Annotated in this window: 106 protein-coding genes and 1 tRNA gene (1 of these 107 only partly in view); 49 read left to right on the top strand and 58 right to left on the bottom strand. The window is 59.8% G+C overall.

Translation table 11 applies throughout. The features are described 5' to 3' along the window. The 5 genes from KHU30_RS15335 to KHU30_RS15315 all read right to left on the bottom strand — a co-directional run. Positions 1-361: the start of an ABC transporter substrate-binding protein gene (locus KHU30_RS15335; RefSeq protein ID WP_211443493.1), read on the bottom strand. Its footprint begins 794 nt before the window's first position; 361 of the gene's 1155 nt are visible here — the first part of the coding sequence; its start codon is at positions 359-361; its stop codon lies off the left edge, out of view. A gap of 293 nt (positions 362-654) precedes the next feature. Further along, complete coding sequence (locus KHU30_RS15330; protein ID WP_211443492.1) at positions 655-2736, bottom strand: M13 family metallopeptidase; 2082 nt, start codon at positions 2734-2736, stop codon at positions 655-657. A gap of 97 nt (positions 2737-2833) precedes the next feature. After that, positions 2834-5524, bottom strand: a complete 2691-nt coding sequence (locus KHU30_RS15325; RefSeq protein WP_230427399.1) for a M1 family metallopeptidase — start codon at positions 5522-5524, stop codon at positions 2834-2836. 177 nt (positions 5525-5701) lie between these two features. Further along, a complete protein-coding gene (locus KHU30_RS15320) occupies positions 5702-7042 on the bottom strand; it encodes an ATP-binding protein (RefSeq protein ID WP_211443490.1) in 1341 nt (446 codons plus the stop codon). Further along, the gene (locus tag KHU30_RS15315; protein ID WP_211443489.1) at positions 7042-7740 is read right to left on the bottom strand and encodes a response regulator; all 699 of its coding nucleotides are present in this window, start codon (positions 7738-7740) and stop codon (positions 7042-7044) included. Before KHU30_RS15315 ends, KHU30_RS15320 begins: the two co-directional genes overlap by 1 nt. A gap of 216 nt (positions 7741-7956) precedes the next feature. On the opposite strand from KHU30_RS15315, the gene KHU30_RS15310 reads away from it, so the two are divergent. Together KHU30_RS15310 and KHU30_RS15305 are read left to right on the top strand one after the other, a co-directional pair. After that, on the top strand, positions 7957-8772 hold the full coding sequence (locus KHU30_RS15310) for a MipA/OmpV family protein (protein WP_211443488.1): 816 nt from the start codon (positions 7957-7959) through the stop codon (positions 8770-8772). 42 nt (positions 8773-8814) lie between these two features. Next, the gene (locus KHU30_RS15305; protein WP_211443487.1) at positions 8815-10029 is read left to right on the top strand and encodes an SDR family oxidoreductase; all 1215 of its coding nucleotides are present in this window, start codon (positions 8815-8817) and stop codon (positions 10027-10029) included. A 78-nt stretch (positions 10030-10107) separates the two neighbouring features. Here the strand turns inward: KHU30_RS15305 and KHU30_RS15300 are convergent, their stop codons facing one another. The 10 genes from KHU30_RS15300 to KHU30_RS15255 form a co-directional block, all read right to left on the bottom strand. Then, positions 10108-10353: a GlsB/YeaQ/YmgE family stress response membrane protein gene (locus KHU30_RS15300; RefSeq protein WP_061943502.1), complete on the bottom strand. Its 246-nt coding sequence runs from the start codon at positions 10351-10353 to the stop codon at positions 10108-10110. A gap of 185 nt (positions 10354-10538) precedes the next feature. Then, a complete protein-coding gene (locus KHU30_RS15295) occupies positions 10539-11054 on the bottom strand; it encodes a DUF3761 domain-containing protein (protein WP_211443486.1) in 516 nt (171 codons plus the stop codon). Positions 11055-11355: 301 nt separating this feature from the next. Continuing rightward, a complete protein-coding gene (locus KHU30_RS15290; RefSeq protein WP_211443485.1) occupies positions 11356-12381 on the bottom strand; it encodes a TonB-dependent receptor in 1026 nt (341 codons plus the stop codon). An 80-nt stretch (positions 12382-12461) separates the two neighbouring features. After that, positions 12462-12782 (bottom strand): DUF2946 family protein, encoded by a 321-nt coding sequence (locus tag KHU30_RS15285; RefSeq protein ID WP_211443484.1) that lies wholly within the window; start codon positions 12780-12782, stop codon positions 12462-12464. A 163-nt stretch (positions 12783-12945) separates the two neighbouring features. Then, positions 12946-14574, bottom strand: a complete 1629-nt coding sequence (locus KHU30_RS15280) for an alkaline phosphatase D family protein (protein WP_211443483.1) — start codon at positions 14572-14574, stop codon at positions 12946-12948. A gap of 148 nt (positions 14575-14722) precedes the next feature. Beyond that, complete coding sequence (locus tag KHU30_RS15275; RefSeq protein WP_211443482.1) at positions 14723-15295, bottom strand: YceI family protein; 573 nt, start codon at positions 15293-15295, stop codon at positions 14723-14725. Between the two features lie 42 nt (positions 15296-15337). Further along, on the bottom strand, positions 15338-15913 hold the full coding sequence (locus tag KHU30_RS15270) for a YceI family protein (protein ID WP_211443481.1): 576 nt from the start codon (positions 15911-15913) through the stop codon (positions 15338-15340). A gap of 27 nt (positions 15914-15940) precedes the next feature. Next, the gene (locus KHU30_RS15265; RefSeq protein WP_211443480.1) at positions 15941-16465 is read right to left on the bottom strand and encodes a cytochrome b; all 525 of its coding nucleotides are present in this window, start codon (positions 16463-16465) and stop codon (positions 15941-15943) included. A 200-nt stretch (positions 16466-16665) separates the two neighbouring features. Continuing rightward, a complete protein-coding gene (locus KHU30_RS15260) occupies positions 16666-17820 on the bottom strand; it encodes a hypothetical protein (protein WP_211443479.1) in 1155 nt (384 codons plus the stop codon). A gap of 23 nt (positions 17821-17843) precedes the next feature. Further along, positions 17844-19541 carry a SulP family inorganic anion transporter gene (locus KHU30_RS15255; RefSeq protein ID WP_211443478.1) on the bottom strand — a complete coding sequence of 566 codons (1698 nt, stop codon included), beginning with the start codon at positions 19539-19541 and terminating at the stop codon, positions 17844-17846. A gap of 259 nt (positions 19542-19800) precedes the next feature. On the opposite strand from KHU30_RS15255, the gene KHU30_RS15250 reads away from it, so the two are divergent. Then, entirely contained in the window at positions 19801-20703 is a 903-nt protein-coding gene (locus KHU30_RS15250; RefSeq protein ID WP_211443477.1) for an NAD-dependent epimerase/dehydratase family protein, read from the top strand. A 31-nt stretch (positions 20704-20734) separates the two neighbouring features. Here the strand turns inward: KHU30_RS15250 and KHU30_RS15245 are convergent, their stop codons facing one another. From KHU30_RS15245 to KHU30_RS15215, 7 genes are all read right to left on the bottom strand, one after another. Beyond that, positions 20735-21634, bottom strand: a complete 900-nt coding sequence (locus KHU30_RS15245; RefSeq protein WP_211443476.1) for an efflux RND transporter periplasmic adaptor subunit — start codon at positions 21632-21634, stop codon at positions 20735-20737. A gap of 43 nt (positions 21635-21677) precedes the next feature. Further along, complete coding sequence (locus KHU30_RS15240; RefSeq protein WP_061943467.1) at positions 21678-21881, bottom strand: DUF1656 domain-containing protein; 204 nt, start codon at positions 21879-21881, stop codon at positions 21678-21680. A 2-nt stretch (positions 21882-21883) separates the two neighbouring features. Next, a complete protein-coding gene (locus KHU30_RS15235; RefSeq protein ID WP_211443475.1) occupies positions 21884-24007 on the bottom strand; it encodes an FUSC family protein in 2124 nt (707 codons plus the stop codon). Positions 24008-24019: 12 nt separating this feature from the next. Further along, positions 24020-25546: an efflux transporter outer membrane subunit gene (locus tag KHU30_RS15230; protein WP_211443474.1), complete on the bottom strand. Its 1527-nt coding sequence runs from the start codon at positions 25544-25546 to the stop codon at positions 24020-24022. Positions 25547-25842: 296 nt separating this feature from the next. Further along, the gene (locus tag KHU30_RS15225) at positions 25843-26115 is read right to left on the bottom strand and encodes a DUF4148 domain-containing protein (RefSeq protein ID WP_211443473.1); all 273 of its coding nucleotides are present in this window, start codon (positions 26113-26115) and stop codon (positions 25843-25845) included. A gap of 363 nt (positions 26116-26478) precedes the next feature. Then, on the bottom strand, positions 26479-27603 hold the full coding sequence (gene mnmA / locus KHU30_RS15220; RefSeq protein ID WP_211443472.1) for a tRNA 2-thiouridine(34) synthase MnmA: 1125 nt from the start codon (positions 27601-27603) through the stop codon (positions 26479-26481). Then, positions 27590-28081: an NUDIX hydrolase gene (locus KHU30_RS15215; RefSeq protein ID WP_098493955.1), complete on the bottom strand. Its 492-nt coding sequence runs from the start codon at positions 28079-28081 to the stop codon at positions 27590-27592. The genes mnmA and KHU30_RS15215 overlap by 14 nt, the downstream gene beginning before the upstream one ends. Positions 28082-28412: 331 nt before the next feature. Here KHU30_RS15215 and KHU30_RS15210 point away from each other — a divergent pair, with 331 nt between their 5' ends. The 4 genes from KHU30_RS15210 to KHU30_RS15195 all read left to right on the top strand — a co-directional run bounded on the left by KHU30_RS15210 (position 28413) and on the right by KHU30_RS15195 (position 31872). Next, entirely contained in the window at positions 28413-29528 is a 1116-nt protein-coding gene (locus tag KHU30_RS15210) for a Re/Si-specific NAD(P)(+) transhydrogenase subunit alpha (protein WP_211443471.1), read from the top strand. 125 nt (positions 29529-29653) lie between these two features. After that, positions 29654-30016 carry an aspartate 1-decarboxylase gene (gene panD, locus KHU30_RS15205; protein WP_211443470.1) on the top strand — a complete coding sequence of 121 codons (363 nt, stop codon included), beginning with the start codon at positions 29654-29656 and terminating at the stop codon, positions 30014-30016. A 96-nt stretch (positions 30017-30112) separates the two neighbouring features. Then, on the top strand, positions 30113-30439 hold the full coding sequence (locus KHU30_RS15200) for an NAD(P) transhydrogenase subunit alpha (RefSeq protein ID WP_098493953.1): 327 nt from the start codon (positions 30113-30115) through the stop codon (positions 30437-30439). Continuing rightward, on the top strand, positions 30436-31872 hold the full coding sequence (locus KHU30_RS15195) for an NAD(P)(+) transhydrogenase (Re/Si-specific) subunit beta (RefSeq protein WP_211443469.1): 1437 nt from the start codon (positions 30436-30438) through the stop codon (positions 31870-31872). The genes KHU30_RS15200 and KHU30_RS15195 overlap by 4 nt, the downstream gene beginning before the upstream one ends. Before the next feature lie 79 nt (positions 31873-31951). On the opposite strand, the gene KHU30_RS15190 is transcribed toward KHU30_RS15195, so the two are convergent. Genes KHU30_RS15190 through KHU30_RS15170 form a run of 5 tightly spaced genes read right to left on the bottom strand, consistent with a single transcriptional unit; the run spans position 31952 to position 37012 of the window. Continuing rightward, positions 31952-33130 carry an FAD-dependent monooxygenase gene (locus tag KHU30_RS15190; protein ID WP_211443468.1) on the bottom strand — a complete coding sequence of 393 codons (1179 nt, stop codon included), beginning with the start codon at positions 33128-33130 and terminating at the stop codon, positions 31952-31954. Then, positions 33127-33780 (bottom strand): HAD family hydrolase, encoded by a 654-nt coding sequence (locus tag KHU30_RS15185; protein ID WP_211443597.1) that lies wholly within the window; start codon positions 33778-33780, stop codon positions 33127-33129. Before KHU30_RS15185 ends, KHU30_RS15190 begins: the two co-directional genes overlap by 4 nt. 55 nt (positions 33781-33835) lie before the next feature. Further along, a complete protein-coding gene (locus KHU30_RS15180) occupies positions 33836-35176 on the bottom strand; it encodes an aminopeptidase P N-terminal domain-containing protein (RefSeq protein WP_211443467.1) in 1341 nt (446 codons plus the stop codon). Between the two features lie 37 nt (positions 35177-35213). Further along, the gene (gene murU, locus KHU30_RS15175; RefSeq protein ID WP_211443466.1) at positions 35214-35921 is read right to left on the bottom strand and encodes an N-acetylmuramate alpha-1-phosphate uridylyltransferase MurU; all 708 of its coding nucleotides are present in this window, start codon (positions 35919-35921) and stop codon (positions 35214-35216) included. 26 nt (positions 35922-35947) lie between these two features. Next, positions 35948-37012 carry an aminoglycoside phosphotransferase family protein gene (locus tag KHU30_RS15170; RefSeq protein ID WP_211443465.1) on the bottom strand — a complete coding sequence of 355 codons (1065 nt, stop codon included), beginning with the start codon at positions 37010-37012 and terminating at the stop codon, positions 35948-35950. A 197-nt stretch (positions 37013-37209) separates the two neighbouring features. On the opposite strand from KHU30_RS15170, the gene KHU30_RS15165 reads away from it, so the two are divergent. The 4 genes from KHU30_RS15165 to rsmA all read left to right on the top strand — a co-directional run bounded on the left by KHU30_RS15165 (position 37210) and on the right by rsmA (position 42960). Then, a complete protein-coding gene (locus tag KHU30_RS15165; RefSeq protein WP_230427398.1) occupies positions 37210-39570 on the top strand; it encodes an LPS-assembly protein LptD in 2361 nt (786 codons plus the stop codon). 59 nt (positions 39571-39629) lie between these two features. Then, a complete protein-coding gene (locus tag KHU30_RS15160) occupies positions 39630-41030 on the top strand; it encodes a peptidylprolyl isomerase (RefSeq protein ID WP_211443463.1) in 1401 nt (466 codons plus the stop codon). 23 nt (positions 41031-41053) lie between these two features. Beyond that, positions 41054-42118, top strand: a complete 1065-nt coding sequence (gene pdxA, locus KHU30_RS15155; protein WP_211443462.1) for a 4-hydroxythreonine-4-phosphate dehydrogenase PdxA — start codon at positions 41054-41056, stop codon at positions 42116-42118. Between the two features lie 68 nt (positions 42119-42186). Further along, positions 42187-42960 carry a 16S rRNA (adenine(1518)-N(6)/adenine(1519)-N(6))-dimethyltransferase RsmA gene (gene rsmA / locus KHU30_RS15150; protein ID WP_211443461.1) on the top strand — a complete coding sequence of 258 codons (774 nt, stop codon included), beginning with the start codon at positions 42187-42189 and terminating at the stop codon, positions 42958-42960. A gap of 213 nt (positions 42961-43173) precedes the next feature. Here the strand turns inward: rsmA and gloA are convergent, their stop codons facing one another. From gloA to KHU30_RS15075, 15 genes are all read right to left on the bottom strand, one after another. Then, entirely contained in the window at positions 43174-43584 is a 411-nt protein-coding gene (gloA, locus tag KHU30_RS15145) for a lactoylglutathione lyase (RefSeq protein ID WP_211443460.1), read from the bottom strand. Between the two features lie 93 nt (positions 43585-43677). Beyond that, positions 43678-44598: a M48 family metallopeptidase gene (locus KHU30_RS15140; RefSeq protein WP_211443459.1), complete on the bottom strand. Its 921-nt coding sequence runs from the start codon at positions 44596-44598 to the stop codon at positions 43678-43680. 40 nt (positions 44599-44638) lie between these two features. Continuing rightward, positions 44639-45382: a lysophospholipid acyltransferase family protein gene (locus KHU30_RS15135; protein ID WP_211443458.1), complete on the bottom strand. Its 744-nt coding sequence runs from the start codon at positions 45380-45382 to the stop codon at positions 44639-44641. Between the two features lie 63 nt (positions 45383-45445). Continuing rightward, positions 45446-46003 (bottom strand): D-glycero-beta-D-manno-heptose 1,7-bisphosphate 7-phosphatase, encoded by a 558-nt coding sequence (gene gmhB, locus KHU30_RS15130; protein WP_211443457.1) that lies wholly within the window; start codon positions 46001-46003, stop codon positions 45446-45448. A 17-nt stretch (positions 46004-46020) separates the two neighbouring features. Then, entirely contained in the window at positions 46021-48138 is a 2118-nt protein-coding gene (glyS, locus tag KHU30_RS15125) for a glycine--tRNA ligase subunit beta (protein ID WP_211443456.1), read from the bottom strand. Then, the gene (gene glyQ / locus KHU30_RS15120; RefSeq protein ID WP_211443455.1) at positions 48135-49115 is read right to left on the bottom strand and encodes a glycine--tRNA ligase subunit alpha; all 981 of its coding nucleotides are present in this window, start codon (positions 49113-49115) and stop codon (positions 48135-48137) included. Before glyQ ends, glyS begins: the two co-directional genes overlap by 4 nt. A 128-nt stretch (positions 49116-49243) precedes the next feature. After that, positions 49244-50806 (bottom strand): apolipoprotein N-acyltransferase, encoded by a 1563-nt coding sequence (gene lnt, locus KHU30_RS15115; RefSeq protein ID WP_211443454.1) that lies wholly within the window; start codon positions 50804-50806, stop codon positions 49244-49246. A gap of 300 nt (positions 50807-51106) precedes the next feature. After that, positions 51107-51988: an HlyC/CorC family transporter gene (locus tag KHU30_RS15110; RefSeq protein ID WP_211443453.1), complete on the bottom strand. Its 882-nt coding sequence runs from the start codon at positions 51986-51988 to the stop codon at positions 51107-51109. 178 nt (positions 51989-52166) lie between these two features. Beyond that, positions 52167-52433 (bottom strand): pentapeptide MXKDX repeat protein, encoded by a 267-nt coding sequence (locus KHU30_RS15105; RefSeq protein WP_211443452.1) that lies wholly within the window; start codon positions 52431-52433, stop codon positions 52167-52169. 72 nt (positions 52434-52505) lie between these two features. Further along, complete coding sequence (locus KHU30_RS15100; RefSeq protein WP_211443596.1) at positions 52506-53285, bottom strand: molybdopterin-dependent oxidoreductase; 780 nt, start codon at positions 53283-53285, stop codon at positions 52506-52508. Positions 53286-53295: 10 nt separating this feature from the next. After that, complete coding sequence (locus KHU30_RS15095) at positions 53296-53910, bottom strand: cytochrome b/b6 domain-containing protein (protein ID WP_211443451.1); 615 nt, start codon at positions 53908-53910, stop codon at positions 53296-53298. A gap of 341 nt (positions 53911-54251) precedes the next feature. Beyond that, the gene (gene ybeY / locus KHU30_RS15090) at positions 54252-54719 is read right to left on the bottom strand and encodes an rRNA maturation RNase YbeY (protein WP_211443450.1); all 468 of its coding nucleotides are present in this window, start codon (positions 54717-54719) and stop codon (positions 54252-54254) included. Between the two features lie 15 nt (positions 54720-54734). Then, positions 54735-55892, bottom strand: coding sequence for a PhoH family protein (locus KHU30_RS15085; protein ID WP_211443449.1), 1158 nt, complete (start codon positions 55890-55892; stop codon positions 54735-54737). Positions 55893-55929: 37 nt separating this feature from the next. After that, a complete protein-coding gene (gene miaB / locus KHU30_RS15080; RefSeq protein ID WP_211443448.1) occupies positions 55930-57270 on the bottom strand; it encodes a tRNA (N6-isopentenyl adenosine(37)-C2)-methylthiotransferase MiaB in 1341 nt (446 codons plus the stop codon). Positions 57271-57304: 34 nt separating this feature from the next. After that, positions 57305-57655, bottom strand: a complete 351-nt coding sequence (locus tag KHU30_RS15075; protein ID WP_230411187.1) for a hypothetical protein — start codon at positions 57653-57655, stop codon at positions 57305-57307. 443 nt (positions 57656-58098) lie between these two features. Between KHU30_RS15075 and KHU30_RS15070 the strand changes: the two genes are divergently transcribed. The 12 genes from KHU30_RS15070 (at position 58099) to KHU30_RS15020 (ending at position 72172) form a co-directional block, all read left to right on the top strand. Next, positions 58099-58740 carry a GspH/FimT family pseudopilin gene (locus KHU30_RS15070; protein WP_211443446.1) on the top strand — a complete coding sequence of 214 codons (642 nt, stop codon included), beginning with the start codon at positions 58099-58101 and terminating at the stop codon, positions 58738-58740. 32 nt (positions 58741-58772) lie between these two features. Next, positions 58773-59375, top strand: a complete 603-nt coding sequence (pilV, locus tag KHU30_RS15065; protein ID WP_211443445.1) for a type IV pilus modification protein PilV — start codon at positions 58773-58775, stop codon at positions 59373-59375. Further along, positions 59372-60292 (top strand): PilW family protein, encoded by a 921-nt coding sequence (locus KHU30_RS15060; protein ID WP_211443595.1) that lies wholly within the window; start codon positions 59372-59374, stop codon positions 60290-60292. The genes pilV (KHU30_RS15065) and KHU30_RS15060 overlap by 4 nt, the downstream gene beginning before the upstream one ends. 29 nt (positions 60293-60321) lie before the next feature. Beyond that, on the top strand, positions 60322-60834 hold the full coding sequence (locus KHU30_RS15055) for a pilus assembly PilX family protein (RefSeq protein WP_211443444.1): 513 nt from the start codon (positions 60322-60324) through the stop codon (positions 60832-60834). A gap of 14 nt (positions 60835-60848) precedes the next feature. Continuing rightward, on the top strand, positions 60849-64298 hold the full coding sequence (locus KHU30_RS15050; protein ID WP_211443443.1) for a pilus assembly protein: 3450 nt from the start codon (positions 60849-60851) through the stop codon (positions 64296-64298). A 41-nt stretch (positions 64299-64339) separates the two neighbouring features. After that, a complete protein-coding gene (locus KHU30_RS15045; protein WP_329956685.1) occupies positions 64340-64768 on the top strand; it encodes a type IV pilin protein in 429 nt (142 codons plus the stop codon). 761 nt (positions 64769-65529) lie between these two features. Beyond that, positions 65530-65958: a type IV pilin protein gene (locus tag KHU30_RS15040; protein WP_211443442.1), complete on the top strand. Its 429-nt coding sequence runs from the start codon at positions 65530-65532 to the stop codon at positions 65956-65958. Continuing rightward, the gene (locus tag KHU30_RS15035; RefSeq protein WP_211443593.1) at positions 65955-66557 is read left to right on the top strand and encodes a GspH/FimT family pseudopilin; all 603 of its coding nucleotides are present in this window, start codon (positions 65955-65957) and stop codon (positions 66555-66557) included. Before KHU30_RS15040 ends, KHU30_RS15035 begins: the two co-directional genes overlap by 4 nt. Then, positions 66548-67021 (top strand): type IV pilus modification protein PilV, encoded by a 474-nt coding sequence (gene pilV / locus KHU30_RS15030; protein WP_211443441.1) that lies wholly within the window; start codon positions 66548-66550, stop codon positions 67019-67021. Before KHU30_RS15035 ends, pilV (KHU30_RS15030) begins: the two co-directional genes overlap by 10 nt. Positions 67022-67023: 2 nt before the next feature. Beyond that, entirely contained in the window at positions 67024-68127 is a 1104-nt protein-coding gene (locus KHU30_RS15025; protein ID WP_268907184.1) for a PilW family protein, read from the top strand. A 47-nt stretch (positions 68128-68174) separates the two neighbouring features. Beyond that, complete coding sequence (locus tag KHU30_RS25570) at positions 68175-68729, top strand: pilus assembly PilX family protein (RefSeq protein WP_211471961.1); 555 nt, start codon at positions 68175-68177, stop codon at positions 68727-68729. A 14-nt stretch (positions 68730-68743) separates the two neighbouring features. After that, positions 68744-72172 (top strand): pilus assembly protein, encoded by a 3429-nt coding sequence (locus KHU30_RS15020; RefSeq protein WP_329956688.1) that lies wholly within the window; start codon positions 68744-68746, stop codon positions 72170-72172. Between the two features lie 111 nt (positions 72173-72283). On the opposite strand, the gene KHU30_RS15015 is transcribed toward KHU30_RS15020, so the two are convergent. After that, positions 72284-72943, bottom strand: coding sequence for a DUF2076 domain-containing protein (locus KHU30_RS15015; protein WP_211443438.1), 660 nt, complete (start codon positions 72941-72943; stop codon positions 72284-72286). A gap of 550 nt (positions 72944-73493) precedes the next feature. Here KHU30_RS15015 and KHU30_RS15010 point away from each other — a divergent pair. Then, the gene (locus KHU30_RS15010; RefSeq protein ID WP_211443437.1) at positions 73494-74807 is read left to right on the top strand and encodes an ankyrin repeat domain-containing protein; all 1314 of its coding nucleotides are present in this window, start codon (positions 73494-73496) and stop codon (positions 74805-74807) included. 180 nt (positions 74808-74987) lie between these two features. Here the strand turns inward: KHU30_RS15010 and KHU30_RS15005 are convergent, their stop codons facing one another. The 5 genes from KHU30_RS15005 to mutL form a co-directional block, all read right to left on the bottom strand. Next, the gene (locus tag KHU30_RS15005) at positions 74988-75476 is read right to left on the bottom strand and encodes a phage major capsid protein (protein ID WP_211443592.1); all 489 of its coding nucleotides are present in this window, start codon (positions 75474-75476) and stop codon (positions 74988-74990) included. Continuing rightward, positions 75371-75601, bottom strand: a complete 231-nt coding sequence (locus KHU30_RS15000) for an Arm DNA-binding domain-containing protein (protein ID WP_211443436.1) — start codon at positions 75599-75601, stop codon at positions 75371-75373. Before KHU30_RS15000 ends, KHU30_RS15005 begins: the two co-directional genes overlap by 106 nt. Positions 75602-75767: 166 nt before the next feature. After that, positions 75768-75844, bottom strand: a tRNA-Met gene (locus tag KHU30_RS14995). Positions 75845-75933: 89 nt separating this feature from the next. Further along, positions 75934-76902, bottom strand: coding sequence for a tRNA (adenosine(37)-N6)-dimethylallyltransferase MiaA (miaA, locus tag KHU30_RS14990; protein WP_211443435.1), 969 nt, complete (start codon positions 76900-76902; stop codon positions 75934-75936). 17 nt (positions 76903-76919) lie between these two features. Next, positions 76920-78794 (bottom strand): DNA mismatch repair endonuclease MutL, encoded by a 1875-nt coding sequence (gene mutL, locus KHU30_RS14985; protein ID WP_211443434.1) that lies wholly within the window; start codon positions 78792-78794, stop codon positions 76920-76922. A 264-nt stretch (positions 78795-79058) separates the two neighbouring features. Here mutL and KHU30_RS14980 point away from each other — a divergent pair, with 264 nt between their 5' ends. Next, complete coding sequence (locus KHU30_RS14980; RefSeq protein ID WP_211443433.1) at positions 79059-79703, top strand: VTT domain-containing protein; 645 nt, start codon at positions 79059-79061, stop codon at positions 79701-79703. Positions 79704-79816: 113 nt separating this feature from the next. On the opposite strand, the gene KHU30_RS14975 is transcribed toward KHU30_RS14980, so the two are convergent. Continuing rightward, on the bottom strand, positions 79817-81166 hold the full coding sequence (locus KHU30_RS14975) for an N-acetylmuramoyl-L-alanine amidase (RefSeq protein WP_211443432.1): 1350 nt from the start codon (positions 81164-81166) through the stop codon (positions 79817-79819). Next, positions 81130-81624 carry a tRNA (adenosine(37)-N6)-threonylcarbamoyltransferase complex ATPase subunit type 1 TsaE gene (gene tsaE, locus KHU30_RS14970; protein WP_211443431.1) on the bottom strand — a complete coding sequence of 165 codons (495 nt, stop codon included), beginning with the start codon at positions 81622-81624 and terminating at the stop codon, positions 81130-81132. Before tsaE ends, KHU30_RS14975 begins: the two co-directional genes overlap by 37 nt. Before the next feature lie 57 nt (positions 81625-81681). On the opposite strand from tsaE, the gene queG reads away from it, so the two are divergent. Further along, entirely contained in the window at positions 81682-82815 is a 1134-nt protein-coding gene (gene queG / locus KHU30_RS14965) for a tRNA epoxyqueuosine(34) reductase QueG (protein ID WP_211443430.1), read from the top strand. An 8-nt stretch (positions 82816-82823) separates the two neighbouring features. Here the strand turns inward: queG and KHU30_RS14960 are convergent, their stop codons facing one another. Further along, positions 82824-83717 (bottom strand): AEC family transporter, encoded by an 894-nt coding sequence (locus KHU30_RS14960; protein WP_211443429.1) that lies wholly within the window; start codon positions 83715-83717, stop codon positions 82824-82826. Between the two features lie 824 nt (positions 83718-84541). Between KHU30_RS14960 and KHU30_RS14955 the strand changes: the two genes are divergently transcribed. The 9 genes from KHU30_RS14955 (at position 84542) to lpdA (ending at position 95016) form a co-directional block, all read left to right on the top strand. Next, positions 84542-85075 carry a methylated-DNA--[protein]-cysteine S-methyltransferase gene (locus tag KHU30_RS14955; protein ID WP_211443428.1) on the top strand — a complete coding sequence of 178 codons (534 nt, stop codon included), beginning with the start codon at positions 84542-84544 and terminating at the stop codon, positions 85073-85075. Next, positions 85072-86010, top strand: coding sequence for a site-specific tyrosine recombinase XerD (gene xerD, locus KHU30_RS14950; RefSeq protein WP_211443427.1), 939 nt, complete (start codon positions 85072-85074; stop codon positions 86008-86010). Before KHU30_RS14955 ends, xerD begins: the two co-directional genes overlap by 4 nt. Positions 86011-86150: 140 nt before the next feature. Further along, positions 86151-86354 carry a hypothetical protein gene (locus KHU30_RS14945; protein ID WP_211443426.1) on the top strand — a complete coding sequence of 68 codons (204 nt, stop codon included), beginning with the start codon at positions 86151-86153 and terminating at the stop codon, positions 86352-86354. A 138-nt stretch (positions 86355-86492) separates the two neighbouring features. Further along, positions 86493-86978 (top strand): Cys-tRNA(Pro) deacylase, encoded by a 486-nt coding sequence (gene ybaK, locus KHU30_RS14940; RefSeq protein ID WP_211443425.1) that lies wholly within the window; start codon positions 86493-86495, stop codon positions 86976-86978. 44 nt (positions 86979-87022) lie between these two features. Then, entirely contained in the window at positions 87023-87643 is a 621-nt protein-coding gene (plsY, locus tag KHU30_RS14935; protein WP_211443424.1) for a glycerol-3-phosphate 1-O-acyltransferase PlsY, read from the top strand. 398 nt (positions 87644-88041) lie between these two features. Then, positions 88042-90738 carry a pyruvate dehydrogenase (acetyl-transferring), homodimeric type gene (gene aceE, locus KHU30_RS14930; protein ID WP_211443423.1) on the top strand — a complete coding sequence of 899 codons (2697 nt, stop codon included), beginning with the start codon at positions 88042-88044 and terminating at the stop codon, positions 90736-90738. Between the two features lie 129 nt (positions 90739-90867). After that, positions 90868-92196, top strand: a complete 1329-nt coding sequence (gene aceF / locus KHU30_RS14925) for a dihydrolipoyllysine-residue acetyltransferase (RefSeq protein WP_211443422.1) — start codon at positions 90868-90870, stop codon at positions 92194-92196. 78 nt (positions 92197-92274) lie between these two features. Beyond that, positions 92275-92844 (top strand): Ntn hydrolase family protein, encoded by a 570-nt coding sequence (locus KHU30_RS14920; protein ID WP_211443421.1) that lies wholly within the window; start codon positions 92275-92277, stop codon positions 92842-92844. Between the two features lie 72 nt (positions 92845-92916). Further along, complete coding sequence (gene lpdA / locus KHU30_RS14915; RefSeq protein ID WP_211443420.1) at positions 92917-95016, top strand: dihydrolipoyl dehydrogenase; 2100 nt, start codon at positions 92917-92919, stop codon at positions 95014-95016. A 107-nt stretch (positions 95017-95123) separates the two neighbouring features. Here the strand turns inward: lpdA and KHU30_RS14910 are convergent, their stop codons facing one another. After that, positions 95124-95606, bottom strand: a complete 483-nt coding sequence (locus KHU30_RS14910; RefSeq protein ID WP_230411185.1) for a C40 family peptidase — start codon at positions 95604-95606, stop codon at positions 95124-95126. 23 nt (positions 95607-95629) lie between these two features. Then, entirely contained in the window at positions 95630-96832 is a 1203-nt protein-coding gene (locus tag KHU30_RS14905) for an acetylornithine transaminase (RefSeq protein ID WP_211443419.1), read from the bottom strand. 375 nt (positions 96833-97207) lie between these two features. On the opposite strand from KHU30_RS14905, the gene KHU30_RS14900 reads away from it, so the two are divergent. Further along, a complete protein-coding gene (locus KHU30_RS14900; protein ID WP_211443418.1) occupies positions 97208-97774 on the top strand; it encodes a hypothetical protein in 567 nt (188 codons plus the stop codon). Between the two features lie 43 nt (positions 97775-97817). On the opposite strand, the gene KHU30_RS14895 is transcribed toward KHU30_RS14900, so the two are convergent. Next, positions 97818-98843, bottom strand: coding sequence for a CDP-6-deoxy-delta-3,4-glucoseen reductase (locus KHU30_RS14895; protein WP_211443417.1), 1026 nt, complete (start codon positions 98841-98843; stop codon positions 97818-97820). A gap of 11 nt (positions 98844-98854) precedes the next feature. Between KHU30_RS14895 and KHU30_RS14890 the strand changes: the two genes are divergently transcribed. The 8 genes from KHU30_RS14890 to KHU30_RS14855 all read left to right on the top strand — a co-directional run bounded on the left by KHU30_RS14890 (position 98855) and on the right by KHU30_RS14855 (position 106834). Next, positions 98855-99781: an NAD-dependent epimerase/dehydratase family protein gene (locus KHU30_RS14890; protein ID WP_211443416.1), complete on the top strand. Its 927-nt coding sequence runs from the start codon at positions 98855-98857 to the stop codon at positions 99779-99781. Between the two features lie 152 nt (positions 99782-99933). Then, a complete protein-coding gene (locus KHU30_RS14885; RefSeq protein WP_211443415.1) occupies positions 99934-100707 on the top strand; it encodes an ABC transporter ATP-binding protein in 774 nt (257 codons plus the stop codon). Continuing rightward, positions 100704-101723, top strand: a complete 1020-nt coding sequence (locus tag KHU30_RS14880; RefSeq protein ID WP_211443414.1) for an ABC transporter substrate-binding protein — start codon at positions 100704-100706, stop codon at positions 101721-101723. Before KHU30_RS14885 ends, KHU30_RS14880 begins: the two co-directional genes overlap by 4 nt. Positions 101724-101778: 55 nt before the next feature. Then, a complete protein-coding gene (locus KHU30_RS14875) occupies positions 101779-102552 on the top strand; it encodes an ABC transporter permease (protein WP_211443413.1) in 774 nt (257 codons plus the stop codon). A 19-nt stretch (positions 102553-102571) separates the two neighbouring features. Next, a complete protein-coding gene (locus tag KHU30_RS14870; protein WP_211443412.1) occupies positions 102572-103393 on the top strand; it encodes a PhnD/SsuA/transferrin family substrate-binding protein in 822 nt (273 codons plus the stop codon). Between the two features lie 251 nt (positions 103394-103644). After that, positions 103645-104772, top strand: a complete 1128-nt coding sequence (locus KHU30_RS14865) for a branched-chain amino acid ABC transporter substrate-binding protein (RefSeq protein WP_211443411.1) — start codon at positions 103645-103647, stop codon at positions 104770-104772. Between the two features lie 106 nt (positions 104773-104878). After that, positions 104879-105889 carry a trans-3-hydroxy-L-proline dehydratase gene (gene lhpH / locus KHU30_RS14860; protein WP_211443410.1) on the top strand — a complete coding sequence of 337 codons (1011 nt, stop codon included), beginning with the start codon at positions 104879-104881 and terminating at the stop codon, positions 105887-105889. A 27-nt stretch (positions 105890-105916) separates the two neighbouring features. Then, on the top strand, positions 105917-106834 hold the full coding sequence (locus tag KHU30_RS14855) for a delta(1)-pyrroline-2-carboxylate reductase family protein (protein ID WP_211443409.1): 918 nt from the start codon (positions 105917-105919) through the stop codon (positions 106832-106834). A 12-nt stretch (positions 106835-106846) separates the two neighbouring features. On the opposite strand, the gene KHU30_RS14850 is transcribed toward KHU30_RS14855, so the two are convergent. Continuing rightward, positions 106847-107326 carry a DoxX family protein gene (locus KHU30_RS14850; RefSeq protein WP_211443408.1) on the bottom strand — a complete coding sequence of 160 codons (480 nt, stop codon included), beginning with the start codon at positions 107324-107326 and terminating at the stop codon, positions 106847-106849. 114 nt (positions 107327-107440) lie between these two features. On the opposite strand from KHU30_RS14850, the gene KHU30_RS14845 reads away from it, so the two are divergent. After that, positions 107441-107941 (top strand): GNAT family N-acetyltransferase, encoded by a 501-nt coding sequence (locus KHU30_RS14845; protein WP_211443407.1) that lies wholly within the window; start codon positions 107441-107443, stop codon positions 107939-107941. A 31-nt stretch (positions 107942-107972) separates the two neighbouring features. On the opposite strand, the gene KHU30_RS14840 is transcribed toward KHU30_RS14845, so the two are convergent. After that, positions 107973-108437: a rhodanese-like domain-containing protein gene (locus tag KHU30_RS14840; protein WP_211443406.1), complete on the bottom strand. Its 465-nt coding sequence runs from the start codon at positions 108435-108437 to the stop codon at positions 107973-107975. A gap of 436 nt (positions 108438-108873) precedes the next feature. On the opposite strand from KHU30_RS14840, the gene glnA reads away from it, so the two are divergent. The 4 genes from glnA to ntrC all read left to right on the top strand — a co-directional run bounded on the left by glnA (position 108874) and on the right by ntrC (position 113994). Then, on the top strand, positions 108874-110289 hold the full coding sequence (gene glnA, locus KHU30_RS14835; RefSeq protein ID WP_211443405.1) for a type I glutamate--ammonia ligase: 1416 nt from the start codon (positions 108874-108876) through the stop codon (positions 110287-110289). A 217-nt stretch (positions 110290-110506) separates the two neighbouring features. Next, entirely contained in the window at positions 110507-111016 is a 510-nt protein-coding gene (locus KHU30_RS14830; RefSeq protein WP_211443404.1) for a DUF4124 domain-containing protein, read from the top strand. 281 nt (positions 111017-111297) lie between these two features. Then, positions 111298-112380 carry a nitrogen regulation protein NR(II) gene (gene glnL / locus KHU30_RS14825; protein WP_211443403.1) on the top strand — a complete coding sequence of 361 codons (1083 nt, stop codon included), beginning with the start codon at positions 111298-111300 and terminating at the stop codon, positions 112378-112380. 81 nt (positions 112381-112461) lie between these two features. Next, on the top strand, positions 112462-113994 hold the full coding sequence (gene ntrC / locus KHU30_RS14820) for a nitrogen regulation protein NR(I) (RefSeq protein WP_211443402.1): 1533 nt from the start codon (positions 112462-112464) through the stop codon (positions 113992-113994). A gap of 32 nt (positions 113995-114026) precedes the next feature. On the opposite strand, the gene KHU30_RS14815 is transcribed toward ntrC, so the two are convergent. Together KHU30_RS14815 and KHU30_RS14810 are read right to left on the bottom strand one after the other, a co-directional pair. Beyond that, positions 114027-114344 carry a helix-turn-helix domain-containing protein gene (locus tag KHU30_RS14815; protein ID WP_211443401.1) on the bottom strand — a complete coding sequence of 106 codons (318 nt, stop codon included), beginning with the start codon at positions 114342-114344 and terminating at the stop codon, positions 114027-114029. After that, positions 114341-114682 (bottom strand): type II toxin-antitoxin system RelE/ParE family toxin, encoded by a 342-nt coding sequence (locus KHU30_RS14810; RefSeq protein ID WP_211443400.1) that lies wholly within the window; start codon positions 114680-114682, stop codon positions 114341-114343. Before KHU30_RS14810 ends, KHU30_RS14815 begins: the two co-directional genes overlap by 4 nt. Positions 114683-114813 lie beyond the last annotated feature (131 nt).

The raw sequence follows: 114813 nt of genomic DNA, 5'->3' as shown, positions 1-114813 counted from the left end.
GCAAGGCGGCATTGCTGGTCGGCGTACCGACATAGCCGAACAAGGCGAATACATCGTCTTGTTCGATCAGGCGCTTGGTGTTGGCGGCGGCCAGGTCGGCTTCGTACCTGTCGTCCGCCTTGACGATTTCGATACGGCGTCCAAACACGCCGCCTTGCTCGTTGACCGAATCGAAGTAGGCCTTGGCGCCGGCATTCATCTGTATCCCCAGCTGCGCGGCCGGGCCGGAAAACGCCGCCGATTGTCCCAGCAGGATTTTCTGGTCGGTGACGCCGGATTCGGCGAAGCTGGCGGAAACGAAGCCGCAGACGCCGATGACGAGCGGCAGTGCAAAGGATAGGAGACGGCGGTGAAGATGCATGATTGCGACTTTCTGATGTTGATCAAGCGATGCAATGGAGCGAGCATAAATCATGCCTTCTCGCATGGCGCCGCTGCGTATTATAGATATATCACTAGAAGAAAACAAAAGAAGAGGTCATGTTGACAGTAGTTAGTGATTGCTGGGTGGAAATGATTTTTCCCTTCGTTGCCGGAATAGGCGCGGCGCATGAAGACGGGCAATGCGACGGTGCGGGCGCCGCCCGTGACTCAAGCGCAAAATAAAAAAGCCACCGGCATGACCGGTGGCTTTTGGCTTGCTGCGTCAGGTCGTTACCACATGATGACGCGTTGCTCAGGCGGCAGATACATCTTGTCGCCCGGCTTGACGTCAAAGGCGCTGTAGAAGCCAGGCTGGTTGCCCAGCGTGCCGTTGCCGCGGAAGCGCGGCGGCGAGTGCGGATCGGTTTTCACGTACACGATCGCTTGCGCATCGCGCACCTTGCCGCGCCATACCTGGCCCCAGCCCAGGTACAGGCGCTGGTCGCCGGTGAGGCCGTCGATCACCGGCGGGGTCTTGCCGTCCAGCGACAGGTGGTAAGCCTTGTAGGCGATCGCCAGGCCGGAGTTGTCGGCGATGTTCTCGCCCAGGGTCAGTTCACCGTTGACCTTGTAGCCGGGGACCGGGCTGTAGGCATTGTATTGCTGCACCAGGGCCTTGGTCTTGATTGCGAATTTCTCGTGGTCTTCCTTGGTCCACCAGTCGCGCAGGTTGCCGATTTCATCATACTGGCTGCCCTGGTCGTCGAAGCCATGGCTGATTTCATGGCCGATCACGCCGCCGATGCCGCCGTAGTTGACTGCGTCATCCGCGTTGGCATTGAAGAACGGCGGCTGCAGGATGGCTGCCGGGAACACGATTTCGTTGAGTTCCGGGTTGTAGTAGGCGTTCACGGTCTGCGGCGTCATGCCCCATTCTGCGCGGTCGACCGGCTTGCCCAGCTTGTCGATATTGCGCTTGAACTCGAATTCGCTGGCGCGCATCGTGTTGCCGACCAGGTCGTCACGCTTGATGTCCAAGCCCGAATAATCGCGCCACTTGTCGGGATAGCCGATCTTCAGCATCAGGGTCGACAATTTCTTTTGCGCCTGCTTCTTGGTGTCGGGACCCATCCAGTCCAGGCCGTCGATGCTTTGGTTGTAGGCAGCGATCAGGTTGGCCACCAGTTTTTCCATGCGCGCCTTGTTCTCAGGCGGGAAGAACTGCTCGACATAGAGCTGGCCCAGGCCTTCGCCGATGCCGGCTTCCACCACATTGATGCCGCGTTTCCAGCGTGGCTCGTTTTGCGGCACGCCGCGCAGGACAGTGCCCTTGAACGCGAAGTTCTGGTCGACATATTCTTTCGACAGCTGGGATGCGTAGCTGCTCAGCACATGCCATTTGAAATACGCTTTCCAGACCGGCAGCGGGGTGTCCTGCAGGATCTTGTCGAGGCCCTTGATGTAGGTCGGCTGGCTGATCACCAGGTAGCTGACCTTGTCTTTCAGGCCGGCGCCGGCCAGGTAGCCGTCCCACTCGAAATGCGGCGCCAGCGTGTGCAGCTGGTTCAGTTCCACCCGGTTGTAAGCTTTCACCGGATCGCGCAGCTCGACCTTGGTCCATTGTATCTTGGCCAGCGCGGTTTCCAGGGCGACGATGCTGGCGGCGTTTTTCTTCGCGGCCTTGTCGCCGGACTTGGCCAGCATGGTTTCGACATGGGCGCGGTACTTGGCCAGCGTATCTTTCAGCTTGGCGTCGTCGGCTTTCAGGTAGTAGTCGCGGTCAGGCAAGCCGAGGCCGCTCTGGCCGAGGTCGGCGATGACCTTGCTCGAATCCTTGGCGTCCTGGTGGATGCCAAGGTCGTAGGGAGCAGTGACGCCGATGCTGTTCAGATGGGCGATCAGGCCCGGGATCTGTTTCTTGTCCTTCAAGGCGTCGACTCTGGCGAACTCTGCTTCAAGCGGCTTGATGCCGAGTTTTTCGAGCGCCGGCTCATCCATGTAGCTGGCATACAGGTCGGCGATCTTTTGCTTGTTGGAGCCAGCCTTCAGGTCTTTTTCCGCGCTGACGGCATCGACGATGGTGTGCAGCTGGTTCAGCGAGTTTTCGCGCAGCTCATAGAAGGCGCCCCACGACGACTTGTCGGCCGGGATTTCGGTTTTCTTCAGCCACGCGCCGTTGACGTAGCTGTAGAAATCGTCCTGCGGGCGCACCGTCAGGTCGGCGTTCGCCATGTCGATGCCGCTGACCTGCTTGCCCGAGCTTGTCATGGCTGCGGCAGCGACGGTACGGGGTGTTTGGGCAAAACTGGCGGTGGAGCAGGTATAGCCGGCAACCAGTGTCAGCACAGCTGCACAGATGAGAGAGCGTTTCACGAGTAGGTAATCCTTATGAGAAGTCATCGGAAAAAACAGCCTGGTAAGGCATTCTATAAAGCTATTGCAAATCCCTGTTTATTTTCTTGTCCATCCTTTACCGCAATATCGCCGCCGGATCTTGTTTTTCGCGCAAGGCCGTGCATAGCAGGGTCTTTTCACGGGTTTGCGCCAGGCCGCGGTCGGCGCCCGGCAACTGTCCCAGCAACGGCTGGAAGAAGGCGCTCAGGCGGTCGGCCTCGCTTTGCGAACAGCTGTCGCCGGCCACCAGGTCCGGCAAGCGGCCGCCGGACGTTTCGCCGCTGCGTTTGATCAATTGTTCATGGTTGAGTGTAAACCACTTCCACAGCGCTTCGCGGCCTTCGCCGTCTTCCCTGCTGGCGCGCAGCAAGGTGCTCATTTCGCCGACCTTGACCAGCGGGTCCAGCGCCAGGTTGCGTGCGCGCTGGGCGCTGGCCGAGGCGGTGGCGGCGCCCAGGCCGCTCAGGATCGCCATGCGCTGCGCCGGTTCGCTGGTGCTGCCGAGTGCCTTGATCAGGACGTCGACTGCCGGCGTCCCTTGTTCTTGCGCGGCGACCGACAGCACGGCACGCAGCAGGTCAGGATTGGCTGCCGCCAGGTCGAGCTTGCCGTCGGCGTTTTTCTCCAGTGCCTTGTCACCTTGCAGCAGCAGGGCCTGGCGTACTTCAGGCAACTTGACGTCGAGCGCCAGGAACTGGGCCAGCGCTGCGCGCAGCAGCGCATCGTCCTGGCTTTCGCCGGCGCGGCGCTGGTAGCCGAGCTGCTGCAGTCGCGGCAGATACATTGTACGCGCCAGGTCGGTCAGGCGATTGCGCTGGGCGTCGCTGCGGACTTCGTATTTCGCCAGCCACCTGAGGGTGGGAATCAGGGCCGTCGCCACTTCGCGCGTGTTCGATTGCGCCAGGCGCGGCGCGGCCGCCAGCACCGCGGCGGCATCCAGGTCGCCGCGGCCGAAGCCGGCATTGACGGCGTCTGCGTAGGCCAGCTGTTCGGTGTCCGGCAGCTGCGCCAGGTTGCTGGTCAGGCGCGCCAGGTCGTCGCGCGCCATATCGAAACGGTAGTAGCCGGCGGCGTCTGCATTCGGCATGTACCAGCTGCCGGCGGTGGCGCCGGGCAGCTCCATCTTGCCTTGTGCCTGGTCCAGCAGTTCGCATTGCGTCCTGGCGTCGCCGCCGGCAATGCTATAGCGCACGCAGACCGGGATGCCCCACAGCCGCTGGGCGTCGCCGCTGGAGCCGAGCGGCAGGTAGCGCTGCTGTTTCAGATGCAGCACGGCCTTGCCGTTTTCCATGCTGAGCGCGGTGTCGACCAGCGGCACGCCGGCCTGGTCGAGAAAGCTTTGCATGGCCTTGGCAAAGCGCGGGTCCTTGCCGGAAGCCTTGGCCAGCGCGCTCACCAGGTCGTCCGCGGTGGCGCTGGCAAACTGATGCTGCTTGATATAGGCGCGCACGCCCTGGCGGAAAGTGTCCGCGCCGAGGTAGCGTTCGAACATGTTCAGGACCGCGGCGCCTTTCTCGTAGGTGATGCCGTCGAAAGCCGTATCGATATCGCCGTTGCCGGTGATCGGCTGGCGGATCTTGCGCACGCTGACCAGGCTGTCGCTTTGCATGGCGTAGTTGGCGCCGCTGATCAGTCCCAGGTCGGCGCGGTATTCCGGATGCAGCTGCTGGGTGATCTTGGCTTGCATCCAGGTGGCGAACGCTTCGTTCAGCCACAGGTCGTCCCACCATGGCATGGTGACGGTATCGCCGAACCATTGGTGTGCCAGTTCATGGGCGTTGACGTTGAACGAGCTGCGCACATTTTGCGCCGGCGAGTTGGCGTCCAGCAGCATCAGGTAATCGCGGAAGGTGACCAGGCCGGGATTTTCCATGGCGCCGGCGGCAAAGTCGGGCGCTGCCAGCAAATCCACCTTGTCGAAGGGATAGCCGAAGCCGAAATAGTCTTCCAGCGCAGTGATGATGGCCGGGGTCTGCGCCAGCGCCGGCTTGATGCGCTCGCCTTCGCCGTGCGGCGCAATGCCGCGCAGCGGCGTCGCCTGGGCGCGCCATTGGGTCGCCGGAATCTGCGGTCCGCCGACCACGTCCCACGGACCGACCGCGAAGGCCACCAGATAGGTCGGCAGCGGTTTGGTGGCGGCAAAACTGAGCTTGCGCCAGCCCTTGTCGAGCTTCTGTTCCGCCACTTGCCGGGTGTTGGCGACCGCGACCTGGCTTTCCGGCACGGTCAGGCTGAGCGTGAAGGGGGTCTTGAAAGACGGCTCGTCGAAACCGGGGAACGCATAGCGCGCGCTGATCGCTTCCATCTGCGTGATGACATAGGGCGCGCCCTGGCTGCTGACTTTGTATACGCCTTCCAGCTGCTGGTTGAACGGCGCGCTGTACTCCAGCGTCATGCGATAGCGGCCGGCCGGCAGCGTCTGGCCGAACTCCACAGTGGCGACGCCTTCCTTTTTCGCGGCAACCTTGTATTGCGCGGCATGGACATGGTTCGCGCTGTCGGCCAGGCTGACTTTGCCGACGCTCAGGTCCTGGCCGTGCAGCCACAGGTGATCGGCGGCTTGCTTGAGTTCGAGGTCGATGGTGGCGCTGCCGCTGTAGGCAGACTGCTGCGGGTCGACGCGCAAGTCGAGCTGATACGCCAGGGGCTGGGCCCAGCGCGGTAGTTTTCCCAGCGGTGCTGTGTCATTCGGGGTCGCCGCTGCGGCGTTGAATGATGAGATGCTGAGGGCGAGAGCAGCTAGTGTGAAACGACGGGTAGTGCACATCACAGGTCAAATCCTCCCAAATTTTGTCTTGGGATTCTAGCGCGCACCTGTGTGATTCGCCAGGGAAATAGTATGGATATTAAAAGTAAAAAATGCCGCCGCGGCGCGGCCCGGCGGTTTGTGCCCGTTTATCGCATGGATGCTGGGTTTCGGGGCGATTGCCGTGGCTGATCTCTGTCAGTTTGCCTTATCTGGAATAAGTAAAGGTGATAGAGATGGGTGGCTCTGTTCGCTGCGTAACGGGAAGTGCAGTATGAACATCGCGCCGCCCAGTTCCGAACCCGTGACTCGTACTCCGCCGCCAAGGCGCTCCGCAATTTTCTTGACGATCGCCAGTCCTAGTCCGTAGCCGCCGGTGGCGCGGTCGCGGCTGCGGTCGAGCCGGTAGAACGGTTCGAAAATCCGTTCCCGGTCATTTTCCGGAATGCCGACGCCGTCGTCTTCCACAATCAGTTTCCACGAAGCGGCGCCTGGCTCGGCCCGCACCCGGATGGTGCTGCGGGTGTAGCGCAAGGCATTCTGCAGCAGGTTGGAAAAGGCGCGTCCAAGGCTGCGCGGCTCGATCACGATCTCCCGCATGGCGGGCGCGATCTGCCAGACGACAGTGCAGCGGCGCAGGCCGAGTTCTTCATCGGTGACGCCGGCGGCGGAACGCAGGAAATCCTCCAGCATGATTTTTTCCCTGCTTTCCGGCACCGTTGCCTGCTCCAGCATGCTCAGCGTCAGCAGCTCGCCGACCAGGATATCCAGTTCCTCGACGTCCTTGCGCATGGCCTGGATGCGTTTGTGGGTCTTGCTGTCTTCGGTGGTGTCCATCAGGTTGACCAGGCCGAACTCGAGCCGCGCCAGCGGCGTGCGCAGCTCGTGCGAAGCGGCGTTGACCATGTCCCTTTGCGCAGTGATCAGGGCGCCGATGCGGTCGGCCATGTTGTTGAAATAGGAGCACAGCTGCTTGATCGAGGAATTCTCGGACAGCTTGGCGCGTGCGTCGAGCGCACCGTCGCCAAAGCGGGCGGCGGCGATGCGCAGTTTTTCCAGGTCGCGCCAGTGCGGCGTCAGCCATACCAGTATCGCTCCCAGCATGACGCTGAAAATGATCACATAGGCGAGCATCTCCATCCAGTCGGGAATAAGCGGATGGACCTCCACCAGATCGCCGTCATTCAGCGCGATGTAGACATTCGTGCGGTTGATGTCGCCGCCGCCGCTCCATGCCAGGCCGTATTGCGCAAGATCCTGACGGGTGGCCGGCGACAGCGCGCGCTTCTGTTCTTCGGACAGGCGGCGGTAGCGCTGCCCATTGGAACGGTTCATGCTGTCCAGCCTGGCCTGCCGGTTACTTTCATCGAGTGGGCCGAGGTAGTCGCGCAGCAGCATCGCTTCGCTGGCGTATTCGCTATGCATCTGCGTCGTCAGGTGCGTCGAGAACAGATAGGGGAAACCCTTTTGCACGAACACGATCGACAGGAGCAGCAGCACGGCGACGGTCAGGTACAGGCGTATCAGTATCCTTAGCATTATTCGTCCCAGGCGATGGGGCTGAACAGATAGCCGCGCCCCCACACGGTCTTGATCTTGCGCGGTTCGTTGGCGTCGTCGTCGAAGCATTTGCGCAGGCGCGAAATGCTGACGTCCACGGTGCGGTCGAGGCCGTCGAAGCCGATGCCGCGCCAGCGCTTGAGCAGCTCGTCGCGACTCAGGACCTTGCCTGCGGCCTGCACCAGGATCACGAACAGATTGTAGTCGGCGGTCTTGAGATCGATTTCCTCGCCTTTCCAGCACACCTGGCGCGCCGACAGGTCGACCTCCAGCTCGCCGAATTGCAGCAGGGTGCCGCGCGCCGGCTGGTTGCGCAAGTCCATCCAGCGCAGGATGACGCGCAAGCGCGCCAGCAGCAGGCGCGGTTCCACCGGCTTGAGCATATAGTCGTCGGCGCCGATTTCGAGGCCGGCGACCTGGTCGAAAATGTCGGCGCGGGCGGTCAGCATCAGCACCGGCAGCGCCGAGGTCTTGCGGATGGCGCGGCAGATATCCATGCCGTCCATGCCGGGCAGCATCAGGTCCAGCACCACCACATCCGGCTGTTCGCGCGCGATGGCGTCCAGCGCCAGGTCGCCGCGCAGCACCAGCGCCACTTCAAAATCGTAGCGGCACAGGTATTCCGATATCAATTCGGCAAGCCGCGCATCGTCTTCAATCAATAAAACCTTCTTCATGCCATTTTTTCCTTTTTTTCATCATAGCGTCTGGCTCCGGCTGCCGATGACCCGATTACAAACAAACACATAAATGCCACGGATTCACACATATTCGCTACCAATGCTTCACAGACGCGCGGCTCCGGCGTGTCGACAATGTGCCCTGTGAAATGCCTTGCGAATTTGCCGCATGCATCTGCACTGCAAATTTGCGCCACTTAACCCGGAGAAACAATGAAACACCAGACCAAGTCCATCCTCGTTCTCACCCTGTACGGCGTCCTGGCCTCGCGCGCGGCGCTGGCGCAGCAGGCGGCGCCGGCGCCGTCCAAATCATGGCTGCAGGACAGCCAGGTGACGATCGGGCTGGGCGCCGGCGGCATGGCGCGCTATGCCGGCAGCGATGAATACCGCGTGGTGCCGGTGCCGGTGCTGAACATCGTCACGCCGTCGGGCTTTTTCTTCGACACCATGCAAGGCGCCGGCTACCGCTACGACATCAGCGACATGTTTTTCGCCACCGCCGCCATCGGTTACGACGCCGGCCGCAAGGATTCCGACGACGGCCTGCAACCCGGCTCGGCAAAGCTGAAAGGCATGGGCGACATCAAGGGCGCGGTGCTGGCCAATATCGAGGCCGGCATCAAGCTGGGCCGCATCGGCACATTGTCGCTGGCCATCTCGGAACCGGTCAGCAACCGCGAACGCGGCCTCAGCTACCGGGCCCAGATCAGCAGCACCGTGCTGGCGCTGGCCAAGGACAAGGTCAGCGTCAGCGCTGCCGCCATGTTCGGCGATGCCAAGTACAACCAGGCTTTCTTTGGCGTCAACGCCATCCAGAGCCGCAATTCCGGCTATGCCCGATACACCGCGGAATCCGGCCTGAACGCGGTGAATGCGTCGTTGGTATGGACTCATAGTTTTAACCGGACCTGGTCGGTGTCCACCATGCTCGGCGCCACGCATTATATGCAAAAAGCCGCAGATAGCCCGCTGGTGCTGGCCAAGACCAACTACAGCGGATTTGCGACCGTCAATTATTCATTTTGACCGTATTGACCGAATTGACCCAATCGAGACTGGTGCGCCAACATGCTATTTAATCTGTTTCCAAGATCGGAGTGGTTGCGCCACAAGCAGCAGGCGGCGCCGCCGAGCTTGCCGGCTGCGCCGCCGCGGATTTTCCTTACCGGCGTCACCGGTTTTGTCGGCGGCGCGATTGCGGCCGAACTGGCCGGCAGCGAAAGCTTCAAGGAAATGCTGTTTCTGGTTCGTGCGGAATGCGCTGCCGAAGGAGTACGCCGGGTGCGCGAGTCGATCGCTCGCTTCACGCCAGCCGAAATGCCGCTGCACATCTCTGAAAGCCAGATCATCCTGGCTGACTTGAAAGATGCGCAGGCGTTTGCCGATCCGCGGCTGGACCGGGTCAGCCATGTCATCCATGGCGCCGCGGTGACTTCCTTTGCCGACCGGCCGGATATCTGGGAAATCAATGTCGACGCCACCATGCGCCTGGCCGAGCGCTGTTCGCGGCTGCCAGGCTTGCGGCGCTTCATGTATGTCGGCACGGCCATGGCATGCGGCGTGGCGCGCGGGCCGGTCGTCACTGAAAGCCTGCGCCTGCCGGTCGAGCGCGCACATCTGGTGCCGTACACCGCCTCCAAGGCGCAAGCCGAGAATCAGTTGCGCGAGCGCTTTCCGCAGCTGCCGCTGGTGACGCTGCGGCCGTCGATCATCGTCGGTCATTCCTCGCTCGGTTGCAAGCCGTCGGCCAGCATTTTCTGGATACTGAAAGTGGTCTCGCAGCTGAACCGATTTGTGTGCCCGCCGACGGCCTGCCTGGATATCGTGCCGGTCGATTATTGCGCGCGGACGATAGTTGCCCTGACCCTGAAGGAAACGCTGGGCTTCTCCGTTTATCACATCTCGGCGGGACGCAGCGGCAGCGTCATGGTGGAACAGCTGCTGCAAGCCTTCCATGGCTTGAATGCGGTTGCGCGGAGGCAGCCTTACGAAAGGGTGCCGGAAGCCGCATTGCGGCAGATGGCGCTGGCGTATGGCGTGCGCCACGCTGTGCAAGGCAGCGCCACGAGGACGGGACGCAACGAGCCTATCAATACCCGCATGCTGCACAAGGCATTGATGCTGTACGGCCGCTTCTCCAGGCTCAATTATGTGTTCGATGAGCGTCGGCTTCTCAGCGAGGGACTGGCGCCGGCGCCTTGCTTCCTCGACTATATCGGCCAGTGCGAACGCAGCGCGGCGAAAATGTCGCTGAAGGCGCAAATGGCGCATGACTTCAAATAAAGGAGGATTTCCGCCTCCGGAAAAGAAAAAACCCGCACTTGGCGGGTTTTTTGATCCATCTTCTGCTTCCGCTGAAATTCAGGCGCGCTTGATAAGCCGCAGGATGAACAGCAAGATCACTGCACCTACGGTGGCAGTCACGATCGAGGCGATCCAGCCGCCGCCAACCTGAATGCCAAGTACGCCTGCCAGCCAGCCGCCGATGAAGGCGCCGACGATACCGACGATGATATCAACCAGCACGCCGAAGCCGCCGCCCTTGACCAAAACACCAGCCAGCCATCCTGCAATCGCGCCAACTATCAACCAAGCGATGATGCCCATGAGATTTCCTTTCAAAGTTGACCATGTTTAGACTACCCAGCAAGAGTAGCGTAAACATCATCAAAAAAAATCGTCCAATTGTAAAAGATAGATAAACCCGAAAGATTGCGGCTGCGGCGCTGCAAGAAAAACGGCCGCACATGCAAACAGGGCCAGGCTGGTGCCTGGCCCTGCAGCGTCAGCTGTTAGCTGCAAGCCTTGCCGTGATCGGCGTGGTTGCCTGCTGCCTTGGCGGCTGCTTCTGTCATGTAGGAACCAGCCTTGGTTTTGCCATAGTACTTGGTGCCTGCGCAGTGATACACCTTGCTCGAGCTGTTGACCCAGACGTCGCCTGGATTAGCGCCGGCCGCAGGAGCGGTTGCCGCTGCAGCTGGTTTTGCCGGAGCCATTGCTGCAGGCGCGGCAGCCGCTGGCTTGGCCATGGCGGCTGGCGCTGCAGCTGGGGCTGCTGCAGGTGCTGCTGCTGGAGCAGCGGCAGGTGCGGCCGCAGCGGCTGCCGGTGCAGCAGCGGCAGTTGTGTACCATTCTTTTACGCCTTTATGGCCGGCGCAAGCGCCTTTCTTGGTAGCGTTGGAGGAATAGCTGCCGTCCTTGCACAGGCCGGTGCTGCCGGCCGGCGCTGCTGCCGGCGCCTGGGCGAAGCTGGCGGCGGAAGTCAGTAAAGCTGCTGCAACTGCTGCTGAAATAAACAATGCTTTCATTTTTTTCTCCATGGAGTAAATAGTGCTCATGTGTTGCTGATCTCAACACCTTGGGTGTCAATCTGTCTACTTGCAGCACGACCATGCAACTTGCTGTGCGCCGCACCTGGCAATATGACCGAGGTAGGTAATCAACGCGGTCATATTGGATATGGCTGACATAAACTTCGATACAAATGAAAACAATTGTGAGATTTCTATGCTCGCAGGCGGATCAGTGTTGCGCTCCAGGCATCTTAATTGCCAAAGAAGTACTGAACCGTGGGATGGCGGCCGGCAGCGGACTGCCGGCCGCATTTTGCTAGAACGCGTAGCGGACGCCCACCGTTGCGGTATAGCGCGGAGCAAGCTGTACGCCGTTGACCTTCTGGTAGACCGGCAGCTGCACAAAGCCGTATAGCGAGACTTGTTGCGAGACTGGCACGGTCACGCCGGGGCTCAGATAGACCAGGGTGCCGCCGGTGCTGACGGTGTCGGCATTGGCGCCGACGTCATGCAGCACGCGCCGTACGTTGAGCTGGATTTGCGGCGTGAAGCTGCTGTTGCCCATATAGCGCAGGCCCAGGTTCAGGTTGGCGCCGTCGCCGGGGCGGTACTGGTCGCTGGAATTGAGCGCCTTTTGTACGATGCCCTGGGCGAAATAGTCCCAGTTCTGGCTGAGCGTATCCATATAGTAGACGCCGAGGATGGCGTCGGTGGTGCCTGTGCCGGGCTGCAGGCCGCGGTCGATAGATACTGGTCCCGGCGCCGTCGGATCGCTGGACATGGCGGTATCGGTATGGCTGCCGGTGGGCAGTTTCAAGCCGAACAGGATGCCGAAGTTATGCTCCGGCGAAAAACCCTGGTAGCGGCCGATGACCTTGAGGTCGCCGATGCTGGAGGTGCGAGAGTCGTACTGGCCGCCGCCGGGACCGGGCGTGACGCCGTCCGAGGCGGTGCCCAGGGTGCTATGGCTGCGCATGATGTAAGGCAGTTGCAGATTGATGCCCCAGTCCGGGTTGAAACTGTAGTCGAGACCCAGCGTCAGATAGTTGTTGCGGGTGTATTTTTCGACTTCCTGCGGATTGCCGTTATTGGAAATCTGGCTGGCGGCGCTGGGCGAGATCTTGCCGGTGCCGCTGCGCAGCTGGTTCTGGTTGAGGTAATCGTAGCGCAGGTCCATTTTCAGCCCGGACGAGCTGCCGATGCCGAGGTTATCCCAATCGGAACTGAGGGTGCAGCCGCAGCTGGCGCAGGCCGACGCTGTCTGCGGCAAGAGGGCAGTCAAGGATATGGCCGCGAGCGGCAGCAAGGCAAGGCCGGCGCGGCGAGAGAATGGCGTAGCCATGGTAAAGGGCTTTCTTGTTCAGATTGTAAGGCGTAAAGGCACACTTTCATTGAATGAAGGTGCGCCGCTGGCTAGGCAAATCAAGACAAGGCAGGTGGCCCGCGCGATTGCGGATGCAGCCGGACGATGCTGGCATGCAGGGGAAATGGGGCTTGCGGAAGAGTGATGCCTTCGCTGGCCGGCAGCTGCCATTGGCTGATGCCCGGCGGCAGGCCGATATCGGCGGCATGCAGGAAACACAGCAGGCAATGGCCCTGGTGATCCTCGTCCGGCGTATCGTGATTGCCGGATGCGGGCGCCTGCAGATTGCCGGCGCTGCTGCACAGTTCGCCCAGCCCGAGCGGCTGGCCATGGGCGGCCGGCAGCAACTGCACCACGCTGGGCAGCAGGGCTGCAAACATGGCCAGGCAGACGGCAAGCTGGCGCAATCGGCGGGGCAGGCGGAACATAGAGCGGCACGGGTAAGCTGTTCGCCGAAATGGCAAACTTAGCCGTATGGTAACGCCTCGCCAGGAGCGCAGCAAGTCGGGTAAACCCTATGGATGCATGGATGGCCCGCCGATGCTAGGCTTCCGGATGCAGGTCGACCTTGAACAAATCCTTGCCGTCGACATTGTGCAGCGACACCGTCATGACCTTGCTCCTGGCGTCGACCTTCCCCACACCGAAAAATTGCAGCAGCTCGCTGGGCGGGCGGTTCTGCTTCATGTCGCCGGGGATGCTGACGTAGCGCACATCCGGGCCGAAGGTGCGGTCGATTTCTCCCGGACCGAAAGTGCCGGCATGCAAGGGGCCGCCGACGAATTCCCAGAACGGCTTGAAGTCGGTGAACTGGGCTTTGTCAGGAGAGTAATAGGTGGCCGAGGCGTAATGGACGTCTGCAGTGACCCACACGACGTTCTTGATATCGTGCTGCTTGATGAATTTCAGCAGGCTGGCTACTTCCAGCTCGCGACCGCGGGGTTTGCCGTTGTCGCCGTTGGCCCATGCTTCAAAGGTCCCTTGCGGCACGTCCGGGTTGAGGTCGGGCACCACGATCGAGATCGGCATGTCGCTGGCGATGATTTTCCAGGTCGAGCGCGAGCGCAGCAGCGCCTGCTTGATCCAGCGGAGCTGGGCCGCGCCGAGAAAGGCCGCATCCTGCGTCAGCGCGCTCTGGCGATTGGGCGAGTTGGGGCCGCGATAGCTGCGTTCGTCGAGCATGAAGACTTCCAGCAGCGGGCCGTAGTTGAACATGCGGTAAACCCGTTCCGGATCGCTGGGATCGATGCGGAAGGGATTGTATTCGAACATCGCGCGCTTGGCGTTGGCCGCCAGCGTCGAGAGGTCGCGCTGCTGGTAGCGCTTTTCGGCGGCGCCGATGGTCTGGCCCGGATACCAGTTGTTGCGCACTTCGTGGTCGTCCCATTGCACCAGGAACGGCACCTCCGCGGCGAAGCGGCGCTTATTGACGTCCAGCAGGTTGTAGGCGAAGTTGCCGCGATAGTCGTCCAGCGTTTCCGCCACCTTGGACTTGGCCGGCGTCACCAGGTTTTGCCACAGCGTGCCGTCGTCGAGCCTGACTTCCTTTTCGATGACGCCGTCGGCGTAGATCTGGTCGCCCGAGTGGATAAAGAAATCCGGCTTGAAACGGCGCATGGTTTCATAGATCCGGTAGCCGCCCCAGGCTTCGTTGATGCCCCAGCCTTGGCCGGCCTCATCGCCGGAAAAAGCGAAAGTGATGTCGCGCTCGGCGCCGCCGGGAATCAGCAGGCTGCCGCTTTGCGGCGCGCTGTAGATGGCAGGATTCTGGATATCCTGGAAACGCACGCGGTAGAAAATGGTTTGTCCGCCGGGCAGGCCGCTGAGATCGACCCGCGCCGAGAAGTCGCTGCTGGAGAGGGCTATCGGCCCGTTGATCGTCTGCGCGTTCTGGAAGTTTTCGTTGGCGGCATATTCCACCACCATGCGCGAAGGCCGGTCGGCGCGGCTCCAGATAATCGCCTTGTCGCGGCTGATGTCGCCGCTCATCACGCCGCTCGGCATTTGCGGCCGCAGCTTGTCGGCGGTGACCAGGGCCGGCGCCGCGCCTGGTCCTGCGCTTTGCGCGATGACGCTATGCAGCGGCGCTCCGCTCAGCAGGACGCCGGCGCCGGCGCCGACTTTACGTAAAAAAGTACGGCGTTTGCATGGTGTAGCGTCGTCGGAGGACATGGCGGGCTCGGCAAGATGGGGCGGAGCGAAGATCTTAGCGTGCTTGTGTTACAGGCAGATGAACTGCAGTTGCTGTTGCGGAGATAAAACGGAGGCAAAAAAAAGCCGGCCAGCGCGCTGCTGTCCGGCTTGTTCGGCAACGCTGGAATTAATTGTTCTTGACGGCTTCGACCTGGATGGCCAGTTTCACTTCCGGCGCGAATTTCGGCACGCCATAGCTGATGCCGAAGTCGCTGCGGTTGAATTCCGCAGTGGCGTCGGCGCCGCACACTTCGCGTTTCAGCATCGGATGCATGATGCACTTGAACGAATTGATGGTCAGCTTGACCGGCTTGGTGACGCCATGCAGGGTCAGCTCGCCGTCGATGGCCACCGGCTTGTCGCCGTCGAACTGGATCGAAGTGCTTTTGTAGGTCACGTCAGGAAATTTCTTGACGTCGAACATGTCCGGGCCGGACGCATGCTCGTTCATCTTGGCGTGGCCGAAGTCGATGGTGCTCGGGTCGATATGGATATCGATCGAACCGGTCTTGGCTGCGCGGTCCAGGGTGACGCTGCCGCTGGTTTTTTCAAACTTGCCGCGCCAGAACGAGATGCCCATGTGGTCCGCGGTGAAGCTCGGATAGGTGTGGTTGGGATCGATGGTGTATGTGTCCGCGGTGGCAAATGCGCTGGCGGCGCTGGCGGCGAGCAGGGAGGCGATGATGAGCTTGAGTTTCATTGCGAGTGATCCTTTCAGTGGGATGATGTTTTAGCAGACTGGTTAATTCGCTACAAGATGGAACTTGATGGTGATTTCGTCCGCCACCATGCTGGTGTCTTTCCATTCGCCCTCACCGATATTGTAGGTGAGCCGCTTGATCGGCAGGGAGCCGTCGAACACCTGGGCGCCGCCTTCTTTCTTGACGCTCAAGGGGAAGCTGACATCGGTGGTCTTGCCCTTGATGGTCAGCTTGCCGCTGACGTCGTACTTGCTGCCTGCCGGCGCGCCGGCGCTGGCCTTGATCGAACTGGCGACAAAGCTGGCTTTGGCGAATTGCGCCGCATTGAACCATTCTTTTTTCAGCACTTCCTTGTTGTATTCAGGATCGCCCAGGTCGAGGCTGGCGATGTCGATGTCGACGCTGGCCTTTGTGGAAGCAGGCTGGGCGCTGTCGAAATCGATGGCCGAAGTGAATTTCTTGAACTTGGCTTCGACCGGCACGTTCATCTGCTTGAACACGATGGTCACGTTGCTTTTCGCCAGGTCGGCTTTCAGCGGCGCGGCCATGGACGAGCAGCTGGCGCCGAGGGCCAGCAGGCCGGCGGCGGTTGTAAGGGTGAGCTTTTGCAAGGTCATGAAAATTCCTTTTGTTTGATTGAGGGACTAGGGCAGCATGCGTTTCAGCACGCCGTCGCGATCGATGAAGTGATGCTTGAGCGCCGCCAGCACGTGCAGCGAAACCGCGCCCAGCATGATCATGTTGAGGGTGTAGTGAACCAGTTTCAGGACGGGCTTGAGATCCGGGTTGGTGGCGATCAGCACCGGCATCGGCCAGATGCCCAGGTAAGTCACCGGCACGCCGGCCGCCAGGCTGTAGAAATAGCCGGACAGCGGCACTGCGAATATCAGCACATACAAGAGCACATGCAGGCCATGCGCGGCCATTTGCTGCCAGGGCTGCATGCTGGCCGGATAAGGCGGCGCGCCCTTTGCCTTGCGCCATAAGAGGCGCAGGCAGGCCAGGCCGAACACTGTCACGCCCAGCCATTTATGCCATGAAAAGTATTTCAGCTTGGTGGGCGTGAGGCCGGGAATATCGACCATCGTCAGGCCCAATGCAAAAGCTGCAACGATGAGAATAGCGACCAGCCAGTGCAGCACGATGGCTGGGATTGAGTAACGTTGCATAAAGTATCTGGAAGTATCTGGACGTAAATGTAACAGCGAAAATAGGATTCAGAAGCGCCATTGCCGGCTGCATCCCTGAAGGCCCATGCATCCGGGTATGACCTGCAAAACGGCAGCGAGTTTCCGTCATCGCATTCAGCGAGTCGCTATAGTATCGGAAATTTCTGAACCATGTTTTTCCGCGCCGCCCCGCGCCGTTGTTACGGCTTGCGCCGATAGCTGCCCTCGATGGCAGGGGCGCCGTTCATGTCGTCGCCGGGACCGTATAGCGAAATCACCACCTTTCCTGGGGTTGCCGAAGGGCTGATGCGCAGTTGTTCGACCTGTATCTTGTCGATGATGCACGCGCTGCCCGGGTCGATTTGCAGCCGGACTTGCTGCGAGCTGCTTTCCAGCACATGGGTCCTGGCTTGGTTGCAGGCGAGGGCGTTCACCGTATGCGCGGAGATTGCCACCGCGTCGCCCGAATAGATTTCAGCGTAAGGAGATGGCGTGGCGCTGGTCGGCAGCCATGCGCCGCTTGCCCAGCGCGGCACTTGCGGCGGAGGTGGCGGCGGAGGTGGCGGCGGGGCTGCAACCAGCGGCACGGCCGGCTCCGCCGATTCGGCCGCAACCGCCGCTGGCGCCATGACGGTTTCTTGCGGCAGTGCGGATGGCGCAGGATCTGCTGCCGGCGCTGCGCCAAGGTCCGGTGGCGCAGGTGGAATCGGCAGCATCGGCGGCATTGGCGCATTCGGCTCCGGCGCTGTCATTGCCGTCATTGCTGCCGCTGCTTCCGGCGCTGGATCTGCGGCTGTCGGCGGCGCCGACAGCGGCGCCTCAGGCTCCGGCGCAGTCATTGCCGTCATTGCTGCCGCTGCTTCCGGCGCTGAATCCGTGACCGTTGGCGGCACTACCTGCTGGGCTTGCGCCTCGACCGGCGGCATGGCGAACAAAGGTTCTGGATTGGTTGCCGGCGCTATTGCCGTTACGGCAGGCCGGGCGGCTGGCGGGCTGGCGCCGCCATTCACGCCCAGCAGAGTCGGCAGGAGCGCGATGGCGGCCTGCCTTGAGATGGAAACACGCATCTGCGGTGCGTCGATTGCGCTTTGGACGCGGGACGTACTGACCGCCTTGCCGTCGATCAGCACGGTCAGGTCCTGCTCCAGCGCCGCGCTGGTGGCCGCCTGCATGCGCTGTTGCGCGTCCTGGCTGAGCGTCACTTCCAGTTCGATGGAATCCGGATTGCCGTTATAGGTATCCCTGATGTTCAGGCTGATTTCGGTGAAATCGCTTTGCGAGGAAAAGGCGATTTCGGCGGCATTGGCTGCTGCCGTCGCGCTGGCCGCAAATGCCGCGCAAAGCGCAGCTGTCATTATTTTCCAGCGTGCACGCATGATTATTCTCCCTGGACGATATCGGTAGCTTGCTTGGTTGGCTGTTGCGCCGTCAACGCCAGGTGCACTGCCTCGGCGACGCTCAGCGCACTGAGAGAGGCGGCCGGGAAGGCAGGCGCGACAGCGTTTTTCATGATGTCGTAAACCGGATCCTTGAGGCGCGCGAGCAGCAGCCGCAAGCCGCTGGCGCTGACGAAGCTGAAAAAATCGTGCAGGCCTTCCAGGCTGGAACTGTCCAGGTCGGGCGATTCTTCCAGGCTGAGGATCACGGTGTGCAGTCCCGGCGCGGCGGCGATGGAATGGCGCGCCTGGTTCAGGATGCGTTCGGCGTTGGCGAAGAACAGCGGCTCATTCGGACGCAGAATGATGATGCCGGCTACCGGCTGGGCGGCCGGATGGGTGCGCATGTTGACGAAGTCATGCGTATCGCCGAGCTGTCCAAGGATAGAAATGGTGGATTGCGAAAACTGCCGCAGCATCATGAAGATACTGATCACGATCGATGCCAGCAGGCCGTCCAGCACGCCCAGCAACAGCACGGCGATGACCGAGGCGATCACCACCAGGCGGTCGCGGCGCCACTGGAAGTAAGGGCGGAACACCATCGGATTGAGGGTATGGCTGACAGCGTGGATCACGATTGCCGCCAGCACCGGCTCCGGCGTCAGGGCTATCCCCGGCAGCAAGGTCAGCACGATCGCCAGCATCACCAGCGCCGCCACCCAGCCGGACAGGCGCGAAGTAGCGCCGGCCGCTTCATTGGCGGAGGTGGCGGAATAACCGGCGCCGACCGGCATGCCGTGGAACAGGCCGGACAGCAGGTTGGAGGCGCCCAGCGCCAGCAGGTCGCGGTTGGGCGCCGTGGTGTCGCCGTGCTTGATGGCAAAGCTGCGGATCGCGCCATACGATTCGGCATACAGGATCATGCCCATGGCAAAGCCCAGCTCGCCGAGGCGCAGCCAGTCGGCGCGCGACAGCATGGGCAAGGTCGGCACCGCCAGCTGCAGATGGATGCTGCCGACCAGGCCGACGCCATATTGCTGCAGATTGAGCCACTGGCCGGCAGCGACGCCGATGACGATCACCAGCAGCGCGCCCGGCACCCGCCGCAGCCGCGCAAACAGGAACAGCAGGGCCAGCGCTGCCGCCATGACGGCGACGCTGATCCAGTTCCAGCGGCCGGCCTGCGCCAGCATTTCCGGAATGAAGCGGGTCATGTCGCTATGTTCGGGATGGACGCCGACCACGCCGGCGAACTGCTTGAGAATGATGACGATGGCCAGGCCGAAAGCAAAGCCGCGCAGCACCGGCTTGGCGATGAAATCGGTGACGCTGCCCATGCGCGCCAGTCCCGCCAGCAGGAAAAACAGGCCGGTGATCATCACCAGGCCGATCGCCAGCGTCATGCGCAGGCCGATGTCGCCGTTGGCCATGGAGGCCGTGGCCGCCGCCAGCACTGCCGCGGAGGACGACGTGGCGGAGACGATTGCAAAGCGGCTGCTGCCGAACAGGCCGTAGCACAGCAGGCCGGCGAACAGCGCGATGACGCCGGTTTGCGGCGGCAGGTTGGCGATGCTGGAGTAGGCGACGGCTTCCGGCAGCAGCAGCCCGGCGATCGAGAGGCCGGCTACCAGGTCCGCCGTGACCACGCGCTTCGGCGGCGGATTCAGGTCGGCGTGTTGTGATTGTGCAGCGCTCATGCGCCTCCCTGATGATGAATGTTGATGTTCTGATTTTATGCTGTTTTCGCAACAATGCGAAGCTGCAACTAGCCGTAGTTGGCCATGACCAAGCAGTTTCCCCTTGTGCGCGACCGTGGGTAATCGTCAAACGTTGTTGAGTTTAAGTCAAATATCATTTGTCGATACACCCATTTTTCTCAACAAACCATGCGCGCATAGTGTCGGTATCGATCGCCGCTCAGGCATCGCTCAGACATAACCCGGATCAGGAGAAAACATGCAGGTATTTATCACTGGAGCAGGCGGATTCATCGGCGGCTCTGTCGCCACCCGTTTCATGCGGGAGGGATACAAGGTGCGCGGGCTGGTGCGGACGCCGGAGCAGGCCGAGCGGCTGGCCGCGCTGGGCATAGCACCGGTGCTGGGAACCCTGGCCGACGGCGGCATCCTCAGCCGTGAGGCCAAGCGCGCCGATGCAGTCGTCAATGCCGCCAGCTCGGACAATCTGTTCGCGGTGCAAACCCTGCTCGATGCACTGGCCGGCTCCGGCAAGGCGTTCATCCACACCAGCGGCTCCAGCGTGATCGGCGACGATGCCCGCGGCGACCGGCTGTCGGAGCAGGTGTTCGACGAAGACACGCCGTTCACGCCGGCGCCGGAGAAGGCCGCGCGCGCCGCCCTGGACCAGCTGATCCGCGACGCCGCGCAACGCGATGTGCGTTCGGTCATCCTGTGCAACACCATGATCTACGGCAGCGGCCTCGGCCTCAAGCGCGACAGCGTGCAGATTCCGCCGTTGGTGGCGCAGGCGCGCAGCAGCGGCATCGCGCGCTATGTCGGCAAGGGCGTCAACGTCTGGTCCAATGTACACATCGAAGACGTGGCGGAATTGTATTTGCTAGCCTTGAAGGAGGCGCCGGCCGGCTCCTTCTATTTTGTCGAAAACGGCCAGGCCTCGTATGCCGAGATCGTCGGCGCGATTGCCGCGCGCCTGGGACTGGGGCCGGCGCAATCGTGGCCGATGCAGGACGCGATCGATGCCTGGGGATTCGGCCACGCGGTATATTCCTTCGGATCGAACAGCCGGGTGTCGGCGGCCAAGGCGCGCAGGGAACTGGGATGGCGGCCGCGGCACGCCTCGGTGCTGGACTGGATCGGGAACGATATGCAGCTGGATTGAAACAAAGCCTGGGATTTGCCCCAGGCTTTGTTTATTTTGCAGCCGTTACGGGGCGCTGTCCCGGCTTGACGATGACGGTGCAAGTCATGCCGGCCGCCAGCGTGATCCCGTCCGGCACCTTGTCGATATGGATGCGCACCGGCACCCGCTGCGCCAGCCGCACCCAGTTGAAGCTGGGGTTCACATTGGCCAGTCCATAAGTGCCGAGCGCATTGTCGCGGTCGGTGATGCCGCGCGAGATGCTGTCGACATGGCCGTTGATGATCTGCTCGCTGCCGAGCAGGCGCATGTCGACCGCGTCGCCGACCTTCATCAAGGGCAGCTTGTTCTCTTCAAAATAGCCGTAGACCCAGAATGAATTGGCGTCGATCACCGCCAGCTTGGGCGATCCGGCCTGGGCAAAATCGCCGGCATGCACGTTCAGGTTGGTGATCCAGCCGTCTACCGTGGCCCGCACTTCGGTGCGCTCCAGGTTCAGCCTGGCGCTGTCGCGCGCGGCCAGCGCGGCCTGGTACAGGGCCTGGGCGGCGGAAGCGTCGGCGCTGGAATTTTCCCGGTTTTCATTGGAGATGACATCGCCATCGAGCTTGGCGCGGCGCGCGGCGTCGCGCTGCTTGGTGGTGAGTCCGACACGGCGTTCGGTCACCTGCGCTTCCGCCTGCGCCAGCGCCAGCACATAGCGGGCCGGATCGATTTTCATCAGCAGGTCGCCCTTGTGCACATAGCCGTTGTCGGCCACCGGCACCGCCACCACGATGCCGGAGACGTCGGCGGCGACGCTGATGACGTCGGCGCGCACCCGGCCGTCGCGGGTCCAGGGCGTATTCATGTAGCGGTCCCACAGCGCGCGCGCCAGCAAGACGGCAATCAGGACCACAAGCAGGGTGATGATGACCTGCAGCAGGGTTTTCAGGAGGGTGGATGATTTCATGGCGACCTTAGGACAAATTTTCTACAGCGAATTAAACAAGGCATTACACAACATGCAGCAGCAGCCCGGCGCCGCCGAAAATGCAAAAGAACAGGGCGATGCGGAACAGGCTGGGATGCCAGACATAGCGGTATAGCCCGAGGCGGGTAAACAGCCAGTCGACCGCCATCTGCAGGAACAAACAGGCGATGAAGACCAGCAACAAGGTCGGGATGAGTGCATCGAAGAGGGCGATTTCGCGTGGCATGGTCAATTCCCGGTAGTGGTGTCGGTGGCTGGTTTGAGGGGTGATAGCGGCGCCGTGGTTTCGGCCGGCGTCAGCACGGTGACGCGTTCCAGCATGGCGCCGCGCATCAGGTGCAGGTTGGCCAGCACCGCCGGCATCTCGGCGCACGCGGCAATCGCCGCCAGCACGGCATCGAGCGCTGCCCGCAGGCGGCTTTGGCTGGGGCGCGCAAACAGATGGGCGATGCCGCCTATGCTTGCCTCGATCTTGCCGTGTACTTCCGGATTGCCGATGCTCAGGGCTTCCTGGCGCAGCTGGATCACGGCGCGGCCGACTTCCAGCACCGACAGCAGCCAGGTCATGACGGCGCGGTCGTCTTCGTTATCCAGCGAATGGGTGATCGCAAAGCGCGACAGCAGGTCGCGGGTGCCGCTTTCAAAACGCCCGGCAAGGCCCGGCAGCGGCCTGCTGCAGGCTTCCACCACCTGGTTGCGCAGGGCGCGCGCCAGGCGGCGCTTGATCCAGCGGCTGTCGGAGGGATCGATGATCTGGTACATCACGGAAGCGATGGCGACGCCGAGCAGGCCGCCGGCCATGCCGTTGAGCAGTTCCAGCATGTCGAACTGATAGTTGCTGCCGATGCTGGCGTAGGAAAAGAAAAACAGCAGGATGCCGGTGCCGATGCCGGCGTATTTCCTGGTGGTGGTGAGCCAGGCGCCGATCAGGATGAAGGGCGCCAGCGCAATGCACAGCATGGTGAAATTTTCGGCCTGCGATTGCAGGTAGTAGGCCGACAAAAAGCCGAAAAATCCGCCCAGCGCGCCGCCGATCATGAATTGGCGCACTACTTTGATGGGCGAGGGAGCCGCCGCAAACAGGGCGCTGACCACGGTTGCCATCACCACCGCATCGGTGCCGGAAACCCAGCCGGTCTGGATCCAGAACCAGGCGGAAAGGATGAAGCCGATTGCCGCCCGCAGCGCCGAGGTGACGATCAGGGTCGGATCGGTGCGCGCGACATAGTGCGCCGGCAGCTGGACGTCGTCCGCCATATGCATCTCGGCCTGGATCACAATGGCATGGATCCTGGCGTAGATCAGCAATTCGTCGGCGAACCTGGCCAGCAGTTCGGTGGCGGAATCGAAATCGAGCAGGTGACTGCCGTCGCCGCCGCTGGCGGCCAGGCCGCGGCGCAGGGCGGCCAGGCGCCCGGGAATTCCGTTGCGGACCTGTTTCAGCTGCGCGCGGTCCTGGCTGGAGAGGGCGCGCGCAATCGCCCGGTACTCCATCATCAAGGCATCCAGCGTGCTGCGCTTGCCGGCTGCCTGCAAGCGGCCGAACAGCTGGTCGAGCGAGTGGAAGGTGGTGGATGCGGTCATGAAGGCAGTATTCAACTGGCGCAGCTGCAGGCTTTGCAGATGGCCGCTGGCGCTTTCGAATACCGAGGAAGTGCGCAGCGCTTCCAGCGAAATCACTTCGCCGATAAAGCGCAGCACCATGCGTTCGCGTGCCGGCCGCGGCATCGCGGCGCTGTCGTCCAGCGCGATGAATTTCTTGAAGTCGGCGAAGCGCTTGCGCACCGTCAGCAGCAGGACGTCGGACAAATGCTTGGGAAACAGCACATCGCTGACCACGCCGGCGCACAGCAGGCCCAGCATCACTTCGCTCAGGCGCGTCATGGCGATGTCGAAAGCCTGGGCCGGCTGCAGTGCGGCCGGCAAGCCGACGATGACCAGGGTATAGCCGGCCAGCACGAAGGCGTACGACTGGAAGTTGCGGAAGATGGTCGAGCCGGCGGTGCAGAACGCCAGCCAGCAGGCGCCGGCCGCCAGGAACAGCACCGGCTGCTGGGTAAACGCGGCAGCCAGGATGATCGATACGATGACGCCGACCGAGGTGCCGATGAAGCGGTAGAAACCCTTCGCCAGCACCAGGCCGCTGCGCGGCTGCAGTACGATGATGACGGTGACCATGGCAGTGCCGGGCTTGGATAGGTCGAACAATAGCGAGAGCCCCAGCGCCATCAGGGTCGCCAGCAGGATCTTGCTGACATGCAGCAGGTCCTGGCCGTGGTTTTCTACCCAGATGACGCCGGCCTGCGCCAGGTGATGCAGCCAGGACTGGCGGATGCTTGCGGTCTCGCTCATGATGGCTGCCGCTTATTTGCCGGCGGCGATGGCGCCGCCTGCCGCTGCCGGCTGCGGCAGGTCGTCGCCGAGGCCGCCGCCCAGCGCCTGCATCAGCTGCGCCCAGCTATCGAGGTAGCCGGCGCGGATCTGGACTACGCGCAATTGCTGCTGCAGCAGCACCAGCTGGCTTTGGATGACGTTGATGTTGGCGATCAGGCCGGCCTGGTAGCCGCGCCTGGCCAGGTCGTAGGATTTCTTCGACAGCGCCAGCGCCTGTTCCGACTGGCCGCGCTGCTGCTGTTCCGATTTCAGCTTGATGATCTGGTCGGCCACGCTTTGCAGGGCCTGCACCAGCGTGTTGTTGTAACTTTCAATCGCGCCGTCGAGAGCAGCGGTCTGGGCGCCCAGATTGGCGCGCAGGCGGCCGCCTTCAAAAATCGGCAGCGAAATGGCCGGACCGGCGCCGCGCACGCCGGAAGATGCGCTCAGGAAGTTGCTGAAGCCGAGTGCCTGCAGGCCGATGAAGGCAGAGATATTGATATCCGGATAAAAGGCGGCCTTGGCGACATCGATATTCTTGTTCATGGCCTCGACCCGCCAGCGTTGCGCGATCACATCCGGACGGCGGCCGACCAGGTGCGCCGGCACGTTGTCGGGCAGGGCGACCGGGAGCTGTGCGTTGCTGTCGCCGCCGTCGGCAGGCGCAGTCAGCGCGGCGGCCAGCAGCGGCCGCTGGATGGCCTCGCCGCTGCCGGGACCTTGGCCGCTCAAGGCGGCAATCTGGTTGCGCAGCAAGGCGATGTTCTCATCGATTTTCTCGATGTTGGAACGGGCATCGGGCAAGGCGGTTTCAGCCTGGGCGACTTCCAGCCGCGTGCCGAGCCCGGCGTTCAGCTTGCGCTGGGCGATGCTGGCGATAGAGGTCTGCTGCGCCAGCGTCGCGCTGGCGATATCGCGCAGCGCGAACTGGGTCGCCAGTTGCAGATAGCCGCGCACCACGGCGCTTTCCAGATTCAATTGGGCGCTGCGGGCTTCGGCGGCGCTGACGTGGACCGTATCCAGCGCCGATTCCAGCGCGCTGCGGTCCTTGTCCCACAAGTCGAGGTCGTAGCCGGCCTTGACGGTGATTTCATTGTCCCAGTTCCAGCTGCCGCCCAGCGGCGGCGGGAAAATATATTCCTCGGAATACAGGCCGCGCGTGCTGCTGGCCTCGGCGCCGACCTTGGGCAAGGTTGCTGCGCGCGCCACGCCGGCCAGTGAAGAAGCCTGGCGGATGCGGGCCTGGGCGATTTTCAGGCTGGGGCTGTCGGCCACGGCCTGCTGCACCAAGGCATTGAGCTGCGGATCGCGGTAATTTTCCCACCAGGCGCTGGTCGGCCAGGCTGCATTGCCGACGTTGCTCAGTGCAGAGCCTGCGGCCAGCGTGCTGCCGTCCGCCAGCTTGGATTGCGGATTGATGCCCGAGAAATCAGCGCAGCCGCTTAACAGGATGGCCAGCGCACAGGCCGTCAGCAGGCTGATGGAAAGTTGAGGCTTGGAAGGGGTAATTGACCGCATGGTGACCCGAAATAGTGGAGCGAAAAAGAGGTCTGAGCAATGATCTGATGAGCTTTTGAAGCGATCTTTTAAAACGTTCTTTTAAAAGGTTCTTCTGAAACGTTCTTCTGAAGCGATCCTTTGACGCGGTCTGTCGATGCAGCGCAACGCCGCTGACCACGCTATGGCATGGCGTGCGGGACCATGACCGGATAATAGCAAAACGCCAGCATTGCTGGCGTTTTGCTTAACCCTTCAGACCTGAAGAGTTACTGTCGCATCAGTGATTAATATTAATTGCCGGTTGCTGTTACGGCTTAGTTGCCGCTGTAAACCGATGGCTCGGTCTTGTCGATCTGGCTCACGACTTCAGCGCGGGTGACCGTCTTGCCGGCGGCAGCAACCGTCGGATACTGGTTGCGCGCCTGGTTCAGCGTGCCGTCTTTTTGCGCTTGCGCAACTTCAGCCTGGACGTCGGCACGCGATTTGGTGGAGACGAACGGTGTTTCAGGCGGATATGGGGTAACTGCAAAAGCGCTGCCGGCAGCGGCTAAAACGGCGAGACCAGCGATAAGTTGTTTGGCATTCATGTTTTTCTCCAATGGTTGATAGATGGCACCGGGCTCGGCGGCACAGGCATGGAGCTATGTTGCCCGTCGGGTCCTGCCTCGGTGAGCGGCGCACTTGCATTGCTGATTCAGTGTTGCTTGTGTGTTGCGCCCATCGATGAAGTTCAGTGTAGAGACTTCACTATCAACAATAAACAGCCTAATTGGAAATTTACTATTCCTATAGTAGCAATAATATTTTGGAACTTATTGTTGCAATTACACGACAAAGTGTGTTTGGGCAAAATTTCGGATTCATTGGGATGAATGATCCGGCCAGGACGGCGCGGAATGCGGGGATGCCCGGTTTTACGCCTGCAAGACGTAAAACCGGCAGATACAGACTCAGGCGAGGTTGCCGGAGGATTCGATAATGCCGCCGCCGAGGCAGACGTCGCCATCGTACAGAACTGCAGACTGGCCTGGCGTCACGGCCCATTGCGGATCGCTGAAGCGCAGCGCGAAGTTCTCGCCGGCCTCGACTTTCACGCTGTCGAATGCACATGCCATGTCGGCCTGCCGGTAACGCGTCTTGGCCGACAGATGGCTGTTTTGCGGCGCCTCGCCGGCGACCCAGCTGAGCTGGCCTGCCTGCAGCGTCGACGACAGCAGCCACGGATGATCGTGGCCCTGCACGATGTACAAGGTGTTGCTTGCCACATCCTTGCGCGCCACATACCAGGGATCGCTGTCGCCGCCGGCGTTCTTGTGCGATTTCATGCCGCCCAGGCCGATGCCCTTGCGCTGCCCCAGCGTGTAAAAGCTCAGGCCGACGTGCTCGCCCACCACGTCGCCTTCCGGCGTTTTCATCGGTCCCGGCTGGTAAGACAGGTAGCGGTTCAGGAATTCGCGGAACGGCCGCTCGCCGATGAAGCAGATGCCGGTGGAATCCTTCTTCCTGGCGTTCGGCAGCTGGATCTGTTCGGCGATCTTGCGCACTTCGGTCTTTTGGATTTCGCCCAGCGGAAACAAGGTGCGCGAGAGCTGCGACTGGTTCAGCCGGTGCAGAAAATAGCTTTGGTCCTTGCTGGCGTCGACCGCTTTGAGCAGCTCGAAACGTCCCGAATCGGCTTGCCGCACGCGGGCGTAGTGGCCGGTGGCGATCAGGTCGGCGCCGAGTTTCATGGCGTGGTCGAGGAAAGCCTTGAACTTGATTTCGGCGTTGCAGAGGACGTCCGGATTGGGCGTGCGGCCGGCCTGGTACTCGCGCAGGAATTCGGCGAATACCCGGTCCTTGTACTCGGCGGCGAAATTCACGGCTTCGATATCGACGCCGATGACGTCGGCCACGCTGACCGCGTCTATCCAGTCTTGGCGGGTCGAGCAGTATTCGGAATCGTCGTCGTCTTCCCAGTTCTTCATGAACAGGCCGATCACTTCATAACCCTGTTGCTTCAGCAGCCAGGCCGAAACCGAAGAGTCGACGCCGCCGGACATGCCGATCACCACGCGCTTTTTAGGAGAGCTCATGTTCTACTCCATAGGCGCTGGGATGGGTATTGAGCATGGACAAGGGCGCGCGCTGGCCGCGCAGGTAGTCATCCACGCATTGCAGCACTTGCGGACTGCGGTGGCGTTCGCTGCAGGCCGCCATTTCGTCGCGCGACAGCCACAGGGTGCGCAGGATGCCGTGATCCAGCGGCTGTTCGTGCTGGGCGCCCAGGTCGCCGCAGAAAGCGAAACGCAAGTAAGTGACCGCTTTGCCGGTGCGCGCCGACACATAACGGGCCATGTACATGCCGACCAGCGCGGTCGGGGTGAATTCGTGCGCTGTTTCTTCCAGCGTTTCGCGCGCGACCGCCTGCAGCAGCGACTCGTTGGGATCGAGATGGCCGGCTGGCTGGTTGATGCGGATGCCGTCACTGGTCGCTTCTTCTATCAGCAAGAAGCGGCCGTCGCGCTCTATGATCGCGGCGACCGTGACGGAGGGTTTCCAAACGTCAGTCATAAATTCCTCGGTTAATCCGATATTTTAACTTGCCTGCCGTTTTTCGATCAGAAGTACCTGTGCAGTGCGAAGAGATGTCCCGATACGGCGACCGGATCAGATTCTAGCCATAATTGCAACAGGGAAGCTAATTTTAGGATAAATAACCTACATCAAGACGCAGGTTGTTTGGCCGCAATTTTTCCGTGTAATATTCCATGCAGATAATTACGGGACAATGTCCAGGCCACCCGGGTGCGGCCGATTGCGCTGTTTCCGACCTGTTTGTGGGGGATTGCCAGGGTAAATCCTCCATAAATCCACAGAATTCTTAACATAGTGGGAGAAGTACATGAAAATCGGCATCCCCGCCGAGACGCGGCCTGGTGAAACCCGGGTTGCCGCGACTCCGGAGACGGTAAAGAAGCTGGTGGCGGCCAAGCACCAGGTGCTGGTGCAGTCTGGCGCAGGCACTTCTTCCAGTATTACGGATGAAGCCTATGCCGCCGCCGGCGCTGAAGTGGTCAGCGCCGCCGCCGCATTCGGCATGGAAACCGTGCTGAAAGTGCGCGCTCCCAGCGCCGACGAACTGCCCCTGCTGAAAAGCGGCACGGTGGTGGTGGGCATGCTCAATCCTTTTGATGCCGACAATATTGCTGTTATGGCAAGCCACGGCCTGACAGCCTTTTCGCTGGAGGCCGCGCCGCGCACGTCGCGGGCGCAGTCGATGGACGTGCTGTCGTCGCAAGCCAACATCGCCGGCTACAAGGCGGTCTTGATGGCGGCCAATACCTATCAGCGTTTCATGCCGATGCTGATGACCGCAGCCGGCACCGTCAAGGCGGCGCGCATGCTGATCATGGGCGCCGGCGTCGCCGGCCTGCAGGCGATCGCCACCGCCAAGCGGCTGGGCGCGGTGATCGAAGCTTCCGATGTGCGGCCCGCTGTAAAAGAGCAGATCGAGTCGCTCGGCGCCAAATTCCTCGATGTGCCATTCATTACCGATGAAGAAAAGGAAATCGCCCAAGGCGTGGGCGGCTATGCGCGGCCGATGCCGGCCGACTGGATGCGGCGCCAGGCAGAACTGGTGCACGAGCGCGCCAAGCAGGCCGACATCATCATCACCACCGCGCTGATCCCCGGCCGCAAGGCGCCTGTATTAATCAGCGAAGAGACGGTCAAGGCCATGAAGCCGGGTTCAGTGATCCTCGACATGGCGGTCGACCAGGGCGGCAACTGCCCCTTGTCGGAAAGCGGCAAGACCGTCATCAAGCACGGCGTGCACATCATCGGCGAAGGCAACCTGGCGGCGCTGGTGGCGGCCGATGCTTCGGCGCTGTATGCGCGCAACCTGCTGGACTTCCTCAAGCTGATCATCAATGCCGAAGGCGGGCTTGTGATTAATCGTGAAGACGATATAGTGGCGGCCACTTTGCTGTGCAGTGCCGGCGAGGTACTGCGCAAATAGGGAAGCAGGGAAGTATCTTGAACGATCGTGTTTGAAGGTACTGCCGTTTTTTATCAATAGCTGTAAATAAAGCTGTAATGCGCCGCCGGCTGAGGCTGGCGGCCTTGTAAACTGGAGAAATAACTATGCAACGCATCATGCTGCGCGCAAAGATTCATCGCGCCACCGTTACCCAAGCCGACCTGCACTATGAAGGTTCGTGCGGGATCGATGAAGACCTGCTGGAAGCAGCCGACATCCGCGAGTTTGAAAAGATCGAGCTGTACAACGTCAACAACGGCCAGCGCTTTTCGACCTACGCTATCCGCGGCAAGCGCGGCAGCGGCGAGATTTCCCTGAACGGCGCCGCCGCCCGCTGCGCCCATCTCGGCGACCTGCTGATCATCTGCACCTACGCCCCGCTTTCCGACGAAGAAGCGCGCAGCTACGTGCCGAAAGTGGTGTTTGTCGACGACGACAACAAGATCACTGGTTTGAAAAAGATCTAAAAGACGTGTCATCCCCGTGTACGCGGGAATGACGGGGTCGCTTAGTCGCCTAGACGTAGTGGAAGTCATTCGAACTCGCTCTATTAAAGGGAAACCATGGAAGTCACGCACACCATCACCAACCTGATCATCTTCGTACTGGCGATCTACGTCGGCTACCACGTGGTCTGGACCGTCACGCCGGCGCTGCATACGCCGCTGATGGCGGTTACCAACGCCATTTCCGCCATCATCATCATCGGCGCCATGCTGGCGGCCGGCCTGACCGAAGGCATGGTTGGCCAGGTCGCCGGCACGCTGGCGGTGGCGCTGGCGGCAGTCAATGTGTTCGGCGGCTTCCTGGTGACCCAGCGCATGCTGGAAATGTTCAAGAAAAAAGAGCCGAAGGCCAAGCCGGCGGCTAAAGAGGGAGCGGCGCAATGAGCATGAACCTGGTGACCTTGCTGTACCTGATCGCCTCGGTCTGTTTCATCCAGGCGCTCAAGGGTTTGTCGCATCCATCATCGGCGCGGCGCGGCAATGCCTTCGGCATGGCCGGCATGGCGATCGCGGTAGTCACCACGATTGCCCTGATCGTCAAGCTGAAAGCGGAATCGCAGGGCGCAGGCCTGGGTTTCTGGCTGGTGGCCGGCGGCGTGGTCGTCGGCGGCGGCATCGGCGCGGTGCTGGCCAAGCGCGTCGAGATGACCAAGATGCCCGAGCTGGTGGCGGCGATGCACTCGCTGATCGGCCTGGCGGCGGTCTGCATCGCGGTGGCGGCGGTGTCCGAGCCCTGGGCTTTCGGCATCGCGGCGCACGGCGAGGCGCTGCCGGCCGGCAATCGCATCGAACTGTTCATCGGCACCTTCGTCGGCGCGATTACCTTCTCGGGTTCGGTGATCGCCTTCGGCAAATTGTCGGGCAAGTATAAATTCCGCCTGTTCCAGGGCGCCCCGGTGAGTTTCCGCGGCCAGCATTTCATCAACCTGCTGCTGGCCGTAGCGATGCTGGGGCTGGGGCTTATCTTCGTGCTGACCCAGTCCTGGCTGCCCTTCATCCTGATGGCTGTCATTGCGTTTGCGCTGGGTGTGCTGATCATCATCCCGATCGGCGGCGCCGATATGCCGGTGGTGGTGTCGATGCTCAACAGTTATTCGGGCTGGGCCGCGGCCGGCATCGGTTTTTCGCTGAACAATTCGATGCTGATCATCGCCGGTTCGCTGGTCGGTTCCAGCGGCGCGATCCTGTCCTACATCATGTGCAAGGCGATGAATCGTTCGTTCTTCAATGTGATCCTGGGCGGCTTTGGCGGCGATGCGGCTGCTGCGGCATCGGCCGGCGCACAAGCCCAGCGCCCGGTGAAATCCGGCTCCGCCGACGATGCCTCGTTCCTGCTGGGAAATGCTGAAACCGTCATCATCGTTCCCGGCTACGGCCTGGCGGTGGCGCGCGCGCAGCACGCATTGATGGAACTGGCTGAAAAGCTGTCGCACAAGGGCGTCACCGTCAAGTTTGCGATCCATCCGGTGGCAGGGCGCATGCCAGGCCACATGAACGTGTTGCTGGCGGAAGCAGAAGTGCCGTACGACCAGGTGTTCGAGATGGAAGACATCAACAGCGAATTCGCACAGGCTGATGTGGTGCTGGTGCTGGGCGCCAACGACGTCGTCAATCCGGCAGCCAAGGATCCGAAGTCATCGATTGCCGGCATGCCTATCCTGGAAGCCTACAAGGCCAAGACCGTCATCGTCAACAAACGCTCGATGGCCTCCGGCTATGCCGGGCTGGATAATGAGCTGTTCTACATGGACAAGACCATGATGGTGTTCGGCGATGCCAAGAAGGTGATTGAAGATATGGTGAAAGGGATAGAGTAAGCCCCGGCCGCTCTTGCCGAAAAGCCGCGCCAGGTTTATCCGGCGCGGCTTTTTTTATACTGAACGCCGCGGCCCGCGGTCAGCGCCGGCCGAACATCATCTGCTGTGCCAGCAAGCGCCGCGCCGGCTTGATCACATCGACCAGGCCGAGCGAAAGACCGAGCAGGGTTTGCGACAAGGCGCCGTCGGGCGCGCTGGCGAAGACCCGCGCCATGACGTCGGTCAGGTGTATCGTCAGGCTGCGGTCGGATTGCCTGGCGGCGGTGAATTGCAGCAGCGTCTCCGAGGACATGTCGGTCGCCAACATGCGCGCCAGCACCGTGGCGTCGCGCAGTCCCAGGTTCAGGCCTTGGCCGGCGACCGGATGCAGGGTTTGGGCCGCGTTGCCGATCGCTACTGTCCTGGCCGAGGCGGCGGGACGTGCATTCAGGCCGAGCGGAAAACTGTTGCGCGGCGTGGTCCTGGTGAACCGTCCCAGGCGGCCTCCGAAGGCTTGCATCAACGCTTCCAGGAAAGCGGCGTCGTCCAGCGCCAGCAAATTATCGGCGGTAGCAGGGCGCACGCACCAGACCAATGCATAGTTGTTGCCGTGGCCGTCGTCCTGCGGCAGCAGCGCCAGCGGGCCCTGCTCGGTGAAGCGCTCAAAGGCGCGCTGGGCAATCGGGGCGCTGGCCTGGACATGGGCGACGATGCCGACTTGCTGGTAATCGCGCTGCAGCGCTTTGTCGCTTTGCGCGCCGAACACGCCGCCTTCGGCCTGCACCAGCAATTTGGCGTGCAGGGCGCGGCCGTCCGATAACTGCAGTTCCACATGATCGTCATATTCGGTGCTGGCGCTTACCTGCAGCGGCCGCAGCAGCTGGATATCTTGCAGTGCCGGCAGCGCAGCGAGCGCAGTCACCAGCGTACCGTAGCGCGTAACATAACCGAGCGCGGGCAACCGGAATTCGTCGCGCTGGATCAGGGTGCGGCCGAAATGGCCGCGGCGCGAGACGTGGATCTGGTCAATTGCGGTGGCGGCAATCGGCCAGGCGCCGATTGCCTGCAGGATCTGGCTGCTGCCGTAGGACAGCGCCAGCGAACGCGGATCCTGGCGCGCCAGTTCAACCGTCTTGGCGTCGATCAGGGCGATGCGTGCCGCCGGCACTCCGCGTTTTACCAGCAGTGCGGCCAGGCTCAGGCCGACCGGGCCGGCGCCGCAGATGGCGATGTCGGCATCGCCATCGTTCTTGTTCTGCAGATTGGCGTTCTCGTTCATGCCGGCAGGCCCCAGTGGCGCAGTTGCGCAGCGGTTGCCGCCGGATCGCTGTGATGGATGGCGCGCCAGCCGAGTGCGCGCGCGGCCAGCACATTCCGTTCGACGTCGTCGATGAAGACCAGATGTTCTGGCTGAGCCTCGGGATGATGTACGCGTATGCGTTCCAGCATGCGCTGGTAGATGCGCGGATCCGGCTTGATCAGTTTTTCTTCACCCGACACCAGGATGTCCTTGAAGCGTTGCAGGACCGGCTGGTAAGGAGCGTTGCCGCGGGCGTAAGGGAAGGTTTCGGCCGACCAGTTGGTCAAGGCGTACAAGGGCACGCCGCCGGCTTCCAGCGCATCGAGAATCGCCAGGCCCGGCGCCAGCGTGCCGCCCAGCATTTCCGTCCAGCGGCTATAGAAAGCTGCAATCAGCGATGCATGTTCCGGATGGCGGGCGCTCAGGCTGGCGGTTGCTTCAGCCAGCGGCCGGCCGCCGTCCTGCTGGATATTCCATGCGCCGTTGCAGATGTTGGCGAGGAACCACTTGCGCTCCGTTTCGTCGGCGATCAGCTTGCGAAACAGGTAGTCCGGATTCCAGTCGAACAGGACGCCGCCGAGATCGAACACGACGATGGTGGGTGTGGCAGCGATGGTAGCAATGGTCATAGCTGTCATGATAACAGCGCCTGCAGCGTATTGCAGCCAGGCGGCAGGCTTGGCGTCACTTGCGCATCAAGGCTTCGATCTCGGCCACCGAGGTCGGGACGTCGCGCGTCAGGTTGATATTGCCGTCGGCAGTCACCAGGATGTCGTCTTCGATGCGGATGCCGATATGCCAGAACTTTTCCGGCACGCCTTCCGCCGGCCGCACATAGATGCCGGGTTCGACCGTGGTGACCATGCCCGGCTGCAGCTTGCGCCATGGCTTTTGCTGGCCTTCCGCCGCGGCTTCGCCTGGTTCGCGGTAAGCGCCGACGTCATGCACGTCGAGGCCGATCCAGTGGCCGGTGCTGTGCATGTAGAACTGGCGGTAATCGCCGTTGGCAATGACGTCGTCGAGGCTGCCGACCTTGTTCTTGAGGAGCAGGCCGGTGTCGAGCATGCCTTGCGCCAGCACGCGCAGGGCGGCATTGTGGCCATCGATGAAGCGCTGGCCAGGGCGGGTGGCGGCAATCGCTGCGTGCTGCGCCGCCAGTACGATCTCATACAAGGCTTTTTGCGGGGCGGAGAAGACGCCGTTGGCAGGGAAGGTGCGGGTGATGTCGGAGGCGTAGCTTTCGAATTCGCAGCCGGCGTCGATCAGCACCAGGTCGCCGTCTTTCAGTTCGGTATTGCCGGCGCGGTAGTGCAGCACGCAGGCGTTGGCGCCGGCGGCGACGATCGAGGTATAGGCCGGCGATTCGGCGCCGTTGCTGCGGAATTCGTGCAGGATTTCCGCTTCCAGGTGATATTCGCGCAGGCCGGGACGCGCCATGCGCATCGCCCGGCGGTGGGCGCCGGCGGCAATCTGGCCGGAGCGCTGCATGATGGCGTGTTCCGAGCCATCCTTGAACAGCCGCATTTCGGCCAGCAACGGATCCAGGCTGTGGATGGTGGCCGGCGCGCTGACGCCGACGCGCGCCTGGCCGGCCAGCTTGGCGAGCCAGCCTTGCAGCTGGCTGTCGCGGTTGGCCTGCTTGCCCAGCGTGTAAAAAATCGCCGGCGCATCGGCCAGCAGCTTCGGCATTTCGCTGTCGATCTCGTCGATCGCAAAGGCGGCGTCGAAGCCCAGTTGTTCACGCGCGGCAGCCGGGCCGAAGCGGAAGCCGTCCCAGATTTCCCGTTCCAGGTTTTTCTCGCGGCAGAACAAAATCGCCTTTGGATCTTTGCCGGCGACCAGCACGATCACGGCGTCCGGTTCGGTGAAGCCGGACAGATAGTAGAAGCTGCTGTCGTGGCGATAGGGGAAATCGGAATCGGCGTTGCGCATTGCTTCCGGCGCGGTGGAGATGATGGCGACGCCCCCGCCCATGGCTTGCATTTGCGCGATCAGTGTGCTGCGGCGTGTGCTGTAAGGAGTCATGCTGGCGGTCTTTCGTAACAGGTTGTCGCGTGACGCGTCAAAGCGGCGCGTTGAGTTGATCCAGGCGTTCGATGGTGCCGACGTCGGTCCAGGCGCCGCGGTATACCTCGCCGCCGACCTGGCCGCGCGCTGCGTATTCGCGCATCAGGGTGACCAGCTTTTCCGGCTGGCCGGGGCTGACCGCATCGAACATCGAGGGGCGATAGACGCCGATGCCCGAGTAAGTATAGGTATGGCCGGGCTCGCACTCGTTGCTGACCGAAAAACTGTGCAGGCCAAAGTCGCCTTGCGGATGATGGGCCGGATTTTTCACCAGGTAGAGCCAGGCTACGTCGCGCTTGTCGAGCGGGTAGGGCTGGCCCCACAGGTCGTTGTCTTCCAGCGTATTTTTGACCTGTTCAAAATCGAAATGCGGGCAGTAGACATCGCCGGCAATTGCCACGAACGGTTGTTCGCCGAGCAGATGGCGGGCGTAGGCGATGCCGCCGGCGGTTTCCAGCGCCACGCTTTCCGGTGAATAGCGGATGGCGGCGCCGTATTTGCTGCCGTCGCCCAGCGCCTCTTCAATCATTTGCCCCAGATGGGCGTGGTTGATGACGATCTCGGTAATGCCGGCGCGCACCAGGTTGACGATGTGCCAGACGATCAGCGGCCGGCCGCGGACCTTGAGCAAGGGCTTGGGAATGGTGTCGGTCAGCGGGCGCATGCGCTCGCCGCGGCCGGCCGCAAATATCATTGCTTTCATGGATGCTTTATTCGTGCTGCGGTTGGTTAGAAGGTATAGCCGACTTGCACCGTTTTATCTTCCAGCTTGTCCAGCATGCGCACCAGCGGTATCAGTTCGCGGTAGCGCAATGCCGTCTTGCGGACGTAATCCATGACCAGCGGGATATCCTTGAGATAGGCTTCCTTGCCGTCGCGGTGATACAGGCGCGCGAACAGGCCGAGGATTTTCAGGTGCCGCTGCAAGCCCATGTACTCGAAATCGCGGTAGAAGCTGTCGATGTCCGGCGCCACCGGCAGGCCGGCGCGCTTGGCCCGTTCCCAGTAGCGGATCATCCAGTCCAGCACCTGGGCTTCGTCCCATTGGATGTAGACGTCGCGCAGCAGCGAAACGATGTCGTAGCTGATCGGGCCGTACAGCGCGCCCTGGAAATCGAGCACGCCAGGATTGCCGCCGGCGAGCACCATCAGGTTGCGCGAATGGTAGTCGCGGTGGATGAACACCTGCGGTTGCGCCAGGTTGTTGGCGAGGATGGCGTCGAACACCTTGTCGAGATCGGCGCTTTGCTGGTCGCTGAGGGTGGCCTTCAGATGCTTGCCGATGTACCACTCAGGGAATATTTGCAATTCTCGCAACAGGAAGGCGCGGTCGTATTCCGGCAGCACATCCGGCTGGCTCTTGGTTTGCAGCAATACCAGCGCGTCGATGGCATCCATATAGAGCTTGTGGGCATTTTCGATACTGCCGTCGCTGGTGAGTTGCTGCAGATAAGTCGTGGAACCCAGATCGGACAGCAGCAGGAAACCGTGTTCGACGTCCCGCGCCAGGACCGCCGGCACCGACAGGCCGATGCCGGCAAACAGCGCGCCGATCTCAATGAAAGGGCGCACATCTTCCTGCGGCGGCGGCGCATCCATCACGATCAGGGTGCCGCCGGCGGCCGTGTCTACGCCGACCGCATCGATACGGAAATAACGGCGGAAGCTGGCGTCGGCGGAGGCCGGGCGCAAGGTCGCGGGCAAGGTGGGAATGTCGCTGAGCGTAGTTAGCCATTCGACAATTTGAGTCTGGCGCAGATCGGGTAAAGCAGGGGCAGACTGTGATAAAGACATTAAGCAATCCAGTAAAACGGCTGTTGATGGTGAGTTCCCATATAATAAGGGATTAATTTCAAAAAATCGCCTGCTATGGTGTTTGCCAAATTCATTTCATGACCCGGTCCTCCTCAGCGCTTCCTCAGTATCCCCAGCCATGTTCAGGTCCGCTCCGGTCCGGTCCGGCTGCGTCCCAATTGCCGGCTTTACGGCGCATGACCATTCTGGTGGCTTCGGTCATTGCGGCGGTTTCCATGCCGATGTGGGCCTGGGCGCAGGCAGTCGAAGTGGCGACGCCGGCAGCGCCGGATGCGCAGGCAAGTCCGCCGAAAGCCAAGCCGCCGCGCGTCAACGATACCGATGCGCCGACCAACATCGAGGCCGAACAGATGACCGGCCGACCGGACCGTTTGCTGAACCTGGATAACGATGTGGACCTGACCCGCGGCGGCACCAACGTCAAATCCAAGACGGGGATTTACCGGATTGTCGAGAATGAGGCGGAAGCCCATGGCTGCGTTCGGATGAATCGCTATGGCGACAGGTACACCGGCGACGACCTGAAGCTGAACATGGATTCAGGGCAAGGCTACCTGACCAATCCGACCTACTGGTTCGTGGCCAACGATGGCCACGGCAGCGCCGAGCGCATCAATTTTCTCGATGAGGACCGCTCGGAAATCGTCAAAGGCAACTATACGACCTGTCCTGGCACCAAGCCGGACTGGTACATCAAGTCCAGTACGCTGGATGTCGACAGCGGCCTGGGCGAAGGGGTTGCCCACAACGGCATCCTGTATTTCAAGAGCGTGCCTATCCTGGGCGCGCCGAGCATGTCTTTCCCGCTATCGAATGACCGGCAGTCCGGCGTTTTGCCGCCGATCATCGGCACCACCAACAATGGCGGCCTGGAATTCAACCTGCCGTACTACTTCAACATCGCGCCGAATCGCGATTTGACGGTCTATCCCAACATCATCAGCCAGCGCGGTTTGCAGATGGGGGCGGATGCGCGTTATATGGGCGCCGGTTATAGCGGCCAGACCAAGGTTGAGTACTTGCCTGACGACAGGCTGACCAAGAGCGATCGCTATGCCTTGCAGTCGATCCATACGCAGACGCTGTATCCCGGCTTGACGATGGGCTGGAACGTGAATTTTGCCTCGGATAACAACTATTCAGACGATTTCACGCGCTCGATCACACAAAGCTCCTTGCGTACCTTGAATCGAGAATTCGATTTGAACTACAGCGGTTCGTTCTGGAGCGTGGCGGCGCTGGCTTCGCGCTATCAGATCCTGCAGGATTTTAATGCTGCAGGAAATCCAACGCTCAGCCGTCCTTATGACCGCATGCCGCAAGTGACGTTTACTGCGGGTAAACAGGACATCTACGGTTTCGACTGGACCGTGAACGCGCAATACACGCGTTTCTGGAATAGCCAGTATGATTTTCCGCAAGGCAGCAACACGACTTACGTCAGCAGTACTTTAAATCCACTGGGCGGCGAGCGGGTCTACATCAATCCGCAGCTTTCCTATCCGATCATCCGTCCGGGTTATTTCATTACGCCAAAGATCCAGCTGGATGCCACCGCCTATAACATCACGCCGAACAAATTCGGCATACCAAATCCGCCCACCCAGGCGCCGGGTATAACCGGCTCGACATCCCTGGGCAACGATTTCAGCCGGGTCTTGCCGACTTTTTCGCTGGATGCCGGACTGATCTTCGAACGCGACGCCAAATTCTTCGGCAAGCCAATGACGCAGACGCTGGAGCCGCGCGTGTTCTATGTCCGCACGCCGTACCATGACCAGAGCCAGTTTCCCTTATTCGACAGCGGCGCGGCGGATTTCAACTTTGCCCAGATCTTTACGGAAAACCGCTATACAGGCCATGACCGCATCAGCGACGCCAATCAATTGACCACCGCCCTGATCTCCCGCTTTATCGAGGAATCAGGCGTAGAACGCCTGCGCCTTGGTATCGGTCAGCGCATGTACTTTACCCAACCGCGTGTTGCCTTGAACGCTACCGACAACATCACCACCAGCCGCTCCGATTTGCTGCTGATGGCGGGTGGCCAGGTAACGCCGACACTGGGTGTCGACAACACCATTCAATACAGCCAGAGCAATAATCAATGGGTGCGCGCCAGTTCCAACATCAAATGGCAGCCAGGTCCGAAAAAAGTCATCAATTTCTCCTATCAGCTGGATCACAACAACTTTGATCCGCTGCTGCTGGACAATAAATACCTGAAGCAATTCGACGTATCCGCCCAATGGCCCTTGAGCAAGCGCTGGTATGGCGTAGGCCGCGTAAGTTATTCCTTGCAGGAAAAAACCGTCGGACAAAGCCTGCTTGGACTGGAGTACAAGGCCGATTGCTGGGTCTTCCGCGTGGTGGGCCAGCGTACGCCGACGTCGTCAACCCGCACGACTACGGGTATATTCGTGCAACTTGAGTTGAATGGTTTATCAAGTATCGGGTCGAATCCGATGCAAGCCCTGCGTAGCAGCGTTCCAGGTTATCAGAATATCAATCAGCCAGACTCTTTCATTAGCCGTTGAACCTGTTATTCTCCCCGTCATTCTTCAGATTATTCTCACCCATGAACGTTTTTCCAATTATGCGTAAAACCAATCAAACTCAACTCACGGCAATTGCATTCGTGCTGTTGTCCGCCACTGCCGGCGGCGCCTGGGCGCAAGCTGCGTCGAAGCAGATTACGCCTCCCCTGGTAGCCCCGGCAGCTGCAACGGCAGCGCCGGCATCCAAGGCGGCTCCGCAAACTGTCGACGCCATCCTCGCGGTGGTGAACACGGATGTGATCACTCAGCAGGAATTGGCCAAGCGCATGGGCGATGTGGTGCAGCGCATGAAGGCACAGAATATTGAATTGCCGCCAGTGGCTGAGCTGCAAAAACAATTGCTTGAGCGCATGATTCTTGAACGCGCCGAAGTGCAGCTGGCGAAAGAAAACGGTTTGTCGGTAGATGACGTCATGCTGGACCGTGCAATCGGCCGGATTGCCGAGCAAAACAAGCTGTCGATGGCGGATTTCCAGCGTCAGCTGGCCCAGGATAAAATTCCCTACCCTGCGTTCCGCGAGGAAATCCGGCAGGAAATGCTGTTGCAGCGCCTGCGTGAACGCGAAGTCGACAACAAGATCCAGATTTCGGAATCGGAAGTCGATAATTACATCGCCGCCGACAGCAGCAACAAGCAAAATGCACAGGAACTGGATTTAGCGCAGATTCTGGTACGCGTTCCTGAAAACGCAACGGCCGAGCAGATTGCGCAGCGCGCCAAGCGTGCGGAAGAAGCCATGCAGCAGATCAAATCCGGCGGCAATTTCGCCGCTGTGGCTGCAGCATTTTCCGATGCCAGCGATGCCCTCACCGGCGGCGACATGGGATGGCGTTCGCAAGACCGCCTGCCTTCCTTGTATGTCGAGGCGGTCGCCAACCTGGCTCCCGGCCAGGTATCGACAATCCTGAAGAGCGCCAACGGTTTTCATATCGTCAAGCTGATCAACAAGCGTGCCGCTGCCAGCGCGCCCAAAGATACGGCCGCCGCACCGGTGCAGCAGACCCATGTGCGCCATATCCTGATCAAGGTCACGCCAACCGTGACCGCGGCGGAAGCGCGCCGCCGGCTGGTCGATTTGAAAGAACGCCTGGACAACAACGCCGCCAAGTTTGAAGACCTGGCCAAGCAGTATTCCAACGATTTGTCGGCATCCAAGGGCGGCGATCTGGGCTGGGTGTATCCCGGCGACACCGTGCCTGAATTCGAACGCGCGATGGATGCCTTGAAGCCCGGCCAGGTCAGCGAACCTATCGAATCGCCATTCGGCTACCACCTGATCCAGGTGGTGGAACGCAAGACCAACGATGTGTCGAAAGAGCGCCAGCGCCTGGCGGCCCGCATGGCGATCCGCGAACGCAAGACTGAGGAAGCCACCAACGAATGGCTGCGCCAGTTGCGCGACCGTACTTATGTCGAATACCGCAACGACGATCACTGATCGCGTTGTCCTGAAAGCTGCGCATGTCTGATCCTTCCACGGCCGATACCGGCGCACAACAGCGGCCGGTATTGGCCGTCACCTGCGGCGAGCCGGCCGGCATCGGCCCTGAAGTCTCGATCAGGGCCGCCTGGGAACTGCGCGCCCAGATCAAGAGCGTGCTGATCGGCGACGCGGCTTTCCTGGCGATGACTGCGGCGGCGATCGATCCGCAGATCAGGCTGGTCGCCCTGTCGCAGCAAGCCTTCCGCAACAATGGCTTGCCGAATTTCTCAACTGACCAGATTGCCGTGATCGATTGCCAGCTGGATGCCCATGTGCAGCCAGGCGTGCTGGATGCGCGTAACGGGCGGGCAGTGCTGCGCACGCTGGATATCGCGATTGCCGGCGCGCAGCAGGGAATTTTCGACGGCATCGTCACCGCGCCGCTGCAAAAAAGCACCATCAACGATGCCGGCGTGGCGTTCACCGGCCATACCGAATACCTGGCTGAAAAAAGCGCTACCGCCCAGGTAGTCATGATGCTGGCGACCGACCGCACCACGCCGCCGCTGCGCGTGGCCCTGGCGACCACGCACCTGGCGCTGAAAGACGTCGCCGCGGCGCTCACTTTTGAAAGCCTGAGCCGCACTATCGCTATCCTGCATGCCGATCTGAAGAATAAATTCGGGCTGGCGCAGCCGCGCATCCTGGTGACCGGCCTCAATCCGCATGCGGGCGAGGGCGGCTATCTGGGCCGCGAAGAAATCGATATCATCAGCCCCGTATTGCAGGCCGCCAAGGCGAATGGCATTTCGGTGAGCGGCCCTTATCCTGCCGATACACTGTTCCAGCAAAAATACCTGGCGGATGCCGACTGCGTCTTGGCGATGTATCACGACCAGGGTTTGCCGGTATTGAAATATGCCAGTTTCGGACACGGCATCAACATCACGCTCGGCTTGCCGTTTATCCGTACTTCGGTCGATCACGGCACCGCCCTGGATCTCGCCGCTGCCGGCCTCGGCCGCGCCGATCACGGCAGCATGCTGGCTGCGCTGAATGCTGCGGCACAGATGGTGCGCTTGAGCCAATCCGGGAAAAAGTAGCTCCTTGCTTCGACGCTTGAACAACGCCTGTCTGTTTTAGCTGCTCTGCCTCGCAAATAAAGAAAAATATGAAGAATCACATTCCCCGCAAGCGCTTCGGCCAGAATTTCCTGACTGATGACACCGTGCTGTACAACATCATCAGCGCGATAGCGCCGCAAGCCGACGACAACATGGTTGAAATCGGCCCCGGCCTGGCGGCCATGACCAGCCTGTTGCTGGAGTCCTTGCAGCAATTGCACGTGGTCGAACTGGATCGCGACCTGGTGGCGCGCCTGCAAAAGAATTTCGATCCGGCGCGCCTGCATGTGCATTCCGCCGATGCGCTGAAATTCGATTTCAGCAGCATTCCCCTGAACGGCGGCAAGAAATTGCGCGTGGTCGGCAATCTGCCATACAACATTTCCAGCCCCTTGCTGTTCCACTTGGCGCAGATCGCGCCGCAGGTGCAGGACCAGCACTTCATGCTGCAAAAGGAAGTGGTGGAACGCATGGTCGCCGAGCCGGGCAGCAAGGCATTTGGCCGCCTGTCCGTCATGCTGCAATGGCGCTACACCATGCAGCTGATGTTCATCGTGCCGCCGACCGCCTTCGATCCGCCGCCGAAAGTGGAGTCTGCCATCGTGCGGATGATTCCGATCGCCCAGCCCCTGGCTTGCGACCAGAAGAAACTGGAAGATGTCGTGCTGAAAGCCTTTACGCAAAGGCGCAAGGTGATCCGCAACTGCCTGGCCGGGATGTTCACCGAGAACGACTTGATTGATGCAGGCGTCGATCCGCAGTCGCGGCCTGAAACCGTGCCGATGGAATTGTTTGTGGCGCTGGCGAATCGCCTGGCCTGATTTCTCCGCAGTACCGACGCGTCTTCTCCGGCACAGGAGGGGCGCGTGATTGACTGTCTTGCCAGCCGAAGCTGACGTTGACCGCGCCGCCGGCGATCAAGCCGCAGACCAGCACTCTGCTGCCGTTTGGAAGCCGCCGTTTATTCTTGTCTGGACTCGGGCTGTCAACAGGCCCTAGGACTGGCGCAAGGTACGGCCAGTCCCAAGCACAGCTTATAAAGCAGCGCTGGCGGAATTGCCGTCCTTGCGTTCGATCAGTTCGATCTTATAGCCATCGGGATCCTGCACAAAAGCGATTACCGTACTACCGCCCTTGACCGGACCGGCTTCGCGCGTGACGTTGCCGCCTTGCGCCTTGACGTCGGCGCAGGCCTTGTAGGCGTCTTCCACAGCCACCGCCAGGTGGCCGAAGGCGGTGCCCTGCTCGTAGCTGTCGACGCCGTAGTTATAGGTCAGTTCAAGTTCCGCATGGTCGGGATTGCTGCCGTAGCCGACAAAAGCCAGGGTGTATTTGTACTCTGGATTGTCGTTGGTGCGCAGCAGCTTCATGCCCAGCACCTTGGTGTAGAAATCGATGGAGCGTTGCAGATTGCCGACGCGCAGCATGGTATGGAGGATTCGCATGATTGTTCTCGATGGTTGGGAAGGGAGATTTTCTTAAAACCTGCGTCGCTATTTTAAGGCGGCGCGGGCGGCAGCGTGCGCCAGGCCCCGGCCTTAAAAAACCGGCAGGGTTTCCTGGGCGCTGTCGCGCAGGGTTTTCCGGGCGGTTTCAAACTCGGGGAAAATCGATTGCACCGTGGCCCAGAAACGCGGGCTGTGGTTCATCTCGCGCAGATGCGACAACTCGTGTGCGATCACGTAGTCGATCAGCGGCAGCGCGAAATGCATCAGCCGCCAGTTGAGGCGGATTTTGCCTTCAGAAGTGCACGAACCCCATTGCGTGGTGGCCGACGACAGCGCAAACGACTGGTAGGTGACGCCCAGCTTTTTCGCATAGATCGGCAGGCGCTCGCCGAACACGCGCTTGGCTTCCAGCTGCAGCCAGCCCAATACGCGATCCTTGAGCTGCTGCTCGCCGGCATCGGCCGGCAGGCAGACGATCAGCTGGTCGCTGGCGTCGTCGAAATGGATGCCGGCTTTTTGCGTGGCGTGGATGCGCAGGGTGATGCTGCGGCCCATGTAGGGCAGCGTCTCGCCGTCGCGCCATTGCATCTGCGGCTGCATGCGGCGGGTGGAGCGATCGCGGTACTCGCTCAGCTTGGTGAAAATCCAACGTTTCTTTTCGCGGATGGCCTCTTCAATATCGCCCAGCGTGACCCATTTCGGGGCGGTGACGCGCAGGCCGTCGTCGCTGATCAGGAAGCCGATGGAGCGTCGTTTGGAGCGCAGCAGGGTGTAATCGAGGATGTGTTCGCCAAAATGCAGGCGGCGCTTGCCTGGCGCCAGCGCGACAGCTTCGCCGGCCAGGGGCGTCTGCGGCGCCGGTACTAAGCGAGGATCCGATCTTGGATGGGGGGCTTGCGGTGCTGCTGGCGTGCTGGCGATTGAATCGTCGGCAAACAGGTCCAGCTGCAACGCTTGTTGCTGCGGCAGCTTGCCCTGGGGCCGTGCATCCGGCCCCAGGCGTGGCTTCATTGGTTTTTGATGCAATAGTTTCAATGTTGGCTAGTGAATATTATTTTTGCTTGGAATAGACATGGGGTGAAATCACCCGCATTTCAGATTCTATCCAATTTTCGACTTTTGCCATGAGCTCGCTGCTATCCAGGTTTTCCGGAGCGATCGGCTTGCCGATGGAGACCGTGATCAGGCCCGGCTTCTTGATGAAGGAATTCTTCGGCCAGCATTCGCCGGCGTTATGGGCGATCGGCACCACCACGGTATTGGTTTCAACCGCCAGGCGGGTGCCGCCATTCTTGTACTTGCCGGTCTGGCCGACCGGAATCCGCGTGCCTTCCGGGAACATGATGATCCATTGGCCGTCAGCCAGCCGCTTGCGGCCTTGCACCACCACCTGGGCGAAAGCGTCGCGGCCTTTGCTGCGGTCGATTGGAATCATGCGCAGCAGGGCGATGCCCCAGCCGAAGAAGGGGATGTAGGTCAGCGATTTCTTGAACACGAACACCAGCGGCCGCGGCGTCATCTGCAGCAGGAAGATGGTTTCCCAGGCCGACTGATGCTTGCTCAGCACGACTGCCGGCGCATCCGGGAAATTCTCGAAGCCCTTGACCTCGTAGCGGATGCCGCAGATGACCTTGGCCATCCACACCACGATGACGTTCCAGCGCGCCGTCAGGTAATAGCGGCGCGCGTAGGGAAATGGCGCAAACAAAACGCAGGCGAACGACCAGACCACGGTGAGGATCGCCATCAATACGGCAAACAGCAGCGAACGCAGAAACAGGGAAAAACGCAACATGCAGACTCCAGGTATTTTTTCTAAACAAGCACGCTGAGGCGCCCACGGCCCCTCAGCGTGAAATCACACTGCCAGTTCCATCGGCTTTTTCAGCAGGAAATCAACCACCGCCGCCAGGTCCGGATAAATCAGGGTGCCGGGCGGCAGACCGCCTTTTTCGCGGGTCTTCTCGCCTTTGCCGGTCAGCACCAGATACGGCGCGCAACCGGCGACGAAGCCGGCCTGCAGGTCGCGCAGCGAGTCGCCTACCGTGGCCACGCCGCCGCGCAGGCTGATCTCGAAGCGCTTGCCGATATCGTGGAACATGCCGGCTTTCGGCTTGCGGCAATCGCAGTTGTCGTCGGCCGCATGCGGACAGAAAAAGATTGCGTCGATTTCGGCGCCGACCAGCTGCGCTGCCTCATGCATCTTCTGATGGATAGCCATCAGCGCCTGCATGTCGAACAGGCCGCGCGCAATGCCCGACTGGTTGGTCGCCACCACCACCCGGTAGCCGGCCTGGTTGAGGCGCGCGATGGCTTCCAGCGAACCTTTGATCGGCACCCACTCGGCGGGCGATTTGATGAAAGCGTCCGAGTCGTGGTTGATGACGCCGTCGCGGTCCAGGATGATCAGTTTCATAGCTGTTCGTTGTCCGTTTACGCCGCCAGCTTGGAAATGTCGGCGACCTGGTTCAGCATCACATGCAGGTTCGCCAGCAAGGCCAGGCGGTTGTTGCGCAATTGCAGGTCGTCGGCCATCACCATGACGTCATTGAAGAAGCCGTCGACATTCTCGCGCAGCCGCGCCAGGGCTTTCAGCGCAGTGCTGAAATCGCCTTTGGCAAAGGCGGCGTCGACTTCCGGCTTGAGCGCATTCATGGCGGCGAACAGCGATTGTTCTGCGCTGTCCTGCAGCAGATCCGGCTGCACCGTGCTGCCGACGCCTTCGGTCTTTTTCAGGATGTTGGTGATACGCTTGTTGGCAGCCGCCAGCGCTTCCGCTTCCGGCAGCGCGGCAAACGCCTGCACCGCATCGAGCCGCTCGATGATGTTGTCGAGCCGCTCAGGCTGTTGCGCCACGACGGCTTCGATTTCGTTCGGCGAATAGCCGCGCTCGCGCAGCAGGCCGCGCAGGCGGTCGTACAGGAAAGGCAGCACATCGCTGCCTGGATCCTTGAAGCTGGCATTGCCGGCGAACTGCCGGGCGGCGTTGTCCAGCAATTGCATCAGCGAGACCGGCAGGCGCTTTTCCAGCAGCATGCGCAGGATGCCCAGGGCATGGCGGCGCAGTGCGAACGGATCCTTGTCGCCGGTCGGCTGCAGGCCGATGCCCCAGATGCCGACCAGGGTCTCCAGCTTGTCGGCCAGCGCTACCGCGGTGCTGGTGTCGGTGGTCGGCAGGGCGTCGCCGGCAAAGCGCGGCTGGTAGTGTTCTGAAATCGCCAGCGCCACGGCTTCTGCTTCGCCGTCATGGCGCGCATAGTAGTTGCCCATCACGCCTTGCAATTCTGGGAATTCGCCGACCATGTCGGTCAGCAGGTCGGCCTTGGCCAGCAGGGCGCCGCGTTCGGCCAATGCGGCTAGTGCAGCATCGCCGCCGAGCAGGCCGGCGATCGCCACCGCCAGCGCCTTGACCCGTTCCGTGCGTTGCAGCTGGTTGCCGAGCTTGTTGTGGTAGACCACGTTGGCCAGCAGCGGCACGCGCTCGGCCAGTTTCTTTTTCTGGTCTTGCTCGAAGAAGAATTTCGCATCGGACAGGCGCGGCCGCACCACGCGCTCATTGCCTTCGATGATGTAGTGCGGTTCGCTGGTCTGCAGGTTGGAGACGATCAGGAAGCGCGAGCGCAGCTTGCCGGCGCTGTCGGTCAGGGCGAAATACTTCTGGTTGGTTTGCATGGTCAGGATCAGGCATTCCTGCGGCACGCTGAGGAATTCATCCTCGAACTTGCAGGCATACACCACCGGCCATTCGACCAGCGCCGCCACTTCATCCAGCAGCGCTTCCGGCATCAGCACCTGGTCATCGGCAGCAGTCGCCAGCAGGGCGCTGCGGATTTTTTCCTTGCGTTCGCTGAAGCTGGCGATGACTTTGCCTTGCTCCGCCAGCGCGTTCGCATAGCTGCCGGCATCGGCCAGCGTGATGCGGCCTTGCGACAGGAAACGATGGCCTTCCGTCAGGCGTCCGGCGTCCAGGCCCAGCAGGGTCAGCGGCAGCACCCGGTCGCCGTGCAGCGCCACCAGGCTGTGCGCGGGGCGCACGAAGCGTACGGTGCGGCCGGCAGCGTGGCCGTGCTGGCGCTGATAGCTCATGACTTTTGGGATCGGCAGCTTGGCGACGCTGTCTTCCAGCACCGTTTGCAAACCGGCTTGCAGCGCCACGCCCTTGGCGGTGTAGCTGTAGAAAAAGCTTTCGGCCTTGCCGTCCGGCGCGCGTTCCAGCTCGGTTGGCGTGATCATCACCTTGCCGCACTGGGCGGCGAGGGCCGCCAGTTTCTTGACCAGCGGCGCCGACGGCCGGCCTTCGGCGTCCAGCGCCACCGATACCGGCAGCACTTTTTCGCGCAGGGTCTTGTCGAGCGAGGTGGCGCGCACATGGCTGATGGAGACCGCCAGGCGGCGCGGCGTAGCGAACGCAGTGGCGAGTGCGCCTTCTTCCAGGAAGTCGCGCGCTTTCAAGCCATTGAAGATACCCATGGCGAAGGCGTCGCCCAGTTTCGCCAATGCTTTCGGCGGCAGTTCTTCGGTAAAGATTTCGATCAGCAGGGTATCGCTCATGCTGCATCCCCTGCGCGCTGTGCTACAGCCGCCATGTATTCATCTCCAAATTCTTGCAATAACAGTTCGGCATTTTCCTTGGTGATTTCCCACATCGGGAAGCCCAGTTTTGCCCGTGAATCGTAGTACGCCTGCGCTACAGCGCGCGACAGGTTGCGGATCCGGCCCATGTAGGCGGCGCGTTCGGTGACCGAAATGGCGCCGCGCGCATCCAGCAGATTGAAAGTGTGCGCCGCCTTCAGCACCATTTCGTAGGCCGGCAGCGCTAGCGGCACGTCCAGCAGGCGCTTGGCCTGGGTTTCGTAGTTGCCGAACAGCGGGAACAGGAATTCGGTATCGGCGTATTCGAAGTTGTAGGTCGACTGCTCGACTTCATTCTGGTGGAACACGTCCCCATAACTGAGGGTCTTCTTGACGCCGTTTTCAATCCACTCGGTCCATACCAGGTCGTAGACGTTTTCCACGCCTTGCAGGTACATGGCCAGGCGTTCGATGCCGTAAGTGATCTCGCCCAGCACGGGTTTGCAATCGAGGCCGCCGACTTGCTGGAAATAGGTGAACTGGGTCACTTCCATGCCGTTCAGCCAGACTTCCCAGCCCAGGCCCCAGGCGCCCAGGGTCGGGTTTTCCCAGTCGTCTTCGACAAAGCGCACGTCGTTGCGCTGCAGATCGAGGCCGAGCGCCGCCAGCGAGCCGAGATACAAGTCCAGGATGTTTTCCGGCGCTGGCTTCAGCACGACCTGGTATTGATAGTAATGTTGCAAGCGATTCGGATTTTCGCCGTAGCGGCCGTCTTTCGGACGGCGCGAAGGCTGGACATAGGCGGCGCGCCAGGGTTCCGGGCCGATGGCGCGCAGGAAGGTCGCGGTGTGCGAGGTGCCGGCGCCGACTTCCATGTCGTAGGGTTGCAGCAGGGCGCAGCCTTGCGCATCCCAGTAATCTTGTAATTTGAGAATGATTTGTTGAAATGTAAGCATCGTTTTTGTTGCTTTTCAATACGGCAAAACGCCGGTTAGTGAGCTAAATACTGAATGAAATACCGGGGGTGACGCAGAGCGCGATAAAAGACCCGCTAAAAGCAGCGATTTTAACGGGTTTTGCTGGCTTAGTCCCGTTTCTGGCCCAGCTTGCCGCGCACGTGGCGGCAGCGCCACCAGCTGCCGGCCAGCATCAGCAGCGCAGCCGCCAGCAAGGCGCGGTTGCCGAGCAGGATATAGGGCGTCATGCCGCTATATCCTTGCACCGAGACCGCCAGCGTGGCGCGGGTGTATGGCGCCAACTGGGCGCTGACCACGCCGTGCGGATCGATCAGGGCGGTGGCGCCGGTATTGGTGGCGCGCAGCATCGGCCGGCCGCTTTCCAGGCTACGCATCTGCGAGATCTGCAAATGCTGCGGCAAGGCGATGGTATTGCCGAACCAGGCGATATTCGACATGTTCAGCAACAGCGTCGCGGTTGGCTTGCTGGCGGCGTTGGTGGCGGCAAGCTGGGCGGCGATTTCATCGCCGAACAAGTCTTCGTAGCAGATATTCGGCAATACCCACTGGTCTTTCACCGCGAACGGCGCTTGCACTGCCGCGCCGCGCTGGAAGTCGCCGAGCGGGATGTTCATCATGTCGACAAACCAGCGGAAGCCGAACGGCACGAATTCGCCAAACGGCACCAGATGCTGCTTGTCGTAGCGGAACGCGGGCAGCGTCTTGTCCTGCGGAGCAATGCCGATGACGCTGTTGGAATAGCGGTAGGGGCCATCGATATAGGGAATGCCGAGCGCGATATGGCTGCCGCTCTGGCGCGAGAAATCCGACAAGGCAGGCAGGAAATCCGGCGGCAGCTCGGTTTGCAGGATCGGCACTGCAGTCTCCGGCGTGGCGATCAGGTCGGCCGGCGCGGCGCGGATCATGTCGGCATACAGGCGCAGCGAATTGATGATCTGGGTCGTATTGAATTTCTCTTCCTGCGGCACGTTGCCCTGCAACAGGTGTACGGAAATCGGCTTGCCATGGGGCGCGGTCCAGTTTATCTGGTGCAAGCCGAGGCCGGCCAGCAGCGCCAGCAAAGCGGCTGCGGCGGGCAGTTTGCGTTGCGGCAGCAAAGCCAGGCAGCCGGCAATCACGGCCGAGATGCAGCCGACGCCGTAGACGCCGACCAGCGGTGCAAAACCGCTCAGCGGACCGGCGGTATGGGCGTAGCCCGATATCAGCCAGGGGAACCCGGTGAAGACCCAGCCGCGCAGCCATTCGGTCAGGCCCCATATGGCGGGAAAGATCGCCAGCGCAAACAGCAACGGCGAGGCGGCCCAGCGACGCTGCAGCCACAGGCCGAGGCCGGCGCAGAGGGCAGTGTACAAGCCCATGATGGCCGCCAGCACCGCCACCGCCAGCACCGCCAGCCAGCCGGGCAGGCCGCCGAAATCGTGCAGCGAAATATAAATCCAGTAAACCCCGTGGGCGACCCAGCCGAAGCCATAGGCCCAGCCGAGCAGGGCGCCGCGCTTGATGCTGTCTTTGCCATCGAGTTGCCGCAGGCAGAAGATCAGCAGCGCCAGGGTCGCCAGTTGCAGCGGCCAGAGGCGGTAGGGAGCAAAGGAAAAGACGTTGATGGCGCCGGTGACTGCGGCCAGCGCCAGCAGCAGGGAGAACGGGATAGAGCTAAGGCGAAAGCGCATGGGCAGCGGAGATGTTGCTGTTAGAGGTAAGTCGGACAAGCGCAGCGTCAGGGCCTGTTGACCTATGATTTGGGAGATGCGTTCAAACCAAAACGTGTGCTGGCAAGCCATGCAACGCCGCCAGCGCACGTTTTGGTTTGAACCCTCCGGGAACGGCTGCAGGCGTCACATGCCGTTGTTACTCCTTCTTGCCGTAGCACCGCTACGGCGCGTCGTCGTGCCTAGGCCTGCAACGCCTGCCGCGCGTTCGCACTCCCAAATCATGGGTCAACAGGCCCTAGCCGACCTACGCTCTCATCTTCAGGATTCTTCCTGGCCAGATTCTGACAGCTTTTCGACCAGCAGGACATGCACTTGGCGGGCGTCGGCGCGCAATACTTCGAAGCGCACATTGTCGATGGTGAATTCATCGCCTTTGCGCGGCACGCGGCCCAGGTGATTGGCGACCAGGCCGCCGATGGTGTCGACATCTTCATCGACCAGCGCGGTATCCAGCGTCTCGTTGAACTGTTCGATCTCGGTCAGCGCCTTGACGCGCCAGCGGCCGCCGTGGTCGCCGTCGCGGATCGCCAGGATGTTGTCTTCTTCCTCGTCGAAATCGTACTCGTCCTCGATATCGCCGACGATCTGTTCCAGCACGTCTTCGATGGTGATGAGGCCGGCGACGCCGCCGTATTCATCGACCACGATCGCCATGTGGTTGCGGTTGGCGCGGAAGTCGCGCAGCAAGACGTTGAGGCGCTTCGATTCCGGGATGAACACTGCAGGGCGCAGCATGTCGCGCACGTCGAAGGAATCTTCGGCGTAGTAGCGCAGCAGGTCTTTCGCCAGCAGGATGCCGATCACCTTGTCGCGCTCGCCGTCGACGGCAGGAAAACGCGAGTGGGCGGTCGACAGGACTTCGGGCATCCAGTCTTCGATGGGCTTGGTGACGTCGATCATGTCCATTTGCGAACGCGGAATCATGATGTCACGGGCGGAGAGGTCGGATACCTGGAACACGCCTTCGATCATCGACAGCGCATCGGCGTCGATCAGGTTGCGTTCGTGTGCGTCTTGCAGCACATCGAGCAGTTCAGCGCGATTTTCAGGTTCGGGAGAGATCAGTGCGGTCAGGCGTTCAAATAGTGACCGGTGGGGTTTAGCGTCAAATGATTTGACGCTACTAGGGTGCTCTGGCATATGGCGTTAGCCTTGGTTTCACATTGTTTCGGAAGCAATAGCATACAACAAATATGTGACAGGACGACGAAACGCATGTGTCATCGATGTCATATCCTGGCAGAAATCACAGCTTAAGCACATAAAAAAAGCGGATAGCGCTGAAAGGCGCTACCCGCCGGCGTTGCTAAAGATGTAATTATTTCTTCATTTCATCTTTAGCCATGCCGTCCTTGCTCATGTCGTCTTTCGACATGGCATCCTTGGACATCGCTTTCTTGTGATGCATTTTCTTGTGCGGCTTGGCCATCTCGTCCTTGGCCATGCTGTCCTTGCTCATCGCGTCTTTGGACATGGCGTCCTTAGCCATCGGAGCTGCGTCCTTTGACATCGCATCTTGGGCAAAAGCACCGCCGGCAGTCATCATCAGGCCGCTGAGCAACAGGATTGTGAGGCTTTTTTTCATTTTGGATCTCCAGGTAAAAGTGGCAAAAGCGCCATGAAAAGTCATTAAGTGCAGCAAATGGCAGGGCCTGAGTCAGGATCCGCCAAACCAGTTGTACCCCTGGTCTTCCCAATAACCGCCGGGGTATTTATTGGTCACTTCCATCGAAACGATATGTTTCGGATTCTTGTAGCCGAGCTTGGTCGGCATCCGCAGCTTCATCGGGAAACCGTATTTCGGCGGCAGGACCTGGCCGTCGTAAGTCAGGGTGAGCTGGGTTTGCGGATGCAGCGCGGTCGCCATGTCGATGCTGGTGTGGTAGTCGTCGCCGCACTGGAAATCGATGTATTTGGCGCTCAGGTCGGCGCCGATCATCTTCAGGAAATAGGAGAACGGGATACCGCCCCAGCGGCCGATGGCGCTCCAGCCCTCGACGCAGATGTGACGGGTAATCTGCTCGTTCTGCGGCATCTTGTGCAATTGCTCCAGCGTCCAGGGGCGCTTGTTGGCAACCAGCCCGAGGATTTCCAGCTGATAGTCGCTGCCGTCGATCTCAGGTACGTCTTCGATGCCGTAGAAGGCATTGAAGGGGAAGGGCCGGGTCATGTCGGCCTGCGTATAAGTGGGTGCCAGCCGCTTGGGATCGAACAGCCATCCCTGCACACCGTCGTTCATGCGTGAAATGCGTTCCAGCATGCGATTGACGGATGGCTCGTCGGTAATATTGCAGCCGGTCAGCAGCGACAGGCCGCCCAGGGTGAGCGCTCGCTTGGCGAACAGGCGGCGCGACGGCAGCGCCAGCTCGCGGCGGGCATCTTTCAATATGGATTCGGCGTCGAGCTGCGAAGCCGGTCCGGGATTTTTCTTGATCATCATGATCTCCTCAGCGGCCGCGCAGCATGGCCAGCAGTGTGCGCGGCACCAGCGCCACCATGATCACGTGCACCGCGATGAAAGCGACCAGGAAAGCCATGGCGCAGAAATGGACGATGCGGGCATTGTCATAGCCGCCCATCAGATCGCGCAGGACAGGCAGCTGCACGGATTTCCAGATCGCCAGGCCGGACACCACCAGCAGTATCAAATCCAGGATGACCGAAACATAGGCCAGCTTTTGCACGGCGTTATAGTGATCGAGGGAATCGTGCTGCAGCTTGCCGCGCAGCGCCTTGAGCATGTCCTGGATCACTTCAGCCGGACGCAGAGGCAGGAATTTCTTCCACAGGCGGCCGCTGCCGGTATTCATCAGCAGGTATACGAGGCCATTGAAGACCAGCAGCCACATTGCCGCGAAATGCCATTGCAGGGCGCCGCCCAGCCAGCCGCCCAGGGTCCATGCGTTGGGAATGTGGAACGGGAAGATCGGCGAGGCGTTATAGATACGCCAGCCGCTCAGGATCATGATGACCACGGCCAGCGCATTGAGCCAGTGCGTAATGCGCAGCCAGGCCGGATGAATCACGGGTTTCTTGAGCGCATTGAGGGCGGAGGATGCCATTTAGGCCTCCTGCAGAAGAAGGGGCGCGGCCGAAATGCGCAGCGTGACTGGATTCATGATTGTCTCCGGAGACTGAGTAATGTTGTTTTCATGTGCCTTAGTCGCAGGCCAAATGAATTCATTACATCATTTCATCATAATCTTATTACTTAAAAATGCATGGTATGGATTTGAAGAATTTGATAATTATTTTGTTGTCATTTGGATATTTTATCTATCCATGAATATCGGGAATGTCCTAGGCCAGGGATCGCAATCGGGCCTGGAAAACAGGCTCCGCAAAAGAAAAACGCCGCAAAGGCGGCGTTTCTTGAAAGCGGAATCAGATCAGGTCTGCGCGTTCAGCGGTCCGCATAGGGATTGGGCCAGCCCAGTGCCTCCAGGATTTCAATTTCCAGGCTTTCCATCTCGGTGGCTTCTTCCTCGTCTTCGTGGTCGTAGCCTTGCGCATGCAGGACGCCGTGCACCACCAGGTGCGCGGCATGCTCCACCACGGTCTTGTTCTGTTCCTTGGCTTCGCGTTCCAGCACGTCGGTGCAGAGGATGATGTCGGCCTGGGTGACGCCGTTGTCGTCTTCTTCCTGGTCTTCTGAGTAGGCAAAGGTCAGCACGTTGGTGGCGTAGTCCTTGCCGCGGTAGTCGCGGTTCAAGGCGCGGCCTTCTTCGGCATCGACAAAGCGGATCGTCAGCTCGGCCGGCGCCAGCAGGGCGGCTTGCACCCAGCGCCGCAATTTCGGGCGCGTGACGCTGTCCTGCAGGCGCGGGTCGGGATATTGGACTGACAGAGAGAGTTTATTTTTTTGTGGCATTGCGCTTACTTACGCTTATTTTCTGTTGCGTGCTGTTTTGGTGATGCCGGTCGGTACCGGCTTGGCTGGTTTCGCTGCCGGCGGCGTCGCGCCTTCGATGACGCCATGGGTGGATGCCGCCGGCGCCGCCTGCGAGGCGGTTTCGTAGGCGTCGACAATCCGGGCTACCAAGGGGTGGCGCACCACGTCGCTGCTGTTGAAGCGGGTAAAGGCGATGCCGCGCACGTCTTTCAGTATGTTCATGGCATCGATCAGGCCGCTCTTCTGGCCGCGCTGCAAATCGATCTGGGTAACGTCGCCGGTGACTACGGCCTTGCTGCCGAAGCCGATCCGGGTCAGGAACATCTTCATCTGTTCCGGCGTCGTGTTCTGCGCTTCATCCAGGATGATGAAAGCATGGTTCAGGGTGCGGCCGCGCATATAGGCCAGCGGGGCGATTTCGATCGCCTGCTTTTCAAACATCTTCTGGGTACGGTCAAAGCCCAGCAGATCGTAGAGCGCGTCATACAGCGGGCGCAGATAGGGATCGACCTTTTGCGCCAGGTCGCCCGGCAGGAAACCCAGGCGTTCGCCGGCTTCGACCGCCGGCCGCGTCAGTACAATGCGCTTGACCGCGTCGCGTTCCAGCGCATCGACCGCGCAAGCCACCGCCAGATACGTCTTGCCGGTGCCGGCCGGACCGATGCCGAGGGTGACGTCGTGTTCCAGGATAGAGCGGATGTATTGGCTTTGATGCGGGGTACGCCCGCGCAAATCGCTGCGGCGGGTTTTCAGGACAGGGCTTTCGATATCCGTCTCGGTCAGTTCGGCATCCGCCGGATCTGCACCGGTTTCGTCGCCGGGTTCAGCGCCGTCCCTGCCATTGCTCTTGGCCGCTTTCGGTTTCTTGCCCATGCCGAGTTTGGCGCGCTGTTCCACCAGCGCCAGCTGGATTTCATCGACCGAAATCACCTTGTTGGCGACGGCGTAAAACTGGTCGAGGATCTCGACCGCGCGTTCGGCATTGCTGCCCGCTGCGATGAACTTGTCGCCGCGGCGGAAAATCGAGACATCCAGCGCCGCCGAAATCTGCCGCAGGTTTTCATCCAGCGGTCCGCACAAGTGCGCCAGCCGCGTATTGTCGAGCGGCTGCGGGATGAAGTAATGCGGCTGGGTAGGGGTTTTAGTTTTCAAACTGGCGTGTGCGTATCTGGGTTGATTGATATGTCGGCTATGCGGCGACGACGATTTCGCCGCGCAGGGTATAGGTCAGTGTTTCTGTAATCGTGACGTCGATCAGCTCGCCGATCAGGCGCGCGCCATTCGGACCGGCGTTGAAATTGACCACCCGGTTGTTCTCGGTGCGGCCTTGCAGCTCGTCCGGGTTCTTCTTGGACGGGCCTTCCACCAGGATGCGCTGCACGGAACCGACCATCGCCGCGCTGATCCTGGCCATGTTTTCTTCCACCGTTGCCTGCAAGTGCTGCAGCCGCTTGAGCTTGACTTCATGCGGCGTGTCGTCCTGCAGGTTTGCGGCAGGCGTGCCCGGCCGCGGGCTGAAGATGAAGCTGAAACTGTTGTCGTAGCCGATATCGGTGATCAGCTTCATCAGCGCCTCGAAGTCGGCGTCGGTTTCGCCCGGGAAGCCGATGATGAAGTCGCTCGAAATCGTGATGTTGGGGCGCACCTGGCGCAGGCGGCGGATCACCGACTTGTATTCCAGCACGGTGTAGCCGCGCTTCATGGCCGACAGGATGCGATCCGAGCCATGCTGCGCCGGCAGGTAAAGGTGATCGACCAGCTTCGGCACCTTGGCGTAGGTATCGATCAGGCGCTGCGTGAATTCTTTCGGATGGCTGGTGACAAAGCGGATCCGTTCGATGCCGGGGATCTCGGCGATGTACTCGATCAGCAAGGCGAAATCGGCAATCTCGCCATCCGCCATGACGCCGCGGAAGGCGTTAACGTTCTGGCCCAGCAGCGTAATTTCCTTGACGCCTTGCTCGGCCAACCCGGCCACTTCGGTCAGCACGTCTTCAAAGCGGCGCGATACTTCTTCGCCGCGGGTGTAAGGCACTACGCAGTAGCTGCAATACTTGCTGCAGCCTTCCATGATCGAGACGAACGCCGTCGCGCCTTCCACCTTGGCCGGCGGCATATGGTCGAACTTCTCGATTTCAGGGAAGCTGATGTCGACCTGAGAATGGCCGGTAGCGCGCCGCTGGCTGATCATTTCCGGCAAGCGGTGCAGGGTCTGCGGGCCGAACACCATGTCGACATACGGCGCGCGCTTGACGATGGCAGCGCCTTCCTGCGACGCCACGCAGCCGCCGACGCCGATCAGCAGGTCGGGATTGTTGCGCTTCAGCTCGCGCAGGCGGCCAAGGTCGGAAAACACTTTTTCCTGCGCCTTTTCGCGCACTGAGCAGGTATTCAGCAAAATCACGTCGGCATCCTCCGGACGGTCAGTCTTGACCAGTCCGTCGGAGGCGTTCAACACATCGGCCATCTTGTCCGAGTCGTACTCGTTCATCTGACAGCCGAAGGTCTTGATGAATACTTTCTTTTGCATCGTTTTTTCCATGACTGCTTATTTATCGTTTCATTTACCGTTTCAGACTGTTGCGCTGCGCTTCGATTTTTACACTGGCCTCATCGGGCGTCAGGATCCAGACGCGATCGATGTCGCCTTGTATGTTCAAGGTGTAATTCACCAGGTAAGTGTCGCTGCCCAGCGAACTCGGGATCTGGGTCAGCTGCTGGGTGTTCCAGATGCGCGAGCCGGGCGACAGCCGCAGCGTGTTGCCGCTCATGGCGACGGTGGGGTAGGCGGTGATGGTCATTTTCCCGCGCAAGGTGGTGGCGGGAAAATCGCGCTCGACTGCCATTGCGGAAAAGGCCAGCGTCGCCAGCAGGAAAATCATGAGCAGGCGGATTGGCCGCATTGTTGCCGACATAGCAAACTCCATTAGATGAAAGCCATGCCGTATCTGTGCATGACGTTGAACAAGGACTGTAATAAGGACTGTAATAAGGACTGTAATAAGGACTGTAATAAGAATGGCCTAAGGCGGCAACGATGGCTGCACTGCGAAAACCTCATTCGCCTGCCGCATTGCCGAACCGCTTTGCGGGCGACTATCGGCCCGTTTGCAGGACGCGCGGATTATAACATTTGGCCGCTCGACTTATCAGCAAGGATGGCTTGACTGACCGTGTCGCTTTCGGAAAGCCAGTAAAAATCAATAGTCATAAAAAAGTAAGAAAATACTGAACTTTTACAATTTGAAACATAATATATTGCTTATTTACAATTTGTAACAGATGAGCGGTACGAGGGCAACGACAAGCGGACGGTCAGAGAGTTTTTCTGGGGAAATGCAAAATATATAATAAGGCCTTGTCAAATCAGCATTTTCCGAGGAAGGAATGTCGCGTGCAAAGAAGTAATTCTGCGAATTTATTGCGGGTTTTCCGATGCCATAAAAGCATTGTTTTGCAATCTAGTAAGGGTTTCACCCTGGTCGAGTTACTTGTCACTATTTCAGTGGCGGCCATATTGGCGACTGTGGCATTGCCATCGATGGGTAATTTCATTAACCAGACTCGTTTGTCGGGCAACGTCAATGAATTCATTGCGGCGACCATGCTGGCGCGCTCCGAGGCGATTCAACGTGCCGGCGCGGTGACCATCTGCCGCAGCACTGGCGCCGAAAGCGGAACAAACACCTGTAATAACAGCGAAAGCGACTGGTCCAGCGGCTGGCTGGTATACGTCGGAACTGCCGCCGATACGCCGGATCCCGATCCCGCATCTGCGCACAAAATCCTGGCGCGCCAGGGAGCTTTCAATACGGGCACCCGCATCGCTCCAGCATCCACCGCGACCGCGATCACATATAACGCCGGCGGCGCGCCATGGCCGGCGCCGCCCGGCGCCTTTACTTTTACGTTCAAAAACAACTTTGCGCGGACAGTCTGCTTTTCTCCGAGCGGACGGATCAGCACGCTTCCGGCTGGGACAGAGACATGCCCGGCTTGACGTCATCAAGGCAATCGAAAGGGATGAGAAGCATGGTTTTTCTCAGAAATAATTTATTGCGCGCCGGACGCCGGCAGCGCGGCGTCGGCATGATCGAAGTATTGATATCCATCACGATATCCGCCTTCGCGCTGCTGGGACTGGCGGGCTTGCAGATGGCCGCACTGAAATATCAGAAAGTGGCGCATTTCCGTTCCCTGGCGAGCCAGTTTGGCGCCGATATGGCGGACCGGATACGTGCCAATGCATCTCCCGTGACCAAGGCCGTGAACAGCGGCGCCGGCGGCGGCCCCGACACTGCGACTTACTACCGCGCAGGCGAGCAATATTCGGAAGCGCCGCCGTCGGCCGTCCCGTCATGCGCTGGCAAAGTACCGGCGGCTTGCATTACTCCGCAAGACATTGCCGATAAAGATATCTATGAGTGGCGGCTGGCCCTGAACCGCGGGCTGGCCGGAGGCTGGGGCAACGTCTCCGCCTACGACGCGAAGCAGGGGGTCACCATCACGGTGTATTACAACGAACCCGACAAAGCCCTGGCCAAGGCAGCTGACGCCAATTGCGATGCTTCGGTGTTTCCGTCAAAAGTCGACCAGAACGAGATACGCTGCTTTCAAACCACGGTGATGCCATGATGAATTTTCTATCGGATGCCGGCGCTCGCCGCTGCAACGCGCGCGGCTTTACGCTGGTTGAATTAATGGTGTCGATGACGATTGGCCTGATCCTGTTGCTGTTCTTGAGCAACCTATACTTGAACAGCCGATCCAGTTCTCGCCTGAACGACGACAATGCGCGCATACAGGAAGATGGGCGCTACGCTATGGCGGTGATTGGCCGCAACCTGATGCAGGCTGGATTCGGCAATATGCAGACTGGCAATACCACGGATTTTCCGCCTGCGGATGCATCGGACCTAAAGGGAATAACAGGGTGTAACTACGGTTTCGCAACGCCCGTGGCGATACGCCCGAACTGCGCCTCCGCGCCGGTTCCGGCGCCATCGAGCATCGCCGGTCCTTCCGCTTTCACTGTCAGCTACACCAGCGAACCCTATTACGACGCCACCAATATCAGCGGCGCAGGGACGGATTGCAGCGGCGCCAAGGCGGCCAACGCCAGCAGTACGCAAGGCGGCCTGGTGATCAACAATTTTTATCTCGATACGAAAACCAAAACCTTGTACTGCAGAGGGAATGCCGGCGCCAGAACTCCGCAGGCGATATTAGGCAATGTCGACAATATGCTGCTGACCTACGGGCTTGACACCGGCAATCAATATGCGCCCGTGCAAACGACCACGGATGCGGCAACTGCCGGCGCCGCCGGTGCGGTCAACGGCAACAACAAGGTTGGCTGGGATCGCGTGGTTACGGTGACCGTTTGCCTGGAAATCCATAGCGCGAACAGCGTGATGACCGGCGCGGCAGGCCAAACCTACTACAAGTGCAATGCGACGGAGCCGACCACCGCGACCGATCGCTTGTTGCATACCACGATGACGCGCACATTCACCTTGCGTAACAACGCCACCGCCAGTTTGCTGAACTGAGCGGCTCCGACTATTCATCCAACTTAATTATGGCACATAAAAATTTTCCGCAATCCGGCATTGCGCTGCCGATGGTGCTGGTTTTTCTGGTTCTCATGATGCTGATCGGCGCTGTCGCGATCCGCAACGTGACGCTGGACGAAAAGATGGCGGCCAATTCGCGCAATCACCAACTGGCGTTTCAGGCCGCCGAAAGCGGCTTGCGTCATTGCGAAACAGGGGCGCAAAGAAATGCGATCGTTCCTAAGCCCGGCGCCGCCGCCCGCCAACTCGACAGCATGATTACCAAGGCGGTTGACGGCGCCAATGTGTGGGATGTCTGGCCGGAAACGGCTGCGACAACGGCCACCGTAAGCTTGCCGAATGGAAGCGGAGCGGCGCAATGCATTATCGAAGACGTGACAGCGAGCATTGCGATGGGACCTACCCAGATCAAGAGAGATATCAGCGCCAAGGTTTATCGGGTTACTGCATTCGGCGTCGACACGTCCATGGCCAGTCCTAATGCGAAGGTAGTGCTGCAAAGCTATTTGAAATTTTGAGAGTTGGAGAACCCATGTTAATAAGCAGTGTAACGCGCAGCTCGCCGCGCGGCCGTCTGATCAAGCTAGCTGCGCATTGCCTGTGCCTCGGCATGGCTGCGGTATCGGGCGTGGCGGTCGCGGAAATGGCGCAATCGCCGTTGTTCCTGCCGCTGCCGCCACCGCCAAATATCATGTATGTACTTGATAATTCAGGCAGCATGGTGTGGGGATCGGTGACCGGCACGGATGCCACGGCTGAATTCAATTCGGCTAAAACCCAGCGATCCTACTATTCCAGCGCCTGGAATCAGATTTACTACAATCCCGGGACTACCTATGCGCCCGGCGTCAAGGCCGATGGTACATCCATGGGTAAAGCCAGCATCACGGCGACAGTGATTGACCCCTATCTGGCGCCGAATGCAAAACTCACGGACATTGGCGCCGTGTGCACCCCGCGTAATCCATTTTCCTTGCCGCTTTATGATCGAGCGACATATGCCAGCAACAATAACTGCACAGGCTCTGGCGGCACTGGGAGCAATCTGGTTGCGCGCTATGCGTTTTACTACAACTGGATAGGAAGCGGAACGCCAACCGGCAATCCAGGTGAAGATAAGGACGCCTACTACAGGCGGGTGGATATTGTTAAGAGCAATGATAAATATCCGCGCGCCTCGAGCCGTACGGATTGCGCCGGCTCCACCTGCACATACGCCGAAGAGCTGCAGAATTTCGCCAACTGGTTTTCGTATTATCGGACCCGCATACTGTTGATGAAAACGGCATTGGGGACGGCCTTTTCCGGCATCAACGATCGTTTTCGCGTCGGCTTTTCGACAATCAACGACAACAACACCAAGCCGAATGTCAGCGCCGCCAACTTTGTCCCCATATCGCTTTTCAACGCGACACAAAAAGCGGCCTGGTACGCCAGGCTGTATGCGATTGACCCGAAGGGCGGCACGCCGCTGATCAGCGCGCTGGACCAAGTGGGCCAATACTATATGGGCAAGGGCATGGCAGGCGCGCGATCCGCGCCGGATCCGATCCAGCTGCAGTGCCAGGCAAACTACACGATTCTCTCGACCGACGGCTATTGGAACGGCGACGCGCCAGGCTCGATCGGCAACCAGGACAAGTCGGTGCCGACATTGCCGGCGCCGGTTCCGCACGATCCTGTCGCAGGCGGGGCATTGACGCCGGGTGAGCTGTTTCCTGCTCCTTTTTATGAGGGAAGCAAAGCCAATTCCAATGTCCTGGCGGATGTAGCCATGAAATACTGGGTCAACGACATCGGGATTCGCAATGGCAACGGCACGGTCGGGAAAGTCTCGGCAACCTCGACCGATCCGGCCACCTGGCAGCACATGACGACCCACACTATCGGTCTTGGCGCCAACGGCACCTTGGTCTATCAGCCGGATTACAAGACGGCGGCCAGCGGTCATTATGCTGACATCAAGAATGGGAAACTGCAGTGGCCGGAACCAAAAGCGGATACTGCTTCTGCTATCGACGATCTGTGGCACACGGCGGTCAATGGCCACGGCAGCTATTTCAGCGCAAAAAATCCCAAGAGCCTGCAGGATGGCCTGAACAGCATCCTGGCTGAAATCGGCAAGGCCACCGGTTCCGGCGGCAATACGTCGATACCAGGCGGCCCGGTGCCGGGCGCAAAGAATGCCGTCGCCTATGTCCCGAGTTTCGATTCCGGCAGCTGGACCGGACATTTGACTGCGCATCAAATCGGCGCGCGGGGAAAGCTTGATCCGACGCCGAAATGGGATGCGGCAGCATTGCTGCCGGACTACGCAAAACGCAATATCGTGACCTGGAATCCAAGTACGAACAGTGCCAAGGCCTTTACCTGGGCGAACCTGACCAGCGGCGTCGACAGCCAGCAAGCCATGCTGGTTTCAGCCAATGTCGTGGATTACCTGAAAGGCAGTTCCGGCATGGAGCAGGCGCCGGACGGCAGCGGTTCAGGCGTGTTCCGTTATCGCCAGAACAAGCTCGGCGACATCGTCAACTCGACTCCGCTCTACGTTCAGGGCAACGATTTCGGCTATGCCGCATTGCCGGCGTCGATTCCCGGCGGCAGCACTTACACGGCGTTCCTGGGGGACAAGGCCAAGCGCAACGGCATGATCTATGTCGGGGCCAATGACGGCATGCTGCACGGCTTTGATACCAACGGCGTTGAGAAATTCGCCTTCATCCCGAATAGCGTCTATCCCAACCTGAAAACCTTGAGCGACCTTAACTACGGTCACCATTATTTTGTCGATGGACCGCTGGTGGAGGGAGACGCCTATATCGGCGGCGCATGGAAAAATATTCTGCTGGGAACGACCGGCGCCGGCGCGCAGAGCGTCTTTGCGATAGATGTCAGCAAGCCGGATTCCCTGGCGGAAGGAAGCGTTCTGTGGGAGTACAACGCTGCTTCCAGCGATGCGGATATGGGGCATGTGCTGGGCGCACCGGCAGTCGTGCTGCTGGCCAATAACAAATGGGCGGCCATTTTCGGCAACGGCTACAACAGCGCCAACGGACATGCGGTGCTGTATCTGGTCGATATCCAGAGCGGCGCCTTGATCAAGAAAATCGACACCGGTGTAGGCAACGCCGATGCGCGCAACGGCTTGTCGGCGCCGGCGTTGTTATTCAATGCTTCGCGCCAGCTGATAGCCGCATATGCCGGGGACTTGCAGGGCAATCTTTGGAAATTCGATTTAAGCAACGCTACCGATGCAAGCCAATGGAGCCGCAGTTCCCTGTTTACGGCCAAGGATGCGAGCGCTGCCGCGAAAGCCCAGCCCATTGTGCAGGCGCCTGTCATAGCCGCCCATCCGCTGGGCGGAATGATGGTGATGGCCGGCACCGGAAAATACTTTGAAACGGATGATCTCGGGAACACCGATACCCAGAGCCTGTACGGCATATGGGACAAGCCCGGAGCAGCCGCGGTAAGCGGCCGCAGCCAGTTGCAGGCGCAGACCCTGACCGACGTGTTTTCCAAGTCGGGCCAAATGATCGGCCGCACCCTGTCCAGGAATACCGTTGCATGGGACACAAAGCGCGGCTGGTACATCGACTATCCCGCCGGCAGCGGCGAGCGCACCGTTGGCGCATTGCAGATCGTGAAGGACGTCATCTTGCTGACCACGTCGCTGACGCCGAACACGGCTGACCCATGTGCCGGCGGCGGTTCCTCGCAAACTTTGGGAGCTAATTTCCTGTCGGGAGCTTACTCGGATAAATTCCATTTGATTGTCGCCGATGCGCCGCCCAACACCAATTTAAGTTCCGCGACGATCCCCGGCACGGTTGGCACGGCAGCGCCGATACCCAATCCGGATGTCACCCAGCCAGGCTGTATCAATACCGTGGGTTCGGACGGTAAAATACATTGTCAGGAATACCTGACTACAGGAGTGGCGGTGCGCCGCTGGCGGCAACTTTCGATCAAACCAAATTAACAGGTCGAAAATCGCTTCGGCTTAGAATCAAGGAGATGTCCATGAAACCCAAAGATGCATTGTCAATGCCACGCGGCTTTACGCTGGTTGAATTAATGATCGTGGTAGCGATCGTCGCCATCCTGGCGGCGGTTGCGGTACCGAGTTACACGCAATATGTACAGCGCGGGAACAGGACGCAGGCGACGGCGACGTTGCTGAAATACGCCAACTGGATGCAGCAGCAATACACGATCAACAATAGTTACCAGGCCGGCGGCAAGGCGCTCAGCCTGCCTGTATTCGCCGACGGCGGCTCGAAATATGTTTATTCCATCCGCGAATCCACTACCAGTTCCTTCACGCTGCAGGCAGTGCCGGCGGCAAATGATAAATGCGGGACCTTCCTCTTGGATAACACCGGTAAAAGAGATACCGAAAATGGAAAGGCGCCTGCTGCCAGTGCTGCGGATTGCTGGGCGGGACGATAGGGCCCGATGGCGGCAGACTGCTGAGCGAGACCGCCAAAGTTAACACCTGATTGAGGAGCGCCGACGGCCGGATCTACAAGTCGGCGCTCCTTTTCAGGGTAATCAATTTATCCCTTCTTCCGAATAAGGGAAATGTTGTCTTTCTTGCCTCATTCCTAGTGCAGAGACAAACAGACTGCTTCCGTTCTGGTATGCGGTTTTTCAAATTTCCTCCCCATTCTTTCAGATGAATCTGAAGTGTTCGCGTGCTTCGCGAGCTGATGCGCACAAGTCTCAATACACATTGCTTACCCATAGCTCGTCATCCTGAATCGGCATGCAAGCTGCCTGGTGTAGCAACGCAACGCCTTCTTGTGGCCTCGCAGGCCATGCAATACGAACGGCCTAAGTCACTCCCTTTGCTTATTTTTTTGGCACTGGATGGATATCCATTCCATCCTGGAGGAGCTGCGAATCGCCGCTGGTTGTCGATTTGCAAAGTTCCATGAGGTGTAGACGAGCGGTATATAGGCGGCGACGAATGGAGGGAGGGAATCATTACTTTGAGGAAATTGTCCACCTATAATACTCAAATACTTGCATCGTAGAAATTTCGCGCTTATCGGGCGCGGCGATGCCTGAAATATTTGCAGGTGAAACACAAAATGACCCTTTCACTTTGAGGGCGAGGTTTTTATCAAGGCAACCCGGCAGGCCTGTTCTGAACTTCAGGCGTTGCGGGCTGCATAACATCAGTTCATAAGAAAATCAGGCGGCTCGTAATGAAAAAATTGAACTCGGGTTTTACTTTAATTGAAGTAATGATCACCGTGGCTATCGTGGCCATACTGGCTGCTGTTGCAATGCCTGCCTATCAGGACTATGTCCGGCGAGGCAAGGTGCAGGAAGCGCCGACCAATTTGTCCAGTTACCGGGCCCTGATGGAGCAGTCCTACCAGGATAATCGCACCTACGGCACCGGTACTACTTGTGCGGTGACCGTGCCCACCGCCACTACAACTTTCACGTATGCCTGCGTCACCAGCAATTCCAATCAAAGCTTCAACGTCACTGCAACCGGCAATGCCAGCACGCCTGCAGCCGGGTTGGTTTATGGTCTTAACGAGCAGAATGCCCAGACCACGACCTGTAGCAGTTGTGCCTGGGGACCGTTCTCCGCGGCGTCGACCTGGGTGGTCAGGCACCCATGAAAAAATCAAGCCTGATCCGTTCCCAGCGCGGAACAACGCTGATCGAGCTGATGGTTGCCCTGGCCGTATTTGCGACATTGCTTGCACTGGCCTGGCCGAACTTTAAAAGCTCGATCCAGAACGCGCAGATCCGCACAGCGGCCGAATCCATCGTCAACGGCTTGCAGCTGACCCGGGCCGAAGCAGTGCGGCGCAATAGCGAAGTACAGTTTCAGCTAAACAATACGCTGGCCGGCGCTGCAGTGAGCGGAGGAACCGACTGGTCCATCGTTCCCGACGACCTTTCCACGCCGGGCACGCCGAACTTTTCGACCGCAATGCAAACCAGAAACGGCAATGACACCGTCAACGCGCGGATCGGCGCCAAGACGGCTGCCGATTTCACCAGCGCGGCAGCGGCGGGCGCCAACCTGCCGGGGAATATTACGTTTACTGGCATGGGGCGGCTGACTGCCGCATCAACCATCGTCCAGATCGATGTCACCAACACGACGGGAACCAGCGCCCGGCAGCTCAGTATTACGCTCACGCCGGGCGGGCAGATCCGCTTGTGCGACCCGGCACTTACGCTGGCCAAAAATCCGCAAGGATGCTCATGATGAAAATATGCGCCTCACCCGGCCTGCACACACGGTCTAAAACGGCAGCAGGCTTCGTCCTGCTGGAGGGCTTGATTGCCATCCTGATTTTCTCGTTCGGCGTGCTCGCCATCATGGGATTGCAGATCAGCAGCATCAGCGGTGTGCGAGACGCCAAATTTCGGTCGGATGCCGGCTTGTATGCGAGCCAGATCATCGGCGCCATGTGGGCCGACAGGAATAATTTAAGCGCCTATTCCCTCAATGCCACTGGCGCGACATGCGCAGCCGGAACCAGTACCAGCGCCACTGCCAACGTAACAAACTGGCTCAACGATGTGCAAGGCGGGCTGCCCGGCAGTGCCGCGTATAAACAGCAGATTGTGATCGGCTCCAACAATGTGGTCACCGTCACCGTCTGCTGGAAAAGTCCGCAGGACACCGGGCCGCACAATTTTTCAGCCACCGCCCAAATTCAGGGATAAGCATGCCTTACGCGATCAAGCAAAAGAGAAATGGTTTCAGTCTTGTCGAAGTCATGGTCGGCATGGTCATCGGCATGCTGGTCATGCTCATCATCTATCAGCTGTACACGACATTTGAAGGCCAGAAACGCACCTCCACCGGCGGTGCCGAGACGCAGGAAAACGGTGTCTACGCGCTATCGGCGATCGGCCGCGATATCCGCATGTCGGGCTGGGGCATCAGCAACTCACCATTGCTGAACTGTTCAACGCCTTTCACTTATTCCAGCGCCAACAACGGTCCGATTGCATCCAATTTGTCGATCATGCCGGTTCGCATCACCGATGGCGGTACCGGGCCGGACACTATTACCATGATGACGGGGATGGCCGGCGCCGCCAACGCTCCGCTTACCGTCATCGATGTGATCGGCAACGGCTCAAACGTCGAATTCAAAACAAATTCTCAAGCCGGCCTCAACGTCGGCGACATGGTATGGATGGTGCAAGGCAATCAATGCACCTTGTCCCAGCTTACCAATCTGCAGGGTTCGGCCGGCCACGTTCAGCGGAATCCGGGCAAGGCAGGAACTGTCAGCTACAACCCGCCTGCATCGTATAAGAACAGCGTCAGCTGGCCGCAGGAAACCGGCTGGAAACTATATGATGTCGGTCCGATGATGTTGCGCACGTACAGTGTCGTCTCGAACACGCTTCAGGCAACAGACCTCGGCTCAACAACGGCAGCTAGTCTTGACAGCAATATCGTTAGCATCAAGGCGCAGTACGGCATAACCTCCACGACAGTGGGGGACCAGAGCGTTGCCAATTGGGTCAGCGCCACGGGCAGCAGCCATATCGGCGTAGCAGGCACCACCTGGGCCAGTCCGGCGCCCGCGGATGTGCTGCGGATCAAGGCGATCCGGCTCGCCGTCGTCGCGCGCAGTCCTCTGCTGGAAAAGCCAGCCCCCAACGGCGGGGTGTGCGCCACGACGACCGCGGCGCCCACAACCTGGAGCGGCGGTCCGACAATCGATCTTTCCGCTGATTCACAATGGAAGTGCTATCGCTACAAAACCTTCCAAACCATCATTCCACTGCGAAACGTCCTATGGTCAAATCTGTGAAAAATACCCGCCAGCCTAGGGTTCGCCGCGACAGGCAAGAGGGCGCCGTGCTTTTCATTGCGATGATTTCGCTGGTCGTCATGATCCTGGCTGCGATTGCGCTGATGCGCGCTACCGGCACTGCCGGTACGATTTCCGGGAACATGGCGTTCAAGGAAGCGGCCACCCAGGCTGCCGATACAGGCGTCGAACTGGCGTTCGCAGCCATGCCGAACATCATCAGCACCAGCGTGGAATCGGATATCGCCAATCAGTATTTCGCCACCCAGCAGCCGGTCGATTCGAAGGGTATGCCGACCACGATCGACTGGACCAAGGTCGCGTGCCACGACAACAGCGGCAATCCCAGCAACGCGACCATCAGCTGCAGCGACAAGTCGAGCTACCGGGTCCAGTACGTGATCGACCGGCAATGCACCGGCACCCTGCCTATCGTCAATATAGTCAACCAATGCGTAGTCCAGTCGCTGCAAGCCGACGGCAGCCACAAGGCGGGGGGCGTGAATTTTACCGGCGCCACCAAGGTTTTTTACCGCGTTACCGTCAGGGTGCTGGGGCCGCGCGACACCAGCAGCCTGGTCCAGGCGTCCCTGTCATTTTGAGATGTGAGAACAATATGCAAAACAAGAAAAATCTCCAGCGCCTGATTGCCTCGGTAGTGCTGCTGACCCAGTTGGCGTCGCCGCTCCAGGCCCTGGCCACCGATCTTGCCGATATTCCGATGGCGGTGCAAAACCGGGTGAGCCCGAACCTGATGTATACGCTGGATAATTCCGGCAGTATGGCCTGGGGTTTCATGCCGGATAGCGTTTACAACGGTATAAACAATAATTGCTATGAAAATTCCTCATATAACGGGATTTATTACAATCCGAATTTCACCTATCTTCCAGGCAAGGATGCCACCGGCCAGCAATACCCTAACGCCAGCTTTACCGCCGCTTATGTAGATGGCTATGCTACTTCCTATAGTTACACGCCGGATGGAAATTCCTATTTCAATTCGCCGGTTGATCTGTCCAGTGCTTTTCAGGCTTATTTTGACAACGATAACAACAGCTTCGATACGCAACAGCCAGCTTATTACTACAAATATGTGGGAACCAGCCCCGCAACGCCAGTAGTCGGCACCTGTTATTCGAATAGAAGATATCAAGCCGTCATCGTCGGAGCCACTTCCGGCCCTGGAGGCACTGATGAAAGAACCAATTTTGCCAATTGGTTCAGCTACTATCGCACGCGGATACTGACGATGAAAACCGGGCTGAGCCGCGCCTTCTCCACTATCGACAAAAGTTTTCGGGTCGGTTTCTCTACCATCAACGACAATAGAGGCAGACTGAATAATTCAGGCACCAACTTTATTCCAATTAACTATTTCAATAGCTGTGCGCTTGGCGCAGGGTGCCAGAAAGATATCTGGTACCAAAACCTGCTATCCATCCAGCCGGTCGGAAGCACGCCGCTCGGCGAAGCGATACGCAAAGTGGGGGAATACTACGCGACCGGAAAAATGCCTGGCGTTTCGCCAAGCACAGCGGACCCGATTCTATACTCCTGCCAGCACAACTATCAAATTGTGTCCACGGACGGATTCTGGAATCAGGGCTTATCCACCTCTGTAGGAGATAACGACCAAACTGTCCCTACCTTGCCTGCGCCGGTTCCGCTCGACCCGATCGCAGGTGTCGCACTGACAGCGGGTCAGCCGTTTCCGGCAATCTTTAACGAGGGACCCACGGCGACATCCGATACCTTGGCCGATGTCACCATGAAGTACTGGATCACAGATCTGCGCCCCTCAGCCACTAATAACGTACTGCCCAACGCCTCTGATCCGGCCACTTGGCAGCACATGGTGACTTACACCATCGGGCTTGGGGCGCCAGGCACATTGACCAACGATACTACTACCTATAACAATCTGAAGAGTGGGGCCATCAACTGGCCGGTGCCCGTTTCCAATGATCTGACAACCATCGACGACCTGTGGCATGCAGCGGTCAATGGCCATGGCATCTACACCAGTGCGAAAGATCCGACCGCTTTACAGGCGGCGCTGGGCAACGCGCTTTCTGACATCATCGGCCGCCAGGGATCAGGCGCGGCGGTGGCGGTGAGCAATCCGAACGTTTCCACAACCGACAACAGTTCCTTCTCGTCGAACTACAACTCCGGTACATGGACCGGCGATTTGCAAGCCTATCCGATCAGCCCGACGACAGGGGTGATCAACACTGCGGCGCCAATCTGGACGACCGGAGCGCAAGCGCAGCTGGATGCGCTTACCTGGAGCGGCCGCTACATCGGCAGCTATTCGGGTGCAGCAGGAGTAGGGTTCAACACAGGTAGCACGGGACTGACAACAGCCCAACGAGCAAGACTGAACTCTCCAGTCACCCCGCCGGGCCCGAGCGATGCGTCCACCGTCATTAATTTCCTGCGCGGCGATCGCAGCAACGAGACCACTCTCTATCGCACCCGCACGCACGTGCTGGGAGACATCATCAATTCGGAGCCGGCTTATGTGACGGTGCCGAACGCGGGCTACCCCGATGCCGGATATTCCTCCTTTGCCTCCACCAATTCGACGCGGCAGAAAATGGTGTATCAGGGCAGCAACGACGGCATGCTGCATGCTTTCAACGCCACTACCGGCGCCGAGGCATGGGCCTATGTGCCTGGCATTCTCGTCAACGCACCCTATGTGACTGCCAGCACCAACCCTGCGACCAACTATCCTTCCACCAGCGCCTTGGTCAACCTCAGCATGAAGACCGGATTTACCCATCTTTATTATGTGGACGGGACGCCGGTGCAAGGCGATGTCGACCTGAATTACACTTCGCCGCTGCCGAGTACCCCGTCGCCCAACTGGATTAGCTTGCTGGTGGGCGGCCTGAACAAGGGCGGCCGCGGCTACTATGCGCTGAATGTCACCAATCCGGCTGCAACCAGCGATGCCAGCGTTGCTTCCAAGGTCCAATGGGAATTTCCGAATACCTCCACCGCCAGCACGGTTGTGCCCAACATCGGCTACAGCTACGGCAAGCCGATCCTGGTCAAGACCACAGCTGCAGGTTGGGTAGTGCTGGTGACATCGGGCTATAACAACGGTACAGATACCAGTGGCGACGGCAAGGGCCATCTGTTTGTCCTGAACGCCAGCACCGGCGCGCTGATCCAGGATATCTCCACCGGCGTCGGCACTGCCGCAGCACCGAGCGGCCTGGCGCAGATCAGCGCTTATGTTGAAAACGCCAGCGTCGACAACACCACGGACTATGTCTATGGCGGCGACCTGCTCGGCAATCTGTGGCGTTTCGACTTGACCGGATCGAGCAGCAGCAGCTGGAACGTCTCCTTGCTGGCAACCCTGGTCGATGGCACCACCGCCGCCAATCCGCAGCCGATTACGACTGCGCCAGAACTGGGCAAGGTTAACAACAAACGCATGGTTTATGTCGGCACTGGTCAATACTTCGGCGCAACGGATATTCCCGGCTCTACCGGTGCGAATGCAAATGCCGCCCAGACGCAAACTTTCTACGGGCTGGTCGACAACCAGTCCAGCACCCCGCTCATCAGTCCCTTGCGCTCAAGCCTGGTGCAGCAAACGCTTAGCGTCAGCGGCAGCAGTGCGACCGTCACAAAGAGCGCGGCAGATGCGACCAAGCAAGGATGGTATGTCGATCTTCCTAACAGCGGTGAACGCTCAACCACGGACCCGGCTTTGGTGCTTGGAGCGATCAGTTTCACCACCAATATTCCGAGCACCGATGCGTGCGCACCCGGTGGTTCATCCTGGCTTTACCTGCTGGATGCCGCAAGCGGCGGATATGTGGCAAATTCGACGGCAAGCTGGTCCGGAACTTTCCTGGGAAGCGTTCTTTCCAGCCGTCCGGTGCTGGTCAAGCTTGCGAACGGCAAAATTGTCGCGGAAACCAAGGGATCGGACGGCTCCTCGACAAGTACAGTGTTGCCTCTTCCTCCGTCAAATCAGGTAGGCCAGCGCAACGCCTGGCGCGAGGTGATCGACAACTAGACCTGATGCAGGGCTGGCATATTGTCGCCAATAAGAAACGGGCCTTCGCGGCCCGTTTTGTTTATCTGCGCACGGTCAGCATATTTCATGCTGGCATGCGAGTCCGGCGAATTACGCTAACGATCCGTCATCCGAATCAACGTCGTTGCTGGCGACATCATTTGAGCTGTCTGAACTATCGTCCGCGTAGTAATTATTGATGGTCGTGTTTTCCACAGGTGCCGCCAATGGCGCCGCCGCAGCCTGCTGGCCAAACAGCCCACCACCATGATTGCCGCCATTCCCCATCAGATGCTCAATCCCCTGGAACAGGAACGCGCCGCCGGCGATGCCCGCAGCGGTAGTCGCGACGCTGCCCAGCACATTGCCAATCCCGCCGCCAAAAAAGCCCGGTGCCGCGGCCGGCGCTTGTAGCGGCGACTGATATGCGGCAGGAGCTTGCTGTATTGGCGGCTGCTGATAAGGTGTCGCCGCCGCCGGACGCGATGCCGGCGCCGCACTGTTGCCCCAGGCATTTGCCGGATCAAGAAAACTGCGCGCCGGCGCTTGCGCCGCCTGGACCTGGCTTTGCAAGTTCGCAATCTGCGCCTTGGCCGTATTGAGGGCCTGATCCATCAGCAGTGCGCGCTGCACCAGCAGATAAGCCGCATCGGGCTGCTGCGCTACTGCACTTGCTATCAATGCATCGGCTTGCGGATCCTTTGCGATGCCTCTGGTTTGCGTGAGTTGATTCAGGAAATCTTGCAAAGCTTGCGATTCTTGCGGACTCATATGAAGTGCTCCTTCGGGATTGCGATGGTCAGGTACTCCATATCGGGTCGTTTGCAAGGGGCTTCAAGAGGTGTTTAGCGCGGGCGTGCTGATTTGGGGTGGTTAGATGGACAAAATGCTAAGAGAAATATTCGCGGCAGATGGCGGATTTGCTCGGATAGGTGGAGTTGAATAGTACTTGTAAACCCAATTAATAAAATGGTTTGTATTCCTATTAAATTAAATGTACCCGCACTGATACCCGCAAAAATAATTCTTTATCTATCTCATTAACTTCCGTGATTGGTCTCTTGACCAAGCCTTAAATAAAGCTGGCTGTCGTCGTCCGGCTTTTCATTTGTACACATCACAAACTCGCCTCAATTGCTTCATCATATATTTGAACTTTATAGCCAATGAATGCCGATGCTCGATTACCTCGCCATTGTTAGAAGATAAATGGCTCTAGTTGCAATGGAATACACATTCTTAACGCTCTTACTGATAATATTGCTGAAAATAAACTAACTTTTGGTGAGGAATTGTAGTTATGCAAAAAAATGGCGGATCTATGGCGAAGATTCTCAAGGCCACCGTATCAATTGCGGGATGTTTGTTGATTTTTATAGTGACGGGGATTTCAACCGCAGCAACGAAAGAGTCGGTGGCGCAAAGCAAACAGGACGTCAAAGCGGCAGGTGAGTTACTTAACTCTTGGCACGGGGAAGGACAGCTTCTGGAACAGGCGCAACAGAAACTTGCAGAAGCGTTAAAGTTGGACCCTCAAAGTTATTTTGCGTTTAAGGAACTAGCTCGCCTTCAGATAATGGCCGGCTACATCAATTCTCGCAATGTAAAGAATGGAACATATTTCTACACAATTGGAAATTACGCACCGGGAACGCTTGATACGGCAGAAACGCTGGCTCGTGAGTCGATTCGGATCAACCCAAGTTTTGCAGAAGGCTATGTTTATCTTGGGTATATTCAGTTGGAGCAGACCAAGCTTGATGACGCTGCGAAGTCGTTGGCTCAAGCGGAGATACTTGGAACCGACGACCCATGGCTGCAACTGAATTGGGCTTCCCTGAATAATGCCCGAGGTGAGTTTTCAGCTGCCACCGAGCGGTGGCAGCGTGTGCTAAAAAGCGGTACTTCCAACAAAAAGGCGTTGTCTTCAGCGTATGGCTTTTTAATCGAGAGTTACAAGCAGTCGGGAGACACCAGCAAGGTTGTCGCGCTTTATAAGGAGCAAATCAAACTTCGCCCAACCAATGCTTGGCTACGCGGGGAGTACGCGGACTATTTGAGTGCAACTCTCGGCCGAAATGACGAGGCAATCGAGCAGGCCAATGCGGCACTGAAGGTTATGGATTACGGCATGGGGCGGCGTATTCTCGCGTTTGCAATCTATCGGAAGTGGGCTGACATGGTGGCGCAAGGCGCTGGAACCGGCGCGGAAAAATATTTTCAAACGGCCTTGGCGATTGAGCCGCAACTCGATCAAGTCATGGCTTATGGGGCGTCGGAGGCAATGGGGGAGCAGTTGGCAAAGGCACTTAGCTCTAAGAAGGGCGTCTCCGTTGATGCGCGAGCCGAGGACGGATCGACTGCACTTCTCATCTCGACAAATCGTGGCCAGACGAAGATGGTTAAGGTCTTGCTTGATTTGAACGCCAATCCCAACCTTTCAGATAGGAACGGTTGGACACCACTTCTCAGTGCGGCAGATGACGGTAATGCCGAAGCCGTCAGGATGCTGCTTGCGAAAGGTGCGGATATAAAAGCCAAAAAGGGAGGGGCAGATTCCGCGACCTTGGCGGAAAGGAAAGATCATCCGGAGCTTGCGGCACTGCTTAGGAAGCAGACTGGGAACACAAAGTAATCGATCTGAGGCTGGATTATCCTTGTGCGTAGATACAACAGATGCTTTTTATAAAGTTCCGTTCTGTGAAAAAATTGAGACGAGCGTTTTCGGGCGATTTATGATATTCAACAAATTTGGAACTGTCTTCCAGATTGTGTTTGAATCAATGAGCATAAATCGCCCCGTCTTTATCTTGGGTTATGGTGCAATAAAAGACCCATAAACCAGCGCCCCTGGTGCTTCAACTGCCAAACCTAGCCGTTCTTCAACCAGAATCGTGACCATATTCTTCACGAAGTTGTCCCCGTGCTCTCGACTGACTTCAATCGTGGCGTCCTGGCGGTCGTAGACGACTGCTGCGGCCGGGAAGTCGCCGACCAAGAAATTGCCAGCTGCAATTGCATTGGTGGGCACGACAGCAAGGCGCCATACCTTGGATTCACCGCCAGTCGTCACGTCAACCCAGATGTATTGGCCGGTGGAGTCTTTCTGTAGCTCGATGTCGGCCCAGTCCGTTGGATTCAGTACCACGCCGGTAGGATCACGCTCAGCCAGCTGGAGTTGAAGAATCGCGCGGCGGATTACATCAATTTTTGTGTCGCCTTTCTGGCGGAGAGCGTTGTTAAACGCCGTGAAGTTAGCCGCAGGGAGGTTTCCATGCCCTGACGCTTGTAAACCATTTGCCAGCGCTTTATGCCCGTGGGCTCAACTAATATATATAAGCCATGCCCGCCGCCAATTTTGTACCTTTTGGCGCGCGGTTTTAGCTCGGCAATCTGCGTTTCAGTCAGCGGCGTGGCTAGTTTAGGCATTTTTGTTGGTATGTGATTTTGATGAACGTTCCCGTATCAACAAGGGTACCAACATAAACTTTGGATTGCAATGGACGCTAAAAACGCTCCAGAAACAAAAAACCCGCATCAGCACTAGGCTAGAAGCGGGTTTCTGTACGTTGCTGGACTTCTTGAAACGTGTTCGTGGTGGTGATAGGTGGACTTGAACCACCGACCCCAGCATTATGAGTGCTGTGCTCTAACCAACTGAGCTATATCACCAATGAAGCCCTAAATTATGACGCATTTCTCTAAAAGCTGTCAAGAAAAACAGGTTTGCGATGCTGCAAAATGGCAACTAGGCCGTGTTGTCAGCGTTTCAGGGCGTTTGTCACCGTCTCCAGCACGGTTTTCGCAACATGTTCACCGATGCAGTCGATCACAATCCGCTCCGGCATGGCGCGCAGCCAGGTGAGTTGGCGCTTGGCCAGCTGGCGGGTGGCGGCGATGCCTTTTTCGCGCATTTCCTGGTAGCCGTACTGGCCGTCCAGGTATTCCCAGGTCTGGCGATAGCCGACGCAGCGCATCGAGGGCAGGCCGAGATGCAGGTCGCCGCGGGCGCGCAGGGTTTCTACTTCATGGATCAGGCCGCCGCTCTCTGGATCCAGCATGAGGTCGAAGCGCTGGGCGATGCGGCCGTGCAGGATGCTGCGGTCGGACGGTTCCAGCGCGATCGGCAGTATCTCGAAGGGCAGCTCCGGCGCTGGCTGGTTGGTCAGCAGAGAGGACATGGTCTGGCCGCTCAGTGCGATGATTTCCAGGGCGCGCTGGATGCGCTGGCTGTCGTTGGGCTTGAGGCGCTCGGCGGTGACCGGGTCGAGTAGCGCCAGCTTGGCGTGCATGCCGGGCACGCCGATCACGGCGGCTTCGGCGTCGAGCCGGGCGCGCAGCGCCGGATCGGCTTGCGGCAGGACGTCGAGGCCGTCGCGCAGGGCTTTGAAATACAGCATGGTGCCGCCGACCATCAGCACTTGCTTGCCGCGCGCATGGATGTCGGCGAACAGGCGCAGGGCGTCGTCGCGGAACTGCATGGCCGAATAGGATTGGGTCGGCTCCATGATGTCGATCAGGTGATGCGGTACCGCGTCCAGTTCTGCGCGGCTGGGCTTGGCGGTGCCGATGTCCATGCCGCGGTACACCAGGGCCGAATCGACCGAGATGATTTCAGAAGGGATGTGGCGGGCGATTTCCAGCGCCGAGGCGGTCTTGCCGGAGGCGGTGGGGCCCATGATGGCGACCACCAGCGGTTTCTGTACGGATGTTGCCGATGCTGGCTGCATGCTGCTTTTCTCCGCCATCACTGGCCGCGCAGGAAAAGTTTATCCAGGTCGGACAGCGCCAGCTGGCTCCAGGTCGGGCGGCCGTGGTTGCACTGGTCGGCGCGTTCGGTGGCTTCCATCTGGCGCAGCAGGGCGTTCATTTCCGGCGCTGTCAGGCTGCGGTTGGCGCGTACAGCAGTGTGGCAGGCCAGCGTGCCCAGCAGTTCATTGCGGCGTTCCACCAGCACCCGCGAGCCGCCGAACTCGCGCACATCGCGCAGAACGTCGCGCGCCAGCGTCTGCGCATCGGCGTTCTTCAGCAAGGCCGGCACCGAGCGCACCGCCAGCGTGGTGGGCGATATCGCGGCGATGTCGAAACCGAGCGCGTGCAGGGTTTCCTGGTTTTCTTCGGCGGTGCCGACTTCTACCGCGTCGGCAAAAAAGGTCACCGGGATCAGCAGCGGCTGCACTTGCATGGCGTCTTCATCCAGTGCGCCTTTGAGCTGTTCGTAGAGGATGCGTTCGTGGGCGGCATGCATGTCGACCAGCACCAGGCCCTTGGTGTTTTGCGCCAGGATGTAGATGCCGTGCAGCTGGGCCAGGGCGAAGCCGAGCGGGAAGTCGTCGCCGGGCAGGGCCTGGCTGGCAGCCTGCGGCAACGCTTGATAACCCGCAACGCCATCGCTGGCCGGGCGCGCGGAATCGGCGAACAATGCGCCGTAGTTGGCGGTGCTTTGTGCGACGCCGCTGGCGCCATGGGCGAATTGCGGGCCGAACGAGGTTTGCTGTTGCGGCACCTGTGGGCCGCCGCCGGGTTGCAGGATTGCTTGCAGATGTTCTTGCGAGCCGCGGATCCAGGGCATGGCGCCGCTAGGCGACGCCAGCGGCGCCGGCGTTGCGCCGAAAGAGGTGGCGGACGTCTGCGCCAGGGCTCGGCTGACGGCATGGAACACGAACTGGTGCACCGCGCGGCTGTCGCGGAAGCGCACTTCGATTTTCGACGGATGTACATTGACGTCGACTAGCGCCGGATCGAGGTCCAGGCCCAGCACGTACGAGGGGTAACGGTCGCCGTGCAGCACGTCCTGATAGGCGGCGCGCACTGCGTGCACCAGCAGCTTGTCGCGCACGAAGCGGCCGTTGACATAGAAATACTGGGCATCGGCGCGCGCCTTGGAGGCGGTCGGCAAGCCGACGAAGCCGTGCAGGCGCAGCGGGCCGGCGGCTTCGTCCAGCGCCAGGCGGGCGTTGGCGAATTCGTTGCCAAGGATGCTGGCGCTGCGCTTGCCGATTTCGGTGACGATCCAGTGATCGACGGTCTTGCCGTTGTGCGTCAGCGAAAAGGAAACATCCGGCCGCGCCAGCGCGATGCGCCGGACCACTTCGGCGCAATGGCCGAATTCGGTCTGCTCGGATTTCAAGAACTTGCGGCGCGCCGGGGTATTGAAGTACAGGTCCTGGACGTCGACCGTGGTGCCTTGCGCGCCGGAGGAGGGCGTCACCGCCTGGGTGCTGCCGTCGATTTCCGAGGCGTGCGCGGCGTCGGCGGTGCGCGAGGTCAAGGTCAGCTGCGACACCGAGGCGATCGAGGCCAGCGCTTCGCCGCGGAACCCCAGGGTGGCGACGTTTTCCAGGTCGTGCAGCGAGGCGATTTTTGAAGTGGCATGGCGCGCCAGCGCCAGCGGCAATTGCTCCGGCGTGATGCCGCGACCGTTGTCGGTGATGGCGATGCGCTTGACGCCGCCTTGTTCCAGGCGGACGGTGACCTGGCTGGCGCCGGCGTCGAGGGCATTTTCCAGCAATTCCTTGACCACGGCGGACGGCCGTTCGACCACCTCGCCCGCCGCAATTTGCGAAATCAGGTTGTCGGGCAGCTGCTGGATGGAGCGGATAGGGGAGAGCGGTGCATTCATGCAGCGATTATACCGAAGCCGGCGCCGCCGGTTGGCCGGGCTTGCCTGCGCAAACATTTGCCAAAACCGCCTTTGTCCAGTCTTCGGTAGTGTATTATTCCGGCGCACCCTGAGGAAAAACTGGCCGGCTTACCGGCCGGACAGGCAGGATGGCACGAGCGCCCGCCGCGTTTCGTGCAGGCGGGTGAACTTAATTCAATAAAGGAAAGTCAGTGTGCATAAGACTTTTCAAACATAAAAGCGGTTAACTGAGGAACAAGGACTATGGACTTTATGCAATTCATCGATGTCATCCTGCATGTCGATAAATCCCTCGGTTTCCTGATCCGGGAATACGGCACACTGGTCTACATGGTTCTGTTCCTGATCGTTTTCTGCGAAACCGGCCTGGTGGTGCTGCCGTTCCTGCCCGGCGATACCTTGCTGTTTATCGGCGGCGCCTTTTGCGCCACCGGCGAGATGAATATCTGGGCGCTGATGGGCTTGCTGATCATTGCCGCAACCACCGGCAACACCCTCAACTACTGGATAGGCAGCCTGATCGGGCACAAGGTCTATACCCATGACTACCGCTGGCTGGACAAGGCGGCCTTGCAAAAGACTCACGCTTTCTATGAACACCATGGCGGCAAGACCATCATCCTGTCGCGCTTCGTCCCTATCGTGCGGACTTTCGCGCCGTTCGTGGCTGGCGTGTCCGAGATGAATTTCTCCAAATTCCAGTTCTTTAATATTACCGGCGCCCTGATCTGGGTGGTCGGCCTGGTCGCGGCCGGCTACTTCTTCGGCAATATTCCTGTCATCCGCGATCATCTGAACACGATCGTGCTGGTCGGGGTCGGCGCGGCGATTGTGCCGGTAGCGCTGGGCGGCTTGTGGAAGTTTTACAAGAAAATGCGCAGCGCATGAGCAAGCGACTGCGGTTCAAAATGAAATAAGGGCGCGCTGCAAATCTTGCAGCGCGCCCTTATTTTTTGTGTCATTACTGTTTTGGCATGATGCCTGCACGGGATGAAGCCGCCTCAGGTCAGGATATTCCTTGCCAGCGGCGGATTGCGGGCAAAATATTTCTTGATGCCCTTCAGGATCGCATCCGCCATCTGGTCCTGGTAGGCGTTGTCGGTCAGCTTGGCTTCTTCTTCCGGATTCGAGATGAACGCGGTTTCGATCAGGATGCTCGGAATATCCGGCGCCTTCAGCACGGCAAAGCCGGCTTGTTCCACTGAGCCCTTGTGCAATTTGTTGATGCCGCCGATTTCGCCCAGTACCGCGCCGCCGAGTTTCATGCTGTCGCTGATCTGCGCCGTGGTCGAGAGGTCGAGCAGGACGCTGGCCAGTTGGCGGTCGTGGCTCTTGATGTTGATGCCGCCGATCATGTCGGCCGAGTTTTCCTTGTTGGCCAGCCAGCGCGCAGCGGTCGAACTGGCGCCTTTTTCCGACAGGGCGAACACCGACGAGCCGCGCGCCGACGGCGTTACGAACGCATCGGCGTGGATCGAGACGAACAGGTCGGCCTGCACCTTGCGTGCTTTTTGCACGCGCACGCCGAGCGGCACGAAGAAATCGGCGTCGCGTGTCAGCATCACCCGCATGTTCGGCTGTTGTTCGATCCTGGCCTTGAGGCGCTTGGCGATCGACAGCACCACATGCTTCTCGTGATTGCCGCCGCTGCCGGTAGCGCCCGGGTCTTCGCCGCCATGGCCGGGATCGAGCGCGATGGTGATCATGCGCGTCAGGTTGGAAGTGCGGTCCGGCTTGGGATCGATCTTGGCGACCTGCGGCTGCTCCGGCTGCGGCTGCAACGGCGGCGTCGGTTTCGGATCAGGCTTGGTCTGCGCCACCGGCGGCGCCACTTCGCCCGGATTGGCGGAAGGCCATTCGCCTTTTTCGATCATCATCGCGATCGGGTCGGGCGGGTTGACCGGATACAGGTCGAACACCAGCCGATGCTGGTAGCCGGCCACCGGCGGCAGGGTGAAGACCTGGGGTTTGACTTCTTCCTTGAGGTCGAACACCAGCCGCACCACGCCCGGACGGTTCTGGCCGACGCGCACTTGCTTGATATAGGGATCGTTGGGCTGGATCTTGGCGACCAGTTCCTTCAGCGTCGCATTCAGTTCGATGCCTTCGATGTCGACCACCATGCGGTCCGGATTTTGCACCACGAAGTGCGTGGTTTTCAGGTCCGAATCGTTTTCCAGGGTGACGCGGGTGTAGTCATCCGCCGGCCAGACCCGAACTGCAACAATTTGCGCGGCGCGCGCCACGCTTGGCACCAGCACCGAAATGAGCAGGGTCCCGCCCGCCTTCAGAACGGTGCGGCGGGTCTTCGATTTTAGAGGTTTGGTGCAAATTTCAGTCGAGCGAGACATTGACTACCCTTATCAGATAACGCCTGCAATTCTACATCACGTCCCTTGTCGGAAACACGGGAAACGCTGAGTAATATACTGATGTCGGGCGGCGGCAACGCTGCGGCGGCTTTTTCCGGCCATTCGACGATGCAGATGGTGCTTTGGTTGAAATATTCGCGGAAGCCGGCTTCCAGGAATTCATCCGGACTGGCCATCCGGTACAGGTCGAAGTGCATGACTTCGACGCTGTGTTTGTCTATCAGGATGGAATAAGGTTCCACCAAAGTGTAGGTCGGACTTTTTACATGGCCCTGGTAACCGGCCGCATGCAGCATGGCGCGCGTCAGCGCGGTCTTGCCGGCGCCGAGATCGCCATGCAAATGGATCGCCATTCCGGGCAGCAAGGCACGCGCCAGGGCAGCGCCGAGGGCATTGGTGCCGGCTTCATCATGCAGGTGGGTTGTAAAATGCGGCATCGCGTAACATAGTCCTCTATAGTCAGTTCAGTAGTGTTTTTTGGAATCGCAGCAGCCATGGCCGTCACGCAGCAACACTTTACCGGGAAACCCCCGCCCGCTCCCGATCTGGCGGCGCTTGCCGTCGCCATCAAGGCATGGGGGCGCGAGCTTGGCTTTGCCGATATCCGCATCAGCGACGTCGACCTCGCCGAGCAGGAGGCCGGATTCCAGGCCTGGCTGGCGCTCGGTTATCACGGTGAGATGGATTATATGGCAGCGCACGGGTTGAAGCGCGCCCGTCCGGCGGAATTGGTGCCGGGAACGATACGGGCGATCGCGGTGCGCATGGATTATCTGCCGCGCGGCTACCAGGATGCGCCGGGCCAGTGGCGCCCGCGCGAACAGGCGCGGCTGACGCCGGCCGCCGCGGGCACGGCGACGGTGTCGCTGTACGCTCGCGGCCGCGATTATCACAAGGTGATCCGCTCGCGCCTGCAGCAGCTGGCCGATCGCATCAAGGGCGAAATCGGCGAATTCGGCTACCGCGTGTTCACCGATTCGGCGCCGGTGATGGAAGTGGCGCTGGCGCAGAAGGCCGGTCTCGGCTGGCGCGGCAAGCACACCTTGCTGCTCAATCGGGAAGCCGGTTCGTTCTTCTTCCTCGGCGAAATCCTGACTGATCTGCCGTTGCCGGTCGACCCGCCTACCAGTTCGCATTGCGGCCAATGCAGCGCCTGCATGGATGTCTGTCCGACCCAGGCCATCGTCGGTCCTTACCGGCTCGACGCGCGCCGTTGTATCTCTTATCTGACGATTGAACTGAAAGGCAGCATCCCGCTGGAACTGCGACCCTTGATCGGCAACCGCGTCTACGGCTGTGACGATTGCCAGCTGTTTTGTCCCTGGAATAAATTTGCCCAGCCGTCGACGCTGGGCGATTTCGATGTGCGCAACGGCCTTGACCAGGCTACGCTGGTGGAACTGTTCGGCTGGAGCGAGGAGCAGTTCAACAGCCGCATGGAAGGCAGTCCGATCCGCCGCATCGGCTATGAACGCTGGCTGCGCAACATGGCGGTCGGTCTCGGCAATGCCGCCGCGGCGGGCGCCGGCACGCCGGAAATCGTCGCAGCGCTGCGGTCGCGCAGCGCCGACCCGTCAGAGCTGGTGCGCGAGCATGTGGCGTGGGCCCTGCAGCAGCACGGCGCCTGATCGGCCATTTAATGTTGCAACATCCACAGCCAGAACGGCAGCGTCAACGCCGACAGCATGGTGCCGGAAGAAATCAGGAATGCTACCAGCGGGCCGTTGCCGCCCATGCGCGCCGCCAGTATGTAAGCGCTGGAAGCGGTAGGCAGGGCGCAGAACAGCACCACGATCTGCAGTTGCGACGGCGCCAGGCCGAGCCACTGTCCCAGCAGCCAGGCCATGGCAGGCAGCGCCATCAGCTTGAGCGTCAGGAAATACGCGGATAGCGCCTTGGCTTGATGCACGCCGCTCAGGCGCAGGCCCGCACCCACCAGCAGCAAGCCCAGCGCCAGTGCAGCGTTGCCCAGGCGCGACAAGACTGCGCCCGCCACTTCCGGCATCGGCAAGCCGCACAAGCTATAGAGCAGGCCGCAGGCGGTGGCGATCAGCAAGGGATTGCGCGCCAGTTCCTTGAACAGGCCGCCGCTTTTATGCGCCAGCGCATGCACTGCGGCGAGATTGCACAAAGGCACGCCGAAGCCGATCAGCAGGGCCATCATGCCGGTCGCCTGCTCGCCGCCCAGCCGCGCGGCCAGCGCGAGCGCCATATAGGAATTGAAGCGGTAACCGGTTTGCATGCCGGACTCGTAATCCATAGGCGCCGCCTTGATCCAGGGTTTGCCCAGCCAGGTGAGGAGGATGGAGCCGAGCAGGGCGCACATGCCGACTGCCAGCATTTTGCCGCTGGTGTCGAAGCTCAAAGGGGTGCGCGCAGTGGAGTAAAACAGCAGGGCCGGGAACAACAGGAAATACACCAGTTTTTCGGCGCCGGTCCAGAACGCGCCGCCCCAGTCGCTGAAACGATGCAAGACCGCTCCTAGCAATATCAATGAAAAATCGGGAAGCAACAGGTTGACGATATACATGGAGAGGCGGATATTGTGTGAAGTGGTCTGGTACAGCGCGGCGCTTGGGGCAATTTACGATGCAATGACGATGTTTATTTCCATGTGGAAATTTAATCGAAGTTAGTTTGATTGGTTTGATAAGGGTTTAGTCTAAACCTATGTTGTTTGCGCAAATTCATTCATATAAATTATTTGTTAAATCCGGGTAACACCTGTTACAGTGCGACCACAATTTGACATTACGAGACAAAAAGTAGCGGCTTAAGTCGGTTGGACCGCATTTTTTGGTTTCCGCCATGCAGCAGGCAGCACAGAATTCAGATTTTTTAAGCAGCAGAAAAAGCGGCAACGCGCTTGAATGACAGAGTTATAGGTGGTGGTGCATAAAAACGGTATTGATACCGGGGATACTGAGGAGACCGTGCGGTCCAAATGAAGCTGTCTAAACAGCCGGGATTGCACACGGAGTAATTTGAGGCGCATCGACAGATGCGCCTTTTTTATTTTATGCATAGATCCTGGATTCGGTAGTTGTCCGCTTAGCAGTATCTGAAAAACTTGATGCATGCAGCTTTTCTTTGGTTTAATAAGGCTCGCTAATCGAGTGAGAGCGCTACAGGCGCGATTGCGCACTTTTCCGGCTCTCTGCCGTCGTTGCTCCTCGTAGCGGACTGGCGGTCCGCGTCGGTGGAGCAGGGGTTTCGGGCAGCAAGCTGCACGCCTGCGTAACGGCTTGTCCTTGCAAGGACAAGCTCTTTCCCTATAGGGATAGGGGCGTCGCGCCTAGCCAGAGAACCGGAAAAATGCACACTCGCACCTGTTCAACTACCGAATCCAGGATCATGAACATAAATTCCGATAGTCCATTGAAGCGAGTCTCCGGCGGCCAGCTGCCTGCCCAGCACTTCACCGCCGTGATCGCTGCGCCGTTCGGCGCGGTAGGAATACGCACCGATGCCGGCCTGCTGCGCGAACTGGTCTATCTGCCGCCTTCCTTCCACGAAAAAGATGTTGCCGACGAATTGTCGGCGCGCGTGGCCGAACAGGTCAGCCGTTACTTCGAACAGCCCGATTTCCGTTTCGACCTGCCGCTGGCGCCGCTCGGCACCGCTTTCCAGCATCGTGTCTGGAGAGCGATCTCAGCGATACCGCGCGGTGAAGTCCTTACTTACGGCCAGGTCGCCAAGCTGATCGAATCGGCGCCGCGCGCGGTCGGCCAGGCTTGCGGGGCCAACTGGTTTCCACTGGTGATTCCCTGCCACCGCGTGACTGCCTCCGGCGGCATCGGCGGCTTTTCCCACCACGACGACGCCGACGGCTTTCACCTGCGGGTCAAGCGCTGGCTGCTGCAGCACGAAGGCGTGACCGGCCTGTGAGAAGATCCAAGGCCGAGCTCGCGGCCAGACCCGTGCTGCAGGCAGAGCATCAAAGCGCGATCGACGAGTTTTGCGACAGCCTGTGGCTGGAAGACGGCCTGGCCAAGAATTCCCTGGAAGCCTATCGGCGCGACATGACCCTGTTTGCCTTCTGGCTGCAGGAGCTGCCGGAGGCCAAATCGCTGCTGGCGGTCGATGCCGGCGACCTCAACGCCTATTTCCTCGCCAGGCACGACACCAGCAAGGCCACCTCGTCGAACCGGCGGCTGGCGGTGCTGAAGCGTTTCTATCTGCTGGCGCTGCGGCAAAACCGCATCAGCGTCGATCCCTGCCTGCATCTGCGCTCGGCCAAGCAGGCGCCGCGTTTTCCCAAAGTACTGTCGGAAGCCCAGGTGGAAGCGCTGCTGGCGGCGCCCGACGTGGCTACGCCGCTGGGCCTGCGCGACCGCACTATGCTGGAACTGATGTATGCCAGCGGCTTGCGGGTGTCCGAGCTGGTGCTGCTGAAGTCGCTGGAAGTCGGCATGAATGAAGGTGTCTTGCGGATTACCGGCAAGGGCAATAAAACCCGTTTGCTGCCGTTTGGCGAAGAGGCGCGCAACTGGATCGTGCGCTACCTGAAGGATGCACGCGGCCAGATCCTCAACGGCCAGATGGATGACGCCTTGTTCGTGACCGCGCGCGGCGGCGCCATGACGCGCCAGATGTTCTGGACCCTGATCAAGAAGTACGCCGCCAAGGCGATGATCAACGCCCCTTTGTCGCCGCATACCCTGCGTCACGCATTCGCCACCCATTTGCTGAACCATGGCGCGGATTTGCGCGTGGTGCAGCTGTTGCTGGGACACGCCGACATATCGACCACGCAGATTTATACCCATGTGGCGCGGGAACGCCTGAAAGCCTTGCACGCCGCGCATCATCCGCGCGGATAAAACCGCACCCGTGAAAGTTGCTATAATGAAACAATAAATTGGCGCTTTGGCAAGCTTCCGCGCTGCCGAATTCTGCATCTTCCCAATTATTCTCCTGTATCCTGTACTACATCATTCAAGAGTCTATTTAGGGGGCGCAATTGGCAAAAACGAATTTTCAGTATGAAAAACGGCAAAAGGAATTAGAAAAGAAAAAAAAGAAGGAAGAAAAGCTGAAGCGCAAGCTGGAGAAGGGTTCCTCTTCCGAAACTGAAGTCGAAGAAGCCGCTGGCGAGGGTGCTGAGCCTGCGGCAGGCGAACCTGCGACTGGCGAACCTGCCGCCGACGAGCCGAAGCAGCCTTGAGTACGATGACGGCAGCTTGACTCCATGGATTGCGGATCGAGGACACCTCCTATCCGCGGTCTGTCGCTGCATCTGGTTTTACGTTTAAGAATGATCAAGCAGGCGTCCGGCACAGGGCGCTGCATCCGAATTCCCGGTATGACAAAACACATTTCAGAGACTCCGGCCACGCAATTCCTGCGCAAGCACGGTGCGCTCTTTTCCGAACATCCCTATGCGTATGAGGAACACGGCGGCACCACGGTATCGGCGCGCGCCCTCGGCGTCGATGAACATCATGTGGTGAAGACGCTGGTCATGCAGGATGAAGCGGCCAAGCCGCTGATCATCCTGATGCACGGCGACCGCAAGGTGTCGACCAAGAACCTGGCGCGGCAGACCGGCCGCAAATCGGTCGAGCCTTGCAAGCCGGAAGTGGCCAATCGCCATTCCGGCTACCTGATCGGCGGCACTTCGCCGTTCGCCACGCGCAAGCAGCTGCCGGTCTATATAGAAGAAAGCATCCTGAGCCTGCAGAAGATATATATTAACGGTGGCCGGCGCGGCTATCTGATCGGCGTGGCGCCGCAGGTCGTGGTCGATCTGCTGCAAGCGAAAACGGTCCAGTGCGCGCTGGAAGAGTAAGCGCCCCTAAATTCATTGATCAAGACAAAAAGAAAGAGACACGCATGTACACATTGTTAGCCGTGATTGGCGCCTACCTGCTGGGTTCGGTTTCATTCGGCATCATCACCAGCAAGCTGTTCGGGCTGAGCGATCCGCGCAGCTACGGTTCCAACAACCCGGGCGCCACCAACGTTCTGCGCAGCGGCAACAAGGCTGCTGCTGCGCTGACCCTGCTGGGCGACGGTTTCAAGGGCTGGCTGGCGGTATGGCTGACGCAACGATACGGGCCGCAATTCGGCCTCGGCGACGGCGCCGTGGCGCTCGCTGCGGTAGCCGTATTCCTGGGCCATCTGTGGCCGGTGTTCTTCCGCTTTGCCGGCGGCAAAGGCGTGGCCACCTTGCTGGGCATCCTGATCGGCCTCAATCCCTGGCTCGGCCTGGCTACCATCGGCACCTGGCTGATCATTGCCTATGCTTTCCGCTATTCGTCGCTGGCAGCCCTGGTCGCCAGCCTGTTTGCGCCTTTCTTCTATGCCTTGATGGAAGGGCCGGACATGATCCTGCTGGCGATCGTGGTAATGAGCGCCTTGCTGATGTACCGCCATGCCAAGAACATCGGCAATCTGCTGGCCGGCAAGGAAAGCCGGATCGGCGCCAAGAAGAACGGCGGCAAGGCGGCATAGCAAGTCCAGGCAGATATCAAGAGTGTGGATAAAAGAGCGCTGGCCATTTTCGGTCCAGCGCTTTTTTATTTGGATTTATGGAATTCCTTATATCGAATTGACTATAAGTCGTAAATTAATGATGTTGATATGTAATTATTGTTGCGTTGCGACATATGAATAAGCCTGCATATTTTGTTTACAGACCAATGACATTACTTTTGAGATAGATGTTTTCATGAGGATTCGCCTTGCTATGCAGCATATTTTCATAATGCGAAACGCCATATCGCTATTTGGAAATGGAAAAAACTCCTGTTAGAATTTGGCGTCCGTCTACAAAGTGACGTAGATGCTTGCGACCCAACCCGCTAATCCGATGCTAAATTGGACAGGCGCACAAATTCAGGAGACTCAGCATGTCAGCCCAGCTCGACCAGGTTTTGGCCCAAGCCGCCAACGATCCAGATGTCATAGAAACCCAAGAATGGCTTGATGCGCTCGAAGCTGTTATTGAAACCGAAGGTCCTGAACGCGCCCACTATCTGATGGAAAGAATGGTCGACCTGGCGCGCCGCCGCGGCGCCCAGATCCCGTTTTCCAGCAATACCGCCTATGTCAACACCATCCCTGCCCACATGGGCGAGCATTGCCCGGGCGATCTGGAGATCGAAGAGCGCCTGCGCTCGTGGATGCGCTGGAATGCGATGGCGATGGTGGTCAAGGCCAACCGCCTCGACGGCGACCTCGGCGGCCACCTGTCCAGCTTTGCTTCGCTGGCCAACATGCTGGGCATCGGCTTCAACCATTTCTGGCACGCCCCTTCCGAAAACCACGGTGGCGACCTGCTGTACATCCAGGGCCACTCGTCGCCAGGCATCTACGCCCGCGCTTTCCTCGAAGGCCGCCTGACTGAAGAACAGCTGCTGCATTTCCGCCGCGAAGTCGACGGCAACGGCCTGTCTTCCTACCCGCATCCAAAGCTGATGCCGGACTTCTGGCAATTCCCTACCGTATCGATGGGCCTGGGCCCGCTGATGGCGATCTACCAGGCGCGTTTCCTCAAATACCTGCATGCACGCAGCATCGCCGACACCGCCAACCGCAAGGTCTGGGCTTTCTGCGGCGACGGCGAGATGGACGAACCGGAATCGATGGGTGCGATCGGCATGGCCGGCCGCGAGCGCCTGGACAACCTGGTGATCGTGGTCAACTGTAACCTGCAGCGCCTGGACGGTCCGGTGCGCGGCAACGGCAAGATCATCCAGGAACTGGAAAGCGATTTCCGCGGCGCCGGCTGGAACGTCGTCAAGGTGATCTGGGGCGCAGGCTGGGACGATCTGCTGGCGCGCGACAAGGAAGGCATCTTGCAGCGCGTGATGATGGAAACCGTCGACGGCGAGTACCAGAACTACAAGGCCAAGGACGGCGCATTCGTGCGCAAGCACTTCTTCGGCAAGCATCCGAAATTGCTGGAGCTGGTCAGCAAGATGTCCGACGACGACATCTGGCACCTGACCCGCGGCGGCCACGATCCGCACAAGATCTATGCTGCCTTCAAAGTGGCGCAGGAACACAAGGGCCAGCCGACTGTCTTGCTGGTCAAGAGCATCAAGGGTTACGGCTTCGGCAAGTCGGGCGAAGCGCGCAACACCGCACACAACACCAAGAAGCTGGACGACGAAGCCATCAAGGCCATGCGCGACCGCTTCCAGCTGCCGATTTCCGACGAGCAGCTGCCGAGCGTGCCGTTCTTCAAGCCATCCGACGACACCCCGGAAATGCAATACCTGCACGCCCGCCGCAAGGCGCTGGGCGGCTACCTGCCGCAACGCCGCCAGAAGGCTGACGAAGTGCTGGTGGTGCCGGAACTGTCGGCATTCAAGGGCGCCTTGGAGCCAACCGCTGAAGGCCGCGAGATTTCCACCACCCAGGCTTACGTGCGCATCCTGAACACGCTGCTGCGCGACCCTAGCCTGGGCCAGCGCGTGGTGCCTATCATGGTCGATGAATCGCGCACTTTCGGCATGGAAGGCCTGTTCCGCCAGATCGGCATCTTCAGCCAGGTCGGCCAGCTGTACGAGCCGGTCGATAAAGACCAGGTGATGTACTACCGTGAAGACAAGGCTGGCCAGATCCTGCAGGAAGGCATCAATGAAGCGGGCGGCATGAGCTCGTGGATTGCGGCGGCAACTTCCTACTCGACCAACAACCGGGTCATGATTCCGTTCTACACCTACTACTCGATGTTCGGCCTGCAGCGTATCGGCGACCTGGCCTGGGCAGCTGGCGACATGCGCGCCCGCGGCTTCCTGCTGGGCGGCACCGCCGGCCGTACTACATTGAACGGCGAAGGCTTGCAGCATGAAGACGGCCACAGCCACGTGCTGGCTTCGACCATCCCGAACTGCGTGCCTTACGATCCGACCTTCTCGCACGAAGTGGCAGTCATCATGCATGACGGCCTGCGCCGCATGGTCACCAACCAGGAAGACGTGTTCTACTACCTGACGCTGATGAACGAGAACTACAGCCATCCGGGCCTGAAGGAAGGCCAGGAAGAGGGCATCATCAAGGGCCTCTACCTGCTGCAGGAAGGCGGCAAGAAGAACAAGCAGCGCGTGCAGCTGATGGGCTCCGGCACCATCCTGCGCGAAGTCATCGAAGGCGCTGCCTTGCTGGCCAGCGACTGGGGCGTGGATGCCGATGTCTGGTCGGCGCCGTCGTTCACCCTGCTGGCGCGCGACGGCCAGGACGTGGAACGCTGGAACATGCTGCACCCGACAGATACCCCGCGCGTGGCGCACATCACCCAGTGCCTGCAAGGCACCAGCGGTCCGATCATCGTCTCCACCGACTACATGCGCACCTTTGCCGAGCAGACCCGCGCCTTCGTTCCGGCCGGGCGCACCTTCAAGGTCCTGGGCACCGACGGTTTCGGCCGTTCCGATACCCGCGCCAAGCTGCGTGAATTCTTCGAAGTCAACCGCTACTATGTGGCAGTGGCTGCATTGAAGGCGCTGGCCGATGAAGGCAAGATCAAGGCCTCGGTTGTGGCCGATGCAATTACCAAGTATGGTATCAATCCGGACAAGCCGAATCCGGTCACGCAATAAGGTACTGGTCTTAATTACTGGATAAACAGCCAGTATTAAAATTTCCACGGCTGCATATGCGGGCCTGAATTTTCTGAAAAGAAATTCAGGCCCGTAATATGCAGCGGGCAGAATGAATGGAGCTAAGCGATGAGTATGGTGGAAGTCAAAGTCCCGGATATCGGCGACGTCAGTGAAGTTGAAGTCATTGAATTGATGGTCAAGGTCGGCGACACGGTCAAGGTCGACCAGTCGCTGATCACGGTCGAATCCGACAAGGCCAGCATGGAGATCCCGTCCAGCCATGCGGGCGTGATCAAGGAATTGAAAGTCAAGCTGGGCGACAAGGTCAAGGAAGGCACTCTGGTGCTGGTGCTGGAAGCCGATGCCGCCGCAGCGACGCCGGCCAGCGCTCCGGCCGCCCCTGCGCCAGCCGCGGCGCCGGCAGCTGCTGCTCCAGCTCCTGCGCCAGCAGCAGCAAGCGCACCGGCGCCAGCGGCTCCTGCACCGGTCGCAGCAGCCCCGGCCCCGGCCAGCGGCAGCCTCCCGCACGCATCGCCATCGGTGCGCAAATTCGCGCGCGAGCTGGGCGTGGACCTGAGCAAAGTCGCCGGCACCGGCATCAAGGCCCGCATTACCCACGAAGATGTGCAGAATTACGTCAAGGGCGTGATTGCAGGCAGCGTCAGCACGAATGGTGCGGCAGCCGCAGGCAAGGGCGGCAGCGGCGTCGGCCTCGATCTGCTGGCATGGCCATCGCTGGATTTCAGCAAGCAAGGTCCGACCGAGCTGCTGCCTTTGTCGCGCATCAAGAAACTCAGCGGCCCGAACCTGCATCGCAACTGGGTCATGATCCCGCACGTCACGCAGTTCGACGAAGCCGATATCACCGAGCTGGAAGAGTTCCGCAAGCAAGCCAACGACAGCTACGCCAAGGCCAAGTCGCCGGTCAAGCTGACCATGCTGGCGTTCGTGATCAAGGCCAGCGTCGCGGCGCTGAAGAAATTCCCGGCATTCAACGCCTCGCTCGACGGCAAGGGTGAAAACCTGATCCTCAAGCAGTACTACAACATCGGCTTTGCCGCCGATACGCCGAACGGCCTGGTGGTCCCCGTGATCAAGGATGCCGACAAGAAGGGCATCGGCCAGATCGCCCAGGAAATGGGCGAATTGTCTGCGCAGGCGCGCGACGGCAAGCTGAAGCCGGCCGACATGCAAGGCGCGACCTTTACGATTTCATCGCTGGGCGGCATCGGCGGTACGGCTTTCACGCCGATCATCAATGCGCCTGAAGTAGCGATCCTGGGTTTGTCGAAAGCGTCGATGAAGCCGGTGTGGGACGGCAAGCAGTTCGTGCCGCGCCTGATGATGCCGACTTCCCTGTCCTACGACCACCGCGTGGTGGACGGCGCCATGGGTGCGCGTTTCAGCGTCTACCTGGCCGATGTCCTGGCCGACATGCGCAAGACATTGTTGTAATACCAGCGGGTGGAAAAAGATCGTCACCCTGCTTTTTCCGCCACTTGCGGTCGTTTGGCAAACCGATGGAGAACAACTATGACTACCTGTGTTGTCGTCAAAAAAAATGGGCAGATCGCGATTGCTTCGGATTCGCTGGTGACATTCGGCGATACCCGCTTGTCGCATGCCTACGAGGTCAACAACAAGATCTTCCAGGTCGGCGAATCGTATATCACCCTGGCCGGCACCGCCGCCCATTTCCCGGTGATGCGCAAGCTGCTGACCGGCATGGGCGAAGACTGCAAGCTGACTAACCGTGAAGACGTGTTCGAAACTTTTTCCAAGGTGCACGGCATCCTTAAGGATCAGTATTTCCTGAACACCAAGGAAGACGAGGACGATCCTTACGAGTCGTCGCAGATCACCGCGCTGATCGCCAATCCTTACGGCATCTTCGGGGTGTATTCGTATCGCGAGGTATTCAGTTTCGACCGTTTCTGGGGCATAGGCAGCGGCCGCAATTTCGCCCTGGGGGCGATGTATGCGGTCTACGACCAGGATATCAGCGCTCAGCGGATTGCCGAGGTCGGCATCCATGCCGGCGTCGAATTCGATAAGAGTTCTGCCACGCCGCTGCGTATCCACAGTTTTGAAATGAAATCCTGAGCGGCGCACAACGCATCGCCTACATCACACACATCGTCTTCCGGCAGGGAGAGAGAGCATGGAGCAAACGCTATGAGCATGGTTGAAGTCAAGGTCCCGGATATCGGCGACGTCAAAGAAGTGGAAGTTATCGAGCTGATGGTCAAGGTCGGCGATACGGTCAAGGTGGATCAGTCGCTGATCACTGTCGAGTCCGACAAGGCCAGCATGGAAATCCCGTCCAGCCAGGCTGGCGTCATCAAGGAAATCAAGGTCAAGGTTGGCGACAAGGTCAGCGAAGGTTCGCTGGTCCTGGTGCTGGAAGCGGCTGGCGCCGCTGCGGCGCCCGCCGTTGCTGCCGCGTCCGCGCCTGCTGCACCGGCGGCTGCTCCTGCCGCAGCGCCAGCAGCCCCTGCTGCCGGTGTCGCCAGCACGATTGAAATCAAGGTGCCGGATATCGGTGACGTCAAGGAAGTCGATGTCATCGAACTGATGGTCAAGGTCGGCGACACGGTCAAGGTCGACCAGTCGCTGATCACGGTCGAATCCGACAAGGCCAGCATGGAAATCCCATCCAGCCAGGCCGGCGTCATCAAGGAAGTCAAGGTCAAGGTCGGCGACAAGGTCAGCGAAGGTTCCGTGGTCGTGCTGCTGGAAACCACCAGCGCTGCCGCGCCTGCCGCCGCAGCCTCTTCCGCCGCAGCCCCGGCGCCGGCAGCAGCGCCGGCCGTTGCCGCGCCGGCTGCCGCCAGTTTCGGCGGCAAGGTCGATGTCGAGTGCGATACCGTGGTGCTGGGCGCCGGTCCCGGCGGCTATACCGCGGCCTTCCGCGCTGCCGACCTGGGCCAGAGCGTGGTCATGATCGAGCGTTATCCCAGCCTCGGCGGCGTGTGCCTGAACGTCGGCTGCATCCCGTCCAAAGCCTTGCTGCACGCCGCCAAGGTCATTACCGAAGCGGAAGAAATGGCGCATTTCGGCGTCAAGATGTCGGCCCCGGAAATCGATATCGATGCGCTGCGCGGCTGGAAGGAAAGCGTCATCAAGAAACTGACCGGCGGTTTGTCCGGCCTGGCCAAGGCGCGCAAAGTGCAGGTGCTGACCGGCAAGGGCGAATTCAGCTCGGCCAATACGATCACCGTGGCAACCGCGGATGGTCCAAAGGTGGTCGGCTTCAAGAACGCCATCATTGCCGCCGGTTCCTCGGTCGCCAAAATCCCTGGTTTCCCTTACGACGATCCGCGCCTGATCGATTCCACCGGCGCGCTTGAGCTGCGCCAGATTCCCAAGAAACTGCTGGTCATCGGCGGCGGCATCATCGGCCTCGAAATGGCTTGCGTGTATGACGCGCTGGGCTCCAAGGTCACCGTGGTCGAATTCGCCGACGGCCTGATCCCCGCAGCCGACCGCGATGTCGTCAAGCCGCTGCAGAAACGCATCGAGAAGCGCTACGAAGCGATCCATCTGAAGACCAAGGTGACCAAGCTGGAAGCCTTGAAAGAAGGCTTGCGCGCAACCTTTGAAGGCGCCGACAGCAGCTCGCCGGCGGCGCCGGAGCCGCAACTCTACGACATGGTGCTGGTGGCCGTGGGCCGCCGTCCTAACGGCAAGGAAATCGCGGCAGAGAAGGCTGGCGTCATCGTCAACGAGCGTGGCTTCATCCCGGCCAACAAGCAGCAGCGCACCAACGTCGCCCACATCTTCGCCATCGGCGACATCTGCGGCGATCCGATGCTGGCGCACAAGGCTACCAACGAAGCCAAGGTGGCGGCGGAAGTCATCGCCGGCCATAAGGTTGAGTTCGACGCCATGACGATTCCTTCGGTGGCTTACACCGATCCCGAAATCGCCTGGATGGGCCTGACCGAAATCGAAGCCAAGGCCAAGGGCATCCCGTTTGAAAAAGCCAATTTCCCGTGGGCGGCAAGCGGCCGCGCGCTGGCGATGGGGCGCGACGACGGCATGACCAAGCTGCTGTGGGATCCGACGACCAAACGCATCATCGGCGCCGGCATTGTCGGCGTGAATGCGGGCGAGCTGCTGGCGGAAACCGTGCTGGCGATGGAAATGGGCGCCGACCTGGAAGACCTGGCGCTGACCATCCATGCCCATCCGACCCTGTCGGAAACGCCGATGTTCGCGGCTGAAATGGGCCTGGGCACGATCACCGACCTGTTCATTCCAAAGAAGAAATAAGCATCGGCCATGGCACTGCGTTTCGGATGAAATACAGTGCACGTTGACACAAAAAAAAACGCCGCTCCGGTTTGCATCGGAGCGGCGTTTTTACTATTGGAAGTCAATCAGTCGAAATATCTGCGGACAGCTTCAAAACGCGCCGCGTAATAACTGTTGTCGAGACGGTCTATGCGCACCTTGCCGTTGGTCGACGGCGCATTGATGAAACGGCCGTCGCCGATATAGATGCCGACATGCGAAAACGGGCGGCGCATGGTATTGAAGAACACCAGGTCGCCCGGCCGCAGTTCGGCCTTGCTGATAGGACGGCCCTGGCGCGCAATGTCGGCCGCGCTGCCGCTGACCTTGAGGCCGGCCGCCTGGCGGTAGACATAGCTGACCATGCCGCTGCAATCGAGCCCGGCTTCCGGATTCTTGCCGCCGAAGCGATAGTTGGTGTCGATCAGGCCGAGCGAGTAGATGACGATATCGTTGCCTTTATCGCTGATCGGCGTGTTGTCGTCGGAGCCGGGGCGGACCGAGCCGGTGCCGCCGCAGGCTGCCAGCAACAACGCCAGGCAGCAGATAAAGAGATTTCTGATCGTCATCAAGCATCCACCCTTATTCAGTTTTACTTTTTCAACTGGCTGATCACGTCCGACAGCATCGCAATCATCTGGTCGATCTCAGCAATCGTCACATTCAGCGACGGCATGAAACGCAGCAGGTTAGGCCGCGGCGAGTTCAGCAGCAAGCCGACCGGATTCAGGTCGCGCGCGATATCGACGATCTGCGGACCGATGTCGCTGCCCAGTTTCAGCGCCCGCAGCAAGCCTTCGCCGCGTTCGCCTTCGAGTCCGTGCTTCTCGGTCAGTTTCAGCAGCTCGGCGCTCAGGTGAGCGCCCTTGTCTTTCACCGACTGCAGGAAGCCCGGCGCCAGCAAGGTTTTCAGCACTGCGGCGCCGACTGCCGTCATCAGCGGATTGCCGTTGTAGGTGCCGCCCTGGTCGCCAGCTTCAAACACGGCGATCTCTTCACGCGCCAGCAGGGCCGCCAGCGGTACGCCGCCGCCGATGCCTTTGCCGAGGGTCATGATGTCCGGCTCGATGCCCGACAACTGGTAGGCAAACAATTCGCCGGTGCGGCCCATGCCCGATTGCACCTCGTCGACGATCAGCAGGATGCCGTGCTTCCTGGTCAGTTCGCGCAAGCCCTGCATGAATTCGCGGGTCGCCGGGATCACGCCGCTTTCGCCTTGCACCGGTTCCAGCATGACGGCGACCGTCTTGTCGTTGATCAGCTGTTCGACGCTGGCCAGGTCGTTCAGTTCCGCTTTCGGGAAGCCCGGCACCTGCGGTGCGAAAATCGTATCCCAGCCCGGCTTGCCGCTGGCCGACATGGTGGCCAGGGTGCGGCCGTGGAAGCTGTGGTTGAACGTGATGATTTCAAAGCGGTTGTGGCCGGCCTGGTTGGGATTCTTCTTGCCCCATTTGCGCGCCAGCTTGATCGCGCCTTCGTTGGCTTCGGCGCCGCTGTTGGTGAAAAACACGCGGTCGAAGCAGGAGTTGGCGGTCAGCAGGTTGGCCAGTTCAATCGATGGCGCATTGTAGAAAGCGGGCGAAGGATTGAGAATCTTCTTCGATTGCGCGACCAGGGCATCCTGGATGCATTGCGGAGAATGGCCCAGTGCATTGACTGCCCAGCCCTGCAGATAATCCAGATAGCGCTTGCCGGTGTGATCCGTCATCCACATGCCGTCGCCTTCAGTAAACACCAGGGGAGGACGGTTGGTGATGTACATCAGGTCGTTAACCGGGTATTCGCTGAATTCCATTGCATTACTCCTAAATATCCTAAATGAGGGCAAAAAAAAACCACAGGCAACGCCTGTGGCTTCGTGATCAGACAGCGTTCACGCGCACGGCTTACCTGGCAAAGGTAATGAAATATGGCGTCGCAACAAGGTCTGGGTCATGTTCATGACGCAAATATTAGGACTTTTTGTGTGGTGCGTCAAAAAAAACTTTGATCGAGACTGGCCGATTTCAAGGCAGGAGCATATTTCCCCGGCCTTCCGGCTGATGCGAAGCGCCCATCGGAAAGAATATCAAAATAGTTCTTAAAAGCAATTAAATCTGATATCTTTCATGATTATCCTTTTTGAGCAGGCTAATGCTGTTGTATTTGCATGCTGGCAAGAGAGGTCGCTATGAATGATTTGAGTCGACGTATCATGACGGGATCAGGGAGCGTCAGTCCGATGCGGGGTTTTATGCGGCCGCAACCGTATTCCGGGATACGGCTGCTGTTGTTGCTGCTGGCGCTGCTGACAGTAGCCATTTACGCATTTCGGGAAAATGGTTTTTGGCAATTTCCCAATTTTCATTTTGCTCAATTGACAAAGCATGCCGAGCTCGCAAAGCGCGTAAAGCGCGTGCAGCCTGCGGCGATTCCGGCTGTAAGCGCGGCTGACAGCACTGCGGCGGAAAATGATCCTATGCCGTCCGTAGCGGCTAAGCCAGTTGAGGACGAGCCGAACATCGACCTGCATCCGGCACGGGAGCCGGAGCAGGTAAAAGCCCATTTGAAAACACGTCCGATGCAGCGCTTGCATCGGCAGACGCGCGTGGCGAACGCAAGTACGGGCGCGCCTGTCGACGACGCTCTGCCGGAAGTGCCAGCGGTGAGCATAGAGTCGCGCGATCAGGAGCCGGGGCCGCGGCAGGAAGTAACACTCACGCATCACGTGCGTCTGACGCCTGGCTCTCCCAACTAGCAGTGCGGAAGGAGCAGAGAACGCCGCCGCCGCTTCGCGTTAGTCAAGCAGCGAGGTCAGCTTCCGAAGTAAACGAGTCCGCATAAAACTCTTCCGCCGGCAATTTGCACAGGGCGACAAAATCGCGCTGCGCCGATTCCACCACCACCGGCGCGCCGCAGGCATACACCTGGTAGGCGGACAGGTCCGGCAGATCGTCCATCACCGCCTGGTGCACGAAGCCGCTGCGGCCCTGCCACTGGTCTTCCGGCAGCGCATTCGAAATCACCGGCACGAACTTGAAGTTCGGCAGCGTCGCCGCCCATTCCTCGCACAACGCCATCATGTACAAATCTTGCGGACGGCGGCCGCCCCAGTACAAGGTGATCGGCCGTTGCGAGCCGGTATGGGCGCATTGCTCGACCAACGCCTTGATCGGCGCGAAGCCGGTGCCGGAAGCGAGCAGCACCATCGGCTTGTCCGAATCTTCGCGCAGGAAGAAAGTGCCGAGCGGGCCTTCCATGCGCAGGATGTCGCGCTCTTTCAGGGTGCTGAACACCTGGTCGGTAAACAGGCCGCCCGGCATGTGGCGGATATGCAGTGTCAGGTGCTCGTCCTTGTAGGGGGCGTTGGCCATGCTGTAGCTGCGGCGCTTGCCGTCGCGCAGGATGAACTCGATATACTGGCCGGCCAGGTATTGCAGGCGCTCATTGGCCGGCAGTTGCAGCGACAGCACGACCACGTCGTCGGCCACCTTGTCGATCTTGGCTACCCGGGTCGGCATTTTACGCACCGGGAATTCACCGATGCCGGCTACTTCGCGCGCCTCGATGGTGACGTCGGAATGCGGCGTGGCGCAACAGAACAGGGCGAAGCCCGCCTGTTCTTCCTTCACCGGCAGCGCTTTTTCCTGGTGTGCGCCATGGCTGATTTCGCCGTCCAGCAGCTTGCCCTTGCAGGAACTGCAGGCGCCGTTCTTGCAGCCGTAAGGCAGGCCGACGCCGGCGCGTATTGCCGCGTTGAGGATGGTTTCGCCGTCGTCGCAAGTAAATTGTCGGCCGCTAGGCTGAACCGTTATCTGAAAACTCATACAATCCTGTAATGAAAAATATAAATATAAAACCCCGCCATAGCGATAAGCTTGGCAAGCCGCGCCTGCTGATTCTCGGCTGCGGCGATGTCGGGCTGCGTTTGTTGCAGCTGCTGCAACATCGGTTCCGTGTCTTCGCGGTCACCAGCCAGCCGGCCCGCTGTGCCGAGCTGCGTGCCGCGGGGGCGATTCCGCTGGTGGCAGATCTTGATCAACCGTCAACATTAGGGCGCCTGGCGCGTCTGGCGCAGATAGTCGTGCATCTGGCGCCGCCGCAGTCGGCCGGCGAAAAAGACCGGCGCACCCGCAATCTGGCCGCCATTTTACCCGAGCGCGCCACTCTTGTTTATATCAGCACCACCGGCGTCTACGGCGATTGCGGCGGCGCGCTGATCGACGAAACCCGTGTGCTGGCCCCGCACAACGGCCGCGCCATGCGCCGTGTCGATGCGGAACAGGTGCTGCGCGCCTGGGCCCGGCGCCGCAACGGCCGGCTGGCGATCCTGCGCGTGCCGGGCATTTACGCGGCCAGCCGCCTGCCGCTGGAACGTTTGCACAAGGCGACCCCAGCCCTGATCGCTGAAGACGACGTATACACCAACCATATCCATGCCGACGACCTGGCGCGGATTATCGCCGCCGCACTGTTCAAGGCAGCGCCGTTGCGGGTCTACCACGCCAGCGACGATTCCCGCCTGAAGATGGCGGAATATTTCGACCTGGTGGCCGAGGCCTTCGGCCTGCCGTCTCCGCCGCGGCTGCCGCGCGCCGAACTGGCGCAGGTGGTGTCGCCGATGTTGCTATCGTTTATGTCGGAATCGCGCCGCCTGCAAAACCGGCGCATCAAGCTGGAGCTGGGGGTGCGCCTGCGCTTTCCTGACGTTGCAGCGGCTTTGCCAGCGCTGGCGGCGGAGCAGGCGGCCAAGCCTGGCAGCTAAAGTCAGCTTCTATGCGAAGGTTTTATATCTGTTTTTTGCATAAGCATAGAAGTTATAAGTTGTTGTAAGCCGGAAAGTTGACCGATAAAGTGAAAAGTAAATAAAAAATCCACTTTATATGCGCCCGCCGACTAAGGCGCTGCAACTTCCCTATGCAATTATCTTTCAAGCACGTCAACAAGCAGTTCTCCGGCTTGCCGGTGATCGCCGATTTCAGCCGCGAAATCGGCGAGGGCGAACTGGTCGCGCTGGTCGGACCTTCCGGCTGCGGCAAATCGACGCTGCTGCATCTGGCGGCCGGCCTCGGCGTTCCCAGCAGCGGCGCGGTACTGGCCGACGGCAAGGGGATCAAGGGGCCGCACCCCGAACGCATGCTGATGTTCCAGGAAAATGCCTTGTATCCATGGCTGACGCTGGAAGCGAACGTCGCGCTGGCGCTCGAGCTGCAAAAGGTCGGCAAGGCGAGTGCTCGCCAGCAGGCGCGCGACTGGCTCGCCAAAGTCAGCCTGCAGGGTTTCGAGGCCTACTATCCGCACCAGGTGTCGGGCGGCATGCGGCAGCGGGCGGCGCTGGCGCGTGCTTTCATCAGCAAGCCGAAAGTGCTGTTGCTGGACGAGCCGTTCGGCGCGCTCGATGCCTTGACCCGCATGACCTTGCAGGATTCCCTGCGCCAGCTGATCCGGGAGGAACGTCCGACCGTGCTGCTGGTCACGCACGATGTCGACGAAGCCTTGTTCCTGGCCGACCGCATCCTGGTGTTCAGCCCGCGTCCGGCCACGGTGCTGCGCGAGTTCAAGCTGAACCGGCATGAGAAGACCCACGATCTGTCCGAATTTGCCGCCACCCGGCGGGAGATTCTTTGCCTGCTCGGGATCCATGCGGAGCAGGATGCATTCGTAAAAAAACTTGAGGATATCGCTGCATGAGATTCATAAAATTCGTCAACCTCGGATTCAAATCATTCTTGCTGCTGCCGGCGCTGTTGCTGGCGCTGGCAGGCCATGCCTCGGCCGCGGAAAAATTCAAGATCGGCTATCTGCGCGTGATGGACGATGCGCAGGCGATCGCCGCGTTTGAAGGCGGCTTCTACAAGAAGCATGGCCTCGATGTCGAGCTGATCGAATTCAAATCCGGCACCGACCTGATCAAGGCCATTGTCGGCGGCCAGCTCGATAGCGGCGTGCTCGGCTTTACCAACGCCGCGGCCTGGGCTTCCAAGGGCGCCGACCTGAAAGTGGTGGCCGGCGCCCAGCACGGCTATCACGCGCTGGTGGTGCGCGAAGATAGCGGCATCAAGGATGTCGCCGGACTCAAGGGACATACCCTGGCGTCGCAGGCGGAAGGCAGCACCGCCGACACCGTGCTGAAAGGCGTGACGCTGAAGAACGCCGGCCTGAAAGCCGATGATGTCAACATCCTCGGCGTCAGCCCGCAGGTAGCGGTGCAGTCGCTGGTCGGCAAGCGCGTCGACGCCGCTTTCCTGTTCGAACCGCAGGCCAGCATTGCGAAACTGGTGGCGCCGGTCAAGCAGATCTATGAAGTCGGCGAAGTCTGGCCTTTCCCTTGCATGGTGGTGATCACTTCCGGCGAGACGCTGGCGAAGCGGCGCGAAGCCGTCTGGAAATCGCTGGACGCGCAACGCGAGGCGATCGACCTGCTGCAGAAAGATCCGGCCGGGGCGTCCAGGCTGATCGCCGGCTATTTCATCGCCGACCCGACCCTGAAAACCCTGAAGCATGGCGACCTGCCGCGCGAGGCGGTGATCAGCGACGCCATCAAGAGCCAGACCTTCAGCGCCGTGCTCACTGCAAAGGAACTGGCGCGCATGCAGGAACTGGCGAACATCCTGCAACAGCAGGGTTCGCTGAAAACGCGCGACGGCAAGCCGTTCAACGTCAACGCGATCATCGATCTCGACTGGCAAAAGGACCGCAAGCTGTGAGCTCCCTGCAGGCCGCTGGCTTTTCTCAACAACCACGTATTGTTTTGGTTCATCCATGAGTACTCAAAGCCGGCTGCTCGGTTACCGCAAAAAGCTCGCCATGCTGCTGGCCATCGTGTTCATCTTCCTGCTATGGCAGATCGCCGCCTGGTCCTTGCCGGATTTCCTGATGCCGGGCGTGCTGCCGGTGCTGGGGCGCTTGTGGCAAGAGGCGCAGACGCCTGAGTTCCGCACCGCCCTGTGGGGCAGCCTGACCCGCCTCGGGGGCGGCTATGCGGCGGCGATGCTGTTCGGCATCGGTTTCGGCCTGGTGGGCGCGGTGCTGTTCTTCTTCCGCGAAGTGCTGAAGTCGGCCATCATCATCCTGCAGTCTATTCCCTCGATTGCCTGGGTGCCGCTGTTCCTGATACTGATGGGCTTCGGCAACCTGCCGATCATGGTGGTGGTGGCGCTGGCGGCCTTTTTCCCGGCGGCGCTGAGCGTCATGAACGCCACCGAAAGCGTGCAGCAGGTGCACGTCTCGGCGGCGCGGGTAATGGGGGCGACGCGCTGGGACATGCTGAAGCGGGTGTACCTGCCTGCGGTCATGCCGGAGCTGATCACCGGCGCCCAGCTGGCCTTCGGCAATGCCTGGCGCGCGCTGATTTCGGCCGAGATGCTGATCGGTTTCGGCAAGGGCCTGGGGCGCACCCTGGCTTACGCCGGCGAGACTGCCGATATGGTCGGCGTCATGACCAACATCCTGGCGATTGCGATCCTGGCGGCGCTGATCGACCAGTTCATCCTGGAAAACCTGAAGCACCGCGTATTGCGCTACCAGTACGTCTGATGGCGCCTGGCTGATTTCCATGAAACCTCTGTCGCGCTTCTTGCCTCTTGCAGCTATCATCCTGTCGCTGGTCTGCGCCTTGCAAGGCAGCGCCGGCGCGGCCAGCTTGCAGCAGATCAGGCAGCGCGGCACATTGCTGGTCGGCGTCAGCCATGTCGCGCCGCCGTACGTCGCCGGCGCCAAATACCGCACGCAGGAAAGTTTCGACCAGACCGTGGCGGAAGACCTGGCCCAGCGGCTCGGCGTGCGCCTGAAGATGGTCGCTGTGACGGTGCAGAACCGCCGGCAGGCGCTGGCGCAAGGGCAGGTCGACCTGCTGCTGCTGAACCTGCCGGATGCCGAGGCCGCTGCTTTGCGCGCCAGCGCCAGCCTGCTGCCGACCGCCTATCAGGCCGGGCCCAAACTGATCATGCGCAGCGATACCGATATCAAGCGTCTGGCGCAACTCAAGGGGCGCAGCATTTGCCTGGCGCAAGGCAGTGTCTTTGTCGGCACGATGGCGGCCAATTACTCTGCGCGGGAAAAAATCTACCCGGCGCCTGCGGATGCCTTGCTGGCGCTCAGGACCGGCGCCTGCGACGCTGCGGTGCATGACGACGTCGTCCTCAACGACATGCTGGCGCTGCCCGAATGGAAAAAGTTTTCGGCCGGTTTGCCGCTCAAGGCGATGCCGGTGCGCCTGACCTTTGCGCTGCGGCCGGAGGATAGCGGGTTGGGTGCCTATCTGCAGCAGGTCAATCGGGAGTGGGGTAGCAGCTACTGGCCGGTGCAGCAAAAAAAATGGATCAACGACGTCGCCTTTGAAGTCTACCTGGACCAGAACGTCCCCGACTGCCACTGAATATCATTCAGCCGACGCGCCTGCACATGTCGCCGATTTATTTCCCAACGCCTTGGATAGCAACTAAAATCCAGGATAGATCGCATCTTTTTTCCATCGAATCTACGGAGAAGCCGTCGCATAAAAGAATTTAATGTGGCGGCGTCCCTGCTAGGATTCGATCTGCAAGAGCCGTCCCCGGACTCCCACGCCTAACGATGGGTGCCGTTATTAAAAAAACATTATATTAAAGACAGACGAAAGGAAAAGCCATGTACGCACGGACCAAATTGATGATGGTATTGGTGGCAGCATTCCCAGCGCTCGCAATGGCGCAGGAGACACAGGTAGTAAAAATCGGCTTTAGCAGCCCGCTGACCGGCCCTCAGGCATCGGCCGGCCGCGACAACCAAGGCGGTCTGGCCATGGCGATCGACAAGCTGAATAGCCAGGGCATGGTTATCGGCGGCAAGAAAATCAAGTTCGAAGCGCAGATGGAAGACGACCAGGCCGATCCGCGTGCCGGTGTCGCCGTAGCGCAAAAGCTGGTCGACATGGGCGTCAAGGCAGTCGTCGGTCCATATAATTCCGGCGTGACGATTCCTGCTTCACGTGTGTATAACGATGCCGGCATCGTCATGGGCACCGTGGCCTCCAATCCGAAAGTGACTCTGCAAGGCTTCCACTCTGTGTTCCGCGTGGCTGCCAGCGACAGCCAGCTGGGCGGTAAGATGGCGCTGTATGCGGCCAAGGAACTGAAGGTCAAGACAGTCTCGATCATCGACGACCGCACTGCCTACGGCCAGGGCCTGGCGGAAGAGTTCTCGAAGGTCGCCAAGGCGAACGGCATCAAGGTGCTGGGCAACGATTTCACCAACGACAAGGCGACTGATTTCACCGCTATCCTGACCTCCATCAAAGCCAAGAAGCCGGATGCGGTTTTCTTCGGCGGCTACTCGCCACAGGGCGGTCCTATGATGCGCCAGATGAAACAGCTGGGCGTGAGCGCCAAGTTCCTGGGCGGCGATGGCATCTGCGCGCCGGAAATGGGCCGTCTGGGCGGCGATGCGATTACCGACCAGGTGTACTGCACCCAGGGCGGCGCCATGCTGGACAAGCTGGCTTCCGGCAAGACTTTCGCGGCGGATTACCAGAAGCGTTACAACCGTCCTGCAGAAACCTATGCAGCCTCGTTCTACGACGGCATGATGCTGATCGCCCAGGCGATGAAAGACGCCAACTCGGTCGAGCCTAAGCAATACGCCGCGGCGCTGGAAAAGATCCACTACAAGGGTGTTGCCGGCGCGTATGAGTTCGACGCCAACCACGACCTCAAGCAGTCGCCTGTGACGGTGTACCGCTTCAAGGCTGGCGCACCGGAAGCGCTGACCAGCTACTAAGCACTACAGGGGCCGGCTGCGCTAAGCGTAGCCGGCCTTTTTTTCTGAGGCTGGCGCTTCACGTCGCCGGCCATGCAGTTCTTTCCTGCTTCTCCAAAAAATTCCCATGCTAAGTTATACACGCACCATCCATACGGTCGATGCGCATACCGGCGGCGAACCGCTGCGCATCGTGATTTCCGGCTTGCCGCCGGTGCCCGGCAAGACCATCCTGGAACGCCGCAGCTGGCTTAAGGCGCAACGCGACGATGTGCGCCAGTTCCTGATGAACGAGCCGCGCGGCCACGCCGACATGTATGGCGCCTACCTGCTGCCGCCAGTCACCGAGGCTGCGGATTTCGGCGTGATCTTCATCCATAACGAAGGTTATAGCGACATGTGCGGCCACGGCATCATCGCGCTGGGCAAGGTGCTGGTCGAGCTGAATCATGTCGAGCGCACGGCGCCGTTGACACGCATCGGCTTCGACACGCCGGCCGGCTTCATCGAAGCGCAGGTCGAGTGGGACGGCCAGCGCGCCGGCGCCGTCACCTTCCGCAACGTGCCGGCATTCATCTATCAGCGCGATGTCGAAGTCGAGACGCCGAGCTTCGGCAAGGTCAGCGGCGACATCGTGTTCGGCGGCGCCTTCTACTACTATATGAACGGCGACCAGGCCGGCGTCCGGATCAAGCCGGAGCAGGTGCGCCAGCTGATACAGTTGGGCGCGGAAACCAAGCAGGCGGTCAAGGACAAGATAAAAATCCAGCATCCGCTGGAGCCGGGCCTGGATACCCTGTACGGCACGATCATCGACGGCGCGCCGAATGATCCGGCGGCGGACCAGGCCAACGTCTGCATCTTTGCCGACCGCGAAGTGGACCGTTCGCCGACCGGCACCGGTACTTCCGGCCGCGCCGCGCAATTATTCCTGCGCCAGAAACTGGCGCTGAACCAGACGCTGGTGAATGAAAGCATCGTCGGCAGCTGCTTCCGCGTGCGCGTGACGGAAGCCGCCAAGGTGGGCGGCTTCGACGCCGCCATTACCGAAGTGACCGGCAATGCGCATATCATGGGCTTCAACCAGTGGGTGCTGGAAGACAGCGACCCGTTTCCGCAAGGTTTCTTCTTGCGCTGATCCCGTTTAAGGATGGACGACAGGCCAATGCAAATTTTTGATGCTGAACAGACTGCCGCAGCACTTCCTTATGCTGAACTGGTGCCGGCGCTGGTGAAGGTTGCCCAGCAGCTGCGCGAAGGCAGGATCAACGCGCCGGAACGCATGGTGGTGGAGATCGACAAGGCTAGCGTGCTGTTGTGCATGCCGGCGGTTGCCGCCGACATCGGCATGACCAAGCTGATCACGGTGCACGCCAACAATGCCCAGCATCACTTGCCGGCAATCCAGGGCGAGGTGGTGGTGTTCGACGCCGCCAGCGGGCGCCGCCTGGCGCTGCTGCATGGGCCTACCGTCACCGCGCGCCGTACGGCGGCGGTCAGCCTGCTCGGCATCGAGGCCCTGTTGCCGCGCAAGCCGCAGTCCGCGCTGCTGATCGGCACCGGTGTCCAGGCCATCGCCCATGCCGACGGCCTGGTCGATTATTTCGGCGTCAGCGAATTCTGGGTGTCAGCCCGCGACCTGGCCAAGACCCAGGCTTTTTGCGAGGTATTGCAGCGGCGTCATCCGCACATCAGGATTGCACCGCTGGCCGCAGCGGCACTGGCCGGCGAGCTGCCCCATAGCGACCTGGTGATTGCCCTGACCACCTCGCGTACGGCGGTGATTCCACCGCATATCGCGGCGGATACGCTGGCGATAGGCGTCGGCGCATTCAAGCCGGACATGGTGGAATTCCCGGCCGAGCTTCTGCATAGCCGCACCATCGTGGTCGACTGCCTGGCCGGCGCCAAGCATGAAGCCGGCGATCTGATACAGGCGCAGATCGACTGGAGCAAGGTGCGCGAATTGCCTGACGTGCTGGCGCATGGCTTCGTCCAGCAAGCGCAGCTGCCGGTGTATAAAACGGTAGGCCAGGCTGCCTGGGACCTGGCGGCGGCGCGGGTAGCGATCGCCTCTTTGTGATTTGTCCTGGTCTTATATAAAGCGCTGCAAGGCCGGCCAGCGCTTGCTCATGAGTTGGTCGGCGCCAAGGCGGCCGGCGCCGGCGCACCAGATCCAGAACAGTAGCAAGCCGTAGAGCACTTCCGGCAGGTAGAGGAACCAGTCGTACCAGTCAAGCGGGCCAAGGCCGGCGGGGATTTTGTGGATGCCGTCGGCAAACGTGGCGACGCCGACGATCGCCAGCAGGATCAGCGCACTCGGCCTCGTCAGCAAGCCCAGGCCGAGCAAGCCGCCGAACGCAAACTCAAGCATGGCGACGAACACTGCATTGAACTCCGGGAAGGGAATGCCGGCCTGCCGCATGGTCTCGAGCATGGCGGCCTGGTTGGCCGGCACGAACAGCTTGTTGTAGCCGGAAATCGAGAAAAACAGCCCGACGTTGATGCGTGCAAGCAGCAGCGGCAACCAGTGCAGCGACTGGCGTATCTGGGTGAGGCGGTCAATTACAACCATGCGTTTTCCGGTGACAAGACATTGATGACTGCGCATGCTGCCGCTGTCGATGAGCGATAGTAGACTGTCATCGGCTGCGATTAGTTGCAGGGAACCCGGCACAACACTAAGGAGATGAATTTGATTCGCGATGCAACAGCCGCCGATTGCATGAGCCTGACCGCCTTGTCGATACAAGTCTGGCTGCACACCTACGCTACGGATGGCGTCAGCGACGACCTTGCGCGCGAAGTGCTGTCCACGTTTACGCCCGCCTATTTCCACGACCTTATCGGCGATCCTGACTACCGTCTGTTCGTCGACGTCAACGAAGAAAATCTGCTGGGCTACATCCTGCTCGATCTGGATTCGCCCTGCGCGGCTGAAAATTACGGTGGCGTGGAGGTCGATACGCTTTATGTGCAGGAACACTTTCACGGCCGCGGCATCGGTCGCGCGCTGCTGGACCACGCTGTACGGGACGTCGGCGCGCGGCTGTGGCTGACGGCGTGGGCCGGCAATGCCCGGGCGCTGGGTTTCTACAAGACCTACGGCTTTGCCGACATCGGCATGACCTGGCACGAATTCGAAGAGCAGAAATACGAGAACCGCATCCTGGCGCTGCAAGCATCCTAGGCAGCCTCTCCAATGTCGGAATAGAGGGCCGTTAAGCGCCCATCCAGGGCAGGCCGGCCTTGCACCAGCCGTTGACGTTCTTGCGATGGCCGTTATTGTCCTTGTCGCCTTCGAAGCCTTCCAGGATATTGAAGCAGTTGCTGTAGCCATGTTCGGTCGCCAGCTTGGCCGCATGCTGCGAACGCACGCCGGAGCGGCACAGGAACAGCAGCGGCGTGCCTTTTTCCGCGATCTGCGCCAGCTGCGCCAGGAAGTCCGGATTTTGGACGCCGCCCGGATACTGCGACCATTGCACCGCTGCATGCTGCGCGTTCTGGATCGCGACGCGGCCGACCCAGTCGCGCTCGGCATTGGTGCGCACATCCACCAGGATCGCGGCGGGTTCCGCTTCCAGCAAGGCGAAAGCCTCGCGCGGCGTCACGGCGCCGGCATAGGGGAGATGGTCATTTTGGCCGCGCTGCCTGGCGGTGGTGAGGAGTTCGCTGCTGGTGGCCATGATGTTTCTCCTGAAATTACGGGTTTATCAAGTATGCGATTTGATTTCTGCTTTGATTTTTGTTAATTGCACCAAAATCGCGCAAAACAACAATTCATCGCAATGTTTGCACGAAAATAGTGCCATCGCGAGGCCTTGCACTGATATGGTGACTTGCTTTTATCGTAACGATGCAGCCAAGTGGCCTCAAAAACGATGAATCCGGCCTTCCGGACAAGCAAATGACAATACCGACTATGGGCCGTTCCGTGAAAGGATGGTGGCATGGATTCTGCTATCATCCTGCCTGAGTTCTGGTCGTACCGAGTTGCTGTCCGGTCAAAGTTTCTCACTACCTGTTCATGATGTTACTGCGACGCTGAGTTTGCGCGCAACAAATCCTGGACCGGTGCGCACAATTCACTAGCAATACTTTCATATTCCTTAGGAGATTCACATGGCAATGACGGCCGCAGAAGTCTTGAAAATGGCAAAAGACAACGAAGTCAAATTCGTTGATTTTCGCTTCGCTGACACCAAGGGTAAAGAGCAGCACGTAACTGTTCCAGTCTCCCATTTCGATATCGACAAGTTCGAATCGGGTCATGCATTCGACGGTTCTTCTATTGCTGGCTGGAAGGGTATTGAAGCTTCCGACATGTTGCTGATGCCGGATCCTAATACTGCGAACATCGATCCGTTCATGGAAGAAACCACATTGTTCATGCAATGTGACGTCATCGAGCCATCCGACGGCAAGGGTTACGACCGCGATCCGCGCTCGATCGCCAAGCGCGCCGAAGCCTACCTGAAATCGTCCGGCCTGGGCGACACCGCCTACTTCGGTCCAGAACCGGAATTCTTCATTTTCGACGACGTCCGCTGGGGCGCAGACATGTCGGGCTGCTTCGTCAAGATCGGTTCCGAAGAAGCATCGTGGAGCACCGGCGCCAAGCTCGAAGGCGGCAACACCGGCCACCGTCCAACCGTCAAGGGCGGCTACTTCCCAGTACCGCCGGTCGACAGCTTCCAGGACATGCGTTCGGAAATGTGCCTGATCCTGGAATCGCTGGGCATCCCGGTTGAAGTGCATCACCACGAAGTGGCCGGCGCCGGCCAGAACGAAATCGGCACCAAGTTCTCGACCCTGGTCGAGCGCGCCGACTGGACCCAGAACCTGAAGTACGTGGTCTGGAACGTGGCTCACACCTACGGCAAGACTGCCACTTTCATGCCTAAGCCTATCGTTGGCGACAACGGTTCCGGCATGCACGTGCATCAATCGGTCTGGAAAGACGGCAAGAACCTGTTCGCAGGCGACGGCTATGCCGGCCTGTCCGAATTCGCGCTGTTCTACATCGGCGGCATCATCAAGCACGCCAAGGCGCTCAACGCGATCACCAACCCAGGCACCAACTCGTACAAGCGTCTGGTTCCAGGCTACGAAGCACCGGTCAAGCTGGCTTACTCGGCGCGCAACCGTTCGGCTTCGATCCGTATCCCGCACGTGGCCAATCCAAAGGGCCGTCGTATCGAAACCCGTTTCCCGGATCCGCTGGCTAACCCATACCTGTGCTTCGCAGCATTGCTGATGGCAGGCCTGGACGGCGTGCAGAACAAGATCCATCCAGGCGAAGCAGCTTCGAAGGATCTGTACCATCTGCCGCCGGAAGAAGACAAACTGATCCCTACCGTTTGCGCTTCGCTGGAAGAAGCTCTGGAAGCGCTGGACAAGGATCGCGAGTTCCTGACCCGCGGCGGCGTATTCAGCGACAGCATGATCGATGCTTACCTGGACCTGAAGATGCAAGAAGTTCAACGCTTCCGCATGACGACGCACCCGATCGAATTCGACATGTACTATTCGGTGTAAGTCGATACGTAAATTCTGATGGCCGGCCTTGCGCACCGCAGGGCTGGCCGGCAAGATAAAAAGGACAGGAGCTTTCCTGTCCTTTTATTTTTCATGCGCTGGTTTTTTTCTGTCTGTCCGCTATAAGTAATAATATGTAGGATGGTTTGTCATTGGAAGTTTCTTGACATAAACTAGCGACTCCATTGAATTGCGAAGAATATCTATGAAGCGTCTCATGTTGCGTTTTTCCCCTGGATTCCTGTTGCTGGCCGCCGTCAGCATGCTTGGCGGTGTCGCTCATGCCCAAAGCGAAGTGTTTCTGTGCGTAGATCAGAACGGCGTCAAGGAATACAAGAATACCGGCGACACCAAGGGCTGCAAGCGCGTCAGCCTGCCGCCGCTGACGGTGACTTCATCCGGCGGCAGCAGCGGCAATAAGGCGCCGCGCGAAGGCGCCGCCAGCAAGCCGGCGGCATCGACCCCGAGCGATTTCCCGAAAGTGGACAACGGCACGCAAAAGGCGCGCGACAACGATCGCCGGCAGATCTTGCAGGATGAGTTGAAGAATGAGCAACAGCGCCTGGCGAATCTCAAGAAAGACTATAACGACGGCACACCGGAGCGCCAGGGCAACGAGAAGAACTACGCCAAGTACCAGGAGCGCGTGGCTTCGATGAAGGAAGACATTTCGCGCAGCGAGAAAAACATCGACGCGCTCAACCGGGAATTGACGAATCTCAAGTAGTTCCCAGGCATGGTATCAACCTTGCTTAATGCATAAGGCCGCAATCGCGGCCTTTATTTTTGCCTATCCGGTTTAAGATAAGGAAGAGCCGGATGCACCATATTATGGCAATCCGGCATATTACAGACCGACATCGCTTACAAAGCTTGTTATGCTCGGAAAATGCACCATTTCAATCACCACGATACTTCCCGTGACGGCGCTGCCTTGCTGCCTGTCGCCGACCGTGCCTGCTGCGGGCGGCGCCAGTCGCCATCAAGTCTTTTCATGAGGATATCCGGATGCCAATAAAACCCGCCGAACGGAACGTGCTGGCCAGCCTGGATCTGTTGGCTTCGGCCGTACTGGTGCTGGATCCGCAGGCGCGCCTGGTGTTTGCCAACGCCGCCGCGGAAAACATGCTGGAGAGTTCCTGCCGCTTGCTGAAGCAGCAAACCTTGTCCGACCTGTTCCTCAATCCCGAGCAGCTGCTGGCGATTTTCCAGCAGGCGCTGGAGCACCAGTTCGATGATTCTCGCCAAGACCTGATTCTGGAGCGGATGGGGCGCGAGCCGCTGTGGGTCGACACCATCGTCACTGCGCTCGACAATCCCGAGACGCCGGTGCTGATCGAGCTGCGCGAGAACGTGCAGCAGCTCAAGCTGGAGCGCGAAGAGCGCCTGATCGACCAGAGCCAGGTCAACAAGGAGCTGGTGCGCAACCTGGCGCATGAAATCAAGAATCCGCTGGGCGGCATCCGCGGCGCGGCGCAGCTGCTGGAGCTGGAATTGCCGGAGCGCCACGTCAAGGAGCTGCGCGAGTACACCCAGGTCATCATCAAGGAAGCGGACCGCCTGCAGACCCTGGTGGACCGCCTGCTGGCGCCGCACCGGCTGGCGCAGATCGTCGGCGATGTCGACATCCATGAAGTGTGCGAACGGGTGCGCAGCCTGATCGTCGCCGAGTTTCCCAGCGGACTTGCCATCAAGCGCGATTACGACCTGTCGATCCCCGAATTCCGCGGCGACAAGGAACAGCTGATACAAGCCATCCTGAATATCGCCCACAACGCCGCGCAAGCCTTGAGCGAACGCATCAAGGCCGGCGACGCCGAGCTGGTTTTCCAGAGCAGGGTAGTGCGCCAGGTGACGCTGGCCAAGGTCCGTTACCGGCTGGCACTAGACTTGCATATCATCGACAATGGACCCGGCATTCCGGCCGAGATCCAGGAACGCATTTTCTATCCGCTGGTATCGGGACGCGATGGCGGCAGCGGCTTGGGCTTGACGCTGGCGCAGACCTTTGTGCAGCAGCACATGGGCGTCATCGAATGCGAAAGTCGGCCGGGATGCACGGATTTCAGAATTCTTATACCACTGCCTTGAAGCCTGTTCCTATTGCCATGATGGCGAGAACGAGCGGCTTGTATCCGGTAAGTGTTTAGCGTGGCATATAGAGAAAAAATCATGAAACCAATCTGGATTGTTGACGACGACGAATCGATACGATGGGTGCTGGAAAAAGCGCTGGCCCGCGAGAATCTGACGACCAAGAGTTTTTCCAATGCGCGCGACGCCATTGAAGCGCTGCAAACCAATACGCCGCAAGTGCTGGTGTCCGATATCCGCATGCCGGGCGCCTCCGGCCTTGAATTGCTGCAAACCGTCAAAGCCAAGTTTCCCGGCGTGCCGGTCATCATCATCACCGCATTTTCCGATCTCGATTCCGCCGTGGCGGCATTCCAGGGCGGCGCCTTTGAATACCTGGCCAAGCCGTTCGACGTCGACAAGGCCGTCGAGCTGATACGCCGCGCGCTTGAGGAGAGCCTGCGCGAAGCGAATGTCGAGCAGGCTTCGTCCGAGACGCCGGAAATCCTCGGCCAGGCGCCTGCCATGCAAGACGTGTTCCGCGCCATCGGCCGCTTGTCGCAATCGAATGTGACGGTGCTGATCACCGGCGAATCAGGCACAGGCAAGGAACTGGTGGCGCGCGCGTTGCACAAGCATAGCCCGCGCGCCTCGCAGCCGTTCATTGCGCTCAACACTGCGGCGATTCCGAAAGACTTGCTGGAGTCGGAGCTGTTCGGCCATGAGCGCGGCGCCTTCACCGGCGCCCAGGCATCGCGCCGCGGACGCTTTGAGCAAGCCGAAGGCGGCACTTTGTTCCTCGATGAAATCGGCGACATGCCATTCGATCTGCAGACGCGCTTGCTGCGGGTGCTGTCCGACGGCCATTTCTACCGCGTGGGCGGCCATCAGTCGCTGAAAGCCAATGTCCGCGTCATCGCCGCCACCCACCAGAACCTGGAAACACGGGTGCGCGAAGGCTTGTTCCGCGAAGACTTGTACCATCGCCTGAATGTGATCCGCCTGCGCCTGCCGAGCTTGCGCGAGCGGCGCGAAGACATTCCCATCCTGACCCGCTACTTCCTCGGCCAGAGCGCCAAGCAGCTGGGCGTGGAAAGCAAGCGCGTCTCTGACAATGCCATGCGTTTCATGAGCAGCCTGGAATTGCCGGGCAATGTGCGCCAGCTGGAAAACCTGTGCAACTGGATCACCGTCATGGCGCCCGGCCAGACGGTCGAGATCAAGGACTTGCCGCAGGACCTGGTGAGCGGCCGCGAACAGGGCACGCAGCTGGAAAGCCCGGCCCATCGGCCGGTAGCGTTCGATCCGCATTTTTCAGCCGCGACCTCGGGCAGCGGCGCCGCGCTTGCGCCTTATGCCGAGACAGCGCCAGCGGCGGTTCCGGCGCAGGGCGCCAGCGAAAGGCAGAGCTGGATCAGCTTGCTGGAAACCGAAGCCGCAAGCATGCTGAGCAATGGCGATGCAGATGTGATGGATGTGCTGGGCCGGCAGTTCGAATCGGCCTTGATCAAGATCGCCCTGCGCCATACCCATGGCCGCAAGAACGATGCCGCGGTGCGCCTGGGCATAGGCCGCAACACCATCACGCGCAAGATCCAGGAGCTGGGGATCGCGGGTGCGAAGGACGATTGAGGATAGGGATGCGCGCTGGCGTGCGGTGATTTTTACTTCACTATATGCAGTGCGCGTTTCAGCTCCCGCAGCGCGGCAAGAGGATAAAGGTGCGATGTGCCGACGATGGACGAGGCGGCAATTTTTCCTTGCTTGCAGTAGCGGCGAAATGTCGCGATCGACACACCCAGGTATTCCGCCGCTTCATCCGCAGTGAATTCGCTTCCCTGCAAATGCCCGAACAGTTCGGCATGGCTCAGATTGTCGCCGCTGGAGAAGGCTCGCCTGGCAATCAGCGAGAAGAATTTTTCCCGTTCATGCGAGGGCATTTGCTGCAAGCTGATGAAAAGTGTTTCAGCTGTCAGTGTCATTTGTACCATCCGTTCGCTCTTAAATAAGCTTTGAGATCATCGTAGAAATTTTCGTGCGTGCCCAGCTTGTAAAAATCGATGGATAGAAAATCAGGGGACCGGTGTTCAGCCTTGCTCTCCGTTTTTTGAGCTCGAATCCGATAGGCCATAAGATACTCCTGTGTCTTATGTTTGAATTTATGAACATAAATCCCCGTCAAGTCGCCGGTCTTGGCTTCGCCGATATCCGGCCTGGCGCTCACCTTTAGCGCCTCATCTTCGATCACTGCCTGGAAGGGCCTGTGTTGTTTCTTCACAAAGGCGGAAAAAGGTTTCTTGTAGTTCGGCAGATAGGGCATGGGTATGTCTCATCTTTGTCAATTATGATATAGATCGCTATCAATCGCAAGTCTCAGGCAGGCGTGGGGATACCGTTCTATGTTAAAGAGTGCGGAGATGCGCAGAATTAAGGAAATTCGCAAGCAGGAAG

Source organism: Collimonas humicola (genome assembly GCF_018304945.1).
In the GTDB taxonomy this organism is placed as follows: domain Bacteria; phylum Pseudomonadota; class Gammaproteobacteria; order Burkholderiales; family Burkholderiaceae_D; genus Collimonas; species Collimonas humicola.
The sequence above is the reverse complement of the archived record's forward strand: the minus strand, read 5'-3'. Positions and strand labels throughout refer to the sequence as shown.

Coding starts and splice junctions, on each gene's coding strand:
- KHU30_RS15295 (WP_211443486.1), bottom strand. CDS start 11,054: ATGAAAGCATTGTTTATTTCAGCAGCAGTTGCAGCAGCTTTACTGACT.
- KHU30_RS15095 (WP_211443451.1), bottom strand. CDS start 53,910: ATGGCATCCTCCGCCCTCAATGCGCTCAAGAAACCCGTGATTCATCCG.
- glyQ (WP_211443455.1), bottom strand. CDS start 49,115: ATGCTTACATTTCAACAAATCATTCTCAAATTACAAGATTACTGGGAT.
- KHU30_RS14875 (WP_211443413.1), top strand. CDS start 101,779: ATGAGTACTCAAAGCCGGCTGCTCGGTTACCGCAAAAAGCTCGCCATG.
- KHU30_RS14960 (WP_211443429.1), bottom strand. CDS start 83,717: ATGTATATCGTCAACCTGTTGCTTCCCGATTTTTCATTGATATTGCTA.
- murU (WP_211443466.1), bottom strand. CDS start 35,921: ATGAAAGCAATGATATTTGCGGCCGGCCGCGGCGAGCGCATGCGCCCG.
- KHU30_RS14895 (WP_211443417.1), bottom strand. CDS start 98,843: ATGAGTTTTCAGATAACGGTTCAGCCTAGCGGCCGACAATTTACTTGC.
- gloA (WP_211443460.1), bottom strand. CDS start 43,584: ATGCGAATCCTCCATACCATGCTGCGCGTCGGCAATCTGCAACGCTCC.
- KHU30_RS14880 (WP_211443414.1), top strand. CDS start 100,704: ATGAGATTCATAAAATTCGTCAACCTCGGATTCAAATCATTCTTGCTG.
- mnmA (WP_211443472.1), bottom strand. CDS start 27,603: ATGAGCTCTCCTAAAAAGCGCGTGGTGATCGGCATGTCCGGCGGCGTC.
- miaA (WP_211443435.1), bottom strand. CDS start 76,902: ATGCAGCCAGCATCGGCAACATCCGTACAGAAACCGCTGGTGGTCGCC.
- KHU30_RS14975 (WP_211443432.1), bottom strand. CDS start 81,166: ATGTCTCGCTCGACTGAAATTTGCACCAAACCTCTAAAATCGAAGACC.
- aceE (WP_211443423.1), top strand. CDS start 88,042: ATGTCAGCCCAGCTCGACCAGGTTTTGGCCCAAGCCGCCAACGATCCA.
- glyS (WP_211443456.1), bottom strand. CDS start 48,138: ATGAGCGATACCCTGCTGATCGAAATCTTTACCGAAGAACTGCCGCCG.
- rsmA (WP_211443461.1), top strand. CDS start 42,187: ATGAAGAATCACATTCCCCGCAAGCGCTTCGGCCAGAATTTCCTGACT.
- KHU30_RS15035 (WP_211443593.1), top strand. CDS start 65,955: ATGAAAAAATCAAGCCTGATCCGTTCCCAGCGCGGAACAACGCTGATC.
- KHU30_RS14980 (WP_211443433.1), top strand. CDS start 79,059: ATGGACTTTATGCAATTCATCGATGTCATCCTGCATGTCGATAAATCC.
- KHU30_RS15025 (WP_268907184.1), top strand. CDS start 67,024: ATGCCTTACGCGATCAAGCAAAAGAGAAATGGTTTCAGTCTTGTCGAA.
- KHU30_RS15280 (WP_211443483.1), bottom strand. CDS start 14,574: ATGTCCTCCGACGACGCTACACCATGCAAACGCCGTACTTTTTTACGT.
- pilV (WP_211443441.1), top strand. CDS start 66,548: ATGCTCATGATGAAAATATGCGCCTCACCCGGCCTGCACACACGGTCT.
- KHU30_RS15215 (WP_098493955.1), bottom strand. CDS start 28,081: ATGACTGACGTTTGGAAACCCTCCGTCACGGTCGCCGCGATCATAGAG.
- lpdA (WP_211443420.1), top strand. CDS start 92,917: ATGAGCATGGTTGAAGTCAAGGTCCCGGATATCGGCGACGTCAAAGAA.
- KHU30_RS15305 (WP_211443487.1), top strand. CDS start 8,815: ATGCTATTTAATCTGTTTCCAAGATCGGAGTGGTTGCGCCACAAGCAG.
- KHU30_RS15255 (WP_211443478.1), bottom strand. CDS start 19,541: ATGAGCGCTGCACAATCACAACACGCCGACCTGAATCCGCCGCCGAAG.
- KHU30_RS15290 (WP_211443485.1), bottom strand. CDS start 12,381: ATGGCTACGCCATTCTCTCGCCGCGCCGGCCTTGCCTTGCTGCCGCTC.
- KHU30_RS15055 (WP_211443444.1), top strand. CDS start 60,322: ATGGCACATAAAAATTTTCCGCAATCCGGCATTGCGCTGCCGATGGTG.
- KHU30_RS14810 (WP_211443400.1), bottom strand. CDS start 114,682: ATGCCCTATCTGCCGAACTACAAGAAACCTTTTTCCGCCTTTGTGAAG.
- KHU30_RS15265 (WP_211443480.1), bottom strand. CDS start 16,465: ATGCAACGTTACTCAATCCCAGCCATCGTGCTGCACTGGCTGGTCGCT.
- KHU30_RS14885 (WP_211443415.1), top strand. CDS start 99,934: ATGCAATTATCTTTCAAGCACGTCAACAAGCAGTTCTCCGGCTTGCCG.
- KHU30_RS15140 (WP_211443459.1), bottom strand. CDS start 44,598: ATGAAGCCACGCCTGGGGCCGGATGCACGGCCCCAGGGCAAGCTGCCG.
- KHU30_RS14890 (WP_211443416.1), top strand. CDS start 98,855: ATGAAAAATATAAATATAAAACCCCGCCATAGCGATAAGCTTGGCAAG.
- plsY (WP_211443424.1), top strand. CDS start 87,023: ATGTACACATTGTTAGCCGTGATTGGCGCCTACCTGCTGGGTTCGGTT.
- KHU30_RS15045 (WP_329956685.1), top strand. CDS start 64,340: ATGAAACCCAAAGATGCATTGTCAATGCCACGCGGCTTTACGCTGGTT.
- mutL (WP_211443434.1), bottom strand. CDS start 78,794: ATGAATGCACCGCTCTCCCCTATCCGCTCCATCCAGCAGCTGCCCGAC.
- KHU30_RS14855 (WP_211443409.1), top strand. CDS start 105,917: ATGCAAATTTTTGATGCTGAACAGACTGCCGCAGCACTTCCTTATGCT.
- KHU30_RS14920 (WP_211443421.1), top strand. CDS start 92,275: ATGACTACCTGTGTTGTCGTCAAAAAAAATGGGCAGATCGCGATTGCT.
- gmhB (WP_211443457.1), bottom strand. CDS start 46,003: ATGAAACTGATCATCCTGGACCGCGACGGCGTCATCAACCACGACTCG.
- KHU30_RS15275 (WP_211443482.1), bottom strand. CDS start 15,295: ATGAAACTCAAGCTCATCATCGCCTCCCTGCTCGCCGCCAGCGCCGCC.
- KHU30_RS15210 (WP_211443471.1), top strand. CDS start 28,413: ATGAAAATCGGCATCCCCGCCGAGACGCGGCCTGGTGAAACCCGGGTT.
- KHU30_RS15300 (WP_061943502.1), bottom strand. CDS start 10,353: ATGGGCATCATCGCTTGGTTGATAGTTGGCGCGATTGCAGGATGGCTG.
- KHU30_RS15015 (WP_211443438.1), bottom strand. CDS start 72,943: ATGAGTCCGCAAGAATCGCAAGCTTTGCAAGATTTCCTGAATCAACTC.
- KHU30_RS14955 (WP_211443428.1), top strand. CDS start 84,542: ATGAACATAAATTCCGATAGTCCATTGAAGCGAGTCTCCGGCGGCCAG.
- KHU30_RS15170 (WP_211443465.1), bottom strand. CDS start 37,012: ATGTCTTTATCACAGTCTGCCCCTGCTTTACCCGATCTGCGCCAGACT.
- KHU30_RS14850 (WP_211443408.1), bottom strand. CDS start 107,326: ATGGTTGTAATTGACCGCCTCACCCAGATACGCCAGTCGCTGCACTGG.
- aceF (WP_211443422.1), top strand. CDS start 90,868: ATGAGTATGGTGGAAGTCAAAGTCCCGGATATCGGCGACGTCAGTGAA.
- KHU30_RS14815 (WP_211443401.1), bottom strand. CDS start 114,344: ATGACACTGACAGCTGAAACACTTTTCATCAGCTTGCAGCAAATGCCC.
- KHU30_RS15245 (WP_211443476.1), bottom strand. CDS start 21,634: ATGAAATCATCCACCCTCCTGAAAACCCTGCTGCAGGTCATCATCACC.
- KHU30_RS14900 (WP_211443418.1), top strand. CDS start 97,208: ATGAATGATTTGAGTCGACGTATCATGACGGGATCAGGGAGCGTCAGT.
- KHU30_RS15320 (WP_211443490.1), bottom strand. CDS start 7,042: ATGCTAAGGATACTGATACGCCTGTACCTGACCGTCGCCGTGCTGCTG.
- glnL (WP_211443403.1), top strand. CDS start 111,298: ATGCCAATAAAACCCGCCGAACGGAACGTGCTGGCCAGCCTGGATCTG.
- KHU30_RS14910 (WP_230411185.1), bottom strand. CDS start 95,606: ATGACGATCAGAAATCTCTTTATCTGCTGCCTGGCGTTGTTGCTGGCA.
- KHU30_RS15050 (WP_211443443.1), top strand. CDS start 60,849: ATGTTAATAAGCAGTGTAACGCGCAGCTCGCCGCGCGGCCGTCTGATC.
- lnt (WP_211443454.1), bottom strand. CDS start 50,806: ATGCGCTTTCGCCTTAGCTCTATCCCGTTCTCCCTGCTGCTGGCGCTG.
- KHU30_RS15135 (WP_211443458.1), bottom strand. CDS start 45,382: ATGTTGCGTTTTTCCCTGTTTCTGCGTTCGCTGCTGTTTGCCGTATTG.
- KHU30_RS15325 (WP_230427399.1), bottom strand. CDS start 5,524: ATGTGCACTACCCGTCGTTTCACACTAGCTGCTCTCGCCCTCAGCATC.
- KHU30_RS14865 (WP_211443411.1), top strand. CDS start 103,645: ATGTACGCACGGACCAAATTGATGATGGTATTGGTGGCAGCATTCCCA.
- lhpH (WP_211443410.1), top strand. CDS start 104,879: ATGCTAAGTTATACACGCACCATCCATACGGTCGATGCGCATACCGGC.
- KHU30_RS15100 (WP_211443596.1), bottom strand. CDS start 53,285: ATGATCAAGAAAAATCCCGGACCGGCTTCGCAGCTCGACGCCGAATCC.
- miaB (WP_211443448.1), bottom strand. CDS start 57,270: ATGCAAAAGAAAGTATTCATCAAGACCTTCGGCTGTCAGATGAACGAG.
- KHU30_RS15250 (WP_211443477.1), top strand. CDS start 19,801: ATGCAGGTATTTATCACTGGAGCAGGCGGATTCATCGGCGGCTCTGTC.
- KHU30_RS15270 (WP_211443481.1), bottom strand. CDS start 15,913: ATGACCTTGCAAAAGCTCACCCTTACAACCGCCGCCGGCCTGCTGGCC.
- KHU30_RS15160 (WP_211443463.1), top strand. CDS start 39,630: ATGCGTAAAACCAATCAAACTCAACTCACGGCAATTGCATTCGTGCTG.
- KHU30_RS15060 (WP_211443595.1), top strand. CDS start 59,372: ATGATGAATTTTCTATCGGATGCCGGCGCTCGCCGCTGCAACGCGCGC.
- KHU30_RS15020 (WP_329956688.1), top strand. CDS start 68,744: ATGCAAAACAAGAAAAATCTCCAGCGCCTGATTGCCTCGGTAGTGCTG.
- pilV (WP_211443445.1), top strand. CDS start 58,773: ATGGTTTTTCTCAGAAATAATTTATTGCGCGCCGGACGCCGGCAGCGC.
- KHU30_RS14905 (WP_211443419.1), bottom strand. CDS start 96,832: ATGGAATTCAGCGAATACCCGGTTAACGACCTGATGTACATCACCAAC.
- KHU30_RS15165 (WP_230427398.1), top strand. CDS start 37,210: ATGACCATTCTGGTGGCTTCGGTCATTGCGGCGGTTTCCATGCCGATG.
- tsaE (WP_211443431.1), bottom strand. CDS start 81,624: ATGCCGCATTTTACAACCCACCTGCATGATGAAGCCGGCACCAATGCC.
- KHU30_RS15260 (WP_211443479.1), bottom strand. CDS start 17,820: ATGACAGCTGCGCTTTGCGCGGCATTTGCGGCCAGCGCGACGGCAGCA.
- KHU30_RS15185 (WP_211443597.1), bottom strand. CDS start 33,780: ATGACCATTGCTACCATCGCTGCCACACCCACCATCGTCGTGTTCGAT.
- KHU30_RS14845 (WP_211443407.1), top strand. CDS start 107,441: ATGAATTTGATTCGCGATGCAACAGCCGCCGATTGCATGAGCCTGACC.
- KHU30_RS15240 (WP_061943467.1), bottom strand. CDS start 21,881: ATGCCACGCGAAATCGCCCTCTTCGATGCACTCATCCCGACCTTGTTG.
- KHU30_RS15010 (WP_211443437.1), top strand. CDS start 73,494: ATGGCGAAGATTCTCAAGGCCACCGTATCAATTGCGGGATGTTTGTTG.
- KHU30_RS15075 (WP_230411187.1), bottom strand. CDS start 57,655: ATGTCGGCAACAATGCGGCCAATCCGCCTGCTCATGATTTTCCTGCTG.
- glnA (WP_211443405.1), top strand. CDS start 108,874: ATGGCAATGACGGCCGCAGAAGTCTTGAAAATGGCAAAAGACAACGAA.
- KHU30_RS15040 (WP_211443442.1), top strand. CDS start 65,530: ATGAAAAAATTGAACTCGGGTTTTACTTTAATTGAAGTAATGATCACC.
- panD (WP_211443470.1), top strand. CDS start 29,654: ATGCAACGCATCATGCTGCGCGCAAAGATTCATCGCGCCACCGTTACC.
- KHU30_RS15190 (WP_211443468.1), bottom strand. CDS start 33,130: ATGAACGAGAACGCCAATCTGCAGAACAAGAACGATGGCGATGCCGAC.
- KHU30_RS15000 (WP_211443436.1), bottom strand. CDS start 75,601: ATGCCTAAACTAGCCACGCCGCTGACTGAAACGCAGATTGCCGAGCTA.
- KHU30_RS15225 (WP_211443473.1), bottom strand. CDS start 26,115: ATGAATGCCAAACAACTTATCGCTGGTCTCGCCGTTTTAGCCGCTGCC.
- KHU30_RS15110 (WP_211443453.1), bottom strand. CDS start 51,988: ATGCCAGAGCACCCTAGTAGCGTCAAATCATTTGACGCTAAACCCCAC.
- KHU30_RS15315 (WP_211443489.1), bottom strand. CDS start 7,740: ATGAAGAAGGTTTTATTGATTGAAGACGATGCGCGGCTTGCCGAATTG.
- KHU30_RS15180 (WP_211443467.1), bottom strand. CDS start 35,176: ATGACTCCTTACAGCACACGCCGCAGCACACTGATCGCGCAAATGCAA.
- KHU30_RS15105 (WP_211443452.1), bottom strand. CDS start 52,433: ATGAAAAAAAGCCTCACAATCCTGTTGCTCAGCGGCCTGATGATGACT.
- KHU30_RS14830 (WP_211443404.1), top strand. CDS start 110,507: ATGTTGCGTTTTTCCCCTGGATTCCTGTTGCTGGCCGCCGTCAGCATG.
- pdxA (WP_211443462.1), top strand. CDS start 41,054: ATGTCTGATCCTTCCACGGCCGATACCGGCGCACAACAGCGGCCGGTA.
- KHU30_RS15200 (WP_098493953.1), top strand. CDS start 30,113: ATGGAAGTCACGCACACCATCACCAACCTGATCATCTTCGTACTGGCG.
- ybaK (WP_211443425.1), top strand. CDS start 86,493: ATGACAAAACACATTTCAGAGACTCCGGCCACGCAATTCCTGCGCAAG.
- KHU30_RS15195 (WP_211443469.1), top strand. CDS start 30,436: ATGAGCATGAACCTGGTGACCTTGCTGTACCTGATCGCCTCGGTCTGT.
- KHU30_RS14870 (WP_211443412.1), top strand. CDS start 102,572: ATGAAACCTCTGTCGCGCTTCTTGCCTCTTGCAGCTATCATCCTGTCG.
- ybeY (WP_211443450.1), bottom strand. CDS start 54,719: ATGCCACAAAAAAATAAACTCTCTCTGTCAGTCCAATATCCCGACCCG.
- KHU30_RS15235 (WP_211443475.1), bottom strand. CDS start 24,007: ATGAGCGAGACCGCAAGCATCCGCCAGTCCTGGCTGCATCACCTGGCG.
- KHU30_RS15230 (WP_211443474.1), bottom strand. CDS start 25,546: ATGCGGTCAATTACCCCTTCCAAGCCTCAACTTTCCATCAGCCTGCTG.
- KHU30_RS15310 (WP_211443488.1), top strand. CDS start 7,957: ATGAAACACCAGACCAAGTCCATCCTCGTTCTCACCCTGTACGGCGTC.
- ntrC (WP_211443402.1), top strand. CDS start 112,462: ATGAAACCAATCTGGATTGTTGACGACGACGAATCGATACGATGGGTG.
- KHU30_RS15285 (WP_211443484.1), bottom strand. CDS start 12,782: ATGTTTGCAGCCCTGCTGCCCAGCGTGGTGCAGTTGCTGCCGGCCGCC.
- KHU30_RS14840 (WP_211443406.1), bottom strand. CDS start 108,437: ATGGCCACCAGCAGCGAACTCCTCACCACCGCCAGGCAGCGCGGCCAA.
- queG (WP_211443430.1), top strand. CDS start 81,682: ATGGCCGTCACGCAGCAACACTTTACCGGGAAACCCCCGCCCGCTCCC.